Origin of the sequence: Microbispora sp. NBC_01389 (assembly GCF_045040095.1) — a bacterium.
Lineage (GTDB): Bacteria > Actinomycetota > Actinomycetes > Streptosporangiales > Streptosporangiaceae > Microbispora.
In genome coordinates this window covers 5919566-6034908 of sequence record NZ_CP109552.1, presented here as the reverse complement: position 1 = coordinate 6034908, position 115343 = coordinate 5919566, and the positions used below count along the sequence as shown (strand labels likewise).

Sequence of the window (115343 nt, the reverse complement as noted above, 5' to 3'; positions counted from 1 at the left end):
CTGCCTCGATGGCTGCGGCTGCTCGGGCTTGCTGCGGGGCTGGCGAACTCCGCCATGAGCATGGCCTCCACCGTCGCCTACGGCCTCGGCCAGGACTCCGTCCTGCAGTTCGTCTCCCCGTACCAGCTCGGCAACGCCGTCTACCTGCTGTGGCTGGTGCCCGTCCTGGCCGGCCAGGCCAGGGATCCGCGCTGGACCCGGGGCACCGTACGGATGGGCACGGCCTCGGCCCTGCTGTCACTGCTGTCGCCGGGAGGCCTGTACATCATCTCGTTCGGCGGTGGGGACATCGACTACAGGCTGGTACTGGTCATGGTTCTGGGCGTCCTGAGCGTACTCGGGACGGCGTGGCAGGCCCGCTCCGCCCATGACCTGGGCGTCGTGGCGCCCGTACCGTCCCCAGCGTCTCCGGTCCAGATCGCTCCCGCGCGAGCGTGGCCCCTGGCCGCCGTGGCCGTGGTGCTCCCGCTGATCCCGGCGGCCGTGAACCTCGCGGCGGGCATGCCCGCGTGGATCGGCCCCCGGGGCGCGGTCGACGACCTCTTCCATGGGAACGTGAGCTACCCGGCGACCGTGCTCTGGGTCGCCCTGGACCTGCTCATCGGGGTCGGCGCTCCGGCCGTACTGATCCTGATCGCAGTCATGCGCAGGACCAGGCGGCTGCTACGTGTCACGATGCTGACCCTGACCCTCGCCGCAGCGGCGGGCATCGTCACCGCCCTCACGACGACCTCCGAGGCGGACTGGCAGCGCACACCCGAGATGACCGAGCAGCGGCTGGCCCTGTACCCGGGCGGACTGTTCGACCGGAACGACAAGGGCGACATCCTCTTCGGGATCTCCCCGATGTGGTACAGCGCCGCGCTCGCCGCCTCCGCCCTCGTCCTGTTTCTGCTGTACCGTTTCCCGCCTGCCGCCCGATCGCGCCACCACGTGCTCGTGACGGCGCTGGCCGCCTCCATGGCCCTGTGCTTCCTGCCCGTGGCCGACCAGGCACGTGGTCCGTTCACCACGGCCGAGGACTGCTCGCCTCCCGAACCCCGGGAGATGAACGGCGAGCCCGTGGCACCCCCCAAACCGACCGGCCCACGCGCCTTCATCTGCGCCGTGCGCCAGCAGAACGCTCTTCCGTTCGCCGCCACCGCGCCCGACCAGGTACTGCTCGACCACGGCCGTCGCCTGTGCGCCGCCTACACCCGCAACGATCCGCGCGAGCTGGCCCACATGAGGGAGGCGGAAGGACTGAACGTCCGCGACCTGAGCGGGGTACTCGCCGGAATCTGCCCGGCCGCGAACGCGGAGATCGCGGCGGCCGAGGCTGCCGAGGAGCGTGAATTCAACGAGTTCATGGCCGAGGAACAGCGCAAATGCGACGCCACGCCGCGTCACCGCCCTCTCATCAGACCCGCCAAGGCGATCCGCCTCAAGGAGCCGGAGTGGCCGGAGGCGGGGCTGGAGCTGTACGACGAATTCCCCGCTGAGGGCAGGAGCACGACCTCCGGCCCGGTCACCGCCGGGCCCGGCCACGTGATGGTGAGCACGTATTCCGACTTCCACGTCTGCGTCACTCTGGAGACCTACACCCGCCGCCCGCCGGTCGAGACCAAAGGCTGGGACTACGTCGTCGAGGTCGGCTACGCCAATCAGGGCGGCGAGATGAGGTTCATGGACGGCCTGAGCGGCACCGTACTGCCGGACCTGTCGCTCAACGGCCGCAAGGGGCACTACCGCATCCGCCTGCACCTGGCCTGGTTCCCGTGGAAGGGCGAGGAGAAGGGCACCCAGCGGCTGCTGATCATCGCGTACCCCGGGCCGGGTGACAAGATCGTCACCTACCGCAGACCACCGAAGCAACGTTGACGAAGTCGGCGCGATGGGCATGCGGGGGGCGCCATCCCTGGCCGGCCCGCCTCAGGAGAGGACCAGTGTGCGCCGGTTCGCCGATGATGACGGGAGCGAGGTCCGCTCCGTCTCGTGGACGATCCGGGGGCACCGCTCAGGCTGGTGTTCGATGTTCCCTGGCTGCAGCCGTTTCCCCGTCGCGCACTCTCGGCCGGCCCCCGACCGACCGTGAGCGGGCCGTGCGCCAGGCGTTTCGCGAGGCCGGGCTCCGGCTCAAGGAGCGGCCTGACTTCCGCGGCTGGCTGTGGGTTCATTTCGTGTCGGATGCCGGTCTGTTCTCGCAGGGCCTGCGGGTGGGTTCCCTGTCCAAGCTGGTCGGCGCGACGGGCGACCTGCGCGAGGGGCTGCTGGCCGGCCGTGAGCTTCTGCCGCTCCTCGAGGCGCGCGGCGTTGAGCTGCGACGTCACCGGGGCGGTATGCTGCTCTTCCGTGCGCCCACGTGGCTGACGGCTCCCGCGCTCGCCTGGCTGACCGCTCATGTCGCGCTCCTGCGCGTGAGTTTGGCGGCGCACTCCGACCCCGAGGCCGAGGAACCGCGTGAGGTCTGCCGGGACACCCTGGCCGAAGCACGACGGTTGGGCATCTCCGTACCGCGACTGGAAGCGGCGGAACCGTACTTCGCCCGAGAGGGCACGAGTCGAACCTGAATTCACTGATGTCGTCGGTCCCGGTGGTCCATCGTGACGTTGACTTTGTCTCAAGGTATGTCTCATGATGTTGATACAAACCTTGCGACAAAGGAGGGGCTATGGCCCAAGAACCCTCACCGGACACCAGCCCGTCGGCGCGTGCGACCGACCTGCGGCCGGCGGACGCATGGCTGGCCCGGCACGGCCTGTCCGGTGCCCGCCCGACCCCGCTGCTGGCCGGCCGGCTGGCGGTCCGGGGTCGTGCCCGCCTCGCCACTGCGATGATTCTGGCCCTGCTGATCGTCGCGAGCGCGCTCGCCGCCGTTCCCGTCTTCGATGGCCGCGAGCCGCATCGCCCACTGCCGCTGCCGGCCCTGATCGCGCTCGTGGCCGGGCTGCTGCTCGCACAGTCGCTGCTCGACTGGTGGGTCCGACGCGTCGATCAGCGGGCGGGCGCGACACTGTCCCGCAGGGCCGCCCATCCGATCCAGCCCAGCTGGCGGGCCGTGCTCGGCCTGCCGTACGCCGTCTTCGCGGCCGCCACGTTCGCCGGCGCGATGGCGCTGGCCGGGAGCGCCCTGGCCGTTCCCGACCCTGCCGTGCGGCAACCGGCCGTCGTCCTGCTGATCGGCCTGCTCGGCGTGGCCGTCATCACCGCCGTGCAACTGCGCCACCTGCTGCGGCGCCCGGTCGTGGCGGAGGACGAGGAGTCACTGACCGCCGACGTCGTCATGCGCGTCGAGGATGCCCGCGACCTCACCACGCCAAGCGTGCAGTGGTCGCTGCCCATGGTGCTGCTGTTCGGCACCGCGCCCGGCTGGCTGGGCGCCGCTGCGGTCGTCAATGTGATCCTGGGCCTGGTCGCGTATGTCGCGCTCCGTGCCAGGACGCCGTCGAGCGCGACGGTGGCCCGGCGGGTGATGAGCGTCCGATGATCGTCATCGACGTGGCCTCGCCGGTGCCGCCGTTCGAGCAGCTGCGAGCCCAGCTCGCCCGGCAGATTCGGGATCGCACGCTGGCCGTGGGCACCCGCCTTCCGACCATCCGCCAGCTCGCGGCCAACCTTGGCCTGGCCGTGAACACGGTCGGCCGGGCGTACCGGGAGCTGGAGGAGGCAGGGCTGATCGAAACGCGCGGGCGGGCGGGTTCGTTCGTGTCGGCCGCCGGCGAGGATGGCCTGGAGCGGGCCCGCCGGGCCGCCGCCGACTACGCGGCCGTGGTCGCCAGCGTCGGCCTCGACACGGGAGAGGCGATCCGCATCGTGCAGGCGGCGCTGACCTCCGGCACGGTGACACCGGCCTCGTCATGACCGCGACCCGGCCGTGGGGCCACGTCGCCGGAGTGGCTGCCGATCGGAAAGTCTCCGCCGAGAAGGGGTATCAGTGCGATTGCGCCTGCGACCGGTTCCGTCTCGACCTTGCCGGACAGGCCTCGCCGACGCGGGCAAGCCGTCCGCGTGGAGAGGGCCCGCGCGCCGCGGGTGAGCGGCGCACGGGCCCGGAGCCCATGAACGTGTGGCCGGGTCACGGTCCACGAGCATGGCCACCGGCGTCGCCGAGGGAGGGTGGCTCGGCCGGCGAGCTTGTGCGGTCGGGCGCGGGGAGGCCCCGGCCCCCGCGGCCCGGCCGGAGTCCCGGCACGGCCGGAGGGCCGGTCGGGGATCCGGATGGACGAAGGGGCTCAGGGACGCAGCGCCGCGGCCTCTGCGGCGAGCTTCTCGATCCTCGCGAAGTCGCCCGCCGAGACAAGGCTACGCGGTGTCAGCCAGCTCCCGCCCACGCACCCCACGTTGGACAGGGCCAGATAGGACAGCGCGCTCGCGGGGGTGATCCCGCCGGTGGGGCAGAACCGCACGTCGGGCAGCGGGCCGCTCAGCGCCTTGAGATAGGAGACGCCGCCGGCCGGCTCCGCGGGGAAGAACTTCAGCTCGCGCACGCCGCGCTCGGCCAGCGTCATCGCCTCGGTGGCCGTGGCCACGCCCGGCAGGAACGGCACGCCCGAGGCGAGCATGGCCGCGAGCAGCCCGGGGGTGGTGCCGGGGGAGACGAGGAACCGGGAGCCCGCCGCGATCGCGGCCTCCACGTCCTCCGGCGACCGTACGGTGCCCGCGCCGATCACGGCCTCCGGCACCTCGGCGGCGATCCGCCGGATCGCGTCGAGGGCGGCCGGGGTGCGCAGCGTCACCTCGATCACCGGCAGGCCGCCCGCCACCAGCGCCCGGGCCAGCGGGACGGCGCTTTCCGCGTCGTCGAGGACGACCACCGGGACGACCGGCGCGAGGTCGAGAAGGTTGCTCATCACAGCTCCACTTCGGGGAATCGTTGGGCGAGCCAGGCGGCCGCACCCGTCAGCGCCGGCTGCTCGGCGACGATCAGCGGGGTCGGGATCGCGGCGGCGTAGTCCGTCAGCGCGGGCGCGGTCGTCTCGAACCGGGCCCGGAACGCGCTGCCCGGGATCCGCGCGGCCAATCGGGGCAGCACGCCGCCGCCCAGGTAGACCCCGCCCCGCGCGCCGAACGTCAGGGCCACGCCGCCGGCGAACCCGCCGAGCAGCGCGAGGAAGACCTCCACGGTCTCGACGCACAGCGGGTCGTCCGACGAGGTGATCTGCGCCGCCGTCCGGGCGCCCGGCGCGACCCCGCGCACCAGCGCGAGGCCGTGGTGCAGGCGCGGCAGCCCGGTGCCCGACAGCAGGTGCTCGGCGTCCACGTACGGCAGGCCGTCGGCGCGCAGGGCACGGACGATCTCCATCTCCAGGTCCGTCACGACCGGGACCGCCACGTGCCCGCCCTCGCCGGCCACGGGCAGCCAGCCCTCCCGTACGGGGACGAGCCCGGCCACCCCGAGCCCGGTGCCCGGGCCCAGCACGGCCTTCGTCAGGCCGGGCGGCGGCGACGGGGGGCCGCCGAGCGACACGAGATCGCCGCCCGCGAGGTGCGGCAGCGAGATCGCGAGGGCCTCGAAGTCGTTGAGGAGCACCGTACGCGGGATGCCCAGGTCGGTCACGGAACCCGACCATCCCGCGTTCGTCAGCCGGTACCGGTCCCTGTCGACCGGACCGGCGATCGCCAGGCACGCGGCCCCCGGCCGAACTCCGCCCGCATGTTCTGCGAGATAGGCGGCTACGGCATCGGCAAGGCCGAGATGCTGGGAAACGTCGAGTACGGTTACCGCCTCCGGCTGCCCTCCACGCCGGGTCACCAAACCGAACCGGGCGTTGGTGCCGCCCACGTCGGCGACCAGCCAGGGCAGGCTCACGCGGTGCCCCCGAAGACGCTCGCGCCGCGCTCGGCGGGGCCGACCGTACGGCGGAAGGAGGCGAACAGCTCGCGGCCGGTGCCGGTCCACTGCTCGTCGGTCAGGGGCGCGCCCTCGGGCACGCGTCCGGTGAGGTCGGCGAGCACGGTGAGCGTACCGGCGGCGGAGTCGAGGCGCACCACGTCGCCGTCGCGCAGCAGCGCGATCGGCCCGCCGTCGGCGGCCTCGGGAGAGAGGTGGATCGCCGCGGGGACCTTCCCCGAGGCGCCGGACATGCGGCCGTCGGTCACGATCGCGACCTTCTGGCCGCGGTCGAGCAGCACGGCCAGCGGCGGCGTGAGCTTGTGCAGCTCCGGCATGCCGTTGGCGCGGGGGCCCTGGTAGCGGACGACCGCGACGAAGTCCCGCCCGTTCAGCTCGCCCCGGTCGAACGCGGCGAGCAGGTCGATCTGGTCGTCGAACACCAGGGCCGGGGCCTCGATAACCAGGTGCTCGGGCTTGACGGCGGAGACCTTGCTCACCGCCCGGCCCAGGTTGCCCGACAGCATGTGGATGCCCCCGTCGGGGGAGAACGGCTCGGCGACCGGCCGCAGGACGTCGGGGTCGGAGCTGGGCCCGGTCCGCTCCTCCCACACCAGCGCGCCCTCCTTCAGGGCGGGAGCCGTACGGTAGTGACCGAGGCCGCGCCCGGCCACGGTCAGCACGTCGGCGTGGAGGAGCCCGGCGTCCAGCAGGCCGCCGATGAACACCGCCATGCCGCCCGCGGCGTGGAAGTGGTTCACGTCCGCCTGGCCGTTGGGGTACATCCGGGTGATCAGCGGCACGACCTTGGACAGGTCGGCCATGTCATCCCAGGTCAGCGTGATCCCGGCGGCGGCCGCCATCGTGACCAGGTGCATCGTGTGGTTGGTGGAGCCGCCCGAGGCGAGCAGCGCGACGACCGCGTTGACGATCGCCTTCTCGTCCACGACCTCGCCGACCGGGGTGTACTCCTCGCCGTGCGGGCCGATCTCCACGGCCCGCCGCGCCGCCGCCCGGGTCAGCGCCTGCCGCAGCTCGGTGTGCGGGTTGACGAACGTCGCGCCCGGCAGATGGAGCCCCATGACCTCCATCAGGAGCTGGTTGGAGTTGGCGGTGCCGTAGAAGGTGCAGGTGCCGGGGGAGTGGTAGGCGGCCGCCTCGGCGTCGAGCATCTCGCCGCGGCCGATCTTGCCCTCGGCGAAGGCCTGCCGGGCCCGGGCCTTGACCTTGTTGGGCAGGCCGGAGGTCATCGGCCCGGCGGGCACGAACACGGCCGGCAGGTGGCCGAAGCGTAACGCGCCGACGAGCAGCCCCGGGACGATCTTGTCGCAGACCCCGAGCAGCAGGGCCGCGTCGAACATGTCGTGCGACAGCGCGATGGCGGTCGCCATGGCGATCAGGTCGCGGCTGTAGAGGGACAGCTCCATGCCCGCCCGGCCCTGGGTCACGCCGTCGCACATCGCGGGCACGCCACCCGCCACCTGCGCCACGCCGCCCGCCTCACGGACCGCCCGCTTGAGCTCGGGCGGGTAGGTCTCGTACGGCTGGTGCGCCGACAGCATGTCGTTGTACGACGTGACGATGGCGACGCCGGGCTTGGCCGCGCCCCGCAGGTCGAGCTTGTCCTCGGCCGGGGCGGCGGCGAAGCCGTGGGCCAGGTTGGCGCAGGCGAGCCGCCCCCGGGCCGGCCCCCGCTCGCGCAGTTCGGCCCCGGCACGGCGCACCCGCTCCAGGTAGGCCCGGCGGGTGTCGCGGCTGCGTGTGACGACACGGTCGGTGACCTCGGAAACCACGGGGTCGACCACGGGGGAAACCACGGGGGAAACCACGGGGTCAGTCACGGAAGGTCCTCCTCGTGCCGGGCGCGGCCGCTGCGGCGGGTCCTGCTTCCGCCGGCGCCCCCTGGCACCGGCGGGGTCGATCTCGTGCCGGTCCGACGCCACGTCCGTTGTCCGGACGAAGGCGTCGATCAGGCACAGGAGGGACAGTATCGGGTAGTTATGCCAGTTATCAAGCCTAGTTTTGTAACTCTAAATGAATAAGTCATTGAACTTCGGTGAGTGTATGTGCTTCACTTCTGCTTGATGTCACGTTTAGCCACTCCTGGTGAAGTCCTCCAGCTCATCCGCAGCGGGGAGGCGGTGACGCGCGCCGACATCGGCCGCGTGACCGGCCTGTCCCGGCCGGCCGTCGCGCACCGCGTCTCCGACCTGCTCCAGCGCGGGCTGATCGTGGAGGACGCCGAGGGGCCGTCCACCGGGGGCCGCCCGCCCATGCGGCTGCGGTTCCACGCCGGTGGGGGAGTCGTCCCGGTGGCCTCGCTCGGCGCCCGCCGCACCCAGATCGCGATCTGCGACCTCGCGGGGGAGGTGCTGCACCGGACCGACATCGACATCGACGTCGAGGAGGGCCCCGGCGTCGTGCTCCCCCTGCTCATGGACACCTGGGAGAAGCTGCTGGACGGTCGCCGCGACGTGGCCGGCATCGGCCTCGGCGTCCCCGCCACCGTCGAGTTCGCGGCGGGACGGGTCGAAAGCGCCCGCGTCATGGCGAGCTGGACCGGCGTGGTGATCCCGCCCGTCATCGCCGAGCGGTTCGGCGTGCCGGTGCTCGTGGACAACGACGTGAACGTCATCGCGATGGGCGAGCACCGGAGCGTCTACGCCGCCGAGCTCGACGACCTGTTGTTCGTGAAGGTCTCCACCCGGATCGGCGCGGGGGTGATCTCCGGCGGGGGCATCCTGCGCGGCGCGCTCGGCGCGGCCGGGGAGATCGGTCACATCCCGGTGCGGGACGGCGGCGGCGTGCTGTGCCGCTGCGGCAACCTCGACTGCGTCGACTCGGTGGCCAGCGGCACCGCGATCCTGCGCGACCTGCGCGCCAAGGGCCGCGACGTCGCCTCCCTCGCCGACGTGACCGCCCTCGTGCGGGCGGGCGACGCCGAGACCATGGCCGTCGTACGGCAGGCGGGCCGCTGGCTGGGCGAGGTCATCTCCGGCGCGGTCAACCTGCTCAACCCGGCCGTGGTGGTCCTCGGCGGCGACGTCGCCGAGATGTTCCAGCCGCTGGTGTCGGGCGTACGCGAGATCGTCTACCGGCGCTCCACCCAGCTCGCCACCCGCAGCCTGCGCATCGAGCGCGGCCGCCTCGGGCCGGGCGCCGGGATCACCGGCTGCGCCCTCATGGTCCTCGACCGCGTGCTGTCCGCCCAGGCCGTCGACGCCGCCCCCCGCTGATCCCCCGGCTTACCGGGGCGGCGCTTTCGTCAGTGAGCACGGGTCGTTGACGTGCTCATCGAGCACTCCCGTGCGCCGCGCACCGGCACCGGGAGGCCACCGAGAAAGCGTCCCAGCCTGGTGGTGCCGCGTGAAACGGGGATGTCGGCCGGTGGCACTAGGCTCTGTGGCGATCTTCCCTCCCCCCAGGAGCCCTTCGTGCGTGAACGTGTCCGCCGTGTGATCGAGTCGCCGCGGTTCCAGCAGACGATCACCGTGGTGATCCTGCTCAACGCGGCCACGCTGGGCGTCGAGACCTCGGCCGGGGCGGTCGCCCGTTACGGCACGGTGCTGCACGTCGCCGACCACGCCGCGCTCTACGTCTTCGTCGCGGAGATCCTCGCCAAGGCGTACGTCTACCGGTGGCGTTTCCTCCGCGACCCCTGGAACGTCTTCGACACGCTGATCATCGCTGTCTCGTTCCTCCCCACCGCGGGCGGGCTGTCGGTGCTGCGGGCCCTGCGCGTGCTGCGGGCGCTGCGGCTGATCTCGGTGGTGCCGTCGCTGCGGCGGGTGGTCTCCGCGCTGCTCACCGCGATCCCCGGGATGACCTCGATCGTGGTCCTGCTCGGCCTCGTGCTGTACGTCGCCGCCGTGATGGGCACCAAGCTGTACGGCGCGTCCGCGCCCGAATACTTCGGCGACCTGCCGACCTCGCTGTTCACCCTGTTCCAGGTCATGACCGGCGACGGCTGGTCGGACATCAACCGCGAGGTCATGGACACCCACCCCTCGGCCTGGATCTACTTCGTGGTGTTCGTCCTGATCTGCACGTTCGTCGTGCTCAACCTCTTCATCGCGGTCGTGGTCAGCGCGATGGAGGAGGAGAGCCAGGAGGAGCGCAGAGCCGAGCGCGGGGAGGACGGCGAGGTGCTGGCCGAGATGGCCGCCCTGCGCGCCGAGATCCAGGGCCTGCGTCAGGCCATCACCGACCGCGTCCCCTCCTGACGGGCCTCCGCGGGACCTCGGGACCCGCGGAGCGAGGCCGCGGTCAGCCGCAGCGCAGACGACGGAAGCCGCCGTCCAGGGCCTGCTCGATGTCGAACCAGTCGTCTCCCGCCAGTCCGTCGTACAGCCACCGCTGGTAGCCCTGGTACCGGAGCAACCGGGCGTCGGCGGTGGTCTCCCGGATCATCCTGTCCAGGGGCATGAGGGTCCGGCCGTCGTCTTCGACGAAGTTGTACGGGTTGTCGCGGGGATCCTCACCCTTCTTCAGGTCGGGCAGCGAGCCCCAGGGATGGGTGCGGGCGGGTGGATCGGCAGGCCCGAACAGGCCGTGCCTGAGCATCGCCCGCGCGGTGAGCCAGTGAGCCAGATTCCTCATGCGGTCCGCGGACTCGTTCGCCTCGTCCACGGCTTCCTGTCGTGCGCGCTCGGAGTCCTCCGACTTGGCCATGCGAATCCTGGGCAGCTGGACCGCGTCGGTGAGCATGCCGAAGGCGGCGCCCACCGTTCTCGCGTCGGTGACGACGCCGCCGGCGTCCCGGGCCGTGGCCGCCTTCGCGGCGCTGTGGTCCAGGAGACGCCCGGCGTACTCGGTCTGGGCGGCGAGGTAGACGCCCAGTGCGCCCGGGTCCGTGAACAACTCCTGCGTCAACGGGCGCAGCAGCCCCGCGGAGGCGTTGATCCCCCAGTCCTCTCGCCCCGGCCCGTCGCCGTCGCGCGGGCTGCGTACGTAGGGGTCCAAGCCGTCACAGCCGTCGAGGGCGATGTATCCCAGGTCGCCGAGGTAACCGGCGAGGATGCGCGCGGTCGAGGCGGGCCGTACGAGGGAGCGGGCGGGCCGCCCGGCGCGGATCCGCCCGGACTCCACGGCGACGAACCTCGTGGTGAGCTCGGCGGACCGGAAGCCGCGGGACGGCCGGTCCCGTGTGCCGTCCTGGTCGCGGAAGACGAGCGTGGCCGCCTCCAGCGCCTTGCCCAGCGCCGTGCCGCCGTCGGCCGTGGGCCGCTCTGTCACGTAACGAGCGAGCGCGGTGGGGTCGCCGGAGAAGAAGTCCTGAGCCGCCGCCGGATCACGGCTGAGCGCGGCCATCAGGGTGGTGCCGATGTTCCGGGCGCCGAAGGACGCCGGTTCGCCGCGCCGCTGGTCGATCCTCCGGGCGACGGCGACGAGGAAGTCGCGGTCGAAGGCGCCGTGCCCGAGCGCCCGCGTCAGCGCGTACGCCGCGGAGCCGTCGCGGTCGAGGCCGTCGGCGAGCCGGTCGCGCCAGCCCTGGCTCAGCCGGGGGCTCGCCGTGCCCAGGACCCGGCCGAGCGCGATCTCCAGCCGGTGCGCGTTCCCGTCGGCCTGGTGATCCACGGCCTCGGCCAGGAGATCGCGGAACCGCATCGGGCCCAGCGCGTTCATCAGCGCGGTCGCGAAATCCGGGTCCGGCGCCCGGCTCTCCAGTTCGGCCACGGTCTCCGCACCGGCCTGTCCGGTCTCCGCGGCCTCGGTCAGCCGCACCGTCATGTCGCGCACCTGGGGAGGCACCGGCTCCGCGCGTTCGCCCGGGGCCTGCTCGGACGTCAGCCGGCGCAGGTCCAGCACATGCACGGAGTCCACGCCTCCGGTGACCAGGACCGGCCGGCCGGCCAGATCCGTCACCGCCGCCGCGACGACCGGACCGGCGTGACCGACCGGACGGCCGAGGCGCTCACGGCCCGTCGGGTCCCACACCTGCGCGGTGGCGTCCAGCCCGACCGACACCACGATCGGCCGGCCGTCCAGCTCTCCCGCCGTCAGGGCGTACGCGCCGGCGTCCCCGAGCGGCTGATCGAGCCGCGCACGTGTGGCCGGGTCCCACAGCCACACCGCGCCGTCGGAGCCGGAGAAGACGACGACGGGCCGGCCGTCCCGCTCGGTGATCGTGCCGGCCGCGACGACGCTTCGCGACGGATCCGTGAACGGCCGGCCGAGCCGCCGGTGACCGGCCAGGTCCCACATCCGTACGGTGGAGTCGCGGCCCGCGGAGACGGCGATCATGCGGCCTTCCAGCGTCGTCGTCAGCACCGCGGTCACGCCGGCGGTGTGGCCGGTGAGCGCCTGGCCGAGCTGCTTGTGAGCGGCCAGGTCCCAGATCCTGACCGTGCCGTCGGCACTTCCGGTGACCGCCACGGGGCGGCCGTGGAGCCGGGTCGCGGTCACGGCGGTGACCCGGCCGGTGTGGCCGGTGAGCGGGCGCCCGAGCTGCCTGCCGGCAGTGAGGTCCCACACCCGCACGGTGGCGTCCTCACTGCCGGAGACGGCGACGGGGCGGCCGTGGAGCCGGGTCGCGGTCACGGCGGTGACCCGGCCGGTGTGGCCGGTGAGCGGGCGCCCGATCTGGGCGCCGAACTGGGTGCCGGTCGTGAGGTCCCAGACCCGGACCGTGCCGTCGGCACTTCCGGTGACCGCGACGGTCCGGTCGCCGAGCCTGGTCGTCGTCATGGCGCGGAGCAGGGCGGGCTCCTTCGGGGCGGCCCCGATGGTCGCCGGTGGGAAGGGCGCGGGTCCGCCGGGCGAGGTGTCCCCGCGGAAGTGGAAGAACGCGACGACCACGACGATCAGCGCGGCGCCCGCCCAGACGGAGATCAGCACCCGCCCGGTGCGCTCGTAGGACGGCGTCGAATCCATGAGTGACGGCGGGTCCTTCTGGTTCAGGTGAGGCCGTACCTGGCCTGGATGTCCCTGGCCTGTTCGGTGGTGACCTCGGACGGGGTGTTGGCCAGAGCGCGCCGCAGGTCGGACAGGACGGCGTCGGCGCAGCCGCGGACGCGGGTGCGATGGAGGGTCAGTTGTTCCTCGAACCGCTGCGCGGCCGGCCCCGTCCACACGCGCCCGGAGTGGAAGGCGCCGTACTGCCTTTCGAGGTCGTTCGTGACCTCCGTGAGCAGCGGCTCCGCGGTACGCAGCGTTTCGCGGAGAGCCACATACAGCGGATTGGGTACGAGTTCGGCCATGCCGGTCAGCCCTTTCCGGCGGACGGGGTGGGCGTGGGCGCGTCGGCCGAGGTGATCAGCTTCGGCGCGATCAGCTTCATCAACGCCACCACATCGGCTGCGTTGTCCCGCCCCTCGACCCCTTTCTCCAGTTTGATGAGGATTTCCGCATTGCCTCGCACGAGCATCGCGTGAGCCGAATTCTGTTCGGCTGGCGAGTTCTCGCCGTAGTAGCCGATCGCTCCGGGCGCGATCGTGGGCAATGGGGAAGCGCCATTTCGCAGCTGATCTTTCACTCGCTCTTCCGTCCCCATGGGCACCAGGAGTATCTGCAATACCTTCACGCGATCGCCGCCTCGCTGATAGATGGCGCAGTCTCCATCACCGGCGTCCGGCCGGTCGAGGTCGATGTAACCGCGGACCAGCGGATCGCGTTCTCCGGTCATCAGTTCGACGGCTTTGAGCGGGATATAGTCGCAGACATAGGGCGGGGCGGCGACTGTCGGCATCGGCGTTCGGTCGGGCTTTGCCTCTTCGTGCTGACAGCCGGTTACCAGAGCCAATGTGCAGATCAGTCCTACTGCCCCGGAAGTTCGTCTCAACCTGATCATTTGTATTCGAGGAAGGCCTGGGTGAAGTTGGTGTTAACGCGACCCAGCAGGTCGTCCCCGCGCTTTCCTACAAGGTTCACATCGCGAAGCCATCGTTTGTACGCATCAAGTCGCTTATCCCCGGAGCCATCACCGTGGGGTGCTTTGTCGCTCATCTCGTCCCTTGTCATGATGGTCTGGCCGTCTTTGAGGAAGTTGTATGGGCTGTCACGAGGATCCTGGCCCTTCTTCAGATCCTTGAGCGAAGCCCAGGGATGATGGGACGCGGGCGGGTCGGCGGAGCCGAAAAGCTCGTGCCTGAGCATCGCCTGCACAGTGAGATCGCGCAGGAGTTCCTGAGTTTTCAGCACCGTCTGGTTGGCGTCGGTTGTGGCCCGGTCTGCGGAGTCTCCTTGAGCGCTGTCCTCGATTCGGCCTGTCCATGCCCCGGCGATGCCGGAAATGATCGGCCAGGCTCCTGCCTGCGGTATCGCGAGACCGGTGTTGGCGATGGCGGTGAGGATCTTCATGTTCCTCTCCTGCGCTTCGTCGAGGCTCTTGCCCTCCGCTATCTTGGCCAGCCCTCCCGCGTCTGTGATCACTCCGAATCCCGCCCCGATCCATTTGGCGGCTGTCAACAGTGTCGCGTCACTGTCCGTGCGGGCCATCTCGGCGGCACCGTGATCGAGAATCGTCTTGGCGAACGCGGTCTGGGCTGCCACGACTGCGCCGAATGCCTGAGGGTCGTTGAATGCCTCCAGCATCACATCATGGAGTTCCTTCCTGTCGATGCGTGCGCCCCAGCGAAACGGTCCAGGAATGCTCGGGTCATCGGTGAACGCGACGCCGGGCACTTTGCTGTCGCCGGTGTCGAAGGCGACGCGATTCACGTCGAGGATGTAGTCGCCGAGGATTTTGGCGGTGGTGGCGGGGGGGACGGCCGGAGGGAGGCCCTTGGAAATGCGCTCGGCTTCCAGGTGGACGAACCGGGAGGCCAGCAGGGCGGAGAGGTATCCGCGCGAAGGGTGCTCCGCTGAGCCGTCGTGGTCGCGGAAGGTGAGCGTGGCGGCCTCCAGCGCCTTACCCAGCGCCGCGCCGTCGTCCGGCATGTACGGCCACCTCAGGTAGCGTTCCAGCGCCTTGGGATCGCCCAGGAAGAAATCCTGAGCCGCTACGGGATCACGGGCAAGGGCCTCCATGAGGGTCTTCCTGATGGCGGGTTCGCCGGACATCGCCGCCGCGTGCTTGTCGATCTGCCTGGCCACCGCCACGAGGAAGGCGGAGGCGAAGGTGCCGTGTTTGAGTGCCAGCGCCAAAGCGTAGGCCGGACGCCAGTCGACGATGGCCTTGTCGAGCGTCCCGGTCAGCTCGTCCCGGTAGGCCGGCTCCAGGCGTGGGCTCGCGGTGCCGAGGGTCTTGCCGAGGGCCTTCTGCAACCGCTGCATGGTCGCGTCATCGGTGTGCTCGACGGTTTTCACCAGCAGATCACGAAGCCGCGTGGCGCCCAGTGTGGTCGTCAGCGCCAGGGCGAAGGCCGGATCCCCCGCGCGCTTCTCCAGCGCCGTCACGGTCTTCGCGTCGATCTCGCGCTTCTTGGCCGCCTCGGTGAGCTTGCCGACGGCGGCGTACACATCGGGATCCCGGCCGGCTTCGCCGTACAGCTTCTCGTCGAAGGCGGCCAGGCCGGCCGGGAGAGCGGAGGAGGCCGCCCACTCGCCGTGCTCGGCGCGGATCGTGTCGCTGCGGCGCCGCAGGTCGGGGCGTGTGCTCCGGATCCAGCCCTGTGCCTCACGTAGTGCGCCCAGACGGGAGGTGTCCAGGTCGAGCCGCTGCAACATGCCGCGGATCCTCGGCTCGGTGCGGCCGATGGAGTCCTGCGCCCGGCCGAGTCCTCGTTCGAAGTCGTCCATCGCGGCGGGGTCGATCCCGGCGTAGCCTCCGCCGCGGTTCACCCAGCCCTCGGGCGGTGGCGTGGGTTCCGGTCGGCCGGGAGCGACGGCGCCCGCCGGCGAGGTGGGCGTGACCGGCGGCTGCGTGGGCGTCGCTTCGGGACTCGGCGACGGGACAGGAGCAGAAGCATAGGGAGAGGGCTGAGGTGACGCCGACGGGGGAGCAGGAGGCGATTCCGGGCTTGGTGACGGCCGGGAATCACCTGATGAAAGGGTCATACGGCCCGGGCTCCCCCTGATATCGGTGACAGGCGACGACTCAGGCAGCAAGATTATTTACGATGTGGTCATCTCGTAAACATAATCACTCAATCCGGAATGCCCGGTCATTCGCCACAACACACTCACACATTCTCTCGTACGGCTCGCGCACGGCCAAGAGGACCGGCGACCTGCCGCTCCAACGTAATCAGGTCGAACCGCTTGCCGAATTCGCCGTACGGCCCAGGTCGGTGGCTCGCCGATCCGGGCGGGAAGCAATCAGGGAAACGACCGCCCCTTTCCATGGGCTCTGTAGCGGATGAAGCGTTGCTCCAACGGGCCTCCGGCGGGGGCGTGCCGAGGCGGCGATTAGACTCCGCGCATGCGGCTTCCGACGGACGCGGAGATCCGTGCCCTGCACGAGAAACACGCGCCCTCGGAGGAGGCGTTCGACCTCGTCCACACGCACTGCGAGATCGTCTGCGCGATCGCCCTGCGGCTGGCCGACCGCGCCGGGCTCGACGTCGACGCCGAGCTGGTGCGGGCCGGAAGCCTCCTGCACGACATCGGCGTCTACCTGCTCTACGACGAGGACGGACGGCTCGACCACGCGGGTTACGTGCGCCACGGGATCCTCGGTCACGAACTGCTCCGCGGGGAGGGCCTGCCCGAGAGCCTGTGCCGATTCTGCTCCCACCACACCGGTGTGGGGATCAGCCGGGAGGACGTGCTGCGACAGGGGCTGCCCCTGCCGCCCCGCGACTACCTCGCGGGGTCGGCCGAGGAGGAGCTCGTGATGTTCGCGGACAAGTTCCACAGCAAGACCGACCCGCCGAGATTCGTCACCGCCGACGCCTACGCGGTCGATGTCCGCCGGTACGGCGAGGACAAGGCCGAGGTGTTCGCGTCGATGCGCGCGGTCTTCGGCGTCCCCGACCTTGGGCCCCTCGCCGCCGCGTACGGCCACGAGGTCGTCTGACCCGAGGCGCGAGGACTGCGGTGCAACGACTGCGGCGCGAGGACTACGGGGTGAGGACGATCCTGCCGAACACCTCGCCGGCGTCCATCTTGTGATGCGCCCGCGTGGCCTGTGACAGGGGCAGCACCTCGTGCACCACTGTGCGCAGCTCGCCGCGGCTCGCGGCGGCGAACTGCCCAGTCCGCACGGCGTGCCGGTCGGGCGCGGAAACTGTGTCGGCGCTGAAGGTGGCGAAGGACGTCGACTTCCGGAACGCCGCCATCATCGTCGTGCCGAAGTCCGCCGGTGGCTGCCCTCCGACGACGCCGACGACGACCATGCGGCCGTTCGGGTTGAGCAGGTCGAGGAAAGCGGGCAGGTCCGGGCCGGCTACGACGTCGATGACGACGTCGTAGCCGGCGGGAGCGTACTCGCCGCCATCGCCGGAGCGGTCCAGCACGTGGGTCGCGCCGAGCGCGCGCAGGCGCTCGCCGCGCTGGAGCGACGAGGTCGTGACCGCCACCGCGCCGGCGCCGCCGCGCGCCGCGAGCTGGACCGCCGTGATCCCGATGCTGCCGGACGCGCCGCGCACCAGCACCGACTCGCCGGGCGCGAAGCGGGCGCGGGAGAGGCCGAAGTGGGCCACCACACCGGAGCTCCCGAGCGTCACCGCGTCGACGGCGGACAGGCCGGCGGGGAGCGGGACGATCTCGTCGACCGCAGCGATCGTCTGCTCGGCGTAGCCGCCGCCCAGCCCGGTGAACGCCCACACCCGCTGGCCGATCCACGACGGGTCGGCGTCTTCGCCCACGGCGATCACGCTGCCCGCCACCTCGCTGCCGGGGATGTGGCCCGCCTTGAAGCCGTAGGCGGCCAGCGCGCCGCTCCGGATCAGGGCGTCGACGCCGCCGGCGCCGATCGCCTCCGTGGCGATCAGCACCTGTCCGGCGGCGGGAGCCGGGGGGCTCCGGTCGATCAGCGCCAGGCCTTCGGGACTTCCGAACTCCCTGATCTCGACTGCCAGCACTGTCGTCTCCACCTTCTGGGATCGGCCCGATGCCGGGCCTGTTCGAAGACGCGCGAGGCGTCCGTGCTCTCGGACCGTAACGGACGCCGCCGTCCGTTTGGCTAAAGTGAGTGCGGTGACCGACCGTCCGCCTCACATCCTGCGGTCCGACGCCCTGGACAACCGGGAGCGCATCCTCGGCGCGGCCCGTGAGCTGTTCGCCGCCGAAGGTCTGGACGTCCCGATGCGGGAGATCGCCCGGCGCGCCGGAGTCGGCCCCGCCACCCTGTACCGCCGCTTCCCGACGAAGCAGACGCTGGTCGTCGAAGCGTTCACGCACGAGATGCGCACGTGCCACGCCATCGTCGAAGAGGGGCGGGCCGATCCGGACCCGTGGCGCGGCTTCCGCCTGGTGATCGAGAAGATCTGCGACCTGCACGCGCGCAACCGGGGTTTCACCGACGCCTTCATGTCGGCCCATCCCGGCGAAGTGGATCTCGCGGCGAGCCGCGAGCACACGCTGAGCGCCGTCGCCGAACTCGCCCGCCGCGCCAGGGACACCGGGCATCTGCGCGCCGACTTCGTCCTCGACGACCTGATCCTCATGCTGCTGGCCCACCGGGGCGTCCACGCCACGTCGGCGGCCGCCCGGGTCGCGGCGTCCCGGCGCTTCGCCCGGCTCGTGATCCAGGCGTTCCAGGCCGTCCCGGACCGATCACCGCCACTGTGAGGGGCACGGCCGGCGCTCCGAGAGAACGCGTGCGGACGCCGCCTGCGTCCTCGCGAGGAGCCGGTCGACCTGGGCCTCCAGCGGGGGCGCGCCGAGGCGGTTGTCGATCTCGTCGTACGGCACGGCGGGCGGTTCGTCGACCTTGATGGCGCGCAGGTAGTCGGCGAACCGCTCCAGCTTCCGCCCGTCCCTGGCGAGGCCCCGGCGCACCAGCCGCTCGCGCAGCGTGGGGCCGTCGGAGCGGACCCAGAGGAGGCGCACCTCCGGGCCGCCCAGGGCCTCCACCCACGCGTGCCAGCGCGCCGCGTCGTGCACCTGTGCGGTGAACGGGCCGCCCAGCATGACCGGGCAGCCGTGGGAGCGGATTTCCCGGGCGGTCGCGGTCATGCCGTCGTATTCGAACCGCTTGACGTGCTGGTCGTACCAAGGCCCCTCGCGCTCGCCCGGCGGCCTGCCGTACGCGGCGAGGGTCGCCTCGACGAAGCCGCCGTACATCGTGTCCTTGTCGAGCAGCGCCGGGACGGGGTCGAGGCGGGCCAGCAGCAGGTCGCAGACCGTCGACTTGCCCGCCCCCGGCGGTCCCGACACGATCCAGACGGCGCCGGTCATCGCGGCGGGCCGTACGGCTCGATCGGCGGATCGGAGTACGGCCCGCCGTCCGCCCGCGGGTGGTCCCCGCCGCGCGGCCCGGCGCCGGTGTCGCCCACCCGCCGTCCCGCGCTCTCCGTCACCCGCAGGACGTACAGATTCTTGCGGGGGTCGATCGGCACGAGGCCGTACGCGGTGTCGACCTCGTCCTCGGCGAGGTCGAGATGCCGCATGGCCGACTCCAGGGTCGCGGGTGCGGGGAGTCGCACGGTGATGAGCACGTCGGCCACGGGTCCGCCTTCCCCTGTCGTGTACGGACGCCGCACGGCCCGGCCGCCCGGCGGCTCTCCGGCGGCCCTGGCCGCTCGGGTGGCTTTCAGGCGGCCTTCGCCGCCCGGGCCACTTCAGGCGGCCTTCGCCGCCCGGCGGCGCAGCGCGGCGATGACGCCGGCGGCGTCGAGCACGCCGTACCCGTAATCGTGGTCATACCCTACGGCACTGCGGTCGTCGGCCGTCCGCCGCAGCAGGGTCCTGAGCTGGGCCGGGGAGAGCGTGGTGGACGGCCACCGGGTGCGGACGGCGGCGACCAGCCCCGCCGCGACGGGACACGCCGCCGAGGTGCCGGAGTCGGGCTCGGTGTCGCCGAGCGCGCCGGAACCGGTGAAGTGGGTGTAGGCGCAGAGATCCGGCTTGCGCGCGGCCAGCCGCCCGGGGCCCTGGGAGGAGTAGCCGACGCGCGTCCCGCCGGTGTCGATCCCCCCGATCGACAGGGCGCGCGGGTGGGAGTTGGCCCCGACGATGGGCCGGTCCGGGTAGGCGCACCTGCTGTCGCGGCACTGCGTGCCGCAGTTGCCCGCGGCGAACAGGATGTCCGCCCCCGCCTCGGCCAGGCTGCCCACGATCAGGTTGAACGGATGCGCCGGATTGTCGGAGTAGTTGCCGGGATGGCCGGGCGGGAAGTCCCAGCGCGGTGAGAACGAGCCCCAGCTGTTGGTCACGACGAGCGCCCGGGACTCGGCCGGCTGGGCGTCGAGGACCTCGCGCAGGTGCGCGTACGCGGCGATCGCGTCGGACAGCAGGCCGTCGAGCGTCGACCCGCCCCGCCGCCGCGACAGCAGCACGGGCACGTCCACGAGAGACGCGTTCGGCGCGGCGATGAGCGCATCGAAGGCGCACATCGAGCCGTGGTCGACCGCGTAGTCTCCCGGCGTTCCGGACACACTCTTGGGGTTCCAGCTGCGCTCGTGATCGAGGGTGACCTCCCGGCCGCGGGCCGTGGAGACGTACGCCGCGTTGATGCCCGTGTCGATGACCGCGAGGGGGACGCCGGAGCCGTCCAGTCCCTCGGCCGCGAGATCGGGCAGGCACAGCAGCCGCTCGACGTCGTGCCAGTCGCCCACGGGAGGGTCGCCGGCGCAGGTGAGCGTGGTCTCGATGGCCGGGTCGGCGTAGATGGCGACCACGTCGCGGCGGGTCGCCGGCAGCAGCGCGATCCTGCTGGTGAGCTCGTCGTCGGCGATCTCCCCGCGCACCACGACGGAGGCGTCCTGCGGCGCCATGGAGAAGACCAGTGGCTGGTTGAGCGAGAGCGGGTCCCCGCCGGGGACCGCGGGCATCGGATGAGGCACGGTCACCGGGGCGTACGAGTGGTCGAGGACGATCCCGGGCAGATCGTCGGCCACGTCGGAGGCCGAGGACGGGACCGACGGGTCGGTGACGGCGGCGACCAGGTCGGGGGACGGACGCAACTGGATGAGTACGCGCACGACGGGTCCACTTCGTGTGACGGGGTGGATACGTTACGTGACAACCCTGCTGCATACCGGCGGCGCCGTCCACGGCTTCGCGGGAAAACCTCAGCGGTGCGCGGTCAGAAGCCGCACAGCTCCGCCAGGCTCTGGGCGGCCTTGTCGTTGGGGGTGGGGGTCTTCTTGCCGCCCGCGTCGGCCAGGAGCGGCGTACGGGACGGCGAGGGGCTGGACGAAGGGGTGGACGAGGGGGTGGACGAGGGGGACGCGCCGGGTGAGTCCGAGGCGGACGCGGAGGCTGTGCCGGCGGTGCCCATGGGGGAGGCCGTCGCCGCGATGGGGCCCTGGTCGGCCATGGACTCGCGGATCGCCTTCTTCGTGAGCTGCCTGATCTTGTCCCAGTCGGGGTTGCCGGTGTAGATGAGCGGCGGCACGAACTGGAGACTGGTGATCTTGGCGCTGCGCACCTTCATGCCGAGCGGCACGAGGTGTTCCAGCAGGTCGCGGGGGATGTCGGTGCGGAACATGTGGCGGGCCGCGGCCGCGATCCTGGTGAAGTTCGTGAGGACCTTGGACGGGGTCGCCTGCTGGGCGAGCGCGCCGATGACGCACCGCTGGCGGGACATCCGGGAGAAGTCGTCGCTGTCGACCCGGGAACGGCCGTACCAGAGCACCTCCTCGCCGCTCAGCCTCCGGTAACCGGCCTTGATGGTCCCGGCCGTGCCGAAGTGGCCGCCCCACTTGATGTCCCGCTCGACCCGGATGTCGAGGCCGCCCAGGGCGTCGATCATGGCCGCGAAGCCGAACATGTCGACCATCGCGTAATAGTCGATGTGCAGGCCGAGTGTGTAGCCGATGGCGTCCTTCAGCGCCTGCGCGCCCTTGTTCTTGCCCCCCATGACCTGCGGGTTGTTGTCGGCGTAGTACCAGACCGAGTTGAGCAGGCCCTGCCCTTCGTCGTTGAAGCCGTTGGGGAACACCTTGTGCAGGGGGCTGCTCGAGGGGAAGCGGACGTACTGCAGGTTGCGCGGCAGGCTGAACAGGACGGTGTTGCCGGTCGCGATGTTCACGCTCGCCACGGTCATCGAGTCGGTGCGCACGCCGACCCGGTTGCCCGCCGCATCCCCGCCGACCAGCAGGAAGTTGACGCGCTGGCGGCCGTCCCAGGGATCCTCGGCCCGGATGGGGGAGGGGGTCGTGCCCGCGACCGGGGCCATGACCGCGTCGAGGGTCTGGCTCGCGGTCCTCATGTAGCCCGCGGTGACCGCGAACGGCGCCATCACCGACACGCACAGCACGCCGGCGACGATCCCCGCCACCACCTGCCCGGTTTGCGACAGCCGCTGCGGGCGCAGCGCCACGAAGGACAGGACCACCAGGGCGAACCAGGCGAGCGCGCAGACGGCCGCGCCCACCATGATGGCCGTGAGCGTGCTGGGGCGCACGACCGCGCCCGCGTTGCCCATCAGCCGCAGGCCCACGACCACCAGGGCGACCAGGGCGGCGCCGAACGTCACGAGCAGGGCGATCCCGGTCCGGCGGTGGCCCGCCCGCAGGTGGGCCGCGCCGGGTACGAAGGCCGACAGTGCGGTCCAGCCGATCAGGGAGGCGGGGGTCAGCGGCGGCCCGAAGCGCGGCCCACCGCTCCGCCGCCTCGGTCGCGGAGCCGGATGGGAACCGCCGGGGGCTCCGAACGCTCCGGGGGCTCCGGGGCCTTGGGGCGTTCCGGGGGCCTGGGGGCCTCCCGGGGCGTCCTTTCGGGGCCCCGGGACCGTCTCGTCCCGGGACTCCGGCTCGGCGGCCTGGGGGCCTGCCTGGAGGTCTGGCTGGGGGGCTCGGAAAGCGTCGTTCCGGCGTCTCGGGATGGTGTCGTCGTGCCGATCACCGTGAGTGTCGTGAACGTTGTGAGCGTCGTCCGGGGAGGAATCACGAGGGGCCTCGGCGCGGGCCGGTGCGGAGCCGGGAGTGCCCATGCGCGGTCGCGAGGATCTGGGAGAGCCTTCGCTCGGTCGCGGGGAGCCGGGAGAGCCTTCGCTCGGTCGTGACGAGTCGGGGGAGTCCTCGTGCGGTCGCGGCGACCCGGGGGTTTCGCCGCGTGACCGTGGCGGGCCGGGGGCTTCGTCGCGCTCCCCGCTCCCGCCACGCTGACTTTCGCGCCGACGCTTCCGGGAACCCCCGGCCGCGTCAGCGGGACCCCCGCCGCGCATGGCTCACCGCTCTTTCCTCCGTGGCTTGGCTAGGGATTCTAATCACCATATCCGGACAAGGTAGGCGTAAACCTGGGGATAGGAGTCGGGGCCGTCCGTCAGGAGACGGACGAGGAGCCGACTACCCAGGTGTTGCACTGGTAGGCCATCGGCCGGGTGTAACCCTGGCGGAACCAGGCGGCGTTGCTGCGCGTGTCCCCGTGGTCACGCGGCCCTCCCGGCGGGTCGCCCAGGTGGCTGTAGGCCCACAGGAGCGTGTTCCGCCGGGTGCCGTCGATGGGATAGGTGGCGGCGACCGACCGCATGAACATGCCGCCGAAGCAGGTCGCCTGCAGCTCGTGCCGCCGGCTGAGCGCCATCTTGCCGCTGCGGGAGCTCGAGTTGATCGTCTGCTGCCACCAGGAGTCGGAGATGCCCGACACGTTCTGGAGGTGATGTCCGTACTCGTGGGCCATCATGCTGATGATGATCCCGTTCCAGGAGCCGAGCGGGCCGTACTCCCGGGCCATCGCCGAGGTGGACGCGTAGATGGTGCTGTTGCTCGGGCAGTAGTACGGCACGTTGCTGCCCGGAGAGGGATAGTCGCCGCAGGCGCCCCGGCCCTTCCGGGCAGCGATCATGTAATGCGGGGGAGTCCAGGGGATTCCCGCCCGGGTGAGCGCCGGCGCCCAGGCGTCGCCCATGCACTTTCCTGTCTTCAGGATCAGGGCCTTGAACTGGGCGTGGTCGTAGATGCTGCCGTTCCCGGCGGGGCAGTTCGTCCTGGCCGGCGAACCGGCGCGGTAGAGGGTGTTGCCCTTGGCCGTGCGGTTCAGCGTCGGCGTCGTCGGACGACGCGTTACCTCGGACGTCGGCTTCGAGGAGGGCCTGGCCGGCGCCGCGGTGTCGTCCTCCCGGGGCTCCCGCGCAGGGAGCGGGGGAAGGCCGTAGGTGGGCAGCGCGACCGGAGAGACCGGGTCCTCGATGCGCGCGACACGCGCCATCGCGCTCATGACCACGACCAGCACGAAGACGAGCGCGAGCATGCCCATCAGGGCGACGATCACCGCTCCGCCGGACGACCTGCGCCGGGGCGGGCGCCACGCGGGCGGCGGGTAGGGCGCGGCGGGGCCGCGCGGGGGCGGCGGAGGCTGTGGCGCCCATTGCTGCGGTCCCGGCGGAGGCTGTGGCGCCCATTGCTGCGGTCCCGGCGGAGGCTGCGGCACCTGCCGGGGTGGCGGCGGCCCCTGGAACGGCGCGCCCTGGAACGGCGCGCCCTGGGGCGCGGGATGGCCCTGGGGAATCCGCCCGGGGACGTACGCCGGGTTCTGCGGAGGCGCCGGGAAAGAACCGTTCGGAGGAAACCCGCCGGGGGCCGGGGGCTGCGGGATGGGCGAATAGGGGCCGCCGTGGGGAGGACCGCCGTACGGGCCGGGCTGTGGGTGACCGCCGTACGGGCCGGGCGGGGGATAGGCGCCCGGTGGATAGGCGACGCCCTGATGCGGTCCGCCCTGCGGATAGGGAGTGCCGTCGCGCTGTCCGCCTTCCGGATGGGGAATGCCGCGGTGCTGCGGACCGTCCCAATCGCCCGTTCCGGTTGGCCCGGTCCAGCCCCCAGATGGATGGGCCGCGCCGATTTGTGCCCCGGATTCCGGTCCGGGTGTCCAACCGGCCGATTCCTCCGGTTGTGACCCGAAAGGCGGGCCCGAAGGTGGCCCTGAATAGGGAGAAGACCCCCCGGGCGGCTGCTGGGGAGGGTACTGCTGCGCCACGACTTTGCCCCCTTCGTGGATTTGGGGCAGAAGGATACTCGTTTCTCATCCATCACGGATGTAGCAGATAACGGGCACAATCCGTAATCGGCCGACGTGATCTCTGCGATGTTCCGGAATCGCCGGGCTCGTCTGCCCTAGCGTTTTTGGCATGAATCTGCAGCAGCTCCGTTACGTGGTCGCCACTGCGGAGCACCGCACCATGACCGATGCCGCCCGCTCGCTCTATATCGCGCAGCCCGCTCTGTCGCGCGCGATTCGCGACCTGGAACGTGAACTCGGAATGACGCTTTTCGCGCGCTCCGGCCGCGGAGTCGTCGTGACGGCCCAGGGCCGCCGGGTCGTGAAGCTGGCTCGTGAGGCCCTCGACGCGGTGGCCGAGATCGAGGCGCTCGCGACCCAGGGCCACTCCTCCGGGGCCGAGTTACGGATCGCGTCCACTCCGAGTCTGGAGCCCGGCCTCGCCGGGCGCCTCCTGCCCGCGTACGCCGCCGAGCACCCCGGGATAAGGGTGCAGATCGTGCGGTGCGAGGGGCGGGAGGCGGTGGTCAGCGCGGTCCGCGAACAGCGTGCCGACCTCGGCCTGACCGATCTTCCGGTGCCCACCGACCTGGTGAGCCATCCCCTGGAACGCCAGGAGATCGTGCTGATCTCCCCGCCCGGCCTCGACCTGCCCGATCCCCTCCCGGTGACGCGGCTGAACGGCATGCGGCTGGTGCTGCCCGCCCCCGGCAGCCCGCGCCGCAGGGAGTTCGACCAGATCTTCGCCACCCACGGGGTGCGCCCGATCCCGGCCGTCGAGTCCGACGAACGCCGCGGCTGGCTCCGCGCCGTACGGGAGGGCCGGGCCTCGTTGCTTTGGTACCGGGGCATGGCCGAGCAGGCGGCCAGGGCCGGGCTGGTGGTCCGCTCGCTCGACCCGTCACTGCGTAAGATCATCGCGGTGGTGCACGCGCGGCGGCGGCTGCCCGCGATGGCGCAGGACTTCCTCGCCCTCGCCGAGGGCGGCTCGGCGGCGTGACCGCGCCCTCTCCTTCTTTTGGATCGTTCCATCTTTCCCGAACACAGGACGCGCGCGCCGCCCCGGCGTCGGCGCGGACGCCGGGAGGCCGGTTTAGTAGGGTGACGGCGATGCCGAACTCGCCGAAACCCGCCGCGGTGCCCGGCCCGCCATCCGTACTGCGCCTGCGCGGCCGTGCCTTCGGTCCCGGCGACTTCGCGGTGATGGCCGTGGTCAACAGGACCCCCGACTCGTTCTACGACAGGGGATCGACCTACGCCTTCTCCGCCGCCGTGGACGCCGCCTCCCGCCTCATCGCGGACGGGGCGGACATCGTGGACATCGGTGGCGTCAAGGCGGGTCCCGGCACGGACGTCGACCCGGCCGAGGAGATCCGCCGGGTGGCCGACGTCGTCGCGGCGGTACGCGAGCGGCACCCCGAAGTGATCATCAGCGTCGACACCTGGCGGTCGGAGGTCGCCAAGGTCGTCGCGGAGGCGGGTGCCGACCTGCTCAACGACACCTGGGGCGGCGTGGACCCCGGCCTCGCGGAGGTCGCGGCGGCGTACGGCGTCGGCCTGGTGTGCGCGCACGCCGGGCGGGTGGAGCCGCGCACCCGGCCGCACCGCATCGCGTACGACGACGTGGTGGCCGACGTGATCGCCTACACGACGGCTCTCGCGGAGCGGGCGGTCGCGGCGGGGGTCCGCCGCGACGCGATCCTCATCGACCCCGCGCACGACTTCGGCAAGAACACCTGGCACTCGCTGGAGGTCGGCAGACGGCTCGGCGAGATGACCGCCACGGGCTGGCCGGTGCTCGTCGCCGTCTCCAACAAGGACTTCGTGGGCGAGGCGCTGGGCGGTCTCCCGGTCGGGGAACGGCACGCCGGCACGCTGGCCACGCTCGCGGTGTCCGCGCTGCAGGGCGCGCGGGTCTTCCGCGTCCACGACGCGGCGAGCGCGCGTACGGCTCTCGCCGTGGTCCGCCGCCTCGCCGCCGCCCCATCCTGAGCCGCCCCATTCTGAGCGGATCCGCTCACGCGGGCGGGGAGTAGGTCACGGACAGGAAGCGGAGCAGGATCGCCTCTCGGGTCGCCGCCGGCAACGCGTCGAGAATCGCGTTCACGACCGCCATCTCGGGCGTCGTCGAGGATGGTGCCGAGGGCGCCGTCGAGGGCGCCGTCTCGGGCGGTGTCCCGGGCTGTGCCGCGGGCCCGGTCCCGTCCGGCAGGCCGAGGGTGATCCCCGCCGACGCGGCAAGTTCGGCGAACGTGGCGTCGTCCAGCGCGTCGAGATCGATGGACGCGATCAGCTCGGGCAGGCCCTCGGGCACCTTGGCGGGCCCGCGCCGCCGGGCCGCCGCGGCCGCCTCCTCGATCACGTCCAGCATCGCGTCCACCCCCGCCAGCGTGACGCCGGTGACCGTGATGTGGATGTTGGCCGGGATCCCGGCGTACGACAGCTGCGGCTGGAGGAACCAGCCGCGTGCGCGCGCCTCGTCGGCGAGCACGAACACGTCCACCTCCGGTGACCCGGCGATCGCGACCAGCGCGGCCTCCGGTTCGCCGAGCACCCGCAGGCCGGGGATCTTCCGCACGCCCTCCGCCAGCCGCCGCGTCGCCTCCAGCGTCCGGCGGCCCAGCTCGCGGTAGCCCTCCCGGCCGAGGGCCTCCAGGGTGGCCCAGGCCCCGCCGAGCGGCCCGGCCGAGCGCGAGCTCTGCACGGTCGCGTTGACGATCGTGTATCCGGGCCAGGCCGCCGAGGCGAAGTAGGCCCGGCGGCGCAGCTCCGCGTAGCGGAAGAGCAGCACCGACGCCCCCTTCGGCGCGTACCCGAACTTGTGCAGGTCGCAGGAGATCGAGGTGACGCCGGGCACGGCGAGGTCGAAGGGCGGGACCGCGGCCCCCGCCTCGCGCAGCCATGGCAGCAGCCACCCGCCGACGCAGGCGTCCACGTGGCACAGCACGCCGCGCGAGGCGGCCAGCGCGGCGATCTCGCCGACGGGATCGACCACGCCCTGGGGATAGGACGGCGCCGAGACCACGGCCAGCGCCGTGCGCTCGTCCAGCGCGTCCTCGAACGCGGGGACGGAGGCGCGGTAGGAGACAGGGTCCACCGGCACCGGCACGATCTCCATGCCGAGGTAGTGCGCGGCCTTGTGGAACGCGGGGTGGGCGGTCACCGGCAGCACGACCCGGGTGGCGCCGGGGCGGGCGTCGCGGGCCGCCTTCACCGCCAGCATGATCGACTCGGTGCCGCCGCTGGTGAAGATCCCGGGCGCGCCGGGCCGGCCGAGCGTCTCGGCGACCGCCCCGACCACCCGCCGCTCCAGCGCGACCATGCTGGGGAAGGCCGTCGGGTCGAGCATGTTGACCTCGAGCATCTCCGCGTACGCCCGGTGCGCCGCCTCGTGCACCTCCGGCTGCCCGGTGTCGTAGACGTAGGCCGTCACCCGGCCGCCGCGGACCGGCAGGTCGGCGGCCCTGAGCGCGGTCAGTTCGGCGAGCAGTTCGGCGGCGGGCCTGCCGTGGTCGGGAAGCATCGGTCTCCTGTCGGGCGGGTCTCAACGTGCCAGGGGGAGCCGCACGACGGCACGCAGTCCGGGGGAGGCGTCCTCCAGGTGGACCGTACCGCCGTGGGCCTCGACCGTTGTGCGCACGATCGCGAGACCGAGCCCCGCGCCGCCGTCGTCGCGGCTGCGCGCGTCGTCGAGCCGGGTGAAGCGGTCGAAGACCCGCTCCCGGTCCTCGGGCGGGATGCCCGGCCCGTCGTCGGTGACGGTCAGTTCGGCGACGCCCGGTCCGGCGGCTCCTCCGGTCCGTACGCCGATCCGGACCGCCGAGGCCGCGTGGCGCAGGGCGTTGTCGACGAGGTTGGTGAGCACCCGCCGCAGGTCCAGCGCGTCGCCCAGCACCACGGCCGGCGGGCCCGGGGCAAGGCCTGAGCCGAGACCGGAGTCGAGGCCGGAGTCGAGGCCGGAGTCGAGGCCGGAGCCGAGGCCGGAGCCGAGGCCGGAGCCGAGACCCGAGCCGAGGCCGGAACGGAGATCGAGGCCGAGGTCGTACCGCTCGGCGGCGCGGCGGGCCAGATCGCCGAGGTCGACGGGCTCCCGCCGGCTCAGCCGGCCCTCGTCGAGCCGGGCCAGGGCGAGCAGGTCCTCGGCGAGCCGGGACAGCCGGAGGGTGTCCTCCAGCACGCCCTCCGCCGTCTCGTTCCAGTCCTGCCCCTCGGGATGGCTGAGCGCCACCTCAAGCTGGAGCCGGATGCTCGCGAGCGGGCTGCGCAGCTCGTGCGCGGCGTCGGAGACCAGCGCCCGCTGGCGGGCTTCGGCCTCCTCCAGCCGGCCGAGCATGTCGTTGAGGGTCGTGGCGAGGGCGTGCACCTCGTCTCGCGCCTCGGGCACCGGCAGCCGCCGCGAGCGCGCCGTGCCGCCCACCGCGGCGGCGCCCCGCCGCAGCAGCGCGATCGGCCGCAGCGTGCGCCCGATGACCAGCCACGAGGCCGCCGCCAGCAGCGCGAGCAGGAGCGGCATCCCGGCCGCCAGCACATGCCCGGTGGTCGCCAGGCTGCTCTCCACCTCGGCGAAGGACCGCGCGACGATCACCGTCACGCCGTGGTCCGCGCTGAGCACCCGCACCCGCAGCGGCCCCGGCAGCGCGTACGGCCGGCCGTCCACGAACTGGGGGGCGCCGGTGCGTACGGCCGCCTCCCGCGCCCGCGCCGGCAGCAGCGGGACCAGGCGGTCGGTGTCGGACGTGGCGTCGACGATCCGCCCGTCCGGGCCCAGCACCTGGACGATCGTGTCGTTCACCGAGGTCACCGGGTCGGGCAGCCGGTCGGCGTCGGACAGCGCGACGATCTCGCGGCCCCGCTGGTAGACCTGGTCGTCGATGTTCCGGATCAGGGACTCGCCGAGCACCACGACGAACACGTACGCCGACACGGCGAGGGCGAGCGCCAGCACGGCGGTCGCGGTGGCGGTGAGCCGGAACCGCAGGCTCCGCCGCCGCCACCACACGAGCGGCCCGCCCGTCCGCCCGGATTCCCCGGGCCGCGCGGGCTGGGTGGGCTGGGCGGCGGGGACGGGCGTCACAGCGGCGGCCGGGCCGGGTGGGAGCGGGTGCGCGGATGGATCGGACACGTTCAGCCGCCGTCGCCGGAGAGCCGGTATCCGGCCCCGCGCACCGTCTGGAGGGCGGTGCGGCCGAAGGGCACGTCGATCTTCCGGCGGAGATAGCCGACGTACACCTCGACCACGTTCGGATCGGTGTCGTAGGTGTCCCACACGTGCTCAAGGATCTCCGGCTTCGACACCACCTCGCCCGGCCGCCGCATCAGATACTCCAGCAGGGCGAACTCCCGGGGCGTCAGCTCGACCGGGGTGTCGCCCCGGGTGACCAGCCGGACCGCCGGGTCGAGCGACAGGTCGCCCGCGCGCAGCACCGCGGGCCTGCGCCCGCCGCCGCGGCGCAGCAGCGCCCGGATCCGGGCGACCAGCACCACGTAGGAGAACGGCTTGGTCAGGTAGTCGTCGGCGCCGAGGTCGAGCCCGTCGGCCATGTCGTACTCGCCGTCCTTGGCCGACAGCATGAGGATCGGCACCCAGTTCTCCTCCGCGCGCAACTGCTTGCACACGTTGTAGCCGGACATGCCGGGCAGCATGATGTCGAGCACGACCACGTCGTAGTCGCCGGCGCGGGCGAGGTGCAGGCCCTCGGTCCCGTCGTGCGCCAGGTCGACGGCGAAGCCCTCCGCCTGCAGTCCGCGGCGCAGTGCCACCGCCATCCGCCGCTCGTCCTCCACCACCAGAACCCGCATTGCCCCATAGTGGACCCTTTTGACCGATGGGTGGGGCGGCCCCTGAGAGGGCTCTCAGCCGGTCTCAGCGTCGGCTCAGGAGCCTCCAGGCAGTCTCGGGTTGTCAGGTTTTCGGCCCATAGTGGGAGATGTGAGATGGCGAAGAGAGTCCGCGTCGTGAGGTGGGGGATTCCGGTGGCGGCGGTGGCCGTGGTGGCCGCGGCCGTGGGGGCCGGCCCGGTGATCGCATCGGTGGGCGGCGAGCCGTCCCTGCCCGGCAGGACGGCGGAGCAGTTGCTGGCCGACGTGGCGCGCACCTGGCAGCACGGCCCGATGCCGCAGATGTCCGGCACGATCGTCGAGACCGCGTCGCTCGGCCTGCCCACGCTGCCGGGCCTGTCCGGGCCGGGGCCGTCCGGGGCCACGCCGGTGTCCCTGCTGTCCGGGTCGCACCAGCTCAAGATCTGGTACGCGGGGGAGAACCGGTTCCGCCTCATGCTGCCGGGGGAGATGAGCGAGACCGACCTCATCGCCGACGGCGACACGGTGTGGCTGTGGGACAGCGCCGCCAACAAGGCGACCCGCCTCACCGCTCCGGCCGCCTCCGGCGGGACGGCCACCCCCTTCCCGCTGCCGTCCCGCCCCGCGTCGCTGCCGGCGACGCCGGAGCAGGCCGCGCGGGAGGCGCTCAAGGCGGCCGGGACCGACACCGCGATCAGCGTCGGCGACGTTGTCACGGTCGCCGGGCGGGCGGCCTACCAGCTGGTGCTGACCCCGAAGTCGCCCGACTCGCTGGTCAGGGACGTACGGGTGGCCCTCGACGGCGAGAGGCTGATGCCGCTGCGCGTCCAGGTGTACGCCAAGGGGGCCGCCGAGCCGGCGTTCGAGGTCGGCTTCGAGACGTTGTCCTTCACCAGCCCCGCCCCGGAGAACTTCGCCTTCACACCGCCGCCGGGGGCGAAGGTCGAGGAAGGGGTGGACGTCCCCGCGGCGGGCCGCCGTCCCGAGATCGCCCCCGGCGCACATGACGGCGCGCACGACGGGTCCCGCGTCGTCGGTTCGGGCTGGGACAGCGTGCTCGTCGCGCCGCTGCCCGCCGCCACCGACGGGAAGCAGAGCGAGCGGAACGGCAAGGGGCCCGACGTGGCGGCGCTGCTCGGCGGCGTCAGCTCCGCTGCCACCCCGGTGAGCGGGGAGTGGGGCAGCGGCCGGCTGCTGCGCACCAAGGTCGTGTCGATACTGATCACCGACGACGGCCGCCTGCTGGCCGGCGCGGTGACGCCGGACGCCCTCTACCGGGCGGCCCGGTGACGGCAGGCACGCGCGCGGGGGCGCCGCGGCAGGACGCGGCGGCGCCCCCGCCCTCTCCGGAGGGCGGCGCGGTAGAGGGCGTCCCCGCCGTCGTCACCACCGGCCTCACCAAACGCTTCCGGGGTGGTCAGCTCGCCGTCGACGGCGTCGGCCTCGCCGTGCCACGCGGATCGGTCTACGGTTTCCTCGGCCCCAACGGCTCGGGCAAGACGACGACGATCCGCATGCTGCTCGGCCTGGTGACCCCGACCTCCGGCTCCTGGTCGTTGCTCGGGGCGCCCATGCCCGGCGGGCTGGCCCGCGCGCTGCCGAGGGTCGGCGCGCTGGTCGAGGGCCCGGCCTTCTACCCGTACCTGTCCGGGGAGGCGAACCTGCGCCGCTTCGACGCGGCCGACCCCGGCGCGGACCCCCGTACGGCGCGGGCCAGGATCGGCGCCGCGCTGGAGCGGGTCGGGCTGACCGCGGCGGCCGGCAAGCGCTACCGCGCCTACTCCCTCGGGATGCGCCAGCGCCTCGCCATCGCCGCGGCGTTGCTGGGGCCGCGCGAGCTGCTGGTGCTCGACGAGCCGACCAACGGCCTCGACCCGCAGGGCACCCGCGAGGTCCGCGCGCTGATCAAGGAGATCGCGGGGGACGGTACGACGGTCCTCGTCTCCTCCCACCTGCTGGGTGAGGTCGAGCAGATGTGCGGCCACGTCGGAGTCATGCGGGCCGGGAGGCTCGTCGCGCAGGGCCCGGTCGCCGCCCTGCGCGAGGCGGGCGCGGCCCCGCGCCTGCGCGTCGAGACCCCGGACGTCGCGGCGGCGGCGGCCGCCCTGTCCCGGGCCGGGCTGGACGGCGTCCGCGCGGGGGACGGCGAGGTCACGGCCCACGCCGGGGAGGAGCCGCCCGAGCGGATCTGCGCGCTGCTCGTCGGTGAGGGCGTGGCGGTGCGGGGGTTCGGGGTGGTCCGTCCCACGCTGGAGGAGATCTTCGTCGGGCTGACGGGGGAGGGGTTCGATGTCGAGGCATGAGACGGGCACAGCCGTGCCGGAGACCCGGCCGGCGGAGGAGCGGACGCCGCCCGACGAGGCCACGTCCCGCACGCCGGGGGCTGTGTCGGACGATGGGCCGGGCAGCAGGCCGGGCACAGTTCTGGATGGCGGGCCGGGCACGGCGCTGGACGGCGGGCCGGGCGATGAGTTGGGCGGCGCGCCGGAATCGGGGGCCGCGCCGCCGCCGTCGTCCGTGCGGCACGTGGCGCGACTGCTGGCCTCCGAGGCCGGGCTGACGTTCCGCCGGCCGCGCAATCTCGCGATGCTCGGGGTGCTCGCCGTCGTGCCGGTGCTGGTCGGCGTGGCGGTGCGCCTCGCGTCGGGCGACGCGGGGGGCTCGATCATCGGCGAGATCGCAGGCAACGGGCTGATGCTGACGTTCGCCGCGTTCGCCGTCATGACGCCGATCGTGCTGCCGCTCGCCGTCGCGGTCGTGGCCGGCGACGCGATCGCGGGCGAGGCCGCGCAGGGCACGCTGCGTTACCTGCTCGTCGCCCCCGTGGGCCGGGCCAGGCTGCTCGCGCTCAAGTACGCCAACGTGGTGCTCTTCTGCCTCGCGGCGTGCCTGGTGGTGGCGCTGTCGGCGCTGGCGGCAGGGCTGGCGCTGTTCCCGGCCGGGCCGGTGACGCTGCTGTCGGGCACGACGGTCCCGGCGTCCGCCGCCTTGCTGCGCATCGGGATCGTCGTCCTGTACGCCGCCGCCGGGATGGCGGCGCTCGGCGCCGTCGCGCTCGCGGTCTCCACCCTCACCGAGGCGCCGATCGGCGCGGTCGCGGCGAGCGTCGTCCTGGTGGTGGTCAGCCAGGTCCTGGGCGCAATCCCGCAACTCGCCGCCGTGCGGCCGTACCTGCTCACCACGTGGTGGAGCGCCTTCGACGGCGCTCTGCGGGCGCCGGTCGACGTCGATCGGATGGGCCAGGGGCTGCTGGCGTTCGGCGCCTACGTCCTGGTGTCCGGCTCGATCGCCTGGGCGCGCTTCACGAGCAAAGACGTCACCGCCTGACCGGCGTCAGGGCGACGGGGCGAGCGCGAATCCGACGGATCGGGCAGATCGGTCGGAGGAAGTGGATCACAAGTGGTGACCTTCACCGGTCTTTGTCGCTAGTGTTGCCGCGGACCTCTCACCCAAGGTGGTGTTCATGCGGCACTTCTTCGGGCTGCTCCTGGGCGTTGTCGTCGCGGCGGCTCTTCTCGTCGGTGGTGGATGGGCGTCCCAGGAGGCGGTGCGGGGGGCCGTGCAGAACGTGGACCCGGTGAAGGACACAAGGATGCTGATCGCCCTGGGCGTGATGGTCGTCGTGGGCCTGCTGCTCGGGCTGGTGCTGGTCACCCGGGTGTCGCCGCTGTCGACGTTCGTCCCGTCGATGGCGCTGCTGGCATGGACCGTGGTCTATCTCCTCGACGTGTCGCGCGCCGCGAGCCTGGTGCCCACCGGGCCCTCGGTGCACGCGGAGTTGCTGCAGGCCAGCCGGGGCGCGCTCACCCTGCTCTCGACCGGCGTGTACGCCCTGCTCGGCATCGCGTTGTTCCTCCCCGTGCTCATGCCGTCCCGCTGGGCCCGTCCCGAACGGGACGACGAGGAGGAGTACGAGGAGACCCTCGGCTACTGAGGTAGAGATCGGCCACCACGTCCTCGATGGACGTCCGGCCCGGGACCAGCGCCCGCAGGCCGTCGAGCGTGCCGTCGAAGGCAAGGCTGCCATGGTCGATCAGCAGCACCCGCCGGCACAGCCGCTCCACGTCGCCGAGGTCGTGCGTGGTCAGCAGCACCGTCGTCCCGTGTTCCGTGTTGCGGCGCCGCAGGAAGTCGCGCACCTCCGCCTTGCTGACGACGTCGAGCCCGATCGTCGGCTCGTCGAGCACCAGCACGGCGGGGTCGTGCAGCAGGGCGGCGGCGATGTCGCCGCGCATCCGCTGGCCGAGGCTCAGCTGACGCACCGGCGTCGTGAGGAAGCCGCCGAGATCCAGCAGGACGCAGAGCTCGTCGAGCCGGTCGCGGAAGACCTTGCGATCTACTTTGTAAAGGAGCCGGTTCGGCTTCACCTAGACGATTGAGTCCAAGGGATCGCCTGCGGAAATAGGGCGAGGGTGTCCAAGATCAATGTGACGAAAGACCTGAACACCCTCGCCACCGCACTCTTTGTGAAGATCGATGACGCGGTGAAGACCTGGCCGGACCTCGCGCCCTGGCGGCCCAAGGTCGGCATCGCACCTACCCTCAGTGACGCCGAACTGGTGACACTCGCGGTGATGTCGGTGCTACTCGGTTACACCTCCGAACGGCGCTGGCTGCGCTACGCCCGGGCCGAACTGGCCGGCATGTTCCCCTACCTGCCCGGCCAGTCCGGCTACAACAAGCGCCTGCGTAAGGCATCCGGCCTGGTCTTGCACATGATCCGGATGCTCGCCGCCGACACCACCTTGTGGAGTGACGATGTATGGGTGGCCGACTCCACCCCGGTGGAGTGTGGCCGGTCCCGCGAGACGGTCAAGCGCAGCGCCCTGGCCGGGTGGGCCGAGTACTGCTACTGCGCCAGTCACTCCCGGTACTTTTGGGGACTGCGGCTGCACCTGTTGTGCACACTCGGCGGTCTGCCGGTCGCCTTCGCGCTCACCGGCGCCAAGGCCGACGAACGTGAGACCCTGATCGGGATGCTGGAGGCCGCCCCGGACCTGCTGGCCGGCCATGCCGGGCAGACGATCATCGCGGACAAGAACTACTACGGCCGCGACTTCGAGCAGGGTCTCACCGACCGTGACCTTCGGTTGCTGCGCCCGGCCCGCAAGGGCGAGCCCGAACGGGCCGGAGCGCGGTTGTTCAAGCCGTTACGACAGACGATCGAGTCGATCAACCAGACCTTCAAGGGCCAGCTTGACCTGGAACGACACGGAGGGCGTACCCTTGCCGGGGTCGTCGCCCGCGTGCTGGCGCGGATACTCGCGCTCACCGCCGCGATCTGGCACAACGACAAGACCAGTCAGCCAATCGAGCGATCCCTGGTCGCGTACGACCACTGACCGTGATCACAGGTCTTGGCATCAACCATCTAGCGAGGAACCCCGGGCGTTTACGCCCGGGAGGAGTCACTTCCCTGACTTGGGTTTTCTGTCCGGACGTCAGGGTTCGGTTCCCATCGAGGTGACATGAACCAAACGGTAGTGTGTTCGATGTGAGGCTGGTGGTGCAGGTGAAACTCCTGCCGACGCCCGAGCAGGCGGCGGCGCTGGAGGCAACCCTGCACGCGGCCAACCGGGCCGCCGATCTGGTATCGCGGATCGCGTTCACCCAGCGCTGCTTCCGCACCTACGATCTGCGCAAGCACACCTACGATCGGATCAAGGCCGAGTTCGGGCTGGCCGCCCAGGCCGCCCAGCACGTGATCAAGAAGGTTGCCGACGCCTACCGCGCGCTGCACGCCAACATCCGCAACGGGAACCTGGGCCCCCAAGGATCGGCATGCCGTGCCCGCGTCACCTCCAAACCGATCACCTTTCGCATCGGCGCGGCCCAGCCATTCGACGACCGGTGCCTGTCGTGGCAGATCGACGCGCGCACGGTGTCGATCTGGACCGTGGCTGGGCGGCTGCGCGGGATCGCCTTCACCGGCTCGGCCGCCCAGGTGGCGATGCTGGCCGCCCACCGCAAAGGCGAATCGGACCTGGTGTGCCGGGACGGCATGTGGTTTCTGATCGCCACCTGCGACGTCCCCGACCGGCCCATCACCGTCCCGGACGCCTTCGTGGGCGTGGACCTGGGGATCGCCACCATCGCCACCACCAGCGACGGCGACCGGCACAGCGGCAAGGGCCTGAACGCCCACCGCCACCGGCAGCGCCGGCTGCGCCGCCGGTTGCAGGCCAAGGCCACCAAGTCCGCCAAACGGCTGGCCAGAAGGCGCCGCCGCAAGGAGGCCCGGTTCGCCGCGAACATCAACCACACCATCGCCAAGCAGATCGTGACCGAGGCAGAACGCACCGGACGCGGCATCGCCCTGGAAGACCTGGGCGGTATCCGCGAACGGGTACGGCTCCGCAAGCCCCAGCGGGTCACGCTGCATTCGTGGAGCTTCCACCAGCTGGGAAGCTTCATCGCCTACAAGGCGGCCCGCGCCGGAGTCGCCGTGATCCATGTGGATCCGGCCTACACCTCCCAGACCTGCTCCTCATGCGGGCACGTGGACAAAAGGAACCGGCCCGACCAGGCCACCTTCGCCTGCACGTCGTGCGGCTTCGCTGAGCACGCCGACGTCAACGCAGCCCGCAACATCGCCGCGCGCGGTGTCGCGGGCTGGGCAGTGAGTCACGCTGCCGACGACGCGGCCTGAACCGTCGAATCCATCGACGGCGAGGAGCCGCAAGCCCGGTCGTTCACGGCCGAGAAGCTGACTTCCAGGCTGTCCCTCAGCGGCAGCAGATCCCACCACAGCGTGGTCCGCTGGCCGAAGACGACCCCGATCCTGCGGGCGAGGGCCGTACGGCGCCGGGCCGGGTCGAGGCCGTCCACCCTGATCCGGCCCGAGGTGGGGGCGAGGATCCCGGTCAGCATCTTGATCGTGGTGGACTTTCCCGCGCCGTTCGGGCCGAGGCAGGCGACGAACTCCCCGGGCGCGACGTGGAAGGACAGGTCCCGTACGGCGTGCACGACCTGGCGGCGTACGCGGAAGACCCGGCCGAGTTCAGCCGCATCGATCATTGGTCCACCTCAATCATCTGGTCAGCTCCCCGTCGATCGGTAGCGGCGGATTCCCGCCCGCCAGGCGAGCGCGGCGACGGTGGCCAGCGCGAGCGCGGCGGCGGGGGACAGCAGGCCCGTCCAGGACGGCAGGCCGAGCGGGTCGGGCCGGTCGAGCACGTACAGCCCGGGCCACCAGTTGACGAACGCCAGCGGCAGCACGTACGTGAGGCCCTTCACGATGCGGGGGTCGTAGACGCTCAGCGGATACTGGTTGAGCATCGCTCCCCCATAGGTGAACGCGTTGGCCACCTCGGGCGCGTCGGTGAGCAGGAACTGCAGCGCGCCGCCGAGGGTGAACATCGACGTGAAGATCATGCTGCCCGAGACGACCATGACGGGCACCATCCAGGCCCTGCCGAGCGGTATGTCCAGCCGGGCCAGGGCGACGCAGAGCACCGCCGCCGCCGTGACGACCCGGCCGATCCGGTGCGGCCCGAAACGGTCGGCGGCCACCTGCGCCCAGGTGGCGGCCGGCCGGACCAGCATCACGTCGAGGGTCCCGGCCCTGATGTGCTGACTGACCCGGTCGACGTTGCCGAACAGCGTGTCGGAGATCGCGAAGGCCAGTTCCGACGTGCCGAACAGGAACATGACCTCGGCCGGTCCGAAGCCGGCCAGGGAGTCGGTGTTCGCGAAGATCACCCAGATCACGGCGATGTCGAGGCCGCCGATCACGAAGGCGCCCGCCGTCATGAGCGCGAACGAGACGCGATACTGCGCGGCGGCGCGGGTCCAGGCCCAGGCGAGCAGCGCGTACGTCCTGATCACCGGCGCTCACCCACCCTGGATCACGACCTTCCTGCGGGCGGCCCGCGTCAGCAGCGCCCCCAGCGCCAGCAGGACCGCCGCCCACAGTGCCTGGAAGGCCAGGGCATGCGCCGGCTCGGCCGTGCCGAGGTAGATGTCGGAGGGCGCCTGCACCATCGCCGCCCACGGCAGGGCGCGGGCGAGCGAGCCGAACCATCCGGGAAAGATCGTCAGGGGCAGCATGAGCCCACTGAAGAACGTCGTGAGAACCAGCGAGAGCGTGGCGAGACCACGGTCGTCCATGACCCAGCAGGACGCCAGCGCGACCAGGTAGCGCCACCCGAAACTCACCACCACGCCGAGCGTCACGCTCGCCAGGAACGCGGCCGGGGCGCGCGGGGTGACGATGCCGAACAGCGCCGCGCCCGCGAGAGCGGGCGGGATGCTCCGGGCGAGGAAGAGGAACGCCGCCCGGCCCAGGTCCTCCGACAGGCACCACAGTTGCAGGGGCGCCGGGCGGACCAGGTCGAGCGCGACGTCGCCGCTGCGGATCCGCTGCGGCAGGTCGAGCCCGACGCCGAACAACTGCATCGGGCCGATGCACGCCTGGGTGAGAAAGCAGAAGGTCACGGCGTCCGCGAGGGTGTACCCCCGAGGCCCGGCCGGGCCTGCCACAGCGCGATCAGCACGTACGCGCGCAGCACCCCGAAGACGCTGTTGGTGAACGCCCCGGCCAGGGCCGCCGCCCAGTAGGCGGCGTGCCTGCGGAAGCCGTACCAGGCCAGCCGGGGATAGAGGGGAAGCGCCGCGCCGCTCGTCAAACTCGCCTCCACGCCGCGCCGTTTGCCGAAATTTTACCGGGAGCCCGCGATCCCGGTGGACTGGCGGCCTGAGCGGGGGGCAGCGGAGCCTTTTCGGTTCTCTCCATGGGTAACCCATGACCTGCGGGTGTTACCGTGTCGTAACATCGTCGTAAGGAGGATGAAACTTACCAAGCGGTAGAACTGGTTGCCTAACTGGGAACATCCCTTTTGGGAGGCTTGCATGGCACATGAGCTTAATGTGGATGTTCGTCCGGAATATCCGGTCAGTTGGCAGGCGGCCGCGATCAACGGCGTCCTCCGCGGCACCATGAAACCGATCTCGACCCTGCTGGTGCGCAACACCCCGGGGATGGCCGTTGCCAGCAGGCTGATGTGCCTCGGTGAGCGGGTTCCCGGCATCCTGCCCGGCCATGTGTCCGTCGTCCCGGACGGCTTCGGCTCGTGCACCGGAGAGTGGGTGCGCGGCGGGCCGTGCCTGGACGAGCGGAAGGTGGTGCTCTACTTCCACGGCGGAGCCTACTTCGTCTGCTCCCCGGCCACCCACCGGCCGATCACCTGGCGGCTGTCGGCCGCCGCGGGCAGCCCGGTCTTCTCCCTCGACTACCGCCAGGGGCCCGTCCACTCCCTCGCCGAGTCGCTGGCCGACGCGATCGAGGCGTACGAGTCCCTGCTGGACCTCGGGTACGCCGCCGAGGACATCCTGCTGGCCGGAGACTCCGCCGGGGGCCACCTCACCCTGGCCACCCTGCTGGCCCTGCGCGACCGGGACATGCCGCTGCCCGCCGCCGGTGTATGCCTCTCCCCCTGGACCGACCTCAGCGAGAGCCGCCGTCGCGTCAACGTATGGTCCGACCCCATGCTCCCCGCGAGCCGCGTCGACTGGCTGGCCCGCCGCTGGACCGACGGCCTCGACTGCCGCGACCCCCTCGTGTCCCCCGTTTACGGCGACTACACCGGCATCCCCCCGCTGATGATCGTCACGGGCTCCACCGAGGTCCTGCGCGACGAGGCCCGCCGCGTCGCCCTCAGCGCCCGGGAGAACGGCGTGCAGGTGACCTACGAGGAGTGGACCCGCATGCCGCACATCTTCCCCCTCCTCGCCGACGTCCTCCCCGAAGGCCGCCTGTTCTTCGAGCACGTCTCCCGCTTCCTCGGCGCTGTCCGCGACCACCACGCCACCACCACCACCACCACTGCCGCCGCCGCCTGACTTCACGCCCCCGCCGTCCAATCGTCTCGTACGCCGTACGGGCAGGGCTGTACACTGTCGATCTCTATTTGTCGCGATGTTCGCCCGCGGGGCGCGGTTCCGCGTGCCCGGCTCCTTCACGGGTTCTCCAGGGGCCCGGCGTCGCCGGCGCGGGCGGCGAGGAAGGGGCTGTGATGCCGCATCGGGGCCTGACGGAGCGCGGCATCGCCGAGCGGGCGCTCGCGCTCGTCGACGGCGAGGGAGTGGACGCGTTCAGCATGCGCAAGCTCGCCGCCGCCTGCGGCTCCTCGGCGATGGCGCTCTATCACCACTACTCCGACAAGGACGCCGTGCTGGAGGCCGTCGTCCAGCTGCTCCTCGCGGAGGTCGAGGCGCCCGGTGAGGCCGTGTCCTGGAAGGACGCGCTGCGGGTCATCATGCGCTCGGTCCGGCGGGTCGGCCTGGCGCACCCGAACGCCGCCCCGTTGATCGCCCGATTCCCCCCGCGCACGCCCGACGCGCTGGCCTTCGTCGAGGCGGGTTTCCGCGCGTGCCTGCGCAGCGGCTTCACCCCGGAGATGACGGCCCGGTCCTACCGGGCGCTGGCCGCCTACTCCCTTGGCACCTTCGACATCGAGCTCGGTGGCTACTTCGGGGCGCCGCGGGACGCCGGGAAGCCGGAGGCTCTCGCCGTGCTCTCCTTCGATCGTCACCTGCCCAACGTGTCGGAGATCTCCCCGCTGCTGCTCGAACAGGACGCCGAGGCCGAGTTCGAGTTCGGCCTGGAGTTGATTCTCGTGGCCCTGGCGGCGGCGAAAACGGCCGCCGGATGACGATCGCGTGGTGTCCTTGTCGCCACCGCCGTCCTCTTCCGCCGGAACTGTCCGGTTCTGCTCGGCGGGGGTATCGACGCGTCGGGGTACGGGCCACTAGCATGTATACGCCGTAAGGTTTTTTCTTAACGGCGTATACATCGGCAGGTGCGGATCGTCACCCGCTCGGAATCTGGAGTGCCTCTTGTCTCCCCCCACCTCAACCCTTCTCGGTGTGGCTGCCCGCGCGGTGGACGCGGCGAAGCTCTACGGGCACGGCGACTCCGCCGTACGCGCCCTCGACGGCGTGTCCGTCGACTTCACCCGCGGCGCCTTCACGGCGATCATGGGCCCCTCCGGCTCGGGCAAGTCGACCCTGCTGCACTGCCTCGCCGGCCTGGACACGGTCACCTCCGGTGAGATCCACATCGGCGACACCCCGATCTCCGGGATGTCCGACAACGACCTGACGCTGCTGCGGCGCGACCGGCTCGGGTTCGTGTTCCAGACCTACAACCTCGTCCCCACGCTGACCGCCGCGGAGAACATCGAGCTGCCGGCGCGCCTCGCGGGCCGGCGTGCCGACCCGGAGTGGTTCGCGACGGTGGTCGCCGCCGTGGGGCTCGCGGACCGCCTCCGGCACACGCCCGCGGAGCTGTCCGGAGGGCAGCAGCAGCGGGTGGCCGCGGCCAGGGCGCTGATCACCCGGCCGGAGATCCTCTTCGCCGACGAGCCCACCGGCGCGCTGGACTCGCGGTCCGGCGCGGAGTTGCTGACCTTCCTGCGGCGCGCGGTCGACGAGTTCGGCCAGACGATCGTCATGGTGACCCACGACCCGCTGGCCGCCGCCCGGGCGGACCGGGTGGTGTTCCTGGCCGACGGGCGCATCGTGGACGACATGATCGACCCTGGCACGGACGGAATCCTCGACGCGATGAAGAAGCTGGGTGGCTAGATGCTGCTCGTCGCACTCAAGGGACTGGCCGCCCGCAAGCTGCGGCTGGTGCTGACCGCGGTCTCCATCGCCCTCGGTGTCTCGTTCGTCACCGGGACCCTCGTGCTCGGCGACACGATGACCGTCACCTTCGACAAGCTGTACGCCGACCTGGGGCAGGGCACCGACGTCACCGTCCGGGCCCGGCCGGCCTTCACCGACACCACCACGCTGGGCTCCCACCGTCCCATGCCCATGGCCCTGGTGGACCGGGTCCGCGAGGTGCCCGGCGTCGCGGCGGCCGAGGGCGGCCTGAACGGCTACGCCCTCATGCTGGACAAGTCCGGCGCGCCGATCCAGCCGGGCGGCGCCCCGACGCTCGGCGTGAGCTACACGGCCGACCGGGAACTCGCCGGCAACGTCACGTTGCGGGCCGGGCGCGCGCCGTCCGGGCCGGGAGAGATGGCCCTCGACGCCGCCACCGCCCGCAAGCACGGCTACGGACCGGGCGACCGCGTCCGGGTCATGTTCGAGTCCGGCAAACCGTCCGACTTCACCGTGGCGGGCGTCCTCGGCTTCGGCGACGCCGACAACCTGGCCGGGGCCACCCTCGCCGCGTTCGACCTGCCGACCGCGCAGCGGGTGCTCGGCCGTCCCGGCCAGGTGGACGAGATCGTGGTGCGGGCCGACGGGATCGGCCCGGACGAACTGCGGACCCGCGTGGCCGCCGTACTGCCGGCCGATCTGGAGGCGGTGACCACCGCGACCGTGGCCGCCGAGGCCAGCCGGGCCGTGCGCGACGGGCTCGGCTTCTTCACCACGGCGTTCCTCGGCTTCGCGGCCGTCTCCCTGCTCGTCGGCGGGTTCCTCATCTGGAACACGTTCTCGATCCTGGTGGCGCAGCGCGGCCGGGAGCACGCCCTGCTGCGCGCCATCGGCGCCCGGCGGCGGCAGCTGCTCGGCTCCGTGCTGACCGAGGCGGGCGTGATCGGCCTGCTGGCGTCCGCGCTCGGCCTCGGCCTGGGCCTGCTCGTCGCGGGCGGGCTGCGCGGACTGCTCGCCGCGGTCGGCATCGAGGTGCCGACCACGACGATGCAGCTCCAGGGACGCACGGTCGTCGCCGCGCTGGCGGTCGGCCTCGGCGTGACACTGGCCGCGGCGCTGGTGCCCGCGTGGAAGGCCACGCGCATCCCGCCGATCGCGGCGCTGCGGGAGTCGGCGGCACCGGCCCGCACGCTGCCGAGAGTCAGGATCGTGGCCGGCGGGGTTCTCCTCGCGGCCGGACTGCCCGCGCTCGCCTGGGCGATCGCCGGTCCGTCCCGCGGCGGCGCGGCGGTGCTCGGCTCGCTCGCCACCTTCGCCGGGCTCGTCCTGCTCGCTCCCGCGCTGGTCCGTCCTCTCGTCGCGGTGCTCGGGGCGCCGGTCGCGCGGCTCGGCGTCGCGGGAGCCCTGGCCCGGCAGAACGCCGGGCGGGCGCCGCGCCGCACCGCCTCGACCGCGACCGCGCTCGCCGTCGGGCTCGCCCTGGTGGTGGCGATGACGGTGGTCGCCACCTCGATGAAGGCGTCCGTCGCCGACGTCATGGAACGTACCAACAGGGCCGACCTGATCCTGAAGGCGAGCAGCCAGATGGCGGCCGGTATCCCGGAGGGTGCGGCGGGAGAGCTGCGCGGCCTGCCCGAGGCGGGGGTCGTCTCGCCGATGCGGTTCGGCCGGATCCAGGTGGCGGGGCAGACCACCTCGGTCGCGGCGGTGGACCCCCGTACGGTGGAGCGGGTCGCCGACATCGGCGTCACGTCCGGTTCGCTGCCGGACCTCGCCGACGGCGAGGTCATGGTGGCGGCAGACGAGGCGAAGGCGCACGGCTGGCGGCTCGGCGACCGGGTGACGGTGCGGTTCCCGCAGACCGGCGACCACGCGCTGCGGCTCGCCGGCACCTACACCGACACGACCCTCCTCGGCGCCGGCTACCTGATCACGACCGCCGCCTACGAGGCGAACTTCAGCGAGCGGCTCGACGTCGCGATCCTCGTCTCCGCGGCCGAGGGAACCTCGGTGGAGGCGCTGAAGCGGTCCGTGCGCGAGGCGCTGGCCGACTACCCGAACGTCGCGGTGCAGGACACCGCCGAGTTCAACGCCACCCAGAGCGCCACCGTCGACCAGTTGCTCGGCCTGGTCAACGTGCTGCTCGGCCTGGCCGTGCTCATCGCGCTGCTCGGCGTGGTGAACACGCTGGCGCTTTCGGTGCTGGAACGCACCCGGGAGCTGGGCCTGCTGCGCGCGGTCGGGATGACCCGGAGGCAGGTGCGCGCCTGCATCCGCTGGGAGGCGGTGCTGGTCGCCGCGATCGGGTCGGTGCTGGGAGCGGCGCTCGGGCTCGCCCTCGGGACGGCCGCGGCCAGGGCCCTGGCCGGTGAGGGGATCACAGTGCTCCAGGTGCCGGTGGCGCAGCCGCTGGTCTACGCCGTGGGGGCCGCGGCCGCCGGCGTGCTCGCCGCGATCACCCCGGCAAGGAAGGCGGCGAAGGTGGACGTGCTGCGGGCCGTCGTGGCGGACTGACGGCCCGGCGTCGCCGGATCCGTCCCACGCCCGGGCCGGGAACCCCTCTGGTTCCCGGTCCTGGCCACGCCTTTTGTGGCGAATGAGACGCGTGTGACCTGCGCTTTTGCCTGCGCCTTACTCCAGGGTGCCATTGGGCTTACCTCTCATGCCGCTTGTGGTCAGTTGACCGCGTGGCGCGTTCCAAACGGCCAGAGTTGCTGTGCGGCACTTCCGCGAGAGAGGGAGCTTCCGTATGGCACTTGGCGGAACGGGCCCCCAGCACGGGATGCCTCCCGGGGTGCGCCCGCTGACCGTGGGCGATCCGGTGATCATCGGGGGCTACCTGCTCCTCGGCCGGCTCGGCGCCGGCGGCATGGGCGTGGTCTACCTCGCGGAACATCCGGGCGGCGGATACGTCGCGCTGAAGACGCCGCACCCGGTCCACCTGTCGGACCCGACGCTGCTGGCCCGCTTCGCCGAGGAGGCCGGGTTCTCCCGGAGGGTGGCGCCGTTCTGCACCGCCGCCTTCGTCGAGGACGGCTTCGACGGCGAGCGCCCCTACATCGTCACCGAGTACGTCCCCGGCCCCGCGCTCTCCCAGGTCGTCACGGCGTACGGCCCGCTCACCCCCGACCTCGCGTACGGCGTGGCCCTCGGCGCGGCCGCCGCGCTGGCGGCGACCCACGAAGCGGGGCTGGTGCACCGGGACCTCAAGCCCGGCAACGTGCTGCTGTCCCCGCGCGGGCCGTTCGTCATCGACTTCGGCATCGCCCGCGACCTCGACGTGGCGATGTCGCACACGCAGGCCGGACAGATCATGGGCAGCCCGGGGTGGGTGGCGCCGGAACGGCTGCGGGGGCGTCCCGCGATCCCCGCCTCGGACGTCTTCTCGTGGGGGTGCCTGGTCGCGTTCGCGGCGACCGGGCTGCATCCGTTCGGCGCGGGCGACCCCGAGACGCTGACCCGCCGCATCCTGGTGGAGGAGCCGCGGATCTCGCCGGTGCCGAGGCCGCTGCGCGACGACGTGGCGGCGGCGCTGCGGCGTGATCCCGCCGAACGCCCGGACGCCGCCCGGCTGCTGGCCTCCCTGCTCGCGGCGGGCGGCGTCCACACGACCGAGGACCCGCGGCGGGCGGTCGCGGCGGTGCTGGAGGAGATCTGGCAGCCCGTGGCCTACCCGGCAGTCACTCGCGGAAGCGCCGCCGGACGCACCCAGGACGGCTGGCCGGACGGCGGGCCGGAGGGGCACGGCGAGCACCCGCCGCCGGGCAGGGCGGCGCGACGGCGGGCGGCCCGATCAGGCGCACGGTCGAGGGCCCGATCGAAGGCACAGGCGGGGGCGGGAGCGCAGGCGTCCCACGCGGGGTTCGCGGCGCTCGCGACCGTCACGATCGCTGCGGTGACGGTGGTCGCGGCGGGCACCGGCGCGGCCCGTATGGACCGCACGGCGGATCCGCCCGCGCGGCCCGTGGTGATCCCCGGGGACGGCGCCACGCCGCCGCCGGACGTGCTCGGCACCTCCCGGCCGCCGGTGCGGCCCGTCAGCGCCCGTCAGCCGAGGGCGACGGTGACGGCCACGCGCACGATGCCGCCGCCCGCGCCGGCGATCCCGGACGAGCAACGGGCCACGGCGGTGCCCTCGCCGCCGCCGGACGGCGGGAGCCTGCGTCCCCCGCCGGAGGGGCACTGCGCGCCGGGGCGGCGTGGAGACTGCGATTCGGGGCAGTCCTCTCCGCCGGCGCAGCCCAGCTCTCCGCCGCCGTCGCCGGAGATCACCACCGAGCCGCAGCTGGGTGACGGAGAGTCGCCGCAGCCGAGTCCGGACCCGCAGTCGGGGAGCCAGCCACAGGTAGGTCAGCCAGAGGCCGGTCAGCCGCCGGGGGTGGTCGCCACCCCCGCGCCGTCCTTCCCCTGAGGTCGTCCATCCTGAGGCGTCCACCCCCTGAGATCGTCCAGAGGCCGTCCACTTCCTGGGACGGAGTCGTGAGCACGCGCGTCCATGCCCCATCCTTTGGGGTCATGGACGCAGCTCTCGAACTCGACGACGTGACCGTCCGCGTGGTCGGCCGCACCCTGGTGGCCGGGGCCGGCTGGCGGGTGGAGCACGGCCAGCACTGGGTGATCCTCGGGCCCAACGGCGCGGGGAAGACCACGATGCTCTCGGTGGCCGCGGCCGTACGGCACCCCACCTCCGGGACGGCGACCGTCCTCGGGCGGCGGCTCGGCCGCACCGACCTGCGGGAGCTGCGGCGGAGCATCGGCCTCGTCGCGGCCAGCCAGCGGCTGGTGGACGAGACGCTGCTGGAGGAGGAGGGCGCCACGGCGCTCACCGTCGTCCTCACCGGGCACACGGGGACGAGCGCGCCCCTGTGGGACCGGTACGGTGACGAGGAGCGCGAGCGGGCCCACCGCCTGCTCGCCGACCTCGGCTGCAAGGACCTCGCCGACCGCAGGTTCCAGGTGTGCTCCCAGGGGGAGCGGGCCCGCGTGCGGGTCGCCCGGGCGCTGATGGCCGACCCCGCGATCCTGCTGCTGGACGAGCCCTTCGCGGGCCTCGACCTGCCGGCCAGGGAGGACCTGATCGAGGCCCTGGAGGACCTGGCGCGTGCCCGTGCGGGCCTCACCACGGTGATGGTCACCCACCACCTGGAGGAGGTGCCCGCCACCACCACCCACGCGCTGCTGATGCGGGACGCCCGGATCCTGGCCGCCGGCCCGGTCGGAGAGGTGCTCACCGAGGCCCATCTGTCCGAGTGCTTCGGGCGGAGGCTGCGCATCGACTCCCTGGACGGCCGCTGGTACGCCCGCGCGCCGCGCTGAGCCGGGCGCGGCTCGGCCGTGGGGGCGGGCCCGCCGCGGCTCCGCCGGCTCCTCCCCGTACGGAGGTGAGCCGCGGAGTTCACGGCGGGCCCCGGTGCCCCGCTGGGTTCAGCGGGTCGCGGCGAACTGCGCCTCCTCCGTGGAGCCCTTCAGGGCCGTGGTGGAGGAGTCCGGCGCGATGGCCGTGCTGACCAGGTCGAAGTAGCCGGTGCCGACCTCCCGCTGGTGGCGGGTGGCGGTGTAGCCGCGGCGCTCGGCGGCGAACTCCGCCTCCTGCAGCCCCACGTAAGCCGTCATGCCCTCGTCGGCGTAGCCGCGGGCGAGGTCGAACATCGAGTAGTTCAGCGAGTGGAAGCCGGCCAGGGTGATGAACTGGAACTTGTATCCCATGTGCCCCAGTTCGCGCTGGAACTTGGCGATCGTCGCGTCGTCCAGGTGCGCCCGCCAGTTGAACGACGGCGAGCAGTTGTAGGCCAGCATCTGGTCGGGGTGCTCCCGCTTGATCGCCTCGGCGAACTCGCGCGCCACGTCGAGGTCCGGGGTGGAGGTCTCCATCCACAGCAGGTCGGCGTACGGCGCGTAGGCGAGGCCGCGGGCGACGCAGGCGTCGACCCCGTTGCGGACCCGGTAGTAGCCCTCGGCCGTGCGGTCCCCGGTCGTGAAGGCATGGTCGCGGGGGTCCACGTCGCTGGTCAGGAGCGTCGCGGCCTGTGCGTCGGTCCGCGCGATGACCAGGGTGGGGACGCCCGCCACGTCGGCCGCCAGGCGGGCCGCGTTGAGGGTCTTGACGTGCTGGCCGGTCGGGACGAGCACCTTCCCGCCGAGGTGGCCGCACTTCTTCTCGGAGGCGAGCTGGTCCTCCCAGTGCACCCCCGCGGCGCCCGCCTCGATCATGGCCTTCATCAGCTCGAACGCGTTGAGCACGCCGCCGAACCCGGCCTCGGCGTCGGCCACGATGGGCGCGAGCCAGTGCGGCGCGTTCTCCTCGCCCTCCGCCCAGGAGATCTGGTCGGCCCGCAGCAGCGCGTTGTTGATCCGGCGGACCACGGCGGGGACCGAGTTGGCCGGGTAGAGGCTCTGGTCGGGGTAGGTGTGACCGCTCAGGTTGGCGTCGGCCGCCACCTGCCAGCCCGACAGGTAGACGGCCTTGAGCCCCGCCTTCACCTGCTGGACCGCCTGGTTGCCGGTCAGGGCGCCGAGCGCGTGGACGTGGTCCTCGCTGTGGAGCAGGCTCCACAGGCGCTCCGCGCCGAGCCGGGCCAGCGTGTGCTCCTCCCGCACCGACCCGCGCAGACGGACGACGTCCTCGGCGGAGTAGGTCCGCCGGACGTCCCGCCACCGCGGGTCGGTGTCCCATTCGTGCTGTAGCCGCTGGGCGGCTGCGGTGAGCCGATCAAACATCCCGTTCACTCCCTTGTTGCGTACTTCGTCGTCACCTGGGGCTTGCTTCCGAGTTTGTGTCGACATCAAGACACCAGGCAAGGCGGCTTGCAGGGAAAGGATGAGAATTTTTCTCCTAGTAGTGAAACCGTCGGGTATTCACTGGTGAAGAAGCGTCAACTTTTCCGCATGGACTAGACCAATCCAGGGCTAGAAGATCATCTTGGCATGGAAGAATCACGGATTTTCCGCGTAGGATCGGGACATGACCTCCGTCCTGGGCGAAGAACCGCTCTCTTTGACGCAGGAGCTCGATCTGCTGGCCTTCGGCCAGCGGCTCAGGCACCTGCGCAAGCAGCGCGGCCTCACGCTCTCCGAGCTCGGCGACCGCGTCGGCCGCGCACCCAGCCAGCTGTCCCTGCTGGAGAACGGCAGGCGCGAGCCGAAGCTGTCCCTGCTGAAGTCGCTCGCCGCCGCGCTCGGCGTGCCGGTGGAGGAGCTGCTGCGCAGGCAGGCGCCGAACCGGCGGGCGCAGTTGGAGATCGCCCTGGAGGAGGCCCAGCGCGACCCGCTGTACGCGAGCCTCGGGCTGAGCCGGCTCAAGGTCTCCGCGCGGGTGCCCAACGACGTGCTGGAGCACATCCTCGGCCTGTACGAGGAACTGCGGGCCAGGGAGGCGAAGGGCACGGCGACGCCGGAGGAGGCCCGGGCGGCCAACGCCCAGCTGCGGCGCACGCAGCGGGAGCTGGGCAACTACTTCGAGGAGATCGAGAAGGCCGCCGCCGACGCGCTGACGGCGGTGGGCTACCGCACCGGCGCGTTGTCGGAGAGCACCGTGCAGGCGCTGGTGTCCCACTTGGGCTTCACCGTGCACTCCGCGCCCGACCTGCCGAGGTCGGCCCGTTCGGTGACCGACCTCCGCAACCGCCGCATCTACGTCAAACGCCAGCAGCTCGGCATGCACACGCCCCGGACCGTGTTGCTGCAGACGCTCGGGCACATCGCGCTCCAGCACCACCGGCCGCGTGACTTCGCCGACTTCCTGCGCCAGCGGGTGGAGGCCAACTACTTCGCCGCCGCCGTCCTCGTCCCCGAGAAGGCGGCCGTGCCGTACCTGCGCGAGGCCAGGCAGGATCGCGCCCTGTCGGTCGAGGACCTGCGCGACGTCTTCGCGGTGTCCTACGAGATGGCGGCCCACCGGTTCACCAACCTCGCCACCCGCCATCTCGACCTCGTCTGCCACTTCGTGCGCAACGACGCCGGAGGGATCATCTACAAGGCGTACGAGAACGACGGCATCGTCTTCCCCGCCGACGAGCAGGGGGCGATCGAGGGCCAGCGGCTGTGCCGGCAGTGGTCCGGGCGTCAGGTGTTCCGCTCGCCCGACCGGTTCTCGCTGTACTACCAGTATTCCGACTCGCCCACCGGCACGTACTTCTGCGTCGCCCACGTGGACCCGTCGCAGGAGAAGGACTTCGCCATCACGCTCGGCGTGCCGTACCGGGAGTCGCGGTGGTTCCGCGGCCGGGAGACCACCCACCGGACCAGGTCGAACTGCCCGGCCGGCGAGTGCTGCCGCCGCCCGCCGGCCGAGCTGGCGCAGCGCTGGGAGGGGTACGCCTGGCCCTCGGCCCGCGCCAACTCCCACGTGCTGGCCGCCCTGCCGCCGGGGTCGTTCCCCGGCGTCGACGAGGCCGACGTGTACGCCTTCCTCGAACGCCACGCCACCCAGGCCTGAGCCGTACGCCGCACAGATGATCACGGACGGGGAACTGGCCCTGACGGCGGCGCGCGCGGGGGCGGACGTCGTGCGCGCCATGTACGGGACGCCGATGACGCGCTTCGACAAGGGCGGGGGCGACTTCGCGACGGCGGCGGACGTCGAGGCGGAGAAGGCGATCCTCGACGTCCTGCGCGGCGCCCGGCCGTACGACGGCGTGATCGGCGAGGAGAGCGGACGCGCCGGTCCGAACGGCGCGGAGCGCGTGTGGCTGGTCGATCCCCTCTGCGGCACGCTGAACTACGCCGCTCGGAGCATGCTGGTCGCGGTGAACGTCGCCCTGCGCGCGGGCTCCGAGGTGACGGCGGCGGCCTCGGCGGACCCGTTCTCCGGTGAGGTGTTCTGGACGGACGGCGCCGGCGCCTGGGCCCGCCACGACGGCGAGGACCATCGGCTCACGCCCTCGCCCGGCTCCCGGCTGGTGGACGTCAACCTCGATCCGCCGTTCCCGAACGCGCCGGGCTTCCGGGCGGCCCGGCTGCTCGCCGACGCCGGGTTCGCCGGGCGTTTCCGCCCGCGCGTCGTCTCCACCACGCTGGCGGTGGCGTGGGTCGCGGCCGGCCGGAGGGCCGCCTACGTCACCGACGGCCACCTGCGAGACAGCGTGCACTTCGCCGCGGGGATCGCGTTGTGCCGGGCCGCCGGGTGTGTGGTGACCGATTTGCGCGGTCGGCCGCCGCACACCGGGGCAGGCGGGCTCGTCGCGGCGGCCGACCGGGAGACGCACGCGGCGTTGCTGGAAATCATCGGCGGGCAGACCCCGCGGGAGCGGTAGAGGGCGGCCCCGGCGTCCCCGATCCGTCGTTGGAGTGCTCGCGCTGGGAGGGGGCTCGTCCTGATCGCGTCGTCCGGCCGCCGCATAAGGTGAGCCTTGTCGGATGCGGCGGGGACGGGGGGAGAGCGCGTGCTGCCTGAGGTGGAGGCCTGGCTGGCCCGGCGTACCTCGTCGGCGGCGGACTGGCCGGTCCGCGCCCTGCTGTCCGCCAAGGGGGACAGCAGGATCTCGGTGGTGCTGCCCGCCAGGAACGAGGCGGAGACGGTCGGGGAGATCGTCGCCGCGGTCCGCCGCGAGCTGGTGGAGGCCGTCCCCCTGGTGGACGAGCTGGTGGTGATCGACTCCCGGTCGGCGGACGACACGGCGGTGCGCGCGTTACGCGCCGGCGCGAAGGTCTTCGCGCAGGACGAGATCCTTCCCGAACTGGACGACCCGCGTCACGACGGCAAGGGCGAGGTGCTGTGGAAGTCCCTCGCCGTGACCAACGGCGACCTGGTGGTGTTCGTCGACGCCGACCTGCGTGAGTTCCGGACCTCGTTCGTGACCGGCCTGCTCGGGCCGCTGCTGGCCGACCCCTCGGTCGCGTACGTGAAGGCGTGCTACGACCGGCCGCTGCTCGGGGCGGCCGAGCCGAACGCGGGGGGCAGGGTCACCGAGCTGGTCGCCCGGCCGCTGCTCAACCTGCACTGGCCGCTGCTCGCGGGGTTCGTGCAGCCGCTCGCGGGCGAGTACGCGGGCCGCCGCGCGGTCCTGGAGCGGGTGCCGTTCGTCACCGGGTACGGCGTGGAGCTGGGGCTCCTCATCGACCTGCTCGACCAGGTGGGGCTCGACGCGCTCGCCCAGGTCGACCTGGGCCGCCGGATCCACTCGCACCAGTCGACGGAGGCGCTCGGCCGGATGGCCGGGCAGATCATGCACACCGCCTGGGCCCGTCTGGAACGCCAGGACCGGATCATTCCGCTGCACGAGCCGTCGTCCCGGCTGGTGCAGTTCGAGCGCGGCCACGCCGGGCACCGCGCGGTCACGCGGGACGTCGCGGTGGCCGAGCGGCCGCCGATGGCGACGGTCCCGCAGTACGCGTCCCGCCTGCGCTGAGCGGTGCCCTCTCAGGGGTGTTACCGTTGGTAACACTGTGGAGAGGAGAGGCCCCCGATGACCTTCTGCCCGGAGTTGAGCGACGACGTCCGCGAGGTGCGCGACTGGGTCCACGAGTTCGCCCGGGACGTCATCCGGCCCGCCGGGGCGGAGTGGGACGAGCGTGAGGAGACGCCCTGGCCGGTGATCCAGGAGGCCGCCAAGATCGGGCTGTACTCGCTGGACTTCTTCGCCCAGCAGTGGTTCGAGGAGTCGGGGCTCGGTCTGCCGGTGGCGTTCGAGGAGCTGTTCTGGGGTGACGCCGGGATCGGCCTGTCCATCGTCGGCACCGGCCTGGCCGCCGCCGCTCTCGCCTCCAACGGCACCCCCGAGCAGATGGGGGAGTGGCTGCCCGAGATGTTCGGCACCCCCGACGACGTCAGGCTCGGCGCGTTCTGCTCCTCCGAGCCCGACGCGGGCAGCGACGTCGGCGCGATCAGGACGCGGGCCGTCCACGACGAGGCGAAGGACGAGTGGGTCCTGAACGGCGTGAAGACCTGGGCGACCAACGGCGGCATCGCCTCCGTCCACGTCGTCGTCGCCTCGGTCGACCCGTCGCTGGGCACGCGGGGTCAGGCGTCCTTCGTGGTCCCGCCCGGCGCTCCGGGCCTGTCGCAGGGCCAGAAGTTCAGGAAGCACGGCATCCGCGCGTCGCACACCGCCGAGGTCGTCCTCGAGGACGTACGGGTGCCCGGCCGGTGCCTGCTCGGCGGCAAGGAGAAGCTGGACGAGCGGCTGGCCCGGGTGCGCGCGGGGGCGCGGGCCGGCGGGCAGGCCGCGATGCGCACGTTCGAGACCACCCGCCCCACGGTCGCCGCGATGGCCGTGGGCATCGCCCGCGCCGCCTTCGAGTACGCCCGCGACTACGCGCGGGAGCGCGAGCAGTTCGGCCGCAGGATCGGGGAGAACCAGGCCATCGCGTTCCTGCTCGCGGACATGGCCACCCGGGTGGACGTCGCCCGCCTGATGACCTGGCGGGCCGCCTGGATGGCCCGCCAGGGGCGGCCGTTCGAGCAGGCCGAGGGCTCGATGAGCAAGCTGGTCGCGAGCGAGACCGCCGTCTGGGTGACCGAGCAGGCCATCCAGATCCTCGGCGGGGCCGGCTACACCCGCGAGCACCCGGTCGAGCGCTTCCACCGCGACGCCAAGATCTACACCATCTTCGAGGGCACCTCCGAGATCCAGCGCCTCATCATCGGCCGCGCCGTCACCGGCCTCCCCGTCCGCTGAGGGGCCATTACATGAGTGCGAAGCAGGCCACCTGGGCCAACCGGGTCCGCGGCCTGGTGCTGGGCCTCGCGCTGGGCGAGAGCCTGGGCCGTGGTACGGCGCCTACCTCCGGGCCTGTCCGGACCGGGGTCGGCGCCCAGCTCGCGGCCTTCACGATCGAAGGCGTCATCCGCGCGTCCGTTCGCGTATCGCACAGGGGGATCTGTCACCCGCCGTCGGTGATCTGGCACGCCTACTGCCGGTGGGCCGCGTTGCAGGGCATCGAGGTCCACGAGCATCATCGGCACTGGTCGGAAGGATCAGTGGGCTGGCCGGACGGATGGCTCGCCGACGTCCCGCTACTGCGGGAGCGGCGCGGATCGGCACCCGCCACCGTCAAGGCGCTGAACCAGCCGGAGCAGGGCAGCACCAGTCATCCGGCCACGTCCAGCCGCGGTTGGCACGCCGTCGCCCGGTCTCTGCCGCTGGCCGCTCTGTCCAGGACGATGAGCGCGGACGGGCTCGCCGATCTCGCCCGTGACGTGGCGGCGCTGACCCACGGAGACCCGCTCGCGTACAACGCGACGGCGGCGGCCGCGGTTCTGACCGGGCGGTGCCTGTCCGCCGGTTCCCTCGCAGAGGCGGCGGGGCACGATCCCGGCCCGCTCCGGTCGCCGGACGTGGCGGCCGTCCTCGGCAGGGCTCGTGCGGTCTTCGCCCAGGCGCGGCGGACGCCTCGGCGGAAGGACCAGCTGGCGCAGGCCGCTCCCGACGCCACCGCCCCGTCGGCTCTGCTCGGTGCCACGTACGTCGCCGGCTCCTGCGATGAGCCGGACGAGGCGATGGAGGCCCTGAGCTTCGCGGCCTTGGCGCCTGACGGAAGTTCCGTCGCCGCCGTCACCGGCGCGATCCTCGGGGCCCTGTACGGGGTCGAGGTGTGGCCGGTCGAGCTCCTCAGCAGGCTGGAGTCGGCCTGGCTCCTCGACACCCTCGCACGTGACCTGGTGGCGGAGGTGACCGAGAGCCCGGGCGGCAGTGAGTACGCACCTCCGCACGACCCCTTCTGGCTCGAGCGCTACCCGGGCTGGTGATGGCGAGAGGGCGCTCTCCGATTGCGGGCTCAGAGGAGGATTCCGCCGGCCAGGAACTCGTTCAGCGCCGCGATGATGGTCTCCTTGGCCTCCGGGTGCGCGAGGGCGCTCGGCTGCAATGACGGGTACTTCTCGTAGTCGGCGGATTCGAGTTGGTCGCGGAGACGGGCCGACCCCGGAAGGACGCCGAGCCGTTCGGCGAGCCGTGCCATACGCTCCCGCGATGCGCCGTGATTGCGTACCGACCCGAAGTTGACGGCCAGGACGGACTTCGCCGGGCCGGTGTAGACGCTCCACACCGAGGCCTTGTCGGAGCCGAGATTGAACCAGGCGGTGACCGAGGGATACTCGCCTTCGCCGAAGTAGTACTCGTGGAAGGACGGGTGGCTCTCGGCGTGCCGGTAGACGGCCAGCAGCGTGTCGCGCACGTCGGCGGGGCAGTACCGCTCGACGGCCTGGAGGAAGCTGGGCTCGTCCCAGGTGCGTTTCCCTCGAGAACGGCCGGCCTGTCCTGCCTCGGCGGCCGAGGGGGTGGTCCGGATCGTGTCGGGACTCGCTTCCGGACGGGAGTCGCCGAGGGCCAGTTGGATGGCGATGGCCATCGTTTCGAGCCATCCGATGGTCGCCTCCGCCTCGTCGGCGGTGATCGGGGTCTTCTGCCCGGGCCGGTCGGAATCGTGGTCGGCGGTGTGGGCGATGTTGTTCCGGCGCCAGGCGATCTCCCGGAGCCTGGTGCGGACGCCGTCCGCGGTGATCGGGTTCCTGGCGTCCTGGCCGGTCAGGACCTCGGCGACCCTGACCCAGAGGTTCACCTCGCTGACGTGTGCGAACCCTTCCTTGATCTTCTCTGGGTTCTGGAAGGTCTTGAAGGAGAAGTGCCGTTCCAGGTGCGTACGGAACATCTCGCCGAGAGGTTCGTCGTGGTGATGCACTTTTTCGAACAACTCGACCGGGATGCTCAGGTTGTTGAACTTGTCAGGCCGGGGCACGTCCGGGGTCAGCGCGAGGCCCACCGCCCGGTCGACGATCTCGCGGGTGACCCAGTGGTCGAGAGCCGCCACCGCCTGGGTCCAGGCCGCGCGGTAGAGGTCGGTGACGTCGAAGGAGCCGACCGCGAGCCGCTCCAGATTGCGGCCGCCGTCCACGAGTTGCCGGGCGTACTCGAGGTTCTGCTGGAACTGCTCGAACGCGGCCGGAGTCGCGTCACGCACGGGCTCAGGTCGGCCCGTGTTCGCGGGCACGGGCTTAGGCCCGTCTGTGTTCTGCGGCGGCAGTCTTCTCGCGCGGTACTGGCGCGCCAGCTCGCGGTAGAACTCGGTGCCGGGGAATTCCTGGAGCGCGCGGACGCCGGCTTCCGTGATCGCCCAGCCGTTCCGTTTGGTCATCCAGCCGAGCGAGGCGGCCTCTCCCGTCCGGAACCCCAGTTGCGCCCACCAGCGCGCCTGGCCGTGCGCGTTGGGAGCCCGGAGTTCCGGGGCGATCGGCACTCTCTCCTCCACTTCTTTGCGCACTTCTCCTGGTGGCAGAGGCCGTCCGGCCTCCAGCAGAAGTTCGAACGTCGCGCGGAGGATGGGAGAGATCTGATCGGCATAGGCCATGGGGGAGATTCCTGCCTTTCGACGGTCGCCTCCGGCAGGATAAACACGATCCCAAGGGGAAATGCCCCGTTCCACTTCAAGCCGTGAGGATGCCGAGGGAAGCGCCCGGGTGGAGAGATCCGCGTAGCGCCGGGGGCTCTGCCCGCGGCGGGTGAAACGGGGACGTAGGGGTAGGAAGGGAGACCGGGCCGGGGGAGCGTGGGGAAGCGGCCGATGACGACGGCGTTCATCCTGTGGGGCGGCGGCAGCCTGGGAGCCGCGCAGGTCGGCATGCTCCGCGCGCTCACCGCTCACGGGATCCGCGCCGACATGGTGGTCGGCGCCTCGATCGGGGCGCTCAACGGCGCCTACTACGCCTCCCGCCCCGACGCCGAGGGAGTGGAGGAACTGGCCCGGCTGTGGCTGTCGGTGAGCGGCCACGACGTGTACCCGGTGAGCGGGCCCGACGTGCTCCGCACGCTGGTGGGCAACCTGCCCTTCCATCCCCTGCGGGGAGCCCTGCAGGCGCTGGGCGTGCTCAACTACACCTTCCCGCTCAATCCGGCCACGCTGGCCGCGGCCGTGCTGGGCCGCCGCAACTACCTGTTCGACAACTCCGCCCTGCGGCGGTTCCTCGAACGCGTCCTGCCGATCCGCGCCCTGGAGGAGACACGGACGCCGCTGTCGGTGCTCACCGCGGACGTCCGGACGGGCCGTCCGGTGGTCCTTTCGCGGGGACCCGCGCTGCCGGCGCTGCTGGCCAGCACCGCGATCCCGGCCCTGTATCCCACCGTGACGATCGGCGACCGGGTCCTCATGGACGGCGGCGTCGCGGACCTGACCACCCTCGACTACGCGGTGGACGCGGGCGTCGACGAGGCGTACCTGCTGGCTCCCGGATTCACCTGCCACCTGCCGGCCACGCCGTCGACGGCGATCGCCATGGCCCTGCACGGCTACAACCTGCTCAGCGAGCAGCGCATCAGCGCCTCGATCAGGCAGAACAGGCGGCGGGCCCGCCTTCACGTGCTGCCGCCGCTCTGCCCGGTCGAGGTGCTGCCCGTCGACTTCCGCGCCACCGCCGACATGATCGAACGTGCGACCCTGTCGGCCACCCACTGGCTGGAGCGGCGCGAACCGCACCCCGATTTCGCCCGCCCGCTCGGCTCCCCGCACGAAGCGGACCACGGGCCGTGCCGGTCCAGCGAATCTACTTTGTAAAGGCGCTGTCGGAAAGCCGTCCGTGCAGCCGGCGCGCCTGACGGACGAGTTCGCTCGCCCGGCGCCGACCGGCCAGTTCGGCGACGACGGGGAGGTCGCCCCGGGCGTCCGCCCATTCGCCCACGTCGGCGGCGAACCTCAGCAGCCGGGTGTGCGCGGGGGTGGCCCGCTCGCCGGGGCCCGGCAGGCAGCCGGGCAGCAGGTCCCGCATGATCTGCCACACCTCCCGGTGCGCCCCACGCTCGGCCGCCGTCCGGAGCGCCTCCATGACCCCGGCGAGACCGTCGAGCCCGCGTTCCAGCAGGACGGTGATCTGCCTGCCGAGCTCCTCGCCGGGCAGGCCGCCGGTGGCGGCCAGACGCAGCAGCGGCCCTACGGCTCCGCCGTCCGGGCCCGCGAGCAGGTAGTGCGCCATGATCAGCGCGACGCCCTGCCCGGCGGGACCGTCGGCGGTGACCAGCAGTTCGAGGTCGGCGGGTGCGGGCTTGTTCAGGGGCCAGGAGGACCGCAGCGTCCAGGCCGACCGGGCGGCGGCCAGTTCGCGGTGCCCGGCGAGCACGGCGAGCAGCCGCTCGCACGACTCGTCGTGGAACCGGGGGGTGAGCAGGTCACCCAGCACCTCCCGGTGCTCCGGCCCGCACACGAACTCCGAGAAGACGCGGACGTCGCCCTGGTGGGTGCCCCAGTGGAGGACCACCTCCGGTTCGGCGGGCCGGTCGATGAGCCACCGCGCGACCGTGCGCCCCGCCGGGCTCATCAGGGCCGCGGCCCGCGCGGCGACCTCGCCGGGGACGGTGCGGCCGAGCCGGAGCAGAGCCTGCCGCAGATCCAGCGGCAGCGCCTGCACGCCGTCGCGCTCGTAGCCCTCAATCCGCTCCACCAGCGCGTCCGGGTCGAGGAGGCCGTTGGCCCGGGTGGGCGTGCCCAGCAGGTACGGCGGCAGCCGGTCTTCGAGGTGCGCCTGGTAGACCTCGGCGTACCGCATGAGCGTCCAGACCTTCGCGCCCGCGCCGTGCCTCATGTCCGGGAGCCACTCCGTCACGGTCTCCGTGCCCCGCGGGTGCGCCCGGCGCCACGCGCCCGGTTCGGTCAGCTCCTTCGCCATCGCCGCGGCCCAGTCGGCGGTGTCCCACCAGGGTGCCCACGGGTGGCTGCGGCTCCAGTGACGGGCGAGCGGAGCCAGCGCGGCGACCAGGCGGCCGCGCCCGGCGCCGGTCCGGTGCAGGGCCGCCAGCCGTACGAAGCCGTCCAGCCATCTCTCGCCGGCGCGCCAGTCGTACTCCGACAGCGTGATCCGGGCCAACTCCTCCGGCGTCTCGGGGGCGGGCGGCATGCGCGCGGGTTCCGGGACCGTGGGGAGCGGCACGGGGACGAACCGGGCGGGCTCCGGCGCCGCCGCGACCTCGCCGCCGAAGACCGCCGCCAGCCGGGCGCCCTGATGCGCGGGCAGCGCCGCGACCGTGTCCCTGATCATCGCGGCGGCCGGCGGGGTGAACCGCCCCCCGTGCTTGACCGCCAGCTTCACGGCCCGCTCCCGGGCGTCGCCCGACTCGCCGCCCAGCGCGGCGGCCAGCGCGGGGGCGTAGGCGTCGACGACTTCGGCGGGGTCCTTCAGCAACCGGTCGAGCCAGCTGAGCCCGGCCCGCACCAGCCTGCCCTCGGCGCGGAACAGCAGCGCTTCGACGGCCTCGCCCGCCTGCTCGGCCGGGATCGGCCCCAGGCGGCGGATCTGCCGGAGCGCGAGGTCGGCCACGTTGGCCGCGGCGGCCGGGAGCAACGCCAGATAGTCCCGCGCGTACGGCGCGATCTCCTCCGGGGAGGGGTCGAGCTGGTCGTGCAGGAGGACGAAGAAGCGCTGGTCGGCGGCTTGCCCGCCGCGCAGGAACCGGCCGCGGCACCCGTCGAGCAGGGTCGCGCGCCTGACCCGGCCGTCGCCGGCCAGGGCGGTCAGCACGGCGGGCCAGTTCCGGTGGGTAGGGAGCAGCCTGCCCACGCCCTCGGCCTCGAACAGCCTCGGCAGCATCGCGTCCAGCAGCGGATCCACGGGCAGATCGCCGGAGGCGGTCGCCGCGACCCAGGCGAGGGTGAGGGGGTCGTGCTCGGGGGGCTCGGCTCCGCTCTCGCGCAGCAGCCGCAGGGCGAGCCGCACCCGCCGGTCGGGCCGGGGGCGGGCGCCGCGCAACCGCCGCGCCAGCCGTACGGCGAGATCCCTGCGCCATTCCGGCGGCCGGGCCGCCACGACCGCGGCGATCAGCGGGACGTCGTCGGTGTCCGCGGGCTCCCAGCCGCGGTCGAACTCGCGCCTGTTCAGCCAGGCGGCGACGGCCGCTGCGCCGGGGAGGACCGCGGCGCCGGCGACCCGCATGGGCTCGATCCAGCGGTTCCAGACGCTCGGTTCGTCCACCGTGTAGGCCTCGGCGAACTCGTGGACCGGTCGCCCCGTCCGCGCCGCCCGCTCGTGCAGCTCCTCCCACCGAGCCTGGCGCGCCCGCTCCCGTCTCCTCTCCTCGCGCGCCGCGGCCTCGCGGGCGGCGGGAAGGTGTCCGGGCAGTTCCCGCGCCACCTCGCGGCGCGCGTCGTCGTCGAGGTCCAGCACGGCGGCGGCGACGGCGGAGGCGTCGCCGGCGTCTATTCCGGAACGGACCGCGTCCCAGGGGTTCGTCATGATCGGCACCTTAGGAGCGGGCACCGACAAGATCGGTTCGCGTCGCGCGGCCACGAGGTCGCCGATGTGGGGAACCACCCCTCGCCTGGGCAAGTACGATCGTCCCGTGACCGAAATGACCGAAACGACGCCAGGCTGGCTCGCCCCCGAGGACATCGAGTCGCTGCGGGGCCGCATGCCGATCCTGTACGTGGACGCCGTGCCCGTGCGCGTGGACGACACGGGCATCGTCACCCGTGTCGGCCTGCTGCTGCGGATCGGCCCCGACGGAACCGTGAGCCGGGCGCTGGTCTCCGGCCGGGTGTACTACCACGAGCGCATCCGCGACGCGCTCCTGCGTCACCTGGAGAAGGACCTCGGGCCGGTGGCGCTGCCGAGCGTGCCGGTCTCCCCGGCGCCGTTCACCGTGGCCGAGTACTTCCCCACTCCCGGGGTCACGCCGTTCCACGACCCGCGCCAGCACGCGGTCTCGCTGGCGTACATCGTCCCGGTGCGCGGCGACTGCCGGCCCCGGCAGGACGCGCTCGACCTGGAGTGGTTCACGCCCGAGGAGGCGGCCTCCCCGGTCGTGCAGCAGGAGATGACCGGCGGCCAGGGCGTGCTGCTCAAGCAGGCCCTCGCCCACGTCGGCCGCCTGACCTGACCCGGACGCCGCCGCGCCGGCCGGCCCGGGCGGCACCGGCGGCGTGCTATTCCTCAGTGCCCCCGTGCGGCGTCGTGATCTGTCGTCACCCGGCGAGGCGGGGGGCCGTCCTGGTGTGGAGGAGTTCGGTGAACAGGTCGTCCCACAGGGGCATGACGTTCTCCGGGGCGTACGCCCGGGCGGTGGCCGCGGCGGCGGAGCCCATGCGCAGGCGCAGGTCGCGGTCGGCGATCAGCCGGTTGAGGGCCGCGGCGAGGGCGTCCACGTCCTCGGCGGGCACGAGGAGGCCGTCCTCGCCGTCGGTCAGCACGTCGCGGGGGCCGGTGGGGCAGTCGAAGGCCACGATCGGCAGGGCGTGGGTCATCGCCTCGATCATGACCATCGGCAGCCCTTCGAACCGGCTGCTCAGCGCGTAGACGGAGGACCTGGCGAGTTCGCCGTCGAGGCGGTTGGTCCGGCCCATCAGCGTCACGTGGGCGGACAGGCCGTGCTCGCCGACCAGCGCGCGGAGCTGCGCCTTCCTCGGGCCGGTGCCGAAGATCCGCAGCCGCCACTCCGGATGCTCCCTGGCCACCTGGGCGAACGCCGGGAGCAGCAGGTCGAAGCCCTTCTGCTTGACCAGGCGGCCGGCGGCGACGATGACCGGGTACTCCTGCCGGGACGGCGTCTGGTTCACCGCGTGGACCGCGTTGGGGATCCGGACGATCCTCGTGCCGGGCAGCACCGCCTCGTAGTCGCGCCGGTCGCTGTCCGTCAGCACCGCGATCGCGTCGAACGCGCCGTAGTATCGCGCGATCTCCGCGCGCAGCGTCTCGGGGTAGCTGCCGAGGTTCATGTGCTCCTGCGCCACCCGTACGACGCCGGGGCCGGCGCGGCGGGCGGAGATGAGGTTCAGCGCCGGGCGGGTGGTGACGAGGACGCCGTCCTCGACCGACGCGACGTAGTCGATGGCCGCCTTCTCCACGCGCTCGGTGAAGTAGGCGGCGGCGTACTCGCCGAGCGGCACGATCTTGCCGCGCAGCCGCCGCCAGACGCGGCGGCCGAGGGAGTCGGTCCGCACGCCCGCCCGCTGGTCCACCAGCGTACGGAGGGTGACGGCGGGGTCCAGGCGGAACTGCGGCTCGTCCCGGCGCCGCACCACGCTCACGATCTCCACCTCGTGGCCCAGCGCGGCCATCGCGTTCGCCTGGTTGACCACCGTGCGGATCGTGCCGCCCATGCCGTAGGCGTGCAGCAGCATGTAGCGGATCTTCACCGGCCCTCCTCCTTCGGCAGGTAGCCCCAGCTCCGGCAGATGGGTTTCAGCAGGTCGGGTATCTCGTCCGGGGCCGGCAGGTCGCGTCCGGGCTGGACCCGCCCCGACCGGATCTTGTCGCTCCAGTCGCCGAGGCCCTTCCGCACGACCTCCTGCTCGCCGTACGCGAGCATGCCGGGCTCCCAGGGGACGCCGAGGAAGTCGCAGATCGCGCGGGTCGTCGTCTCCGGCTCGGCGGTGAGGTCCTCGTACCGGACGGTCAGGCCGGTGAGGGCCTTCCTGGCCCGCTGCACCGCCTTCATGTAGCGCAGCGCGTCGGACGCGGCCTCCTCGCGGGTGCGCTTGACCGGGTCGGCCGCGTACCAGGAGGCCGCGATGGAGGCGGGATGACGCAGCAGGAAGACGTACCGGGCGTCGGGCCAGCAGGCGGCGATCCGGGCGTGGGCGAAGGCGTTGGCCGGGGTCTTGTCCACGATCGTCCGCTTGCCGCTGCGGACCAGCTCGCGGTGGAGCACCCGGTCCCACAGCATGTGCTCCAGGTCGGCCTGGTTGTGGCCGAGGGCCTCCATGGCCCTGCGGGAGAGCGACGTGCCGAAGCCCACCGTCAGCCTCCTGACGTGCAGCTCGTGCGGGGCGTGCAGCTCGGGGTGGGCGTTCAGCATCGACCGGAGCAGCGTGGAGCCCGACCGTACGGGTGACATGACGAACACCGGGGCCACCAGCAGCCGGTCCGCCCGCGGGTCGGCCGGCGGGCGCACCAGCTCCTCCGCCGAGGGGGCGGGGGCCCGCCCCTCCGGAGGCGGCGTCGCGGTGGGCCGGGCACGGGTGAGCTGGACTCCGGTGAACTTGACGAGTGCGCCGTTGATCCTCCGCTGCCAGGTCATGGCCCGCGAGATTACCGATGGATCCGGGGAATTCCCTGAGAGTCCACCCCCTGGCCGGCTCGGATCTCCCGCGCCGTCATGTCCTGGCCCCGGCGGGGGAGTGGTGGCTCAGGGGTTGAGCTTCTCGTGGGCGGCGCCGTGCCATTCGACGAGGAGCACGGTCGCGTCGTCCTGCAGCCGGTGGTCGTGGTGGTCCATCACGGTGCGGATCAGCCGGCGCAGGGTCTCGGGCACCGGCAGCCCCGCGGCGTTCTGCTTGATCATGAATTCGACGAAGCGCCCCAGGCCGAACTCGCCGCTGTCGGGGCTGCGCATCTCGGTGATGCCGTCGGTGTAGAGCAGCAGCCGGTCGCCCGGCTCAAGCTGTTCGTGGCAGAGCGTGACGGGAAGGCCGAGATCGAGTCCCATCGGATGGGCAGGTGGGCACTTCAGGGTGGCGGTCCACTGGCCGCCGCGGATCAGCACCGGCGCGTGGTGCCCGCGGTTGACCCAGCTGAACAGGCCGGTGTCCAGGTCGAGGTCGCCGATGATCCCGGTGACGAAGCGGTCGCCCCGGCCGAACTCGTCGATCAGGATCCGCTCGATCGCCTCGCTGTTGCGCGCCAGGCCGAGGCCCTGCCGCCGGTTGTTGCGGCAGGCCGCGACGGCGAGGTTGGCGGTCAGTCCGGCCGACACGTCGTGTCCCATCGCGTCGAAGATCCCGAAGTGCGCCACGCCGCCGGAGGTGGAGTAGTCGAACGCGTCCCCGCCGATCTCGTACGCCGGTTCGAGGACCGCGCCGATCGTCACCGCCGCCGTGGCGAAGGTGAGCGGCGGCATCAGGTTCCACTGCATCTCGGCCGCCACGTGCATCGGCCGGCTCCGCACGAGCCGCGCGTAGGCGTCGCTGAACGAGCGTTTGCTCACGACGATCAGGGCGATGAGGGAGGCCAGGTGCCGCATCCGGGCGCCGAGATCGTCGTTCTCGGCGTCGGGCTGCACGTGCAGGACGCCCAGGCGCTCGGTGCCGTCCAGGAGCGGAACCCACCACTGGACCGGGTTCTCGCTCCGCAGCGCGCGCACCTCCTGCAGGGCGCGGCCGGCCAGCGTGGTGTCGATCTTCAGTTCCTCCGGCTGGGGCTCCTCCTCGCCCGGCCCGCACAGCCTGCGTAGCACGTTCTGCTGCAGGTCGCACAGGTAGACGGAGATCCCGTCGAAGCCCACCAGGTCTTTGTAGGCGTCGACGAGCGCCGGGATGCCTTCGAACGCCGTCACGTGGCTGTCTTCCAGAATGCTCGTCAGCGCGCCCAGCAGATCGTGTTTCCGGGTAGGAGGGGGGATGCCCTGCTCCATTCCGCTCACCCCCAGGGGTCCTACACTCCCTACCTTCGATGCCGCTCCTCACCCGGTCCCGAGCCGGTTCGTACGGACTTTTTACTGAAAAGTGAGGCTTCAACCGGGCCGGTCGAGCGCCGCGGAATCGGCGACCACGCTCCGCAGGAGTCTGTGAGAAGGTGAATGAGGACCGTACAACGGGGGCAGGTGAGCGGTCATGCGTGATCCGCGGGCCGGGGGGACCGGCGGACGGCGGAGAGGACACGTGGGAGGAGACGCGGACGTGGTTGCCGAAAGATCCGGAGCGCGGGACGCGAGAGGCACCTCACCGGAGCCGCTGACGCCGGAGCCCGACGACGGCGGGCTGGAGAAGTTGATCGGCGGAGAGACCGACATCCAGACGCCGGCCGCCGAGACGCCGCCGCCGACCGGCGACGAGTCGGCGATGCCCGAGGCCGAGCCGGAAATCGGCCCGACCTCCTGAGGCCCGGCGCTGACATGGCTGACTACGTCGGTGCGGTCGACCAGGGGACGACCAGCACCCGCTTCATGATCTTCGATCGTTCCGGCAACGAGGTCGCCCGCCACCAGCTGGAGCACCAGCAGATCCTGCCGCAGGCGGGCTGGGTCGAGCACAACCCGACCGAGATATGGGAGCGCACCCGCGCGGTCGCCGAGACGGCCATGCGGACGGCGGGCCTGCGGGCGTCCGACCTCGCGGCGCTCGGCGTCACCAACCAGCGCGAGACGACCGTCGTCTGGGATCGGCGCACCGGCCGCCCCTACTACAACGCCATCGTCTGGCAGGACACCCGCACCGACCGCATCGCCGCGGCGCTGGAACGCGAGGGCAAGGGCGAGGTGATCCGGCGGAAGGCCGGGCTGCCGCCCGCCACCTACTTCTCCGGCGGCAAGATCCAGTGGATCCTGGAGAACGTCCCCGGCGTCCGCGAGGCCGCCGAGCGTGGCGACGCGGTCTTCGGCACCACCGACACCTGGCTGCTGTGGAACCTGACCGGAGGCGTGGACGGCGGCGTCCACGTGACCGATCCCACCAACGCGAGCCGCACGATGCTGATGGACCTGGAGACGCTCGATTGGGACGACGAGCTGCTGTCGTTCTTCGGCGTGCCCCGGCGGATGCTCCCCGAGATCCGGCCGTCCTCCAGCCCCGGCCTGTACGGCGTGACCCGCGCGGGCGGCCCGCTCGGCGGCGAGGTGCCGCTCGCGGGCGACCTCGGCGACCAGCAGGCGGCCACCGTCGGCCAGGTGTGCTTCGAGCCCGGCATGGCCAAGAACACCTACGGCACCGGCAACTTCCTGCTGCTCAACACCGGCACCGAGCTCGTACGGTCCCGGCACGGCCTGCTCACCACGGTCTGCTACCAGTTCGGCTCGGCCAAGCCGGCGTACGCCCTGGAGGGGTCGATCGCGGTCACCGGCTCCGCCGTGCAGTGGCTGCGCGACCAGCTCGGCATCATCTCGGGGGCGGCGCAGAGCGAGGCCCTCGCCCGGCAGGTCGAGGACAACGGCGGCGTCTACTTCGTGCCCGCGTTCTCCGGCCTGTTCGCGCCGTACTGGCGCTCCGACGCCCGCGGCGCGATCGTCGGCCTGTCCCGCTACAACACCAACGCCCACCTGGCCCGCGCCACCCTCGAAGCGATCTGCTACCAGACCAGGGACGTCGTCACCGCGATGGAGCAGGACTCCGGCGTCGTCCTCGACGTGCTGCGGGTGGACGGCGGGGTGACGGCCAACGAGCTGTGCATGCAGCTCCAGGCCGACATCCTGGGCGTACCGGTCTCCCGGCCGGTCGTCGCCGAGACCACCGCGCTCGGCGCGGCGTACGCTGCCGGGCTCGCCGTGGGCTTCTGGAAGTCCACCGGCGACCTCCGGCGCAACTGGCACGAGGACCGCCGCTGGGAGCCCACCTGGAGCGACGAGCGGCGCGAGCGCGGCTACGCCGGATGGCGGAAAGCCGTCCAGCGGACGCTCGACTGGGTCGACGTCGACTGATCGCCCTACCGGATGTGGGTGAAGAAGTCCTGGACGTCCCCGGCGAGTAGCTCAGGCACCTCCAGCGCGGCGAAATGGCCGCCCCGCTCGAACTCCGACCAGTGCCTGATGTCGTACGACCGCTCGGCCAGCGGCCGCACCTCCGGCGCCGGCGGGGTCGGCAGGTAGTTGACGTGTACCCCGGCGACCCGCTCGGGCGCCACCGCGCCGAGCGCCAGGGAGATGCCCGCGCCGAAGTCGCCGCCCTGCGCGCCGTAGCGCTCGTACCCGAGACGGCGCATCAGCTCGGCCCAGGCCCGGGCGACCCGGGCGACGTCCCAGCCGCGCTCGCGGGTCGGCCCGGAGAAGCCGTATCCGGGGATGGACGGGATCACCAGGCGAGCTCCTTGAGCCGCGCCAGCGGGAAGCCGTAGTTCCACCCGGCGCCGGCGATCTCGTCGGGCCACCGGGTGCGGGCGAGCCGGTCGGCCAGGTCGTCGAGGTCTGCCTGGGGGATGTCGATGCGGAACGGCTCGATCATGGTCTCGGCTCCAAGGATCGTTAGGCAATTAAACGTTAGCCTCCCTAACGTTTACTCCGCGAACGATATCAGGCGATCGTTAGTGCGCCAAATGGTTAGACTCGTCGCATGGAGACCGAGGAGAGGCCCGCCCGATGGGAGGGCCTGCCCAGCTGGCTGCTCGGCCAGGCCGCCGTCCACGCGCAGCGCCTGGTGGGCGAGGCATTCTCGTCCGCCGGCGCCCGCGGCTACCACTACCGCGTGCTGGCGACGCTGGAGGAGCTCGGCCCGGCCAGTCAGGCCGCGCTGGGCCGGCGTAGTGGCATCCACCTCAGCGACATGGTCGCCACGGTCAACGAGCTCGCCGATCGCGAACTGGTCGAGCGCGCCCCGGATCCCGCCGACCGGCGGCGCAACATCATCACGCTGACCCCGGCGGGCAGGCGGCAGTTGCGGCGGCTGGAGAAGCGGCTGGCCGAATGCCAGGACGAGTTGCTGGCTCCGCTCTCACCCGAGGAGCGGCAGCGGTTGACCGAGCTGCTGGAGACATTGCTGGATCACCACAACCGGCGAACCGGCACCCCGGAGGAGCCACCGCACTGACCGGGGCCCGTCCCAGGGGGCGGGGGACAGCGGTGCCCGGACGGGTCAGCGTCGGCCATCGAGCCCCGTCGCCAGGCCCGCGGCGGTGGCGTTCAGCCCGCCGGAGGGGCGGCGGCCGTGCGTGACAGCGCTTCGAGAAGCTGCCCGGGCGTCTCCACGACGGCGAGGACCTCCGGGCCGGTGAACTCCGCCGGGTCGCCGAACCCCCACGTCACGGCGACGGTCCGGACGCCGCACGCGGCGGCCCCGGCGACGTCCTCCGGGCGGTCGCCGACCATGACGGCCGCGTCCGGAGGGGCGCCGAGGATGTCGAGCGCGTGGCGGACGACGTCCGCCTTGTGCCGCCGCGACCCGTCGAGCGTCGCCCCGGCGACGTACGCGAAGAAGCCGTCGAGGCCGAAGTGCGCGATGATCCTCGCCGCGAGGACGGCCGGCTTCGACGTCGCCACCGCCAGGGTCCAGCCCTCGGCGACGAGGGCCTCCAGCACGGCGGGGATGCCCGCGATGACCTCGTTCTCGTACATCCCGGTCTCGGCGAAGCGCTCCCGGTACGCGTGGACCGCGTCGTCGAGGCGCTCCTCCGGCACGCCGAGCATCGAGAGGCCGTCCTGGAGGGGAGGGCCGATCAGGTCGCGGAGCCGTCCGTGGTCCACCTCCGGGAACCCGACGGCGGACAGGGCGTGGCGCAGCGAGGCGACGATGCCGGTCTCGGGGTCGGTCAGCGTGCCGTCGAGATCGAAGAGGCAGAAGCGGGCATCGGTCACGTGAGGCGTCCGTTCGCGGTGGTCGTGCAGGTGGTCGTGCAGCAGGTGGTGGCGCGGGTGAGGGCGTGCAGGTGGGTACTATGCCAGCCGGTCGTCCCTCCGCTTCGCGCGGGTGCGGGCTGCCGCACACGACCCGGTCCCATGGCGCGCCGATCGCGGAGGTGATCACCGCGACCCGGGGTACACCGGTGAGCGGGAGGTGAGGCCGATGACCATGCCGGAGCGGAGCCGTCCCCACGAGGAGCCCGAGGAGGGCGTACGGCACGGCCGGCTGTCGGCCCGTCCCGTGGCCGTCGCGCGGGCGGCGTCGCCTCCCGAGCCCGGGACCCACCGCCTCGACGGCCGCGCCCTGCTGCACGTGCCGCCCGGCCTCGGAGCCGGGCCGGCCCCGCTCGCCGTGGTGCTGCACGGCGCGGGCGGCACGGCGGAGCAGGCGCTGGAGTGGCTGGCCCCCGAGGCCACCCGTCTCGGGGTGCCGCTGCTCGCGCCGCAGGCCGTATCGGCCACCTGGGACGTGATCGTCGGCGGGTACGGCGCCGACGTGTCGAGGATCGACGCCACCCTGGAGGAGGCGTTCACCCGCGTGGCCGTCGAACTCGGCGGCGTGGCCGTCGCCGGGTTCTCCGACGGCGCCTCCTACGCGCTGTCGCTGGGGCTGGCCAACGGCGACCTGTTCCACGCCGTGCTGGCGTTCTCCCCCGGCTTCATGGCGCCGATGATCCGGCACGGGCGGCCGCGCGTCTTCGTCTCGCACGGCACCTCCGACCGGGTGCTGCCGATCGCCCGCTGCGGCAGGCGGCTCGTGCCCGAGCTGCGGGACGCCGGGTACGACGTGACGTACGAGGAGTTCCGCGGCGGGCACCGGGTGCCGCCCGAGGTCGCCGCGGCCGCCGTCCGATGGTGGCGTAACCCTACCCTCGATGAACCCTTATTCATGTAGGTATTAGGGGTTAATATCGAGGGTATGGGAGCACTGCTCGACCTCGTGCAACTGCGAACGTTCGTGGCCATCGCCGACTGCGGTGGCTTCGGCCGGGCCGCGTCCGCGCTGCGGACCAGCCAGCCGACCGTGAGCCAGCACGTCCGATCGCTGGAACGCGTCGTCGGGCAACCGCTGGTGGAGAAGACCGGCAGGTCCACCCGCTTCACCATGGCGGGCGAGACGCTGCTCGTGGAGGCGCGGCGGCTGCTCGCCGTCCACGACGAGGCCCTCTACCGGCTGGGGGCCGAGCGGACGGCGGGGCTGACCGTCGGCGCCGTCGAGCACGCGGGTTACCAGACGCTGCCCGACCTCCTCGGCGCCCTGATGGCGGCGCTTCCCACGCGGGACGTCGTGTTCCGGCTGGACCGCAGCACCCCCCTGGCCGAGGCGACCCAGAAGGGCACGCTGGACATGGCGCTCATCCTCGGCGTCGTGCCCGGCGTCGGCGGCAGGCAGGTCGCCGCGCTGCCGCTGCGCTGGCTCGCCGCGCCGGGCTGGTATCTCCCGCCGCCGGACCGGCCGGTGCCGCTGGTGGCCTTCCAGGAGCCGTGCGCCCTGCGGCGGCAGGCCGTGGGCGTGCTGGAGGGGCTCGGCTGGCCGGTGCGGATCACCACCGAGGCGGTCAACCTGGAGGGGGTGCTGGCCGCGGCCCGCGCCCGGCTCGGCATCGCCCTGCTGCCCACCGCGTTCGGCGTGCCGAAGGGCCTGGAGGAGATCACTCCGCTGCCCGCGCAGGACCCGGTCGGGCTGCGCCTGCTGAGCAGGCGGGGGCTCGATCCGGAGATCGAGTCGAGCGCCTGCGCGGCCCTGCGCGAATTCTTCTCCTCGGTCGTGGAATTCCCCGGTGCGCTCGCCGCACAGGTTGCGATAGGCAATTCCAATTGATTCCCATCGGTATCGTGAATGGGTCCGCAAGAATGGCGTAATAAGTTGACCGTCTCGTTTTGTCATGGTGTGATTCCGTCGATGTCCTGAATTCTCCTGGTCCGCGGGACGGGAATTCGCCAATCGATCCGCCGGTTCCGCCGGGTTCCGGCTATTTCGGCGCGCCCGCGTGCCCCGCTCTCTTCTTTTCCATCGCGACAGAAAAGGCGTCACCGATGTCAGTGAGCGACGACACCGCCACCCAAGTTGACGACGAACCCGCAGGGCGACGGGGCAGCCTGCGGTCCAGGCGTCCGGCGGTCGTGGCGGCCGCCCTGGTCGCGGTCGCGGCCGTCGTCCTGGTCCTGGTCGTCACGAGGGGAGGACGGGACGAGCCGTCCGCCGGACGGGCCGGCGCGGCCGGCCCGGTGGCCGGCGGCACCCTCACCTACGCGCTCGCCGGCACGCAGGTGTCGCTCGACCCGGCGGTGGCGGCCACCGCGGTGACCGGCCTGATCGACCGCAACGTCTTCGACTCCCTCGTCGTGCAGACCGGTCCCGCCACCTTCGGGCCCTGGCTCGCCACGAAGTGGGCCGTGTCCGGTGACGGACGGACCTACACGTTCACCCTCAGGGACGGCGTCACCTTCCACGACGGCACGCCCTTCACCGCCGAGGCGGTGAAGGCGACGCTCGACCACGTGGTGGACCCGGCGACCAAGTCGGCCTACGCCGCCTCGCTGATCGCGCCGTACGAGAAGTCGCGGGTGGTGGACGACCACGTCGTCGAGGTGACGCTCAAGCGGCCGTTCACCCCGTTCCTGCAGGCCCTGTCGGTGCCGTACCTCGGCATCCAGAGCCCGGCGGCGCTGGCCAGGCCGGTCGCGGACTACCGCCCGGTCGGCACCGGCCCCTTCTCCTACGTCTCCTGGGAGAAGGACAAGCGGGTCACGCTGCGCAGGAACGCCGCGTACGCCTCGCCGCCCGCCGGCGCGTCCCACCAGGGGGCGGCCTACCTCGACAGCCTCGTGTTCGAGTTCGTCCCCGAGGACGCCACCCGGTACGGCGCGCTCACCAGCGGGCAGGTCCAGGCGATCGCGGGCGTCCCGCCGGTCGACGCCGGCAAGCTGCGGTCGCTCGGCGGATTCGACTTCACCGCGCAGGAGACGCCGGGCCTGAACTACAACCTCTATCTGAACCAGACGCGCGGGCCGCTGAAGGACGTGCGCGTGCGGCGCGCCCTGTCGGCCGCGGTTAACGTCGCCGAACTGGTGAAGAACATCTACTTCGGCCAGTTCCCCGTCGCCCGCAATCCGCTGAGCCGCACGACGGCGGCCTACGACGCGACGGCCGAGAGCGAACTGGCCTCCTACGACCTCGCCGCGGCGGAGCGGCTGCTCGACGAGGCGGGCTGGAAGAAGGGCTCCGACGGCTACCGCGTCAAGGACGGCAGGACGCTTGCCCTCACCTGGCCCTACTGGGCGGAGGGCAACAAGGAGCAGCGCGACGTGCTCGCCGAGGGCATCCAGGCCCAGGCCAAGCTCGCCGGCATCAAGATCGAACGACCGGCCGTGGACACCGGCGCTTTCGTGAGCAAATACCTCATCGGCGGCGAGTACGACCTCGTCGACGTCAGCTTCGCCCGGCCCACGCCCGACGTGCTGCGCTTCGCGTTCGCCTCGGGCAACACCTACGCCAAGGCCGGCGGCAACGTCGCGCTGGTGGACTCGCCGCGGATCGACACGTGGGTGGAGGCGGCGGCGGAGACGTCCGATCCGGCCACCGCCGCCAAGGACTACGCCGCCGTCCAGCACGAGGTGCTCCGGCAGGCGTACGTGCTGCCGCTCTACACGCCGGTGCAGCTCACCGCCTTCTCCGCCAAGGCGCACGGCGTCGCCTTCGACGCCCAGACCTATCCGGTCTTCCACGGCGTGTGGCTGGGGGCCTGATCCCGTGCCGCCGCTGGCCCGCCGGCTGACCCGCAGGCTGACGCTGACCCTGTTCGTGCTGTGGGGCGCCGCCACGTTCGCCTTCGCCGGGATGCGGCTCGTGCCCGGCGACCCCGCCCGCGTCATCGCGGGCGGGGTCCAGGCCAACGCCACACCCCAGGTCCTGGACGCCATCCGCGACGAGTACGGCCTGCGCGAGCCGGTCGTCGTGCAGTACGCCCGGTTCCTCGGCCGGCTCCTGCGCGCCGACCTCGGCGGCTCCTACCAGCTGGGCCGGCCGGTGAGCCGGGTGATCGGCGAGCAGATCGGCGCCACCCTGGCGCTCGCGGCGGGGCGGCCGTCCTCGGCTTCGGCCTCGCGGTGGCGATCGCCACGCTCACGGCCGGCCGGCCGCGCCTGCGGGCGCTGTCGCGGGCCGTGGAGTTCTGCTCGATCTCGACGCCGAACTTCTGGATCGGCATCCTGCTGCTGGCCGCCTTCTCCTTCCACCTGGGCTGGTTCCCCGTGATCGGCGACGACGGCCCGGCCGCGCTGGTGCTGCCGTGCGCCGCGCTCGCGCTGCCCATCGCCGGGGTGCTGGCCCAGGTCACCAGGGAAGGGCTGGAACGCGCCCTCGACCAGCCGTTCGCGCTGACCGCGCGGGCGCGCGGCGCGACCGAGCACCGCATCCGCGTGCGCCACGCGCTGCGCCACGCCGCCCTGCCGGTGCTCACGCTCTCCGGCTGGGTGCTCGGGGAACTGCTCGCCGGGACCGTGGTCGTGGAGACGGTCTTCGCCCGTCAGGGCCTCGGCCACGTCGTGGTGGCGGCGGTGCGCGGCCGGGACTTCCCGGTCGTGACGGGGGTCGTGGTGCTCTCCGCGCTCGTCTTCTCCCTGATCAACATCGCCGTCGACCTGCTCTACGGGCTCGCCGACCCGCGGATCGGGGCGGCGGCGTGAGCGCGGTCCCGGACGCCGTCACCGGCGGGCCGTACGAGCCGGCGCGGCTCCCGATGACGCGGGCCGGCCTGACGCCGGCGGGGCTGGCCCGGGCGGGGCTGCCGCGGCCGGGCGTCGCACTGGCCGTCGCGTTCTTCGCGCTCGTCTGCCTGGCCGCGGCCTTCCCCGGCCTCTTCGCCCACGCGCCCGACCAGGTGAACCCGGCGCTCGCGCTGCGCGGGCCCATGGCGGGACACCCGCTCGGCACCGACCAGCTCGGCCGGGACGTGCTCGCCCGGCTGGTCTTCGGCGCGCGGCCGTCACTGCTCGTCGGCGTGGGCTCCACCCTGCTCGCCGGAGCCGCGGGCGCCGCCTGGGGGCTGCTCGCCGCACTGGGCGGCCGTGTCGCCGGCGAGGCGGCCATGCGGCTGGCCGACGTGCTGCTGTCGTTCCCTGCCGTCCTGATGGCGCTGCTCGTCGTGGCCGTCCTCGGGCCCGGCACCCGCAACGCCGCCCTCGCCATCACCGTCGCACTGGCACCGGGGTTCGCCCGGGTCGTGCGCGCGCAGGCGCTCGTCGTGCGCGGCTCGCCGTACGTGCGGGCGGCGGTCGGCCTCGGGCTGACCCCGGCGCGGATCCTGCTGCGGCACATCGCGCCGAACGTCGTCGCGCCCCTGCTGATCCTCGCCACGGTCAACGTCGGCACCGCGCTCATCGCCGGGGCGTCGCTGAGCTTCCTCGGGCTCGGCCCGCGGCCCCCCGCCCCCGAGTGGGGCGCGATGCTCGCGCAGTCCCGCGACTACCTCGACGTGAGCTGGACCCTCGCCCTGTTCCCGGGGGCGGCCATCACGCTGACCGTGATGTCCGCCACCGTCGCCGGGCGCGCCCTGCAGGCCCGCTACGAAGGACGGGAGGCCTGATGAGCGGCGACCACCCCTCCGCGCCCCTGCTGGAGGTGGCGGGGCTCTCGGTCGACTTCGCCACCCGGCACGGCGTCGTACGGGCCGTACGGGACGTCGACCTGTCCCTGCGCGCGGGGGAGTGCCTCGCGGTGGTGGGCGAGTCGGGATCGGGCAAGAGCGTCACGGCCCGGGCGCTGCTCGGCCTCGCCGGCGCGGGCGCCCGGGTGACCGCGCGGACGCTGACCTTCGAGGGGCGCGACCTGCGCACGCTGGGCGGCGGCCGGTGGCGGCGGCTGCGCGGCCGCCGCATCGGCTACGTCCTGCAGGACGCGCTGACCTCGCTCGACCCGCTCCGCCGGGTCGGCCTGGAGGTGGCGGAGGCCCTGGAGGTGCACGGCCTGGCGCGCCGCGACGACCTCGACGACCAGGTGATCCGGCTGCTCACCGAGGTCGGGGTGCCCGACCCGCACGTGAGGTTCCTGCAGTATCCGCACGAGCTGTCCGGCGGGCTGCGGCAGCGGGCGCTGATCGCCTCCGCCATCGCCGCCGGGCCCGCCCTGCTGGTCGCGGACGAGCCCACCACGGCACTCGACGTCACCGTGCAGGCGCAGGTGCTCGGCCTGCTGGAGGAGCGGCGGCGGCGGGGCACGGCGCTGCTGCTCATCAGCCACGACCTCGCGGTCGTCGCCCGCCTCGCCGACCAGGTCGCCGTCATGTTCGCGGGCGAGGTCGTGGAGCGGGGGCCGGCGGCGGCCCTGCTGTCGTCTCCCGCCCACCCCTACACCGCCGACCTGCTCGCCGCCGTGCCCACCCTGGACGCCCCGGACGCCCCGGACGCCCCGAACGCCCCGGACGCCCCGAACGCCCTGGACGGCTCGGACGGCATGGCGCGCGGGCTGCCGATCGTCCAGACCGGGCCCGCGGCCGCCACCGGCTGCCCGTACGCCCCGCGGTGCGCGCTCGCCGACGACCGCTGCCGCTCCGAGCCGCCGCCTCCGGTGCGGTACCGGCCGGACGGGGAGGACGGGGGTGATCGCGTGGTCCGCTGCTTCCACCCCGGGCGGGAGCGGCCCGCCGCCGCCTCCGGAGCCCCGGCGGCGCCGGCCCGGGTGAAGGACCATGCCGTCGTCTCGGTGCGGGGGATCACCAAGCGCTACCGCTCCCCGGACGGATCACGGCGTACGGCCGTCGGCGACGTGTCGTTCGACCTGCGCGCGGGGGAGGCGCTCGGCCTGGTCGGCGAGTCGGGGTCGGGCAAGAGCACCACGGCGCGGATCGTGCTGGCCGAGATCGTCCCCGACGCGGGGACCGTGCTGCTCGACGGCGAGCCGTGGAGCGCGCTGCGCGAGCGCGACCGGCGCTCGCGGCGCTCCCGGATCCAGCTCGTCGACCAGGACCCGCTGAGCTCCTTCGACCCGCGCTTCACGGTCGAGGGGGTCGTCGGCGAGGCGGTGCCGGGGAGGATGCCGCGCCGCCGCAGGCGCGAGCGGGCCGCCGCGCTGCTCGGCCAGGTCGGGCTCGACCCGGCCCTGCTCGACCGCGTGCCCGCCCGGCTGAGCGGGGGCCAGCGCCAGCGGGTCGCGATCGCCCGCGCGCTCGCCCCGGCCCCCGAGGTGATCGTCTGCGACGAGCCGGTGTCCGCGCTCGACGTCACCGTGCAGGCGCAGATCCTGGCCCTGCTCGCCCGGCTGCGGCGCGAGGCCGGGGTGGCGCTGCTGTTCATCTCCCACGACCTGGGCGTCGTCCGCCAGGTCTGCGACCGCGTGGCGGTGATGAAGGACGGCAGGCTGGTCGAGACCGGCGCCGTCGCCGACGTCTTCCGCGCCCCGCGCGCCGCCTACACCGCAGAACTGCTCGCCGCCGTCCCGCGGATCGACCCGGGAGGCAGGGCGGGAGAACGCCCGCACGCCGCCGTCACTCTGGAGGGCCACCCATGACCTCACCCGACATCTCACCCGACACCTCAGCCGGCTCCTCAGCCGCCTCGTCGCCCGGCTCCGGCCCGCGCGCCGTCCTCGTGACGGGCGCGGGGTCGGGCATCGGCCGGGCGACCGCCGAGCTGTACGCGGAGCGCGGCGTCGCCGTGCTCGCCGTGGACCATGACGAATACGCGCTCAAGGAGCTCGCCGTGCTCGACGGCGTGCTGACGCTCGTCGGCGACGTGTCGCGGGAGGAGTCCAACCACGCCGCGGTGGAGCTGGCGGTCCGCGAGTTCGGCCGGCTCGACGCGGTCGTGCTCAACGCCGGCATCGGCGGCACCCGGCCGTGGGAGTCCCCGGGAGCGGTGGAGGCCGCGGAACGGATCTTCGCCGTCAACCTCCGCGGGCCGATCCTGGGCATCAGGGCCGCCGTGCCCGCGCTGCGCGCCGCCGGGGGCGGGGCGGTCGTGGTGACCGCGTCCGTCGCCGGGCTGCGCGCCGACCCCGGCAACTGGGCGTACAACGCGTCGAAGGGCGCGCTGATCAACCTCGTCCGCGCCGCGGCCATCGACCACGCGCCTGACGGCATCCGGGTCAACGCCCTCGCGCCCGGGCTGACCTGGACGCGGATCAACGCGGGAGTCCGCCGGGACCCCGCGCTCACCGCCGAGATCGAGCGCCGCATTCCGCTCCAGCGGTTCGCCGAGCCCCGCGAGCAGGCCGAGGCCGTCTGGTTCCTGACCTCGCCCGCCGCGTCGTACGTCACCGGGACCGCCCTGGTCGTCGACGGCGGCCTCGACGCGAGCCTCGGTGTCCTCCCGCTGCCGCCCGTACGCCAGTGACCCGCACGTACCGACAAACAGCACCGACAAACAGCACCGACAAGAGAACGGAGACCGCCGATGAGCACGACGGAGACGAGCGCTGCCGAGGCCACCGCCACCGAGATAAACCGTACGGTGGCCAGGCGCTTCTACGAGGAGGTCGTCTCGCAGGGACGGCTCGACGTCCTCGACGAGATCGTCGCCGACGAGGCGACGGACGGCGCGGTGCCCGCCGGGGGCAACCTCGGGCGGGCGGGGTTCGTCCAGCACATCACCTGGCTGCGGTCGGCGGTCGAGGGGGTGACCGCGACCGTGACGGACACCGTCGCCGAAGGTGACCGCGTCGTCGTCTACTGGATCATCGAGGGCGTGCAGCGCGGCGAGGTGTTCGGCGCGCCGCCGAGCGGGCGCCGCTTCAGCGGCCAGAGCATCAGCACGATCCGGTTCCGCGACGGCAGGATCGTGGAGTATGAGGTGCTCCCCGACCGTCTGGGCATCGTGCAGCAGCTCAGCGCCTGAGGCACTCGGGCAGGAGTCCAGGGAAGGGGGCGCGGGGAGAGGCGCGGGGAGGTGGCACTGTGGGGGCGCGGCGCCGGCCGCGCCCCCACCGCGGGCCCGGGTCCAGGTGCGGGTCTCAGTGCGGGTCTCAGGTGCGGGTCCACCGCTGGTTCGCGCCGCCGTTGCACGTCCATAGCTGCACCTTGGTGCCGTTGGCCGTCTGGTTGCCGTTCACGTCCAGGCACAGGCCCGACTGGACGCCGACGACGGTGCCGGCGGAGTTGACCGTCCACCGCTGGTTGGCGCCGCCGTTGCAGTCCCAGATGCCCACCGGGGCGCCCGCCGTGGTCCGCTGGTCGAACACGTCGAGGCACTTCGTCCCGCCGAACGTGCGCAGTTCCCCGGAGGAGGTCAGGGACCACTTCTGGCCCGCGCCGCCGTTGCAGTCGTAGATCTGGATGGTCGAGCCGTTGTTCGCGGCGCCGCCCGCGACGTCGAGGCAGCGCCCCGACTGGGCGCCGACCAGCGTGAAGCTCTGCTGCGGCGGAGTCTGCGCGGCCGCCCAGGTGCCCGTGGCCGTGTCGATGGTCCAGGAGTCGTAGAACGCGCTCATCGAGGCGGTGGAGCCGCTGATCGTGAGCGGCAGCCAGACGGGCGTCGAGCTGTTGAGGTCGTTGGGGTTCCACCGGTCGCCGACGTACACGTACGTGGTGCCCGACGACCCCGACACCGGCACGACGGAGGAGGTCTGGGAGTCGAACGTGCGGCTGCCGTTCGGGGCGAACGTGGTGAAGCCGCTCCACGGCCCGGACAGGGAGGTCGCGGTGGCGTACGCGTTGTCGTTGGTGGACCAGCCCGTCAGGTGCGAGGCGAACAGGAAGTACCGCCCGTTCACCTTGACCATCGCCGGAGACTCCAGGTCGGCGAGCACCGCCGTCGTGCTCACCGCCTGGGTGTAGTCGGCGGACAGCCGGTCGACGCGCAGGCCGTGCGCACGGTCCTCGGTCAGCAGGTACGCCGTGCCGTCGTCGTCCTTGAACAGGCCCAGGTCCCGGCTCTCGAACCCCAGAGGGCGCGAGGAGCCGCGATAGGTGTACGGCCCGCACGGCGTCGGGCTGGTGGCCACCCCGGCCCGCGCGTCGCCGTAGGAGGAGTTGTCGATGTGCACCCACATCACGTACTGGCCGGTCGACGAGTTGTAGATCACCTTCGGCCGTTCCACGATGCGCCCGGCGGCAAGGTCGCCGCTGCTCTGCCGGCTCAGCGCGTTGCCCTGCCGGGTCCAGGTGGCCAGGTCGGTCGAGGAGTAGCAGGCGACCGCCGTGAACGTCGCGCCCGCGCTCTTGTCCTCGCCGACCATGTAGTACGTCGAGCCGACCTTGAACAGGCCGGCGCCGCGCGCCTGCAGCCGGTTGCCCGCCGTGTCGTACCACAGGACGCCGGGGCGGAGCGTCGCGGGGGCGGCGAACACCGGAGCGGGCATGACCAGCCCGGCGATCGTCAGGACGGCCGTGCCGAGCGCCGTGAACCACGCGCGCATGCGTCTCATGGGTGCCTCACCTCGGTGGACGGGACGGGCGGGGCCGCGATCGGCGCCGCCCCACCGGCCAGACCCGTGAGACGTGGCGTGGAACCAGGCGAAGCGCCGGCGTCACGTGGCCGCGGAGGGCGGAGCGTCGATCTTCGGCTTCGGGCGTCCCCGGACCATAGGCGCGGTCCGGGGGCGGAGGCAATGCCCGGCCCGCCGCGCCGGCCCGTCCACCCGCGGTGACCTCGTCCCTCGCCGTCCGCCCCAGCCGGGGCAGCCGAAACTTTCACTCGTGGCGAGCCATCGCCTCGGCTCTCAGCTGACCGGCGTGGGCCGCTCGGGCGGCGGGAGCAGGCCGGTGCTCGCGGTCAGCCCCCCGTCCACCGGCAGGGTCACCCCCGTGATGTAGGACGCGGCGGGCGAGGCGAGGAACCAGATGGCCTCGGCCTGCTCCCGGGGCCGCGCCCAGCGGCCCATCGGGATGCGCCTCGTCAGCTCCGCCACCAGACCCGGTTCGTCGTGGTGCACCGCCGTACGCGGCGTGTCGGTGAGCCCGGGCGCGACGGCGTTGATCCGGACGCCGTCGGCCGCGTAGTCGATGGAGGTGCCCCGCACCAGGTTGACCAGCGCGGCCTTGGTCGCGTTGTAGGCCCAGACGCCGGGGTCACCGGCCAGCCCCGACACCGACGTGGTCAGCACGATCGCGCCGCCGCCCCGGGAGCGCAGGACCGGTGCGGCGGCCCGGATGCCCAGGACCGGGCCGCGCAGGTTGACCGCGACCATGCGGTCGAACCGCTCCACCGCGCCGGGAGCCTCCAGGGGAGGCGTGCCGCCGATGCCCGCGTTCAGCACCACCGCGTCGAGGCTCCCGAAGCGGTCGAGCGCGAGGCGGACCGCCGCCTCGTTGACGGCCTCCTCCGCGACGTCCCCGGCCAGCGGCACGATGCCGGGATCCCGTGTGAGTTCCGCCAGCGGCGGCTCGGCGAGGTCGACCGCGACCACGCCGTAACCGCGCTCGGCGAACAGCTCCGCGGCCGCCCTCCCGATGCCCGCCGCCGCGCCCGTGACGACGGCCGCGGGCCGTGTCACGCCTGGGCCTCCTCGGGCTGGTCCAGCCGGAAGGTCCCGATCCAGGTGCGGATGGCCTCCGCGGTCGTGCCCGCGTGCTCCTCCAGCGTGGTGAAGTGGTCGCCGGGGATGTCGGCCGTCTCGTGCGACACCGGCCAGTACGCCTGCCAGCGCGTCGGGTCGGCCGGGTCGACGGTGGTGCCGCGCAGTGGCTCCACGGCCCGGAGCAGCAGGATCGGCGTCTCCAGGGGCTTCGGCCCCCAGTCGACGAACAGCCGGTTGTAGGCGCCCATCGTCGTCAGCCTGGTGTCGTGCAGCGTCATGTCGAAGCGGTCGATGCGTTCGAGCATGCCGCCGATCATGGCGCCCTGCCACCACTCCATGCCCTCCTGGGCGGAGGCGTCGATCGGGTAGCTGTCGATCAGCGCCAGCCCGGCCGGCCGCAGGCCCTGCTCCTCCAGGGCGAGGGTCACGGCGTGCGCCACGGCGCCGCCCATGGAGCGGCCGACGACGACGAACGGCTCGTCGTCGGCCACGCAACGGCGCAGGCCCTCGACGTTCATCTGGATCAGCGTCTCCAGTGAGCCGGGCAGCAGGTCGTCCTCCCCGTCGGTGAACCCCGGCGACGGCACGACGTAGACGTTCCGGTCGTCGCGGAACGCCTGCCCGAACCGGGAGTATTCGTGCGGTCCGGAGATCGCGCTGAGGGCGGGGAAGCAGACCACGGAGACCCGGCCGGGCCCGGTCGCGAGCCTGACCGGGGGCAGCGCGTACCGGTCCCGGTCCGGCGCGGCGAAGTGCTCGCGTACGTGCGACGCCGCGACCAGCAGTCCCGCCGCCTCGTCGTGCTTGCCCGTCTCGTGCATGCGGCGGTGCAGCGCGGCGAGCCCTCCCGTGGGAGCCGTTCCGGTACGGCGGGACGTACCGGCGGGGCCCTCGGCCGAGCCGGGCAGCTCACGGTCGAGGTACGCCGCGATGGCCTCGGGGGTGGGGTGGTCGAAGGTGAGGGTGGCGGGGAGTCGGAGGGTGGTTGTGGTGGTGAGGCGGTTGCGGAGTTCGATGGCGGTGAGGGAGTCGAGGCCGAGTTCGATGAGGGGGCGGTCGGGGGGGATGGTGTGGGGGTCGGGGTGGCTGAGGACGGTGGCGACTTCGGTGCGGACCAGGTCGAGCAGGGCCGCGCTCCGCCGCTCGGGGGTCAGCCCGGCGAGCCGTGCCGCGAGGGAGCCGTCCTGCCCGGCGACCGCCCGCACCGTACGGCGGCGCGGGGAGATCAGGCGGCGCAGCAGGGGCGGCGGCGCGTCGGTCGCCGTGTTCAGGCGCGCCGGTACGAGCACCGGCGGCTGCGCGGCCGGGCCGAAGACCACCGCGTCGAACAGGGCCAGGGCGTGGTCCGTCTCCAGCGGACGCAGGCCGAGCCTGGCCAGGCGCTTGTGGTCGTTCTGACCCAGGCCGGCGGTGAGGGTGCTGGTGTGGGCCCATAGTCCCCAGGCGAGGCTGGTGGCGGGGAGGCCTTGGGTGTGGCGGTGGTGGGCGAGGGCGTCGTGGAAGGTGTTGGCGGCGGCGTAGTTGGCTTGGGCGGCGCCGCCGAGCAGGCCGCTGATGGAGGAGAACAGGACGAAGGCGGCGAGGTTGTGGTGGCGGGTGTGGTGGTGCAGGTGGGTGGCGCCGTCGATTTTGGGGGCGAGGACGGGGTGCAGGTGGTCGGGGGTGAGGGCGTGCAGGGGGGTGTCGTGGGTGATGCCGGCGGCGTGGACGACGGCGGTGAGGGGGTGTTCGGCTGGGATGGACGCGATGAGGTGTTCGAACGCGCTGGAGTCGGTGATGTCGGTGGCGGTGAGGGTGACGTGGGCGCCGGCGGTGGTGAGTTGCTGGATGAGGTCTGGTGCGCCGGGGGTGTGGTGGCCGCGTCGTCCGACGAGGTGGAGGTGGCGGATGCCGTGGGTGGTGGCGAGGTGGTGGGCGAGGAGGGCGCCGATGCCGGTGAGGCCGCCGGTGATCAGGACGGTCCCGTCGGGGTCCCAGGCTCGCGGCTGAACGTCGTCGGGAGCGCCCTCGGGGGCGGGGACGAGGCGGGGGGTGAGCAGGGTGCCGTGGCGGAGGGCGGTGTGGGGTTCGTCGTGGTGGCGGGCGGTGGCGACGGCTTGGGGGAGTAGGGCGGCGGTGTCGTGGACCCGGTCGTGGTGGTGGTCGATGAGGTGGATGCGGCCGGGGTGTTCGGTCTGGGCGGAGCGGATCAGTCCCCAGATGGGTGCGGTGACGAGGTCGATGGGCTGTTCGGTGGTGGTGGCGACGGCGTGGTGGGTGAGGACGAGCAGTCGGGTGCCGCTGAGGCGGTCGTCGGCCAGGTAGGTCTGCAGGAGGGTCAGGGTGCGTTCGGCCACGGCATGCGCCGCCGCCGCCACCGGGCTGTCCCCAGCTCTGTTGTCTTCGCCCGTCGTGCTGTTGTTGCCGGTGGCGGGGGTGGCCTGCTCCGGTCGGGTGGGCGCGGCGTTGCCGCCTCCAGTCGTGCCGTCGAGAGCGTTGTCGTTCCCGGTGGCGTGGTGGGTGATGGGGAGGACGATCACGTCGGGGGCGGGTTCGGCGGCGTCGATGGCGTCGGTGAGGGCGGTCAGGTCGTCGTAGTAGGAGGCGGTGACTGTCTGGCGCAGTGTGTCGTGCAGTTCCCGGTCGCCGAGGACGGCCCAGGCTTCGCGTGCCGCTGGTTGGAGTTCGAGGGGTGACCACTCGACCCGGAACAGGCCGTTGCCGGGGGTGGGTGGGGAGACGTTGAGTTGTTCGCTGGAGACGAGGCGGGCGGTGAGGGTGTTGATCGTGGCGACCGGTGCGCCGGTGGGGTCGGCGGCCTGTAGTGACAGTGATCCGGCGTCGCCGAGTGTGACGCGTACCCGCAGGTCGGTGGCGCCGGTGGCGTGCAGCCGCACCCCGCTCCAGGCGAACGGCAGGTTGCTGTGGCCGCTCGGCGTGCCGTCCAGCCAGTGCAGCGCGGCCCCGTGCAACGCCGCGTCGAGCAGCGCCGGGTGAATGCCGTAGTCCCTCACGTCGGCTTGTTCGTCCTCGGGAAGGGCGACCTCGGCGAAGAGTTCGTCGCCCCGCCGCCAGGCGGCGCGCAGCCCCCGGAACGCCGGGCCGTACCCAAGGCCTGTCTCCTGCAACCGGTCGTACGCCGTGCCGAGGTCCACCTGTACGGCGTCCGCCGGAGGCCAGGCGGTGAGGTCGAAGCCGGGTTCGGCGTCGTCCGTGGCCAGTACGGCGGTCGCGTGGCGGGTCCAGTCTCCGGTGTCGCCCTCCGGCCGGGAGTAGATCTCCACAGTGGGCCGGTCGGAGCCGGTGACGATGATCTGCACCTGTACGCCGCCGCTCTCCGGCAGGGCGAGTGGGGCGTGGAGGACGAGTTCGTCGATGGTGGTGTGGCCGGTGTGGTCGGCGGCGTGGAGGGCGAGGTCGAGGTAGGCGGTGCCGGGGAGGATGGGGGTGTCGAAGATGGTGTGGTCGGTGAGCCAGGGGTGGGTGGTGAGGGAGAGGGTGCCGGTGTAGACGGTGGTGTCTGCGTGGGCGAGGGTGAGGGCGGCGCCGAGCAGGGGGTGGGCGGTGGTGGTGAGGCCGAGGTGCGCGGGGTCGGTCTGGCGGGGTGGTGGGGTGAGCCAGAGGTGTTCGTGCTGGAAGGCGTAGGTGGGCAGGTCGACGGTGGTGGCGGGGCCGTTGATTGTGGTCCAGTCGACGGGGGTGCCGTGGGTGTGGGTGTGGGCGGCGGCGGTGAGGGCGGTGTGGGGTTCGGGCCGGTCCCGGCGGAGCACCGGTACGGCGACGACGCCTTGTTCGCCGTCGAGGGTTTCGCGGATCAGGCCGCTGAGGACGCCGTCCGGGCCGATCTCCAGGAACGTCCGCACCTCCTCGCCCGGCTCCCGGCCCTCGTGCAGCCGTCGTACGACGTCGGCGAAGCGGACGGGGTTGCGCAGGTGGGCCGCCCAGTAGGCGGGGTCGACGAGGTCGGCGGGGGTGGCCGTGGCGCCGGTGAGGTCGGAGACGAAAGGGATGACCGGCCCGGTCGGCGGTGTGAGGGACAGCGCGGCCACGGCCTGTTCGAACTCGTCCAGGATGGGGTCCATGTGGGGGGAGTGGAAGGCGTGGCTGACGGTCAGTGACCTGACCTTGTGCCCCTGCTGCCGGAAGTGCTCGGTCAGGTGGGTGACGGGGTCGTGGTCGCCGCTGATGACGGTGGAGGTGGGGGCGTTGGCGGCGGCGATGGTGACCTTGCCCGCGTAGGGGGCGAGTTCGGCTGCGACGTGTGCTTCTGGGGCGTTGATGGCGGTCATGGCGCCGCCGGGTGGGGCGGTGTGCATGAGGCGGGCGCGTGCGGCGACGAGGGCGGCGGCGTCGGGCAGGGTGTGGATGCCGGCGGCATGAGCGGCGGCGATGGCGCCGATGGAGTGCCCGGCCACCGCGTGGGGGGTGATGCCCCAGGTGGTGAGGAGGTGGGTGAGGGCGGTCTGCAGGGCGAACAGGGCGGGTTGGGTGTAGAGGGTCTGGTCGAGTAGCGCCGGGTCGGCGTCGCCGAGCAGGACCTCGCGTAGTGGCACGGGGGTGTGCCCGGCCAGGTGCTCGTCCAATGCTTCGATGGCCTCGTCGAAGGCGGTGGCGAAGGCGGGGTGGGCGGCGTGCAGGCCGCGTCCCATGCCGGGGCGCTGGCTGCCTTGGCCGGTGTAGACGAAGGCGGTCTTGCCGGGCCGGGCGATCCCGGTGACGACGCCGGGGGTGGTGCGGCCGTCGGCGAGGGCGCGGGTCCGGTCGAGGAGTTCCTGTCGTGTGGTGCCGGTGATGACGGCGCGGTGGTCGAACCGGGCGCGGGTGGTGGTCAGGGAGTGGGCGATGTCGGCCGCGTCCAGACCCGGGTGGCGGTGCAGGTGGCCGGCCAGCCGGTCGGCCTGGGCGCGCAGTGCTTCGGGTGACCGCGCCGAGACCACCCACCCCACCACCGGCACCCCACGCCCGACGCCCTGGGTGGCATCTGATTCTCGCCGTGGCGCGCTGGCGCCGTTCACCGGCGCCACATGCTCTTCGTCACGCGCGGCCGCCGCCCGGGTCTGTGCCGGTTGCGGGAGTGCGGACCCGTCGGTCGTGGTCACCGTGCCGGTCGGCTCTGGTGCTTGTTCGATGATGACGTGGGCGTTGGTGCCGCTGACGCCGAAGGCGGAGACGGCGGCGCGGCGGGGGTGGTCGTGGTCGGGCCAGGGTTGGGGGTGGGTGAGGAGTTGGAGGTTGCCGGTGGTCCAGTCGACGTGGGGGGTGGGCTGGTCGATGTGGAGGGTTTGGGGGAGGTGGGCGTGGCGGATGGATTGGACGGTTTTGATGATTCCGGCGACGCCGGCGGCGGCTTGGGCGTGGCCGATGTTGGATTTGAGGGAGCCGAGCCACAGGGGCCGGTCGGCGGGGCGGTTGTGGCCGTAGGTGGCGAGCAACGCCTGGGCTTCGATGGGGTCGCCGAGGGTGGTGCCGGTGCCGTGGGCTTCGACGGTGTCGATGTCGGCGGGGGTGAGTCCGGCGTTGTGCAGGGCGTGGGTGATGACGCGTTGCTGGGAGGGGCCGTTGGGGGCGGTCAGGCCGTTGGATGCGCCGTCTTGGTTGATGGCGGTGCCGCGGACGACGGCCAGCACGGGATGCCCGTTCCGCCGCGCGTCCGACAGGCGTTCCACCAGCAGCAGGCCGGCGCCTTCGGCCCAGCCGGTGCCGTCGGCGGAGGAGGAGAACGCCTTGCACCGTCCGTCCGGCGCGAGCCCCCGCTGCCGCGAGAACTCGACGAACGTGCCCGGCGACGTCATGAGCGTGACTCCACCGGCGAGGGCCAGGTCCGACTCGCCCGATCGCAGCGACCGTACGGCGAGATGCAGCGCGACCAGCGACGACGAGCAGGCCGTGTCGACGGTCACCGCCGGGCCCTCGAAGCCGAAGGTGTAGGCGATCCGCCCCGACAGCACGCTGGCCGCGGTGCCCGTGATCAGGTAACCCTCGACCTCCTCCGGCGCGGGGCCCGACGACTTGGCGTAGTCCTGGCCATTGGTCCCCGTGAAGACCCCCGTACGGGTGCCCTTGAGGGTGGTGGGGTCGATGCCGGCGCGTTCGAGGGTTTCCCAGGCGACTTCGAGGAGGAGGCGTTGCTGGGGGTCGCTGGCGAGGGCTTCGCGGCGGGAGATGCCGAAGAAGCCGGCGTCGAATCCGGCGACGTCGTCGAGGAAGCCGCCGTGGCGGGTGTAGGAGGTGTGGGGCTGGTCGGGGTCGGGGTCGTAGAGCGCGTCGAGGTCCCAGTCGCGGTCGGCGGGGAACTCGGTGACGGCGTCGCGGCCCTCGGCGACGAGGTCCCACAGGTCTTCGGGGGAGGTCACCCCGCCGGGCAGGCGGCAGCCCATCCCCACGATCGCGATCGGCTCCCGCTGCTCGTCCCGCACGTCCCGTAGTTCTTCGCGTGTCTTGTGCAGTTCCTCCGTCACACGGCGGAGGAGATGCCGGATCTGGTCGTCGCTCACAGGTACGCCTTCCATGGCACGAGGTGGGGCAGAAGGGAGAGGTCAGGAGATGCCGAGCTCGTTGCTGATGAAGCTGATGAGCTCGTCGTCGGAGGCGGAGGACAGATCGGCGGTCCCCGCCGCCTGCTCGCCGGGCCCGCCGGGCTCCACGGACCCCACGGACCCCACGAACCCCCCGGACTCCACGACATCAACCAGGCGCCGCAGGCGGGTCACCACCGCCTCCCCACCGGCCGCCGCGTTCGGCTCACCGGCCGTCCCGGGCGGCTCTTTCCGCTCGCCGAGCAGCGTCTCCAGCTCGTCGAGCAGCGCCAGCGCGGCGGTGAGCGGCGGCTCGGGATCGGGCAGCAGCACGTGCAGCAGGTGGTCCACGAGACCGGCAGGTGTGGGGTAGTCGAACACGAGAGTGCTCGGCAGCGGCGTCCCGGTCAGCCGGGTGAGGCGGCCCCGGAGTTCGACGGCCGACAGCGAGGTGAAGCCCTGGTCGCGGAAGCCGCGGTCGTCGTCCACCGCGTCCGCCGAGGCGTGGCCGAGCACGTCGGCCATCTCCGCCCGGACCAGCGAGCGCAGCTTCTGCCGCCGCTCGGGCTCCGGCAGCGCCGCCAGCCGTTCCAGGAGGTCCGGTTCCTCGTTCGCGCGTGGCCGGTCCGCCGCCCGGGCCTCCGGTAGCTCGGCGAGCAGTGGATGAGGCCGTACGGCGCCGACCGTGGCCCAGTCCGCGCGGACGACGACGAGCCGCGTCTCGCCGTGGACCACCGCCTGCTCCAGCGCCGACACCGCGACATCGGGCGCCATGGGCGGGAAGCCGCCCCGCCGCAGGCCCTCCCGGGCCTCCGCGCCGGCGATGCCCTCACCGTCCCAGTGGCCCCAGGCGATCGACGTGGCCGGCAGGCCGAGCGACCGGCGGTGCTCGGCGAGGGCGTCCAGATAGGCGTTGTCCGGCGCGTAGTTGCCCTGGCCCGGGTTCCCGATCAGCCCGGTGATCGACGAGAACAGCACGAACGCCGTCAGCGGTAGCTCCCGGGTCAGCTCGTGCAGGGCGAGCGCGCCGTCCGCCTTCACCCGCCGTACGGCGGCCTGCCGCTCCGGGGTGAGCGAGCCGAGCAGGCCGTCGTCCAGCACGGCGGCCGTGTGGACCACGGCGGTCAGCGGATGCTCCGGGGGTACGGCGGCGAGCACGGCGGCCAGGGCGTCCCGGTCGGCGACGTCGCAGGCCGCGACCGTCACCCGGGCGCCGAGTCCGGAGAGCTCGGCGCGCAGGTCCTCCGCACCTGGGGCGTCGAGGCCACGCCGGCTGACCAGCAGCAGGTGCGGAACGCCGCGCCGGGCCAGTCGCCGGGCCACGTGGGCGCCGAGCGCGCCCGTGCCTCCCGTGACGAGCACGGTCCCGGCAGGCGCCCACTCCGCGGGCGTCGCGTCCCGGCTCGGCGCGTGGACCAGCCTGCGCGTGAGGAGGCCCGCGGAGCGCACCGCGAGCTCGGACTCGCCGTGCCGTCCGGTCAGCGCGGTCACGGCGTACGCGGCACGCCGCGTGTCGGGCGCCGGCGGGAGGTCCACGATGCCGCCCCACCGCTCCGGCCGTTCGGCGGCGATCACCCCGCCGAGGCCCCACGCCCTCGCCCCGGCCGGGTCCGGCAACTGGTCGGACGGCGTCGCCGCGACCGCGCCGCTCGTCGTCAGCCAGAGCGGACCGCCGATCTCCGCCGCGTCCAGCGCCTGCAGCAGCGCGACGTCCTGGCTCTCGTACGGCGTGGCGTCCAGGCCGAGCAGGGACACGACACCGGTGTACGGCGTGCCGGTGCGCAGGGGGCGCAGGGGGCGCAGCGACGCCACCAGCGGCTCAAGGGCGGTCGTCCCGTCGAGTACGGCCTCCGTCACCCCGGCGCCGCGCTCCTCCAGCCCGTGCCGCAGGGCCTCCGCCCAGGCCGTGGTCGTCTCCCGCGCGGTGCGAACCAGCAGCCAGCGGCCACCGGACCGAGGTGCGGCGTCCTCCACGGGCCGCCAGGCGACGCGATACCGCCACGAGTCGAGCGTGGCCCGGGTGTCCCCCGCCGCGTGCCAGGAGGCGAGGACCGGCAGGGCATCCCCCAGCGATCGCCGTACGTTCCCGGCCTCGGGACCGAGCGTCCCGACGAGCGCGTCGAGGTCGCCTCGGCTGACGATGTCCCAGAACCGCGCCTTCCCGTCGTCGTACGGCCCGCCCTGGTGCGGCTTCGGTGGGCTGACCCAGTGCCTGCGCCGTTGGAAGGCGTAGGTGGGCAGGTCGATGGTGGTGGCGGGGCCGTTGAGGGTGGTCCAGTCGACGGGGGTGCCGTGGGTGTGGGCGTGGGCGGCGGCGGTGAGGGCGGTGTGGGGTTCGGGCCGGTCCCGGCGGAGCACCGGTACGGCGACGACGCCTTGTTCGGCGTCGAGGGTGTCGAGGGTTTCGCGGATGAGGCCGCTGAGGACGCCGTCCGGGCCGATTTCGAGGTAGGTGGTGGTGCCCTGGTCGTGCAGGGTCCGGGTGGCGTCGGCGAAGCGGACGGGGTTGCGCAGGTGGGCCGCCCAGTAGGCGGGGTCGACGAGGTCGGCGGGGGTGGCCGTGGCGCCGGTGAGGTCGGAGACGAAAGGGATGACCGTCCCGGTCGGTGGTGTGAGGGAGAGTGCGGCTACGGCCTGTTCGAACTCGTCCAGGATGGGGTCCATGTGGGGGGAGTGGAAGGCGTGGCTGACGGTCAGTGACCTGACCTTGTACCCCTGCTGCCGGAAATGCTCGGTCAGGTGGGTGACGGGGTCGTGGTCGCCGCTGATGACGGTGGAGGTGGGGGTGTTGGCGGCGGCGATGGTGACCCTGCCGTCGTAGGGGGCGAGCGCGTGGGTGATGTGTGCTTCGGTGGCGTTGATGGCGGTCATGGCGCCGCCGGGTGGGGCGGTGTGCATGAGGCGGGCGCGGGCGGTGACGAGGGCGGCGGCGTCGGGGAGGGTGAGGATGCCGGCGGTGTGGGCGGCGGCGATGGCGCCGATGGAGTGTCCGGCGACTGCGTGGGGGGTGATGCCCCAGGTGGTGAGGAGGTGGGTGAGGGCGGTCTGCAGGGCGAACAGGGCGGGTTGGGTGTAGAGGGTCTGGTCGAGTAGCGCCGGGTCGGCGTCGCCGAGCAGGACCTCGCGTAGTGGCACGGGGGTGTGCCCGGCCAGGTGCTCGTCCAATGCTTCGATGGCCTCGTCGAAGGCGGTGGCGAAGGCGGGGTGGGCGGCGTGCAGGCCGCGTCCCATGCCGGGGCGCTGGCTGCCTTGGCCGGTGTAGACGAAGGCGGTCTTGCCGGGCCGGGCGATCCCGGTGACGACGCCGGGGGTGGTGCGGCCGTCGGCGAGGGCGCGGGTCCGGTCGAGGAGTTCCTGTCGTGTGGTGCCGGTGATGACGGCGCGGTGGTCGAACCGGGCGCGGGTGGTGGTCAGGGAGTGGGCGATGTCGGCCGCGTCCAGACCCGGGTGGCGGTGCAGGTGGTCGGCCAGCCGCCCTGCCTGGGCGCGCAACGCCTCCGGCGAGCGCGCCGAGACCACCCACCCCACCACCGGCACCGCACGCCCGACGCCCTGGGTGGCATCTGATTCTCGCGGTGGCGCGTGCGCCTCGTCACTCGCGACCGCCGTCCGGGTCTGTGTGGGCTGCGGTTGTGTGGGCTGCGGGAGTGCGGGCTCGTCGTCGGCGGTCGGCGTGCCGGTCGGTTCTGGTGCCTGTTCGATGATGACGTGGGCGTTGGTGCCGCTGATCCCGAAGGACGACACTCCGGCGCGCTTCGGCCGTCCGGTCTCCGGCCAGGGCGCGGGCTCGGTCAGCAGGGCGAGCCCGGCCGACCAGTCGACGTACCGGGAGGCCTCCTCGGCGTGCAGCGTCTTCGGCAGCACGCCGAGCCGCATCGCGAGCACCACCTTCATCACGCCGGCCACGCCCGCCGCCGCCTGGGTGTGCCCGATGTTCGACTTGAGGGAGCCGAGCAACAGCGGGCGTTCGCGGTCCTGGCCATAGGTGGCCAGCAACGCCTGGGCCTCGATGGGGTCGCCGAGCGTCGTGCCCGTGCCGTGGGCCTCGACCGCGTCCACCTCGGCGCCCGTCAGCCCTGCGTCGTCGAGGGCCCGGCGGATCACCCGTTGCTGCGCCAGGCCGTTGGGCGCGGTCAGGCCGTTCGAGGCGCCGTCTTGGTTGATGGCGGTGCCGCGGACGACGGCCAGCACGGGATGCCCGTTCCGCCGCGCGTCCGACAGGCGTTCCATCAGCAGCAGGCCGACGCCCTCGGCCCAGCCGGTGCCGTCAGCCGCCGCGGAGAACGCCTTGCAGCGTCCGTCCGGCGCGAGCCCGCCCTGCCGGGAGAACTCGGTGAACATCCCCGGCGACGACATCACCGTCGCGCCGCCCGCGAGCGCGAGGTCCGACTCGCCCGATCGCAGCGACCGTACGGCGAGATGCAGCGCGACCAGCGACGACGAGCAGGCCGTGTCGACGGTCACGGCGGGCCCTTCGAGGCCGAAGGTGTAGGCGATCCGCCCGGAGGCGACACTGGCCGCCGTGCCCGTCAGGGCGTACCCCTCGGAGCCCTCGGCCGTTTCGTGCAGCCGGGGGCCGTAGTCCTGGGGCGTCATGCCGACGAACACGCCCGTACGGCTGCCTGCCAGTGAGCGCGGCACCAGACCGGCCCGCTCGAAGGTCTCCCACGCCACTTCCAGCAGAAGCCGCTGCTGCGGGTCCATGGCCGCCGCCTCGCGGGGACCGATGCCGAAGAACTCCGAGTCGAAACGGTCGGCGTCGTGGAGGAAGCCGCCCTCGCCGGTGACCGACGTGCCCTGCCGTGACTCCGCCGGGTCGTGCAGCGCCTTCGCATCCCAGTCGCGGTTGACGGGGAAGGCGGTGACGGCGTCGGTGCCGTCGAGCACCAGGTCCCAGAGCTTCTCGGGGGTGTCGGCCCCGCCGGGCCACCGACCGGCCATCGCGACCAGCGCGATCGGCTCGTCGTCCGCCCGGTCTCCGGCCGCCGGCGGTGAGAACGACGGCACCGCCGCATGAGCCGCCGTGCCGCTGGTCGCTATGCCATCCGTGGCACCGCCCCCCGTGTCTCCCCTCGTGTCGCTCGCCGTGCCGTTCGCCGTGCCGTTCGCCGTGCCGTTCGCTGTGCCGCTCGCAGGGGTGCGGGCCTCGGACAGCGCGCGCAGATGGCGGGAGAGCGAGAGCGGTGACGGGTGGTCGAACGTGACGGTCGCGGGGAGCGGCAGGCCGGTGGCGGCGGCCAGGGCGTCGCGCAGTTCCACCGCCCCCAGCGAGTCGAGCCCCAGCTCCTTGAACGTGAGCTCGGCCTCGACGCCCGACGCGTCCGCGTGACCCAGGACGCCCGCGGTGGCGGACAGGACGAGGTCGAGCGGTGACCGCCCGCTCTCCGCCGTCTCCTGCTCGGCCTCACGCCGCGCTTCCTGCCCGGGCGCCGCTCCAGACGCCGCCGGGGTGACCGCCGGAGCGGGTTCGCCCGCGTACGAGGTCACGTCGGCTGATAGGCCGCTCTCCTCCTCCGGAACCGCGTCGATCCAGTACCGGCGTCGCCGGAAGGGATAGGCGGGCAGGGGGACCCGCCGCGCGCCGGGTCGTACGGCGCGGCTCCAGTCGACGTCGCCGCCGTTGACGTGGAGCACGCCGAGCGCCTTGAGGAACTCGGCCAGATCCCCCCTGTCGCGGTGCAACGTGCCGGTGACCAGGCCGTCGCGACCGGCGGCGTCGAAGATCTCCCGGATGCCCGGGGTCAGGACCGGGTGCGGCGAGGCCTCCACGAAAACGGTGTGGCCGTCGGCCAGCGCGACCTCGACGGCCTCCTGGAACCGCACGGTGTTCCGCAGGCCGCGGTGCCAGTACTCGTCGTCCAGCTCCGCCGGGTCGACCCGTCCGCCGGTCACCCCCGAGTAGAACGCCACCTCGCCGCTCCGGGCCGGCCGTCCCGCCATGGAGCCCGCCAGGCGGTCTCGCACGGCCTCGATCGCGTCCCGGTCCGAGACCTCGGCGAGCGCCTGACCGCGCAGGACCGCGATCGCGGCGGCGTCCTCCAGCGACAGGGCGCCCGCGACGTGCGCGGCGGCGATCTCCCCCTGGGAATGACCGATCACGGCGTCCGGGCGGACACCGAAGTGCTCCCAGAGCCGCGCCAGCGCCACCGTGACGGCGAACAACGCGGGCTGCGCGACGTCCGCCCGATCGATCGGTGCCGCACCAGGGAGGTGCCACAGCACGTCGCGGGGCGACCAGCCGACGTGCGGGCGGAGGGCGTCGGCGGCCGCGGCCAGATGCCCGGCGAAGACGGGGGAGGCGTCCGCCAGGGCCCGGCCCATGCCGGCCCACTGGCCGTCCTGCCCCGGGAAGACGAGCACGGTGCCGCCGAGCGCGCGTGCCCTGCCGTGTACGGCTCCGGGCGTCACGTCGCCCGCGCCGAACGCCCGTAACCGTTCCCGCAGCTCGTGGCGGTCCGCGCCGACCACCACCGCCCGGTGCTCGAAGGAGGTTCTGCCGGTGGCGAGCGAGAGCGCGACGTCGGACGGGTCGCCGTCGAGCGCCGGCGAGCCGGACAGCCGGGCCGCCAGTTCGCGAAGCGCGTCCGGGTCGCGCGCGGACAGGACGAGCGGCACGGCCACCGGACCGCCCCCGGTCCCCGTACGGCGAGTCGTCGCGGTGGCGCGGGACGTGTGCGCGGGCGGCGGTTCGGCGAGGACGACATGGCAGTTCACCCCGCCCACGCCGAACGAGCTGACCCCCGCGACGAGCGGCAGGCCGGGCCGCGGCCAGGGGGACCGCTCGGTGACCACCCGCAGGTTGAGCGCGTCCAGGTCGATGGCCGGGTTCGGCGTCTCGTAGTTCAGGCTCGGCGGGACCTCGCGATGGTGGATGCCGAGCACGGCCTTGAGAAGCCCGGCGATGCCGGCCGCGCCTTCGAGATGGCCGATGTTCGTCTTGACCGAACCCACCAGGAGCGGCTGCGCCGCGGGCCGTGCCGCCCCGAGCGCCGCGCCGAGCGCGGCCGCCTCGATCGGGTCGCCGACCCTCGTGCCCGTGCCGTGCAGTTCGACGACCTGCACGTCCCCCGGGTCGACGCCGGCTCTCTCCACCGCGAGCCGGACGACCCGCTGCTGCGCGGCGGCGTCGGGAACGGTGAGGCCGGGGGTGGCGCCGTCGTTGTTGACCGCGCTGCCCAGGATGACCGCGTAGACGTGGTCTCCGTCGGCCAGAGCGCGCCCCAGCGGCTTCAGCACGACGATCCCGCCGCCCTCACCCCGGGCGTAGCCGTTGGCCCGGGAATCGAAGGTGAAGCACCGGCCGTCGGGGGACAGGCCGCCGAACCGTTCGGCGGTCGCGGTGCTCTCCGGGGCGAGGTTCAGGTTCACCCCGCCCGCCAGCGCGACCTCCGACTCGCCCGAGCGCAGGCTCTCGCAGGCCAGATGCACCGCGACCAGCGCGGACGACTGCGCGGTGTCCACGGTGAGGCTCGGCCCCCGCAGGTCCAGCGCGTACGAGATCCGGTTGGCCAGGATGCCGCGGGTGAGCCCGGCGAGCGTGTGCCGGGTGATCGCCGCGTCGCCGCGCCCGTAGACGAGCGCGGCGTAGTCGGCGGCCATCGCGCCGATGACCACGCCCGCCGACGTGCCGGAGAGACCGGCGGGCGGGATGCCCGCGTCCTCCAGGGCCTCCCATGCGAGTTCGAGCACCAGCCGCTGCTGGGGGTCCATCGCCGCCGCCTCCTTCGGCGAGACGCCGAAGAAGGCCGCGTCGAACTCGTCGACCTGGTCCAGGAACCCGCCGTGCAGGCCGGCGAGCCGGGGCTCGCTCGCCAGGCGGCTCCGCGCGGGCGCGCCGACCGCGTCGCGCCCGGAGCGCAGCAGCTCCCACAGGGCGCGCGGGTGCGCCGCGCCCGGCAGCCGGCAGGCGAGCCCGACCACCGCGACCGCGCCCGCACCATAGGTGACCGCTTCGTCCATGCTGAGCATCCGCCCCTCGTCGAGCCTTGCGTCGTTTCCCGCCGCGTCCCCCGGGCCGCCCGGCCGTCCGCTCACGTCACTCACGCCGGAAAGGAGAAACCCGTCCGCCCGGTCGCGCCCACTCGGCGGACCGTGCCGGAAAAGGGGTGTGAGCGGCCCGCGGACCTTCTCGCCGGAGCGACGCCATCCGGCCGGGACCGGCACAATCGACATTTGCATGAATTTCTTGAAATAGTCAACTGTGATGGCGAATACGCATCTTCCGGGCTATCCATAAGGATTTCTTTTGATATTTCATCAAATATCCTGATTGGACCGTGAGAATGGCTCCCGGCTACCGTTCCGGGGAGGAAAAGCAGGGTCGGAAGGCCGAACGGAAACGCGAGCGGGGGGTGCGCCGATGACCGCTGCCCAGACGGAAACAGCCCAGACGGGAACAGCCCGGACGGGAACCGTGCGGGAGGATCGGGAGGACCGCGATCCCGCCGCGCGGCTCGCCCACCTGCTGGACGCGGACTCGGCGGTGCCGCTGCACCCGGAGGACACGAGCGGCGTGCTGGCGGTCACGGGCCGGATCAGCGGGTCACCGGTGGTCGCCTTCTGCACCGACGCGACCGTCATGGGCGGGGCACTGGGGCTGGCCGGGGCCCGGCACATCGCCGCCGCCGTGGACGAGGCGCTGCGGCGGCGCGTGCCGGTCATCGGGGTGTGGCACTGCGGCGGGGCCCGCCTCGCCGACGGGGTCGAGTCGTTGCACGGCGCGGGCCTGGTCTTCGCGGCCAACACCCGCGCCTCCGGCCGCGTGCCGCAGATCTCGGTCATCGTGGGCCCCGCGGCGGGCGCGGCGGCCTACGGCCCGGCGCTCACCGACCTGATCGTGATGTCCGGCCAGGGCCGGGTGTTCGTCACCGGTCCCGACGTGGTCCGCCGCGTGACGGGCGAGGACATCGACATGGAACGGCTCGGCGGCGCGGACGCGCACGGACGCCGCTCCGGCGTGGTGCACGTGGTCGCCGGTGACGAGCGGGACGCCTTCCGGCGCACCCGCGTGATCGCCGGCCTGCTGACCGGAACCGGCCGGTACGACCTGGAGCGCCTGACCGGCGACCGGGACCCCGCCGCCCTGCTGCCCGAGTCGGCCCGCCGCGCGTACGACATCCGGCCTGTGATCCGGGCGCTGCTCGACGACGACGGCGACGACGGCGGGGACGGCGGGGACGGCCCCGCGTTCGTGGAGATCCAGCCTCGCTGGGCGCCGAACATCGTCGTCGGCCTCGGCCGCCTGGCCGGGCACCCGGTGGGCGTCGTGGCCAACAACCCGCTGCGCATGGGCGGCTGCCTCGACTCGGCGTCGGCGGAGAAGGCGGCGCGGTTCGTCCGCATGTGCGACGCCAACGGCGTCCCGCTCGTCGTGCTGGCGGACGTGCCCGGCTATCTCCCCGGCGTCGACCAGGAATGGGGCGGCGTGGTCCGCCGGGGGGCGAAGCTGCTGCACGCCTTCGCCGAGGCCACCGTGCCCAGGGTGACGGTGATCGCCCGCAAGTCCTACGGAGGGGCGTACATCGCCATGAACTCGCGCGCCCTCGGCGCGACCGCGGTCTACGCCTGGCCCGGGGCGGAGGTCGCGGTGATGGGCGCCGAGGCGGCCGTGGGCATCCTGCACCGGCGCCGCCTCGCCGCGGCCGGGTCGGAGGAGGAGCGGGAACGGCTGCTCGCCGAACTGGTCCGCGAGCACGAGGAGCGGTCGGGCGGGGTCGGCAGGGCGCTCGACCTCGGGGTCGTCGACGAGGTGATCGACCCGAGGACCACCCGCCGGAGGGTGGCCGAGGCCCTCGCCGCGGCGCCGGCCTCGCGCGGCGCGCACAACAACATCCCGCTCTGACGCCCCGCCCCAAGACGCGTTCGATTCGCCGCTGCCGGGCGCCGGGAACTACTGCCTGTGCGGGGTGGGCGCCGTCCGCTGAGGCGCATCCCGCGCGGACGGCGCGAGCCTGCCCGCGCCGAGCGCGACCGCCAGCAGCAGCACGGCGACCAGGCCGAACGACGCGGGCAGCCCGGTCAGCGACGCGATGCCGCCGATCGCGCTCGGCGCGACGAAGCCGGCCGCGTAGCTGATCGTGGCGGCTCCCGCGACGCCCTCGCTCGGCGTGCGCCCGGCGTGGCCCGCCGCCGCGAACACCAGCGGGACGACCACCGCGATCCCGAGGCCGATCAGCATGAACCCGGTGGCCGCCGGGACCGGGGTGCGCGCGGCCACCACGAGCAGCGCGCCGAGCGCCGCCAGCGCGCCGCCGCCCCGGACGGCCGCGACCGGGCCGAGCCTGCGGACCACCGCGTCGCCGCACAGCCGGCCCGCCGCCATCGTGCAGGCGAAGGCCGTGTACGCGGCGGCGCCCACGGCCTCGGACGCTCCGGTCACCTGCCCGAGGTAGACCGCGCACCAGTCCTGGGCCGCGGACTCGCCGAACACCGCGCAGAAGCCCACCAGTCCGATGAGCACGACGCCGCGCGACGGCAGCACGAAGTGCGCCGGGGCCGCCTCCTCCTCGCCCGCCCGCACGTCGAGCAGCAGCGGCCCCACCGCGAGGGCCACGAGGAACAGCACGACCGCGGCCCCGCCCAGGTGCGCGCGGGCGTCGAGCCCCGCGTTGGCCGCGAGCGTCCCCACCGCGCCGCCCACGAGCGCGCCCACGCTCCACATCCCGTGCAGGCCGGACATGATCGGACGGCCGAGCCGCTGCTCGGCCACCACCCCCTGGGCGTTCATCGCGACGTCGGCGACGCCCGCCACCGCCCCGTACGCCAGCAGCGCCGCGCACAGCAGCGGCAGGTTGGGCGCCAGCGGAGGCAGGACGAGGACCAGGCACCACAGGCCGACCGAGGCCCGGGTGACGGCCCGCCCGCCGAACCGGTGCGTGATCCGGCCCGCGGTCGGCATCGCCAGGATCGAGCCCACCGCCGGAGCGAGCAGCGCCAGGCCGAGGCCGCCGGGCCCCACCCCCACATGATCCTGGATCCAGGGGATGCGGGAGGCGAACCCACCCGTCACCGCGCCGTGGAGGGCGAAGACGACCGACACCGCGAACCTGGCACGTCTCAGTTCCCGAAGATCCACGGTCGTACGCTATTGCGTGCCCGGCCGTGCGGTCGCCCCGGGCCCGTCCGGTCACCTCCGGTGCGTCGCCGGGTGCGGGGGGTGCCGTTCGGGGTACGGGCGGAAAGACCGTAGGGTCTTCCCGTGCACATCCGCCCCATGAGGAGCTTGACATGTCCGTGAACGAGATCGAAGACGGACCCGGCTTCGCCGACCTGGCGCTCGGTCCGGAGCTCCTCAAGGCGCTGTCCGGCCTCGGTTACGAGGAGCCCACCCCCATCCAGCGGGAGGCCATCCCGCCGCTGCTGGAAGGCCGCGACCTGCTCGGGCAGGCCGCCACCGGGACGGGAAAGACCGCCGCCTTCGCGCTGCCCATGCTGCAGCGGCTGCACGGCGTCTTCCGCGCGGCGGGCGCGGAGGAGGGCGTCGAGCCCGCCGGGCTGGTGCTGGTGCCCACGCGTGAGCTCGCCGTCCAGGTGTCGGAGGCGATGCACCGCTACGGACGCGACCTCGGCACGCGGGTGCTGCCCATCTACGGCGGCCAGCCGATCGGCCGGCAGCTGCGGGCGCTGGAGCGCGGGGTGGACGTCGTCGTCGCCACGCCGGGCCGCGCGCTCGACCACATCGGCCGGGGGACGCTGCCGCTCAAGGGGCTGCGGATGGTCGTCCTCGACGAGGCCGACGAGATGCTCGACATGGGCTTCGCCGAGGACATCGAGGCGATCCTCCAGGACATCCCCGAGGAGCGGCAGACCGTGCTGTTCTCCGCGACGATGCCGCCGCGCATCGACGGGATCGCCCGCCGCCACCTGCGCGAGCCCGTCCGGATCAGGATCGAGCGGGAGGCGCCCGCCGCCGGGGAGGCGCCGCTCGTCCGGCAGAGCGCCTACATCGTGAACAGGGCGTACAAGCCGGCCGCGCTGGGCCGGGTGCTCGACGTGGAGGCGCCGACCGCGGCGATCGTGTTCTGCCGCACCCGCGAGGAGGTCGACCAGCTCACCGAGACGATGAACGGCCGCGGCTACCGCGCCGAGGCCCTGCACGGCGGCATGGGCCAGGAGCAGCGCGACCGGGTGATGGGCAGGCTGCGCAGCGGTACCGCCGACCTGTTGATGGCGACCGACGTGGCCGCGCGCGGCCTCGACATCGAGCAGCTCACGCACGTCATCAACTACGACGTGCCGTCCGCGCCGGAGTCGTACGTGCACCGCATCGGCCGGGTCGGCCGGGCCGGCCGCGAGGGCGTCGCGATCACCCTCGCCGAGCCCCGCGAGCACCGGATGCTGAAGACCATCGAGCGGGTCACCCGCAGCAGGATCACGGTCGAGAAGGTGCCGACCGTCGCCGACCTGCGCGCCCGCCGCCTGGAGCTCACCCGGGCCGCGCTGCAGGAGAGCCTGATGGAGGACGGCGACCTCGACCGCTTCAGGGTCGTGGTCGAGACGCTCGCCGACGAGTTCGACCTGATGGACATCGCGCTCGCCGCGGTCAAGCTCGCCCACGAGTCCACCGGAGCCGCCGCCGACGAGGAGGAGATCCCCGAGGTGACGCCGCGCGCGCCGCGCCCCGAGCGCGGGGCGCGCGAGGGCCGCGACGACCGGTTCGGCCGCGACGACCGGCGCGTGCGGCGCGGCGGCGGCGCGATGAGCCGGGTGTTCGTGGGCGCCGGCCGCAGCGCCGGGGTGCGCCCCCAGGACATCGTCGGCGCGATCACGGGGGAGACCAGGGTCACCGGGCGGGAGATCGGCGCCATCGAGATCGCCGACCGGTTCACGCTGGTCGAGATCCCCGACGCCGCCGTGGACGAGGTGGTCGAGGCGCTGCGCCAGACCACCATCAAGGGCAAGCGGCCCACCGTCCGCAGGGACCGCGACGGCGCCCCCCGAGGCCGCCGCTGACGGTCGCGGCACGGCCGCCGGCCCCGATCAGCCGATCTCGGCGGTCACCCGATCGGGGTCGTCAGATCGTCAGGTCGTGGGGCCGGCGGCGCGCTCTCCGCGCTCTTCCGCGGCGCCTCGCGCCGCCGCCGTCCTGCGCAGGGCCGCCCGCCAGCGGCCGAGCAGCAGCACGAGAAGGGCCACCAGGACGGCGACGCCTGTCCAGGTGCCGAGCAGCGCCCCCGTCCGCTGGTCGGCCGCCGGGTCCGGAGCCCAGGGCAGCCCGAGCGCCGCGTACCACTGCGGCGCCTGCCCCGGTCCGATGAGCACCACCAGGCCCGTCCAGGCCCGTACGGCGATCGCCCCGATGAGTATCCACGCGCGGACCTGCGGCCGGATCGCGCGCGGGAGCGGGTCGACGCCGGCCGTGACGACGAAGAAGAGCACCCCGGTGACCACCACGACGGTCTGCGCGGCCAGCCGCAGGGCGAGACTCGGCTGGGCGAACGCGAACAGCCCGGTCAGATACAACGCCGGGTACGGCAGGGCGTACAGGGCGAGCGCCACCACCGGATGGGACAGCGCGCGGGCGGCCGGGCCGTCGAGCGCGTCCGGGCCCGGGTGGGCGCGCCGCCACAGCGTGAGCGGGGCGCCGGCGGCGAGCAGGGCGGGCCCCACCGCGCCGAGCAGCGCGTACTGCGCCGCGTGGGCGGAGAACATGGCCGGCGCGTACGCCGCGAGTCCGCCGGACGTGGCGTAGGCGAGGACGAGCAGGCCCGCCAGCCAGGAGACGGTCCGCCCGGCCGGCCACCCCGCGCCGTCCGCCCGCAGCCGCCGTACGCCGGACAGGTAGGCCGCCGCGGCCGCCGCGAGCAGGATCAGCGCGATCGGGTCGGGCCGCAGGTCCGTGACGAGCGCGCCGGGGGTGAACGGCGGGAGGGCGTATCCCAGGGCGGAGTGCTGGTGCCCGGCCTCACCGGCGGGCGGGGCGCTGCGCCCCAGCGCCACGGCCAGCGCCAGCGTGCCGGCCATCACCGTGATCTCCCCGGCGGCCAGCCGGACGAACGGCGCGCGGGACGCGCCGGTCCGCAGCGCCGCGATCGTCGCGCGCCGGTGCCGCCACCCGAACCAGCCCAGCACGGCCAGCGCGGCGACCTTGGCCAGCACGAGCAGGCCGTACCTGGACTGCCACAGCAGGGGGAGCGCACCGAGCCGCACCCACGCGTTGAGCGCGCCGGACGCCGCGGCGGCGGCGAAGCAGCCCAGGGCGAGCGTGCTGAACCGGCTCACCGCGACGGCCAGGCCGGGCGCGGCGCGCAGGTGCGCGACAAGGGCGTAGAGGCCGCCGGTCCACAGCACGACGGCCGCGACGTGCGCCATCAGGCTGAGGACGGCGATGTTGTGGTCGGCCGCCGACGCCGAGTGCCCCACGTACGCCGGGGGCAGCGCGGCGAGGACCGCCACCGCCAGCAGCACGGCCCGCCAGGCGCGTCCCCCTGGAAGGAGCGATCCGGCGGCGAGCGCCGCGGCCGCCACCGCCACCAGCGCGAACGCCTGGCCCTGCGGGATGTTCACCAGGAAAACGTAGAGAGCGCCGGAGCGCAGCGCCTGGCCCGCGGGCAGCCCCAGGAAGTCCGACAGGGTCAGGACCTCGGTGACCGCCGCGCTCAGAGCCCACCCGGCCGCCCACGCGGCGGCGGCCCGGCCCAGCCGCCGGGCGGTCGCGTCCCCGGCGTCCCCGGCGTCCGCGGATCCGGTGCGTGAATGTCTGGTGCGTGCGGGGCCGGTGGTCGTTCTCCCGGTTCTCACGGCCCCGGCACGCGCGGGCATGAGAACCACGGACGCCAGCAGCACGCCGACCGTCGCGGCCGCGCACACGTCGAGCACGAGACGCACGACGGGCAGGCCCCAGGTGGTCAGCACGCCGGGGGAGGGCAGCCCCTCGATGGCCGGGCGCGGCCCGGCACCGCCGAACCACAGGGCGAGCGCGAGCACGGTGGCCGCCGTCACCACGGCGGCGGCGACCGTCCCGGCGGCGATGGAGCCGCGACGGCGCGGGGGAGAGGTCATCGGGGGGTTCCTCGGTTCGGCACCGTTGATCGATCATGAGTATGCCCGATATGTAGCCATTAGGGGAGTCCTGCGGCACTCGCCGGCCGTCGTCGCATGCGTCCCGGTGAAAACTTCAGCGCCAGGGCCGAACACGGCGAGGGACGAGATCACGGCGGTGTGCGATAATCCCGGCGTCATGCGCGCCACGCTCTCCTTCCGGCTCGCGCGGTCGGCCGCCTTCGCGGCCGTCAGCGTGCTCCTCGCCATGGGCGCGCACTGGTTCGCCGGGGGAGGCGGGCCCACGACCGGGGCTCTGCTCACCGGCCTGCTCGCCGTCACGGCGGGCGCGGCCGTCGCGGCGGGCCGGGAACGGCCGCCTCAGGTGATCGTCGTGCTGGTGGTCGGCGCACAGGCGTTCCTGCACCTGCTGTTCGACGTCACCGCCTCCACCGGAGCGCCCGCCCACCTCACCTGGCACGGCGGCCTCACCACCCGGACCGGCATGCTGACCGCGCACCTCACCGCCGCACTGCTCACCGGACTGTGGCTGTCACGCGGCGAGGAGGCCCTGTGGTCGGTCCTGCGCCGGATCGGCGCCGGGGCGGCCCGCTGCCTCACGACGCTCGCCGCGCTGACGGCCCTGCTGCGGGCCAGTCTCGCGGGGATCACCCGTCCCCGCGTGCGCGCCACGCCGGGGCCGGCCCGCGCACTACGCCCCGCATGGGTGCTGCGGCACGCGGTCGTCCGTCGCGGGCCGCCCGTTTCTCCCGTCTTCTGAGCTTCCCGCGCGAGCGGCACGTATCTCCCGGGCGGAGGCGTTTCCTCCGTCGCCCCCTGCTCGCGCATCCCGGCATTTCAGTAAAAAGACTGGAGAAACCCCCATGACCTCATACGTCCGCCGTGTTTCGGCGGTCGCCGCGGGTGCCCTCGCCCTCACCCTCGGCCTTTCCCTGCCCGCCCTCGCCCACGTCACCGTCAACCCCGGCACCGCCGAGCAGGGCGGCTGGACGAAGATCGCCTTCCGGGTGCCCAACGAGCGCGACAACGCCTCGACCACCAAGGTGGAGGTGGCGTTCCCCACCGACCACCCGCTGCCGTTCGTCTCGGTCCGCCCGGTGTCCGGGTGGAAGGTCAAGGTCACCCAGGGCAAGCTGCCCCAGCCCGTAGTGTCGGACGACGGCGACAAGATCACCGAATCGGTGCTGAAGATCACCTGGACCGGGGGGAAGATCGAGCCCGGCCAGTTCCAGGAGTTCGAGGCCTCGGTCGGCCCGCTGCCCAAGGACGTGGACGCGCTGGAGTTCCCCACCGTGCAGACCTACTCCAACGGCGAGGTGGTCAAGTGGGCGGACCCGCCGAAGGCCGACGGGTCCGAGGCCGAGCACCCGGCGCCCACGCTCAAGCTCGTCGCGCCGAAGGCGGATGAGGGCGGCCACGAAGCCGCCGCCTCCCCGTCCGCCGCCGCGCCCGCCGACCCCGTCGTGGCGCCGTCCGTGGCCGCGGTGGAAGCGGACGACGACGAAGGCGGCAGCGGCACCGCGGCCCTGGTGCTCGGCGGCCTCGGCCTCGTCGCGGGCCTCGTCGGGGCCGGCGCGGGCATCACGGCCCTGCGCCGTTCCCGCGCCTGAGCGGTCCTCCCGCCCGATCCGGGCGAGCCCTCTTCCCGGAACCTCCGGGAAGAGGGCTCGCGCGTTCCACGACCCCTCGTCGTGATCCACGGCGGGGCGGCGGGAGCCGTGAAAAAGGTGTTGACTCTCTCCCCGGGTGAGCCGTCAGGCTGGTGACCCCCTGATCACCGGAGAGAAAATGATCATTGAAGCGCACGACCTGCGCAAGACCTTCCACGCGAAACGAGGACGAGGCAAGAAGAAGGAGGAGGTCGAGGCCGTACGCGGCATCGACCTCCAGGTCGAGCGGGGCGAGGTCTTCGCGGTCCTCGGCCCGAACGGCGCCGGCAAGACCACCACCGTCCGGATGCTCGCGACCTTCACCGTGCCCACCTCGGGCAGCGCCCGGGTGGCCGGTTTCGACGTCGCCAGGGAGGCCGCCAAGGTCCGGGAGAACATCGGCTACGTCAGCCAGGCGGGCGGCGTCGACGACACCGCCCCCGGCATCGAGAGCCTGCTCCTCGCGGCCCGGATCAGCGGGATGTCCCGCAGGCAGGCGCAGGCGAGGGCCGACGAGCTGCTCGCCGCGTTCAGCCTCACCGAGATCGCCGACCGCCCCGCGAAGACCCTCTCAGGAGGGCAGAAGCGGCGCTTCGCGATCGCCGTCGGACTCGTGAACGCGCCGCCGCTGATCTTCCTGGACGAGCCGACCACCGGCCTCGACCCCCAGAACCGGGCCAACCTCTGGGACGAGGTGCGCAAACTGCGCGAGCAGGGCACCAGCGTGCTGCTCACCACGCACTACCTGGACGAGGCCGACGCGCTCTGCGACCGGCTGGTCATCGTCGACCACGGCAAGATCGTCGCGAGGGGCACGCCGGAGGAGCTCAAGAAGGAGGTCGCGGGCGACGTGGTGACGCTCCGCCTGGGGGACCGGCCGGAGGACACGGACGCCGCCCAGGAGCTCCTCGCCGCGCAGCCGTACGTCAAGGAGGTCCGCGCCGAGCCCGGCACCGTCCGCGCGTACCTCGACGACGGGGAGCACGGCCTGATGCACATGCTGCGCACGTTGGAGGAGAAGGGCCTGGGCATCCGGTCGGTCTCACTCGAACGCGCCACCCTCGACGACGTGTTCCTCAAGCACACCGGCCGTTCGCTGCGCGACGCCGCCTGACCTCCGGGACTCCACGATGTTTCGACACACGATGCTCTTCCTCGGCTACGAGCTGAGGAAACTTTTCGCCAATCCGGTCTGGCCGTTGTTCGGGATCATGCAGCCGGTGCTCTACCTGGTGTTCTTCGCGCCGCTGCTGAGGAGCACGGTCCCCGGCGGGAAGATGACGGACGTGCTCGCGATGTTCACGCCGGGCTCCATGATGATGATCGCCTTGTTCGGTTCCATGTTCGCGGGCTTCGGCATGATCAACGAGACCCGCAACGGCATGCTGGAGCGGCTCGCGGTCAGCCAGGCCTGGCGTCCCGCGATCATTTTGGGCCGTCTCGTCAAGGACGTGATCGTCCTGGTGCTGCAGGCGATCCTGGTGATCGGCATCGCCGCGCTCATGGGCCTGCGGATCGGGCTGACCGAGATGGTCCTCGTGCTGCTGCTCATGGCCGCGACCGGCCTGTTCGCGGCCAGCCTGTCCTACGGCCTGGCGCTGACCCTGCGCGACGAGAACGGCATGTCGCAACTGGTGCAGTTCTTCGCCATGCCGCTGACCCTGATCGCCGGGCTGTTCCTGCCGGTCTCGCTCGGGCCCCAGTGGCTGCAGACGCTCGCCAAGTTCAACCCGCTCTACTACGCCGTCGAGGCGGGCCGGTCGCTGTTCCGCGGCGACCTGAGCGCCGGGACCATCCCGGTCGCCTTCGCCCTCTTCGCCGCGCTGACCGCGCTCACCCTGGTCTGGTCGGTGCGCTCCCTGCGCAACCTGGCCGGCTGACCCGGCGACCGGCCGCCCGGCGTACGGACCGCCGTCTGCCCGGGGCGCTCGCATAGGAAGGCGCTCGCATAGGAAATGGGTGCTTTGGGCATTTCACCAGGTATCGGGGCCTGGTGATTGGGGGAGTCATGGCTGTGACAGCGGATCTTGCCAAGTTGCTCGACCGCGCGTACGAGGACAAGAGCCTGGAGGAGATCGTCAAGGCGCCGGTGGACGCGCTCTCCGGCGTCAGCGCGGAGGACGCGGAGATGCTCAAGAAGGCGTTCCACATCAAGACCATCGGTGACCTCGGCCGCAACAAGTTCTTCCGTGCGGCCACCGCGATGGTGGACCTCACCGACAGCCAGAAGTAGCCCGGCCCCCCGGCCGCTCCGGCCACCGTTGTAGAAGATTTCCACCGACTTATAGGTTGATGGAAGGCATCTCCATAGGGAGCGGTCGTGGGGGCTCTGTTCATCGGCGTGGACGGGGGAGGAACCAGCACGCGCTGCGTCGTGGCCGGGGAGTCGGGCGAGATCGCCGGACGGGGACGGGCCGGCGGCGCCAACGCGATCTCGGTTCCCGACCCGGCGGCCAACTTGCGCGCCGCACTGCTCGGCGCGCTGGCGGGCGTCGACCCCACCCGGGTCGCCGGAGGCGTGTTCGGCCTCGCGGGAGTCGCCGGCGCGGCCGAGCCGGCCGAGCGGGCCTGGCGGGAGGCGGGGCTCGCGGGACGTCCGGTGGTGGTCTCCGACGTGCTCGTGGCCTTCACCGGGGCGACCATCGAGCCGGACGGCGCGGTGCTGGTGGCCGGCACCGGCGCGATCGGCGCCCGCGTCCGCGCCCGCCGCGTCGTACGGCGGGCCGACGGGCTCGGCTGGCTGCTCGGCGACGAGGGATCGGGCGTGTGGCTGGGCCGCCGGGGCGCCGCCGCGGCGCTGAACGCCGTCGACGGCCGGGGCGCCCCGACCCTCCTGGTGGCCAGGGTGGCCGAGGCCGTCCTCGGGGCGGGCTCGGCCGGAGAGGACGCCGGGCCCGCGCTCGCCGCCGAACTGGTGGCGGCCGTGTACGCGCGGGTCGCCGAGCAGGGGCCCGCCTGGCTCGGCACGCTCGCGCCGGTCGTGGACACCGCCGCCCGCGAGGGCGACGAGGTGGCACGCGGCGTCGTCGGGGAGGCGGCGCGCAGGCTGTGCCGTACGGCACGGGTGGTGTGCGGTGAGGGCGTCCCGTGGAGCGGGGCGTGGGCGAGGGGAGGCGGAGGTCCGCTGGTGCTGGCGGGATCGCTGCTGACCGAGCCGACCGAGCTCGCCCATCTGGTCTGGGCGGAGCTGGGCAGGTGGGCCGAACCGGTGCCCGCGCGGGACGCCGCGGCGGGCGCCGCCGCGCTCGCGCTGCGGGCCGCCCTCGGAGACGATCCCCGGGCCGCCGCGGCGCACCGCGCACTGATCGGGCAGGCCGTCCGGTGACCGCGGGCGGAGCGAGCGGCGACGGCCTGGACCGGCTGGCGATGGCCGTGCTCCAACCGGGGTTCGAGGGCACCGAGCCGCCCGCCTGGCTGCTCCGCGCGCTCGCGGACGGCCTCGGCGGCGTGGTGCTCTTCGCCCGCAACGTCACCCGCGCCGCCCCCCGTGCCGGCGGCCCGGGCCCAGCCGACCGCGCGGCAGGCGGCGCGGTGCCCGGAGCGGCGGGCCCGGCGGATGCGGGGGACGGGACGAGGGCGCTGGTCGCCGCGCTGCGCCGGGAGCGGCCGGACGTGATCGTGGCGGTGGACGAGGAGGGCGGGTCCGTCACCCGGCTGGAGGCCGCCACCGGGAGTTCCTGGCCGGGCAACCTCGCGCTGGGCGTCGCGGACGACGAGTCGCTGACCCGGCGCGTCGGGCGCCAGATCGGCCGGATGGTCGCCGCCGCCGGTGTCACGCTCGACTACGCCCCGGTCGTCGACGTCAACGCCGACCCCCGCAACCCGGTCATCGGCGTGCGTTCGTTCGGCTCCGACCCCGAGGCGGTCGGCCGCCACGGCGCGGCGTGGATCGAGGGCCTGCAGAGCGCGGGCGTGGCCGCCTGCGCCAAGCACTTCCCCGGTCACGGCGACACCGTGACCGACTCCCATCTCGCGCTGCCCGCCGTACGGGCCTCGCGGGAGCTGATCGAACGGCGCGACCTGCCGCCCTTCCGGGCCGCCATCGCGGCCGGGGTGCGCGCGGTGATGTGCGGGCACCTGCTCGTCCCCGCCGTCGACGTGCTCCCGGCGACGCTGAGCCGGACCGTGCTGACCGGGCTGCTGCGCGAGGAGATGGGGTTCGGCGGGCTCGTGGTCACCGACGCCATCGAGATGCGCGCGGTCGCCGCCCTGCACGCCCCCGGCGAGATCGCGGTGCGCGCGCTCGCCGCCGGAGCGGACGCGATCTGCGTCGGGGTGTCCTCGGCCGGGGGAGAGAGCGTGTACGCGCTGCGCGACGCGATCACCGCGGCGGTCCGCGAGGGGCGGCTGAAGGAGGACCGCCTCGCCGAGGCGGCGGGCCGGGTGCGGGACCTGGCCGCCTGGTACGACGCGCGGGCGGACGACAGGGCGGCCGCGGCCGGGGACGCCGACGAGGACCTCGGGCTCGCGGCGGCCGCCGCCGCGCTACGCGTGACCGCGGCACTCACCACGGCCACGCCGACCACAGAACCTATGGCGGCCGAGCCCACCACCCCCACCATGCCTGCCACCCCGATAACACCGCCCACCCCGGCCGTGCCTGCCGTGCCGGCCGAAGAGGCCGCCAGGGCCGCCGGCGCCACTGGGGAGGCCGCGGAGGCGGGGGGACCGGGCGTGCTGGCCGGGGCGCCGCTGGTGGTGAGCATGGCGGCGCGCCCCAGCCAGGCCGTGGGCCGGGTCACCCCCCTCACCCTGGGGCAGGCGCTGGCGGAGATCCTGCCCGGGACCGTGACGGCCGAGGTGACCGACGAGGTGACCGACGAGGTGAACTACGAGGAGGCAGCGCCGGGCCTGCTCGCCCTGCTGGGCGACACCGGGCGCCCGCTGGTGATCGCCGTCCACGACGCCGTGCGGCACGCCTGGATGCGACGCCTGCTGGAGGAGGCGCTGCGGGCCCGGCCGGACGCCGTGGTGGTCGAGACCGGAGTGCCCGGGACGCCCGCCGGGCGGCTCTACCTCGCCACCCACGGCAACTCGGCGGCGTCGGCGCGGGCGGCGGCCCGCTGGCTCGCCGGCCGGCCGCGGTGACCGAACCGGAGAGATGTTCCCGCAGGTCACGGGCGTCGGTAAAAATTAACTCCATCGTGGTCTCCAGGCATGGAAAAAATTGACGGGCCGCGAGTGCGCCCGTATTGTCCAGGCAATCGGGAACCAGGAGCAGCCCATGAAGCGACTCGCGGCGATCATGGCAGTGGCGTCGATCGCCACGGCCACCGCCTGCGGCACTACCGGGACGACGGAGACCGCCCGCACGGGCGGCGGCGTGTTCACCACGATCGACGGCAGCAAGCAGATCAACGCGAGCGCGCCGATCAACCCGTTCAACCCCGTCGGATCGGTCTTCTCGGGATACAACGGCATGGCGCTGGCGTGGCCCAAGAACGATCCCACCGATCCCAACCAGTTCTATCCGGCCATCGCCGGAAGCTGGACGACGTCCTCCGACCGGTCGCAGGTCGACATCCACCTGCGCCCGGACGCCAAGTGGTCCGACGGCGTGCCCGTGACCAGCGAGGACGTGCGCGTCTCGATCGGTCTCGCCTATACCCAGGGCGGCACGGCGTACGCGCTGGACCCGAAGGCGGCCGGCGCCGCCGCCGACATCCAGGTGGTCGACCCCACCACGGTGCGGATCACGCAGGGGGCCAACCGCAGTTCGACGTTCCTCGCCAACCTGCTGTCGACCGTGGTCGTGCCCGCGCACGTCTTCGGCAAGCTCCTCCCCGCCGACTTCTGGCAGCTGCTCAAGACCGCCCAGCACGGGCAGGGCGCGGTGGCCGAGAAGGCGAAGAGCGCGATCACCGGGCTGGCGGAGAAGGTCATCGCCTTCGACCCGGGCCACGACGTCTCGGCCGGGCCCTTCGTGCTGGAGCGGGTCAACCCGGGTGCGGCGCTGCTCACGCGCAATCCCTACTTCTACGACCGGCAGAAGATCGCGCCGGACAAGGTGAAGATCCTCAACTACACGGGCAACGAGCAGATCTGGAACTACCTGATCGCCGGCCGGCTGGACAACGCCCCCTTCACCTCCGTGCCCACCGCCGTCATGAACCGGATCCGCGAGGCCCCCGGCAGCAAGGTGATCAAGGGCTACTCGCCGGTCGCCGTCTCGCTCGCGTTCAACCAGGCGCACAAGCCGTACGACAACGTGCACGTGCGGCGGGCGCTGGCCTACCTGATCGACCGCGCCCAGGTCACGAGGATCGCCTCCCCGGAGGGCGGCACGCCCGCCACCACCACCTCCGGCATCCACGCCCAGGCCGCCCGCGCCTGGCTCGGCTCCGGGTTCGACGGACTGGAGCAGTATCGGACGAACCCCGCCAAGGCCGACGCCGAGCTCAAGGCGGCGGGCATGACCAAGCGGAACGGCCGGTGGGCCATGCCGGACGGCAGCCCCTGGAAGGTCCGCATCCACGTGCCCGCGTCGTTCTCCGACTGGGTCGCCGCGGGCAAGTCGATCAGCAGCCAGCTCGCCGACCACGGCGTCGACGCGAGCGTGGTCACCGCCGCCGACTACACGCTCTACCTGGGCGAGCTGGCCGAGGGCAAGTACGACCTGGGACTGTGGCTGATCGGCCTCGGCCCGTCGCCGTACAACATCTTCCAGCGGCTGTTCGGCCAGGCGAACGGCTGGCAGATGTTCGGCGGGCGGCTGCGGCACGTCGCGCCCGGCACCGAGGGCAACTGGATGGGCGGCCCGGAGAAGGTCGACGCCGGCGCGGCCGGGCTCGTCGATCCCGGCGAGCTGACCGGCACGCTGAACTACGCGTCGCACGACGAGCAGAAGCGCATCGTCGGCATCCTCGCCAAGGTCGCCAACGAGCAGCTTCCGGTCGTCCAGCTCTGGGACTACGTCAACACGCAGTTCGTCAACACCTCCCGCTACACGGCGTTCCCGCCCGACGACGACCAGTCCCTGCGGCTGTCGTCCGGCGTGTGGATGCAGCTCGGGATGATCAAAAAAGCGGAGAAGGGGCGGGCATGACGCAGACGGTCCCCGGGCGGCACCGGGCCGCCGCAATCGCCAGGAAGGTCGCGGGCCACGTCGTACGCGGCCTGGTCATGATCTGGGCCGTGGCCACGGTCAGCTTCGTCATCATCCGGGAGATCCCCGGCAACCCCGTGCTCGGGCAGTACGAGAGCCTGATCCAGAAGGGCATGTCGCCCGAGCAGGCCGAGCGGGCCACCGCCGTCCTGTACGGCTTCCTGCCCACCGGCAGCCTGTGGCAGCAGTATGTGGGCTACCTGGGCTCGCTGCTCCACTTCGATCTCGGGCGCTCGCTCAGCACGCCCGGCGTCGAGGTGACCACTCTCATCGGCCACGCGGCGCGCTGGACCGTGCTGCCGGTCCTCGCCGGCACGCTGCTCAGCTTCCTGCTCGGCGTGACCATGGGCGTGTACGCCGCGATCAAGCGGTCCGGCCGGCTCGGCGACGCGCTCGCCCTGTCCGGGTCGCTGCTGCACGGCGTGCCGATCTATGTCATCGGCCTGCTGCTCACCGCGATCTTCGCCACGCTGTGGCCGATCATGCCGTCCGGCGGGCCGGTGGACGTCGAGTTCGTCCCCGGCCTCAACCCCGGATACCTCGGCTCGCTGGTGCACCACGCCGTGCTGCCGGTGGTGACGTACACCCTGGCGAGCTACGGCGGGTGGATCCTCGCGATGAAGTCGAACGTGGTCGCCGTGCTCGGCGACGACTTCATCCTCGCGGCCGAGCTGCGCGGCCTGCGGCGCGGCATCGTGTTCCGGTACCTCGCGCGCAACGCGATCCTGCCGCTGTTCACGATCCTCGCCCTGTCGATCGGCATGCTCTTCGGCGGCTCGATCTTCATCGAGCAGATCTTCAACTATCCGGGCCTCGGCCTGCTGCTCGTCAACAGCATCAGCAGCCGCGACTACGCCCTGATGGGCGGCACGTTCCTGGTGATCACGGTGGGCATCGTGGTCGCCAACATCGTCGCCGACCTGCTGTACACGGTGATCGACCCCCGGGTCAGGAGCGGAGGCGCGGCATGACCGTCATCGTCAACCCCGCCGGGCCTCCGGCGGCGGCGTCCCCCGAGACCACCCGGGCCACGCTGCGGCGCAACTTCTGGCGCGGCGTGTGGCGGGTGCTGCGGCGCAAACCCAGCCGCATGGCCGGAGTGGTCATCGTCGCCCTGTTCGCGCTCATGGGCGTGGCCGGGCCACTGCTCTACCCCGCCCAGCTGCCGCGCGACGACAACGCGCTGTACGCGCCGCCGAGCCTCGCCCACCCCTTCGGCACCGACTTCGAGGGCACCGACGTGCTCGCCCTCGTGATCACCGGCGCGCGGTACGTGCTGCTCACGGGTCTCGCCACGGCCGTCATCACGGTCGCGCTCGGCACCGTCATCGGGCTGATCGCGGGCTTCCACCGCGGCCGGTGGGACACCGTGCTCATGCGGCTGACCGACATGAACCTCGCCATCCCCGGCCTGCCGCTGCTGCTCGTGCTGTCCACCGTGTGGAAGTTCGAGAGCCCGCTGGAGATGGGCCTGGTGCTCGGGGTGCTCGGCTGGGGCGGCATCGCCCGCGCCGTACGGTCGCAGACGCTGTCGCTGCGCGAGCGCGGCTTCATCGAGGCCGCCCGCGGGCTCGGCCTGCCGACCCGGCACATCGTCGGCCGTGAGCTGCTGCCGAGCATGGCGCCGTACATCGCGATGAACATGCTGATCGCCGTCACCGGCGCGGTGTACGCCCAGGTCGGCCTGTTCTTCCTCGGTGTGCTGCCGTTCGAGTCCAACAACTGGGGCGTGATGCTGAACCTCGCCGTCTTCAACGGCGGCGCGCTCACCACCCCGGCCGCGCTGCCGTACCTGATGGCCCCGCTGATCGCGATCCTGCTGCTCACGCTCGGCATCGTGCTGATCGTCGACGCGATGGACGAGATCTTCAATCCCCGCCTGCGGGAGGAATAGCCCCCATGACCGCTCACACGGCCGCACCGCACACAGCCGCACCGGGGGTCCGCATCCGGGACCTCACGGTCGTCTACAAGACCCCGGCGGGGGAGCTGCCCGCCGTCCGCGGCGTCGACCTCACCCTCGCCCCCGGCACGATCACCGGTGTCGTCGGCGAGTCAGGCTCGGGCAAGTCGACGCTCGCGCTCTCGCTGCTCAACGCCGTGCAGCCGCCCGGCAGGATCGCGGCGGGCAGCGTCGAGATCGACGGGCTCGGCGACGTGCTGACGCTCCGCGGCGAGGACCTGCGCCGCACCCGCGGACGCGAGGTCGGCTACGTCTTCCAGGCCGCGCAGAACTCGCTGAACCCGCTCAAGACCATCGGCAGGCAGCTGCTCGACCTCGGCCGCTCCCACGACGTGGCGGACCTGCGGGCGCTGGTGCGCGACGCCCGGGACCTGCTGGCCCGCATGGGCATGGACGGCGCCCGGGTGCTCGACTCCTACCAGCACGAGCTGTCCGGCGGCATGCGCCAGCGGGTCGGCATCATGCTCGCGCTCGTCCTGAACGCCAAAGTCGTCGTTCTGGACGAGCCGACCACCGCCCTCGACATGATCACGCAGGCGACGATCCTGCGGATCATCCGGGAGGTCCACGAGGAGCGGGCGCTCACCACCCTCGTCATCACCCACGACGTCGGCGCGGTCGCCGAGGTCGCCGACGACCTCGCCGTCATGTACGGCGGGCGGGTCGTCGAGCACGGGCCGGTGACCGAGGTGCTCGGCGACGCCCGCCACCCGTACACGCGGGGCCTGATCCGCGCGATCCCGCGCCTCACCGGCGACCTGTCCCTCGCCCGGGCGCTGCCCGGCCGCCCGCCGACGCTCGGCACGCTGCCCGCGCAGGGCTGCGTGTTCCGCGAGCGCTGCGAGCGGCGCATGGACATCTGTGAGACGGACGACCCCGCCGCCGTCACCCGCGACGGCCGTACGGTCGCCTGCCACGCCACCGGCCGCCCCCTGGAGCTGGTCGGACGAGAGGAGCTCGTGTGATCACGGGAACCGGGATCTCCAAGACCTTCCGCCAGCGCGGCGGCGTGCTCGGCGCCCGCGAGGTGCCCGCGCTGCGCGACGTCGACTTCGCCGTCGGAAGGGGCGGAGCCGTCTCGTTCATCGGCGAGTCGGGCAGCGGCAAGACCACCCTCGGCCGGATCATCGCGGGCCTGGAGACCCACGACGCCGGCGAGATCGTCATCGACGGGGTGCCGATGTCGTCGCTGAGCCACCGGCGGCGCCAGCCGTACTTCCGCCGGGTCCAGCTCATCCACCAGGACCCCTACTCGGCGCTCAACCCCACGCGGACCGTCCATCAGGCCCTGGAGGCCCCGCTGGTGCTGCGCGCCCGCCAGACGGGCCGCCGGAGGTCGTGGGTCGACAGCCGGGCGCAGGAACTGCTGTCCATGGTCGGGATCGACCCCGGCTACGTGCTGCCGCGCTACCCGCACCAGCTGTCCGGCGGCATGCGCCAGCGCGTCGTGATCGCCCGCGCGCTCACCATGGACCCCGAGGTCCTGGTCGCCGACGAGGCCGTCTCGATGATCGACGTGTCGCTGCGGCTGGGCATCCTCGCGCTGCTCAAGGACCTGCGCGAGCGGCTCGGCGTCGGCGTGCTGTTCATCACCCACGACATCGCCACCGCCCGCTACATCGGCGACGACGGCGAGTTGTACGTGCTCTACCGGGGGCAGGTGGTGGAGCGTGGCGCCACCGAGAAGATCATCGCCGACCCCGTCCACCCGTACACGCAGTCGCTGCTGTCGGCGATCCCGGTCCTGCACGGCCTGGAGCGGCCGGGGGCCGAGCGGGTCGTGCCGAAGGAGCCGCAGGGGGAGGGGCGTCTCGGCGGGTGCTTGTTCGTCCCCCGCTGCCCGTTCAGCACCGAACGCTGCGAACAGGAGACACCCGTGCTGGGCCGCGACGGCGGGCCCGGGCAGGAGACCGAGCAGGAGCACGCCTGCTTCCACCCCAGGCGGCGTAGCGTGATCCCGGTGGGGGTGGGTGAGTGACACCGGTCCAGGTGGGGGTGGCCGAGGTGGGGGTGGCCGAGGTGCAGGCGGTCGAGGTGGACGGACGGCTGGAGCGCCTGGCCGCCGCCGCGCTGTGGGCCGACGCCGACGACGCGGCGCTGGTCGTACGGCGGCTCGCCGCCCCGCCGCCGGACCGCGAGTGGACGGTCCTGGCCGTGCCCGCCGCGAACGTGCCCGCCGCGAACGTGCCCGCCGCGAACGCGGCAGGCGGCGAGCCGGCCGGTCCGCTGGGTGCCGGTCCGCTGGGCGCGGGCTTGCCAGGGGCCGGTCGCGGGGACGTGGGTCTGCGGGGGGCGGTGTTCGCGTCGATCGGCGCGGACGGCGCCGGGCACGTCGACCTGATCGCCGTCGACCCCGCCGCGCGGGGCCGGGGGATCGGCCGGGCGCTGGTCACCGCCGCCGAGGAGTGGATGCGGGCCAGGGGCGCCTCAGAGGCGAGGTTCGCCGGCAACCCGCCCTGCTACGCCTGGCCCGGCATCGACGTGCGCTACACCCCGGCGGCCTGCCTGGCCGAGAGCCTGGGCTACGAGCGCTACCGCGTCGCCTGGAACATGACCGCCGGCCTCCCGGCCCGCTACGACGGGGCCGAGCACGAGGCCGACCTGGCGAGGCTCGACGCCGCCGGGGTGACGGTCGCGGCGGCGCCCGCGGGGGAGCGGAGCGACGTCGTGACCTTCGTCCGCGAGCAGTGGAACGACGCGTGGGCCTGGGAGGCCGAGCACGCGACCGGTCTGCACTACGCCGCCCGCGACGGGGAGATCCTCGGCTTCGCCGCCTGGGGCGCCAGGCCGCTGTGGTTCGGCCCGATGGGGACGGCCGAGGCCGCGCGCGGCCTCGGCGTCGGCCGGGTGCTGCTGCGCCGCTGCCTGGCCGAGCAGGCCGCCGCCGGGCTGACCTCGGCGCAGATCGGCTGGGTGGGCCCGCTGCGGTTCTACTCCCGGGCGGTGGCCGCCCGCGCCGAGCGGGTCTTCTGGCTCTACCGCCGCCGCCTCTGCTGATGCCCGCGCCGATGCCAGGACGTCCCGTCCGGCGGATCACCGGTTGGGCCGGTGGGGCCGGGTCAGTCGTACAGCAGGTCACCCTGCGGCGGCCCGGGCGGCGGGCACAGCCCGCGGGGGTCACGTCCGGCCTCCAGGTGCGCGCGCAGCGAGCCCGAGCCCCACAACAGGTCGAGGAACGGGTCGCAGGCGAAGTCACCCGGATACAGGGTGCGCAGCACGTGCAGCAGGGACACCCCGGTGAGCACCGGCCGGAAGGCCTCCCGATCGGTGACGTGAAGCTGGACGCCGCGCACCGGAACGCCCGCGTGCCTGCCGTACGCCGGGGTGAACGACGTGTCGCGGAAGCGCACGCCCGGCAGGCCGA

The 115343-nt window shown here is 73.0% G+C and carries 91 protein-coding genes and 2 pseudogenes (2 of these 93 running past the window's edge); 56 read left to right on the top strand and 37 right to left on the bottom strand.

Features of this window, described 5'->3' with window-relative positions; translation table 11 throughout:
- The 4 genes from OG344_RS26700 to OG344_RS26685 form a co-directional block, all read left to right on the top strand.
- A protein-coding gene (locus tag OG344_RS26700; protein ID WP_405085449.1) for a hypothetical protein crosses the window boundary here: on the top strand, positions 1–1860 show its 3' portion. The gene continues 417 nt to the left of window position 1, outside the view; 1860 of the gene's 2277 nt are visible here — the last part of the coding sequence; the start codon falls outside the window, past its left edge; it ends in the stop codon at positions 1858–1860.
- A gap of 221 nt (positions 1861–2081) precedes the next feature.
- Positions 2082–2549: a hypothetical protein gene (locus OG344_RS26695; protein ID WP_405085448.1), complete on the top strand. Its 468-nt coding sequence runs from the start codon at positions 2082–2084 to the stop codon at positions 2547–2549.
- A gap of 101 nt (positions 2550–2650) precedes the next feature.
- A complete protein-coding gene (locus OG344_RS26690) occupies positions 2651–3466 on the top strand; it encodes a hypothetical protein (RefSeq protein WP_405085447.1) in 816 nt (271 codons plus the stop codon).
- Positions 3463–3840 (top strand): GntR family transcriptional regulator, encoded by a 378-nt coding sequence (locus OG344_RS26685; protein WP_405085446.1) that lies wholly within the window; start codon positions 3463–3465, stop codon positions 3838–3840. The genes OG344_RS26690 and OG344_RS26685 overlap by 4 nt, the downstream gene beginning before the upstream one ends.
- 371 nt (positions 3841–4211) lie before the next feature.
- Here OG344_RS26685 and eda read toward each other — a convergent pair whose 3' ends face one another.
- From eda to edd, 3 genes are read right to left on the bottom strand one after another with little or no spacing between them, the layout of a single operon-like run.
- Positions 4212–4829 (bottom strand): bifunctional 4-hydroxy-2-oxoglutarate aldolase/2-dehydro-3-deoxy-phosphogluconate aldolase, encoded by a 618-nt coding sequence (gene eda / locus OG344_RS26680; RefSeq protein WP_405085445.1) that lies wholly within the window; start codon positions 4827–4829, stop codon positions 4212–4214.
- The gene (locus OG344_RS26675; RefSeq protein WP_405085444.1) at positions 4829–5788 is read right to left on the bottom strand and encodes a glucokinase; all 960 of its coding nucleotides are present in this window, start codon (positions 5786–5788) and stop codon (positions 4829–4831) included. Before OG344_RS26675 ends, eda begins: the two co-directional genes overlap by 1 nt.
- The gene (edd, locus tag OG344_RS26670; protein WP_405085443.1) at positions 5785–7650 is read right to left on the bottom strand and encodes a phosphogluconate dehydratase; all 1866 of its coding nucleotides are present in this window, start codon (positions 7648–7650) and stop codon (positions 5785–5787) included. Before edd ends, OG344_RS26675 begins: the two co-directional genes overlap by 4 nt.
- A gap of 243 nt (positions 7651–7893) precedes the next feature.
- Here edd and OG344_RS26665 point away from each other — a divergent pair, with 243 nt between their 5' ends.
- Entirely contained in the window at positions 7894–9045 is a 1152-nt protein-coding gene (locus OG344_RS26665; protein ID WP_405085442.1) for an ROK family protein, read from the top strand.
- A gap of 198 nt (positions 9046–9243) precedes the next feature.
- Positions 9244–10032: an ion transporter gene (locus OG344_RS26660; protein WP_405085441.1), complete on the top strand. Its 789-nt coding sequence runs from the start codon at positions 9244–9246 to the stop codon at positions 10030–10032.
- Positions 10033–10075: 43 nt separating this feature from the next.
- Here OG344_RS26660 and OG344_RS26655 read toward each other — a convergent pair whose 3' ends face one another.
- From OG344_RS26655 to OG344_RS26640, 4 genes are all read right to left on the bottom strand, one after another.
- Positions 10076–12682, bottom strand: a complete 2607-nt coding sequence (locus OG344_RS26655) for a hypothetical protein (protein ID WP_405085440.1) — start codon at positions 12680–12682, stop codon at positions 10076–10078.
- 23 nt (positions 12683–12705) lie between these two features.
- Positions 12706–13008, bottom strand: coding sequence for a hypothetical protein (locus OG344_RS26650; protein WP_405085439.1), 303 nt, complete (start codon positions 13006–13008; stop codon positions 12706–12708).
- Between the two features lie 5 nt (positions 13009–13013).
- On the bottom strand, positions 13014–13496 hold the full coding sequence (locus OG344_RS26645) for a hypothetical protein (RefSeq protein ID WP_405085438.1): 483 nt from the start codon (positions 13494–13496) through the stop codon (positions 13014–13016).
- 98 nt (positions 13497–13594) lie between these two features.
- The gene (locus OG344_RS26640; protein ID WP_405085437.1) at positions 13595–15487 is read right to left on the bottom strand and encodes a hypothetical protein; all 1893 of its coding nucleotides are present in this window, start codon (positions 15485–15487) and stop codon (positions 13595–13597) included.
- Between the two features lie 622 nt (positions 15488–16109).
- Here OG344_RS26640 and OG344_RS26635 point away from each other — a divergent pair.
- A complete protein-coding gene (locus OG344_RS26635) occupies positions 16110–16706 on the top strand; it encodes an HD domain-containing protein (RefSeq protein WP_405085436.1) in 597 nt (198 codons plus the stop codon).
- Between the two features lie 43 nt (positions 16707–16749).
- Here OG344_RS26635 and OG344_RS26630 read toward each other — a convergent pair whose 3' ends face one another.
- Positions 16750–17712 (bottom strand): zinc-binding dehydrogenase, encoded by a 963-nt coding sequence (locus tag OG344_RS26630; protein ID WP_405085435.1) that lies wholly within the window; start codon positions 17710–17712, stop codon positions 16750–16752.
- A gap of 115 nt (positions 17713–17827) precedes the next feature.
- On the opposite strand from OG344_RS26630, the gene OG344_RS26625 reads away from it, so the two are divergent.
- The gene (locus OG344_RS26625) at positions 17828–18421 is read left to right on the top strand and encodes a TetR/AcrR family transcriptional regulator (protein WP_405085434.1); all 594 of its coding nucleotides are present in this window, start codon (positions 17828–17830) and stop codon (positions 18419–18421) included.
- Here OG344_RS26625 and OG344_RS26620 read toward each other — a convergent pair.
- From OG344_RS26620 to OG344_RS26600, 5 genes are all read right to left on the bottom strand, one after another.
- Entirely contained in the window at positions 18407–19030 is a 624-nt protein-coding gene (locus tag OG344_RS26620; protein WP_405085433.1) for an AAA family ATPase, read from the bottom strand. The genes OG344_RS26625 and OG344_RS26620 overlap by 15 nt on opposite strands.
- Positions 19027–19299, bottom strand: a complete 273-nt coding sequence (locus OG344_RS26615) for a hypothetical protein (RefSeq protein WP_405085432.1) — start codon at positions 19297–19299, stop codon at positions 19027–19029. The genes OG344_RS26620 and OG344_RS26615 overlap by 4 nt, the downstream gene beginning before the upstream one ends.
- A 114-nt stretch (positions 19300–19413) precedes the next feature.
- Positions 19414–20775, bottom strand: coding sequence for a S8 family peptidase (locus OG344_RS26610; protein WP_405085431.1), 1362 nt, complete (start codon positions 20773–20775; stop codon positions 19414–19416).
- A gap of 104 nt (positions 20776–20879) precedes the next feature.
- Entirely contained in the window at positions 20880–22274 is a 1395-nt protein-coding gene (locus OG344_RS26605) for an LCP family protein (protein ID WP_405085430.1), read from the bottom strand.
- 788 nt (positions 22275–23062) lie between these two features.
- Complete coding sequence (locus OG344_RS26600; RefSeq protein ID WP_405085429.1) at positions 23063–24010, bottom strand: neutral zinc metallopeptidase; 948 nt, start codon at positions 24008–24010, stop codon at positions 23063–23065.
- An 856-nt stretch (positions 24011–24866) separates the two neighbouring features.
- On the opposite strand from OG344_RS26600, the gene OG344_RS26595 reads away from it, so the two are divergent.
- Positions 24867–25736 (top strand): LysR family transcriptional regulator, encoded by an 870-nt coding sequence (locus OG344_RS26595; RefSeq protein WP_150934966.1) that lies wholly within the window; start codon positions 24867–24869, stop codon positions 25734–25736.
- 110 nt (positions 25737–25846) lie between these two features.
- A complete protein-coding gene (gene folP, locus OG344_RS26590; RefSeq protein WP_327046001.1) occupies positions 25847–26728 on the top strand; it encodes a dihydropteroate synthase in 882 nt (293 codons plus the stop codon).
- 25 nt (positions 26729–26753) lie between these two features.
- Here the strand turns inward: folP and OG344_RS26585 are convergent, their stop codons facing one another.
- Genes OG344_RS26585 through OG344_RS26575 form a run of 3 tightly spaced genes read right to left on the bottom strand, consistent with a single transcriptional unit; the run spans position 26754 to position 30535 of the window.
- Complete coding sequence (locus OG344_RS26585) at positions 26754–28259, bottom strand: pyridoxal phosphate-dependent decarboxylase family protein (RefSeq protein ID WP_405085428.1); 1506 nt, start codon at positions 28257–28259, stop codon at positions 26754–26756.
- A gap of 21 nt (positions 28260–28280) precedes the next feature.
- A complete protein-coding gene (locus OG344_RS26580; RefSeq protein WP_405085427.1) occupies positions 28281–29858 on the bottom strand; it encodes a sensor histidine kinase in 1578 nt (525 codons plus the stop codon).
- Positions 29859–29860: 2 nt separating this feature from the next.
- Complete coding sequence (locus tag OG344_RS26575) at positions 29861–30535, bottom strand: response regulator transcription factor (RefSeq protein ID WP_327045998.1); 675 nt, start codon at positions 30533–30535, stop codon at positions 29861–29863.
- Positions 30536–30670: 135 nt separating this feature from the next.
- Here OG344_RS26575 and OG344_RS26570 point away from each other — a divergent pair, with 135 nt between their 5' ends.
- The 4 genes from OG344_RS26570 (at position 30671) to OG344_RS26555 (ending at position 34469) form a co-directional block, all read left to right on the top strand.
- Complete coding sequence (locus OG344_RS26570) at positions 30671–31825, top strand: LolA family protein (RefSeq protein ID WP_405085426.1); 1155 nt, start codon at positions 30671–30673, stop codon at positions 31823–31825.
- On the top strand, positions 31822–32838 hold the full coding sequence (locus OG344_RS26565; RefSeq protein ID WP_405085425.1) for an ATP-binding cassette domain-containing protein: 1017 nt from the start codon (positions 31822–31824) through the stop codon (positions 32836–32838). Before OG344_RS26570 ends, OG344_RS26565 begins: the two co-directional genes overlap by 4 nt.
- Positions 32825–33862, top strand: a complete 1038-nt coding sequence (locus OG344_RS26560) for an ABC transporter permease (RefSeq protein WP_405085424.1) — start codon at positions 32825–32827, stop codon at positions 33860–33862. Before OG344_RS26565 ends, OG344_RS26560 begins: the two co-directional genes overlap by 14 nt.
- A gap of 136 nt (positions 33863–33998) precedes the next feature.
- Positions 33999–34469, top strand: coding sequence for a hypothetical protein (locus OG344_RS26555; protein ID WP_327045994.1), 471 nt, complete (start codon positions 33999–34001; stop codon positions 34467–34469).
- On the opposite strand, the pseudogene OG344_RS26550 reads toward OG344_RS26555, so the two are convergent.
- Positions 34399–34890, bottom strand: a pseudogene (locus OG344_RS26550) (ATP-binding cassette domain-containing protein); the annotation flags it as partial. The gene OG344_RS26555 and the pseudogene OG344_RS26550 sit on opposite strands and share 71 nt — an antisense overlap.
- A gap of 72 nt (positions 34891–34962) precedes the next feature.
- Between OG344_RS26550 and OG344_RS26545 the strand changes: the two are divergent.
- Positions 34963–35877: an IS982 family transposase gene (locus tag OG344_RS26545; protein WP_405085423.1), complete on the top strand. Its 915-nt coding sequence runs from the start codon at positions 34963–34965 to the stop codon at positions 35875–35877.
- Between the two features lie 152 nt (positions 35878–36029).
- Positions 36030–37184 (top strand): RNA-guided endonuclease InsQ/TnpB family protein, encoded by a 1155-nt coding sequence (locus tag OG344_RS26540; protein WP_405085422.1) that lies wholly within the window; start codon positions 36030–36032, stop codon positions 37182–37184.
- A gap of 56 nt (positions 37185–37240) precedes the next feature.
- Here the strand turns inward: OG344_RS26540 and OG344_RS26535 are convergent.
- The 4 genes and pseudogenes from OG344_RS26535 to OG344_RS26520 form a co-directional block, all read right to left on the bottom strand.
- A pseudogene (locus OG344_RS26535) lies at positions 37241–37552 on the bottom strand (ATP-binding cassette domain-containing protein); the annotation flags it as partial.
- A 21-nt stretch (positions 37553–37573) separates the two neighbouring features.
- The gene (locus tag OG344_RS26530) at positions 37574–38362 is read right to left on the bottom strand and encodes an ABC transporter permease (protein WP_405085421.1); all 789 of its coding nucleotides are present in this window, start codon (positions 38360–38362) and stop codon (positions 37574–37576) included.
- Positions 38363–38368: 6 nt separating this feature from the next.
- Positions 38369–38971 carry an ABC transporter permease gene (locus OG344_RS26525; protein WP_405085420.1) on the bottom strand — a complete coding sequence of 201 codons (603 nt, stop codon included), beginning with the start codon at positions 38969–38971 and terminating at the stop codon, positions 38369–38371.
- Positions 38968–39162 (bottom strand): hypothetical protein, encoded by a 195-nt coding sequence (locus OG344_RS26520; protein WP_405085419.1) that lies wholly within the window; start codon positions 39160–39162, stop codon positions 38968–38970. Before OG344_RS26520 ends, OG344_RS26525 begins: the two co-directional genes overlap by 4 nt.
- A 241-nt stretch (positions 39163–39403) precedes the next feature.
- Here OG344_RS26520 and OG344_RS26515 point away from each other — a divergent pair, with 241 nt between their 5' ends.
- From OG344_RS26515 to OG344_RS26490, 6 genes are all read left to right on the top strand, one after another.
- The gene (locus OG344_RS26515) at positions 39404–40375 is read left to right on the top strand and encodes an alpha/beta hydrolase (RefSeq protein WP_405085418.1); all 972 of its coding nucleotides are present in this window, start codon (positions 39404–39406) and stop codon (positions 40373–40375) included.
- Between the two features lie 173 nt (positions 40376–40548).
- A complete protein-coding gene (locus OG344_RS26510; RefSeq protein ID WP_405085417.1) occupies positions 40549–41187 on the top strand; it encodes a TetR/AcrR family transcriptional regulator in 639 nt (212 codons plus the stop codon).
- Positions 41188–41401: 214 nt separating this feature from the next.
- A complete protein-coding gene (locus OG344_RS26505) occupies positions 41402–42121 on the top strand; it encodes an ABC transporter ATP-binding protein (protein ID WP_405085416.1) in 720 nt (239 codons plus the stop codon).
- Complete coding sequence (locus OG344_RS26500; protein ID WP_405085415.1) at positions 42122–44659, top strand: ABC transporter permease; 2538 nt, start codon at positions 42122–42124, stop codon at positions 44657–44659.
- 235 nt (positions 44660–44894) lie between these two features.
- The gene (locus tag OG344_RS26495; RefSeq protein WP_405085414.1) at positions 44895–46556 is read left to right on the top strand and encodes a protein kinase domain-containing protein; all 1662 of its coding nucleotides are present in this window, start codon (positions 44895–44897) and stop codon (positions 46554–46556) included.
- 104 nt (positions 46557–46660) lie between these two features.
- Positions 46661–47461 carry an ATP-binding cassette domain-containing protein gene (locus OG344_RS26490; RefSeq protein ID WP_327045985.1) on the top strand — a complete coding sequence of 267 codons (801 nt, stop codon included), beginning with the start codon at positions 46661–46663 and terminating at the stop codon, positions 47459–47461.
- A 108-nt stretch (positions 47462–47569) separates the two neighbouring features.
- Here OG344_RS26490 and aceA read toward each other — a convergent pair whose 3' ends face one another.
- A complete protein-coding gene (gene aceA, locus OG344_RS26485) occupies positions 47570–48862 on the bottom strand; it encodes an isocitrate lyase (protein ID WP_405085413.1) in 1293 nt (430 codons plus the stop codon).
- Positions 48863–49106: 244 nt separating this feature from the next.
- Here aceA and OG344_RS26480 point away from each other — a divergent pair, with 244 nt between their 5' ends.
- The 5 genes from OG344_RS26480 (at position 49107) to OG344_RS26460 (ending at position 54830) form a co-directional block, all read left to right on the top strand.
- Positions 49107–50579, top strand: a complete 1473-nt coding sequence (locus OG344_RS26480; RefSeq protein ID WP_405085412.1) for a helix-turn-helix domain-containing protein — start codon at positions 49107–49109, stop codon at positions 50577–50579.
- A 16-nt stretch (positions 50580–50595) separates the two neighbouring features.
- Entirely contained in the window at positions 50596–51396 is an 801-nt protein-coding gene (locus OG344_RS26475) for an inositol monophosphatase family protein (protein WP_405085411.1), read from the top strand.
- A gap of 129 nt (positions 51397–51525) precedes the next feature.
- Positions 51526–52491, top strand: a complete 966-nt coding sequence (locus OG344_RS26470) for a glucosyl-3-phosphoglycerate synthase (protein ID WP_405085410.1) — start codon at positions 51526–51528, stop codon at positions 52489–52491.
- A 57-nt stretch (positions 52492–52548) separates the two neighbouring features.
- Entirely contained in the window at positions 52549–53760 is a 1212-nt protein-coding gene (locus tag OG344_RS26465) for an acyl-CoA dehydrogenase family protein (protein WP_405085409.1), read from the top strand.
- An 11-nt stretch (positions 53761–53771) separates the two neighbouring features.
- Entirely contained in the window at positions 53772–54830 is a 1059-nt protein-coding gene (locus OG344_RS26460) for an ADP-ribosylglycohydrolase family protein (protein ID WP_327045977.1), read from the top strand.
- 29 nt (positions 54831–54859) lie between these two features.
- Here the strand turns inward: OG344_RS26460 and OG344_RS26455 are convergent, their stop codons facing one another.
- Complete coding sequence (locus tag OG344_RS26455) at positions 54860–56341, bottom strand: hypothetical protein (protein WP_405085408.1); 1482 nt, start codon at positions 56339–56341, stop codon at positions 54860–54862.
- A 300-nt stretch (positions 56342–56641) separates the two neighbouring features.
- Here OG344_RS26455 and OG344_RS26450 point away from each other — a divergent pair, with 300 nt between their 5' ends.
- The gene (locus OG344_RS26450) at positions 56642–57628 is read left to right on the top strand and encodes a patatin-like phospholipase family protein (RefSeq protein WP_405085407.1); all 987 of its coding nucleotides are present in this window, start codon (positions 56642–56644) and stop codon (positions 57626–57628) included.
- Here OG344_RS26450 and OG344_RS26445 read toward each other — a convergent pair.
- Entirely contained in the window at positions 57618–60293 is a 2676-nt protein-coding gene (locus OG344_RS26445) for a hypothetical protein (RefSeq protein ID WP_405085406.1), read from the bottom strand. The genes OG344_RS26450 and OG344_RS26445 overlap by 11 nt on opposite strands.
- A 115-nt stretch (positions 60294–60408) precedes the next feature.
- Between OG344_RS26445 and OG344_RS26440 the strand changes: the two genes are divergently transcribed.
- Complete coding sequence (locus OG344_RS26440; protein ID WP_405089175.1) at positions 60409–60936, top strand: NUDIX hydrolase family protein; 528 nt, start codon at positions 60409–60411, stop codon at positions 60934–60936.
- An 85-nt stretch (positions 60937–61021) separates the two neighbouring features.
- Here OG344_RS26440 and OG344_RS26435 read toward each other — a convergent pair whose 3' ends face one another.
- The 3 genes from OG344_RS26435 to OG344_RS26425 form a co-directional block, all read right to left on the bottom strand.
- Complete coding sequence (locus tag OG344_RS26435) at positions 61022–62191, bottom strand: glycosyltransferase family 4 protein (protein ID WP_405085405.1); 1170 nt, start codon at positions 62189–62191, stop codon at positions 61022–61024.
- Positions 62188–63075: a sulfotransferase family protein gene (locus OG344_RS26430; RefSeq protein WP_405085404.1), complete on the bottom strand. Its 888-nt coding sequence runs from the start codon at positions 63073–63075 to the stop codon at positions 62188–62190. Before OG344_RS26430 ends, OG344_RS26435 begins: the two co-directional genes overlap by 4 nt.
- 108 nt (positions 63076–63183) lie before the next feature.
- Positions 63184–64407: a PP2C family protein-serine/threonine phosphatase gene (locus OG344_RS26425; protein WP_405085403.1), complete on the bottom strand. Its 1224-nt coding sequence runs from the start codon at positions 64405–64407 to the stop codon at positions 63184–63186.
- Between the two features lie 265 nt (positions 64408–64672).
- Here OG344_RS26425 and OG344_RS26420 point away from each other — a divergent pair, with 265 nt between their 5' ends.
- Both OG344_RS26420 and glpK read left to right on the top strand, forming a co-directional pair.
- On the top strand, positions 64673–64873 hold the full coding sequence (locus tag OG344_RS26420) for a hypothetical protein (RefSeq protein WP_405085402.1): 201 nt from the start codon (positions 64673–64675) through the stop codon (positions 64871–64873).
- 14 nt (positions 64874–64887) lie between these two features.
- Complete coding sequence (gene glpK, locus OG344_RS26415; RefSeq protein ID WP_405085401.1) at positions 64888–66405, top strand: glycerol kinase GlpK; 1518 nt, start codon at positions 64888–64890, stop codon at positions 66403–66405.
- Positions 66406–66410: 5 nt separating this feature from the next.
- Here the strand turns inward: glpK and OG344_RS26410 are convergent, their stop codons facing one another.
- A complete protein-coding gene (locus tag OG344_RS26410) occupies positions 66411–66779 on the bottom strand; it encodes an alpha/beta fold hydrolase (protein ID WP_405085400.1) in 369 nt (122 codons plus the stop codon).
- On the bottom strand, positions 66776–66925 hold the full coding sequence (locus OG344_RS26405; protein WP_405085399.1) for an epoxide hydrolase N-terminal domain-containing protein: 150 nt from the start codon (positions 66923–66925) through the stop codon (positions 66776–66778). The genes OG344_RS26410 and OG344_RS26405 overlap by 4 nt, the downstream gene beginning before the upstream one ends.
- A gap of 108 nt (positions 66926–67033) precedes the next feature.
- Between OG344_RS26405 and OG344_RS26400 the strand changes: the two genes are divergently transcribed.
- Positions 67034–67507 carry a MarR family transcriptional regulator gene (locus tag OG344_RS26400; RefSeq protein WP_327045965.1) on the top strand — a complete coding sequence of 158 codons (474 nt, stop codon included), beginning with the start codon at positions 67034–67036 and terminating at the stop codon, positions 67505–67507.
- Between the two features lie 92 nt (positions 67508–67599).
- On the opposite strand, the gene OG344_RS26395 is transcribed toward OG344_RS26400, so the two are convergent.
- Positions 67600–68271 (bottom strand): HAD hydrolase-like protein, encoded by a 672-nt coding sequence (locus tag OG344_RS26395; RefSeq protein ID WP_405085398.1) that lies wholly within the window; start codon positions 68269–68271, stop codon positions 67600–67602.
- A 208-nt stretch (positions 68272–68479) separates the two neighbouring features.
- Between OG344_RS26395 and OG344_RS26390 the strand changes: the two genes are divergently transcribed.
- The 9 genes from OG344_RS26390 (at position 68480) to OG344_RS26350 (ending at position 77148) form a co-directional block, all read left to right on the top strand.
- Positions 68480–69211, top strand: coding sequence for an alpha/beta hydrolase (locus tag OG344_RS26390; protein WP_405085397.1), 732 nt, complete (start codon positions 68480–68482; stop codon positions 69209–69211).
- 24 nt (positions 69212–69235) lie between these two features.
- Positions 69236–70138 (top strand): LysR family transcriptional regulator, encoded by a 903-nt coding sequence (locus OG344_RS26385; RefSeq protein ID WP_405085396.1) that lies wholly within the window; start codon positions 69236–69238, stop codon positions 70136–70138.
- Between the two features lie 215 nt (positions 70139–70353).
- Positions 70354–72066 (top strand): ABC transporter substrate-binding protein, encoded by a 1713-nt coding sequence (locus OG344_RS26380; RefSeq protein WP_405085395.1) that lies wholly within the window; start codon positions 70354–70356, stop codon positions 72064–72066.
- Positions 72067–72070: 4 nt separating this feature from the next.
- Positions 72071–72574, top strand: coding sequence for a hypothetical protein (locus OG344_RS26375; RefSeq protein ID WP_405085394.1), 504 nt, complete (start codon positions 72071–72073; stop codon positions 72572–72574).
- Positions 72484–73005: an ABC transporter permease gene (locus tag OG344_RS26370; RefSeq protein WP_405089174.1), complete on the top strand. Its 522-nt coding sequence runs from the start codon at positions 72484–72486 to the stop codon at positions 73003–73005. The genes OG344_RS26375 and OG344_RS26370 overlap by 91 nt, the downstream gene beginning before the upstream one ends.
- Positions 73002–73904 (top strand): ABC transporter permease, encoded by a 903-nt coding sequence (locus OG344_RS26365; protein ID WP_405085393.1) that lies wholly within the window; start codon positions 73002–73004, stop codon positions 73902–73904. The genes OG344_RS26370 and OG344_RS26365 overlap by 4 nt, the downstream gene beginning before the upstream one ends.
- Entirely contained in the window at positions 73904–75823 is a 1920-nt protein-coding gene (locus tag OG344_RS26360) for a dipeptide ABC transporter ATP-binding protein (RefSeq protein WP_405085392.1), read from the top strand. Before OG344_RS26365 ends, OG344_RS26360 begins: the two co-directional genes overlap by 1 nt.
- Positions 75820–76647, top strand: a complete 828-nt coding sequence (locus tag OG344_RS26355; RefSeq protein WP_405085391.1) for an SDR family NAD(P)-dependent oxidoreductase — start codon at positions 75820–75822, stop codon at positions 76645–76647. The genes OG344_RS26360 and OG344_RS26355 overlap by 4 nt, the downstream gene beginning before the upstream one ends.
- Before the next feature lie 60 nt (positions 76648–76707).
- A complete protein-coding gene (locus OG344_RS26350) occupies positions 76708–77148 on the top strand; it encodes an ester cyclase (protein WP_405085390.1) in 441 nt (146 codons plus the stop codon).
- Positions 77149–77275: 127 nt separating this feature from the next.
- On the opposite strand, the gene OG344_RS26345 is transcribed toward OG344_RS26350, so the two are convergent.
- The 4 genes from OG344_RS26345 to OG344_RS26330 all read right to left on the bottom strand — a co-directional run bounded on the left by OG344_RS26345 (position 77276) and on the right by OG344_RS26330 (position 94305).
- Positions 77276–78676 (bottom strand): lectin, encoded by a 1401-nt coding sequence (locus tag OG344_RS26345; RefSeq protein ID WP_327045954.1) that lies wholly within the window; start codon positions 78674–78676, stop codon positions 77276–77278.
- 294 nt (positions 78677–78970) lie between these two features.
- On the bottom strand, positions 78971–79744 hold the full coding sequence (locus OG344_RS26340) for an SDR family NAD(P)-dependent oxidoreductase (RefSeq protein ID WP_405085389.1): 774 nt from the start codon (positions 79742–79744) through the stop codon (positions 78971–78973).
- Positions 79741–86256 (bottom strand): type I polyketide synthase, encoded by a 6516-nt coding sequence (locus tag OG344_RS26335; protein WP_405085388.1) that lies wholly within the window; start codon positions 86254–86256, stop codon positions 79741–79743. The genes OG344_RS26340 and OG344_RS26335 overlap by 4 nt, the downstream gene beginning before the upstream one ends.
- A 27-nt stretch (positions 86257–86283) precedes the next feature.
- On the bottom strand, positions 86284–94305 hold the full coding sequence (locus OG344_RS26330) for a type I polyketide synthase (RefSeq protein WP_405085387.1): 8022 nt from the start codon (positions 94303–94305) through the stop codon (positions 86284–86286).
- Between the two features lie 316 nt (positions 94306–94621).
- Between OG344_RS26330 and OG344_RS26325 the strand changes: the two genes are divergently transcribed.
- Positions 94622–96103, top strand: a complete 1482-nt coding sequence (locus OG344_RS26325) for an acyl-CoA carboxylase subunit beta (protein ID WP_405085386.1) — start codon at positions 94622–94624, stop codon at positions 96101–96103.
- Between the two features lie 48 nt (positions 96104–96151).
- Here the strand turns inward: OG344_RS26325 and OG344_RS26320 are convergent, their stop codons facing one another.
- Entirely contained in the window at positions 96152–97336 is a 1185-nt protein-coding gene (locus OG344_RS26320) for an MFS transporter (protein WP_327045948.1), read from the bottom strand.
- Positions 97337–97488: 152 nt separating this feature from the next.
- Between OG344_RS26320 and OG344_RS26315 the strand changes: the two genes are divergently transcribed.
- On the top strand, positions 97489–99213 hold the full coding sequence (locus tag OG344_RS26315; RefSeq protein ID WP_327045947.1) for a DEAD/DEAH box helicase: 1725 nt from the start codon (positions 97489–97491) through the stop codon (positions 99211–99213).
- Between the two features lie 69 nt (positions 99214–99282).
- Here the strand turns inward: OG344_RS26315 and OG344_RS26310 are convergent, their stop codons facing one another.
- Positions 99283–101262, bottom strand: coding sequence for a cytochrome c oxidase assembly protein (locus OG344_RS26310; protein ID WP_405085385.1), 1980 nt, complete (start codon positions 101260–101262; stop codon positions 99283–99285).
- Positions 101263–101440: 178 nt separating this feature from the next.
- Here OG344_RS26310 and OG344_RS26305 point away from each other — a divergent pair, with 178 nt between their 5' ends.
- The 13 genes from OG344_RS26305 to OG344_RS26245 all read left to right on the top strand — a co-directional run bounded on the left by OG344_RS26305 (position 101441) and on the right by OG344_RS26245 (position 114976).
- Complete coding sequence (locus OG344_RS26305) at positions 101441–102022, top strand: MFS transporter (RefSeq protein ID WP_405085384.1); 582 nt, start codon at positions 101441–101443, stop codon at positions 102020–102022.
- Between the two features lie 103 nt (positions 102023–102125).
- On the top strand, positions 102126–102872 hold the full coding sequence (locus OG344_RS26300; RefSeq protein WP_405085383.1) for a YcnI family protein: 747 nt from the start codon (positions 102126–102128) through the stop codon (positions 102870–102872).
- Between the two features lie 178 nt (positions 102873–103050).
- A complete protein-coding gene (locus OG344_RS26295; RefSeq protein ID WP_405085382.1) occupies positions 103051–104025 on the top strand; it encodes an ATP-binding cassette domain-containing protein in 975 nt (324 codons plus the stop codon).
- Positions 104026–104041: 16 nt separating this feature from the next.
- Entirely contained in the window at positions 104042–104791 is a 750-nt protein-coding gene (locus OG344_RS26290; RefSeq protein WP_150933997.1) for an ABC transporter permease, read from the top strand.
- 134 nt (positions 104792–104925) lie between these two features.
- The gene (locus OG344_RS26285) at positions 104926–105144 is read left to right on the top strand and encodes a hypothetical protein (RefSeq protein ID WP_327045942.1); all 219 of its coding nucleotides are present in this window, start codon (positions 104926–104928) and stop codon (positions 105142–105144) included.
- Positions 105145–105231: 87 nt separating this feature from the next.
- Positions 105232–106236, top strand: coding sequence for an N-acetylglucosamine kinase (locus OG344_RS26280; protein WP_405085381.1), 1005 nt, complete (start codon positions 105232–105234; stop codon positions 106234–106236).
- Positions 106233–107999, top strand: coding sequence for a glycoside hydrolase family 3 protein (locus tag OG344_RS26275; protein ID WP_405085380.1), 1767 nt, complete (start codon positions 106233–106235; stop codon positions 107997–107999). Before OG344_RS26280 ends, OG344_RS26275 begins: the two co-directional genes overlap by 4 nt.
- Positions 108000–108135: 136 nt before the next feature.
- Complete coding sequence (locus OG344_RS26270) at positions 108136–109956, top strand: ABC transporter substrate-binding protein (RefSeq protein ID WP_405085379.1); 1821 nt, start codon at positions 108136–108138, stop codon at positions 109954–109956.
- Positions 109953–110987 carry an ABC transporter permease gene (locus OG344_RS26265; RefSeq protein WP_327045938.1) on the top strand — a complete coding sequence of 345 codons (1035 nt, stop codon included), beginning with the start codon at positions 109953–109955 and terminating at the stop codon, positions 110985–110987. The genes OG344_RS26270 and OG344_RS26265 overlap by 4 nt, the downstream gene beginning before the upstream one ends.
- The gene (locus OG344_RS26260; protein WP_327045937.1) at positions 110984–111910 is read left to right on the top strand and encodes an ABC transporter permease; all 927 of its coding nucleotides are present in this window, start codon (positions 110984–110986) and stop codon (positions 111908–111910) included. The genes OG344_RS26265 and OG344_RS26260 overlap by 4 nt, the downstream gene beginning before the upstream one ends.
- 5 nt (positions 111911–111915) lie before the next feature.
- Positions 111916–112944 carry an ABC transporter ATP-binding protein gene (locus tag OG344_RS26255; protein WP_405085378.1) on the top strand — a complete coding sequence of 343 codons (1029 nt, stop codon included), beginning with the start codon at positions 111916–111918 and terminating at the stop codon, positions 112942–112944.
- On the top strand, positions 112941–113957 hold the full coding sequence (locus tag OG344_RS26250; RefSeq protein WP_327045935.1) for an ABC transporter ATP-binding protein: 1017 nt from the start codon (positions 112941–112943) through the stop codon (positions 113955–113957). Before OG344_RS26255 ends, OG344_RS26250 begins: the two co-directional genes overlap by 4 nt.
- The gene (locus OG344_RS26245) at positions 113954–114976 is read left to right on the top strand and encodes a GNAT family N-acetyltransferase (RefSeq protein WP_405085377.1); all 1023 of its coding nucleotides are present in this window, start codon (positions 113954–113956) and stop codon (positions 114974–114976) included. Before OG344_RS26250 ends, OG344_RS26245 begins: the two co-directional genes overlap by 4 nt.
- A 62-nt stretch (positions 114977–115038) precedes the next feature.
- Here the strand turns inward: OG344_RS26245 and OG344_RS26240 are convergent, their stop codons facing one another.
- Positions 115039–115343 carry the final stretch of an exo-beta-N-acetylmuramidase NamZ domain-containing protein gene (locus OG344_RS26240; RefSeq protein WP_405085376.1) on the bottom strand. Its footprint extends 802 nt past the window's final position, so the window shows 305 of its 1107 coding nt (coding positions 803–1107); its start codon lies beyond the right edge, outside the window — the gene reads right to left on this strand; its stop codon occupies positions 115039–115041.

Bases quoted from the DNA above. Each gene is read 5' to 3' on its own strand.
- OG344_RS26690 (WP_405085447.1), top strand. From the start codon at position 2,651: ATGGCCCAAGAACCCTCACCGGACACCAGCCCGTCGGCGCGTGCGACC.
- OG344_RS26685 (WP_405085446.1), top strand. From the start codon at position 3,463: ATGATCGTCATCGACGTGGCCTCGCCGGTGCCGCCGTTCGAGCAGCTG.
- eda (WP_405085445.1), bottom strand. From the start codon at position 4,829: ATGAGCAACCTTCTCGACCTCGCGCCGGTCGTCCCGGTGGTCGTCCTC.
- OG344_RS26665 (WP_405085442.1), top strand. From the start codon at position 7,894: ATGTCACGTTTAGCCACTCCTGGTGAAGTCCTCCAGCTCATCCGCAGC.
- OG344_RS26655 (WP_405085440.1), bottom strand. From the start codon at position 12,682: ATGGATTCGACGCCGTCCTACGAGCGCACCGGGCGGGTGCTGATCTCC.
- OG344_RS26650 (WP_405085439.1), bottom strand. From the start codon at position 13,008: ATGGCCGAACTCGTACCCAATCCGCTGTATGTGGCTCTCCGCGAAACG.
- OG344_RS26645 (WP_405085438.1), bottom strand. From the start codon at position 13,496: ATGCCGACAGTCGCCGCCCCGCCCTATGTCTGCGACTATATCCCGCTC.
- OG344_RS26640 (WP_405085437.1), bottom strand. From the start codon at position 15,487: ATGGACGACTTCGAACGAGGACTCGGCCGGGCGCAGGACTCCATCGGC.
- OG344_RS26635 (WP_405085436.1), top strand. From the start codon at position 16,110: ATGCGGCTTCCGACGGACGCGGAGATCCGTGCCCTGCACGAGAAACAC.
- OG344_RS26620 (WP_405085433.1), bottom strand. From the start codon at position 19,030: ATGACCGGCGCCGTCTGGATCGTGTCGGGACCGCCGGGGGCGGGCAAG.
- OG344_RS26595 (WP_150934966.1), top strand. From the start codon at position 24,867: ATGAATCTGCAGCAGCTCCGTTACGTGGTCGCCACTGCGGAGCACCGC.
- folP (WP_327046001.1), top strand. From the start codon at position 25,847: ATGCCGAACTCGCCGAAACCCGCCGCGGTGCCCGGCCCGCCATCCGTA.
- OG344_RS26585 (WP_405085428.1), bottom strand. From the start codon at position 28,259: ATGCTTCCCGACCACGGCAGGCCCGCCGCCGAACTGCTCGCCGAACTG.
- OG344_RS26575 (WP_327045998.1), bottom strand. From the start codon at position 30,535: ATGCGGGTTCTGGTGGTGGAGGACGAGCGGCGGATGGCGGTGGCACTG.
- OG344_RS26570 (WP_405085426.1), top strand. From the start codon at position 30,671: ATGGCGAAGAGAGTCCGCGTCGTGAGGTGGGGGATTCCGGTGGCGGCG.
- OG344_RS26560 (WP_405085424.1), top strand. From the start codon at position 32,825: ATGTCGAGGCATGAGACGGGCACAGCCGTGCCGGAGACCCGGCCGGCG.
- OG344_RS26555 (WP_327045994.1), top strand. From the start codon at position 33,999: ATGCGGCACTTCTTCGGGCTGCTCCTGGGCGTTGTCGTCGCGGCGGCT.
- OG344_RS26510 (WP_405085417.1), top strand. From the start codon at position 40,549: ATGCCGCATCGGGGCCTGACGGAGCGCGGCATCGCCGAGCGGGCGCTC.
- OG344_RS26500 (WP_405085415.1), top strand. From the start codon at position 42,122: ATGCTGCTCGTCGCACTCAAGGGACTGGCCGCCCGCAAGCTGCGGCTG.
- OG344_RS26495 (WP_405085414.1), top strand. From the start codon at position 44,895: ATGGCACTTGGCGGAACGGGCCCCCAGCACGGGATGCCTCCCGGGGTG.
- OG344_RS26490 (WP_327045985.1), top strand. From the start codon at position 46,661: ATGGACGCAGCTCTCGAACTCGACGACGTGACCGTCCGCGTGGTCGGC.
- aceA (WP_405085413.1), bottom strand. From the start codon at position 48,862: ATGTTTGATCGGCTCACCGCAGCCGCCCAGCGGCTACAGCACGAATGG.
- OG344_RS26480 (WP_405085412.1), top strand. From the start codon at position 49,107: ATGACCTCCGTCCTGGGCGAAGAACCGCTCTCTTTGACGCAGGAGCTC.
- OG344_RS26475 (WP_405085411.1), top strand. From the start codon at position 50,596: ATGATCACGGACGGGGAACTGGCCCTGACGGCGGCGCGCGCGGGGGCG.
- OG344_RS26465 (WP_405085409.1), top strand. From the start codon at position 52,549: ATGACCTTCTGCCCGGAGTTGAGCGACGACGTCCGCGAGGTGCGCGAC.
- OG344_RS26460 (WP_327045977.1), top strand. From the start codon at position 53,772: ATGAGTGCGAAGCAGGCCACCTGGGCCAACCGGGTCCGCGGCCTGGTG.
- OG344_RS26450 (WP_405085407.1), top strand. From the start codon at position 56,642: ATGACGACGGCGTTCATCCTGTGGGGCGGCGGCAGCCTGGGAGCCGCG.
- OG344_RS26445 (WP_405085406.1), bottom strand. From the start codon at position 60,293: ATGACGAACCCCTGGGACGCGGTCCGTTCCGGAATAGACGCCGGCGAC.
- OG344_RS26440 (WP_405089175.1), top strand. From the start codon at position 60,409: ATGACCGAAACGACGCCAGGCTGGCTCGCCCCCGAGGACATCGAGTCG.
- OG344_RS26430 (WP_405085404.1), bottom strand. From the start codon at position 63,075: ATGACCTGGCAGCGGAGGATCAACGGCGCACTCGTCAAGTTCACCGGA.
- OG344_RS26425 (WP_405085403.1), bottom strand. From the start codon at position 64,407: ATGGAGCAGGGCATCCCCCCTCCTACCCGGAAACACGATCTGCTGGGC.
- glpK (WP_405085401.1), top strand. From the start codon at position 64,888: ATGGCTGACTACGTCGGTGCGGTCGACCAGGGGACGACCAGCACCCGC.
- OG344_RS26405 (WP_405085399.1), bottom strand. From the start codon at position 66,925: ATGATCGAGCCGTTCCGCATCGACATCCCCCAGGCAGACCTCGACGAC.
- OG344_RS26400 (WP_327045965.1), top strand. From the start codon at position 67,034: ATGGAGACCGAGGAGAGGCCCGCCCGATGGGAGGGCCTGCCCAGCTGG.
- OG344_RS26390 (WP_405085397.1), top strand. From the start codon at position 68,480: ATGACCATGCCGGAGCGGAGCCGTCCCCACGAGGAGCCCGAGGAGGGC.
- OG344_RS26385 (WP_405085396.1), top strand. From the start codon at position 69,236: ATGGGAGCACTGCTCGACCTCGTGCAACTGCGAACGTTCGTGGCCATC.
- OG344_RS26380 (WP_405085395.1), top strand. From the start codon at position 70,354: ATGTCAGTGAGCGACGACACCGCCACCCAAGTTGACGACGAACCCGCA.
- OG344_RS26360 (WP_405085392.1), top strand. From the start codon at position 73,904: ATGAGCGGCGACCACCCCTCCGCGCCCCTGCTGGAGGTGGCGGGGCTC.
- OG344_RS26355 (WP_405085391.1), top strand. From the start codon at position 75,820: ATGACCTCACCCGACATCTCACCCGACACCTCAGCCGGCTCCTCAGCC.
- OG344_RS26350 (WP_405085390.1), top strand. From the start codon at position 76,708: ATGAGCACGACGGAGACGAGCGCTGCCGAGGCCACCGCCACCGAGATA.
- OG344_RS26345 (WP_327045954.1), bottom strand. From the start codon at position 78,676: ATGAGACGCATGCGCGCGTGGTTCACGGCGCTCGGCACGGCCGTCCTG.
- OG344_RS26335 (WP_405085388.1), bottom strand. From the start codon at position 86,256: ATGGAAGGCGTACCTGTGAGCGACGACCAGATCCGGCATCTCCTCCGC.
- OG344_RS26325 (WP_405085386.1), top strand. From the start codon at position 94,622: ATGACCGCTGCCCAGACGGAAACAGCCCAGACGGGAACAGCCCGGACG.
- OG344_RS26315 (WP_327045947.1), top strand. From the start codon at position 97,489: ATGTCCGTGAACGAGATCGAAGACGGACCCGGCTTCGCCGACCTGGCG.
- OG344_RS26310 (WP_405085385.1), bottom strand. From the start codon at position 101,262: ATGACCTCTCCCCCGCGCCGTCGCGGCTCCATCGCCGCCGGGACGGTC.
- OG344_RS26305 (WP_405085384.1), top strand. From the start codon at position 101,441: ATGCGCGCCACGCTCTCCTTCCGGCTCGCGCGGTCGGCCGCCTTCGCG.
- OG344_RS26300 (WP_405085383.1), top strand. From the start codon at position 102,126: ATGACCTCATACGTCCGCCGTGTTTCGGCGGTCGCCGCGGGTGCCCTC.
- OG344_RS26295 (WP_405085382.1), top strand. From the start codon at position 103,051: ATGATCATTGAAGCGCACGACCTGCGCAAGACCTTCCACGCGAAACGA.
- OG344_RS26290 (WP_150933997.1), top strand. From the start codon at position 104,042: ATGTTTCGACACACGATGCTCTTCCTCGGCTACGAGCTGAGGAAACTT.
- OG344_RS26270 (WP_405085379.1), top strand. From the start codon at position 108,136: ATGAAGCGACTCGCGGCGATCATGGCAGTGGCGTCGATCGCCACGGCC.
- OG344_RS26265 (WP_327045938.1), top strand. From the start codon at position 109,953: ATGACGCAGACGGTCCCCGGGCGGCACCGGGCCGCCGCAATCGCCAGG.
- OG344_RS26260 (WP_327045937.1), top strand. From the start codon at position 110,984: ATGACCGTCATCGTCAACCCCGCCGGGCCTCCGGCGGCGGCGTCCCCC.
- OG344_RS26255 (WP_405085378.1), top strand. From the start codon at position 111,916: ATGACCGCTCACACGGCCGCACCGCACACAGCCGCACCGGGGGTCCGC.